Origin of the sequence: Sphingomonas kyeonggiensis (assembly GCF_014196745.1) — a bacterium.
Lineage (GTDB): Bacteria > Pseudomonadota > Alphaproteobacteria > Sphingomonadales > Sphingomonadaceae > Sphingomonas > Sphingomonas kyeonggiensis.
In genome coordinates this window covers 221,781-332,922 of sequence record NZ_JACIEH010000001.1, presented here as the reverse complement: position 1 = coordinate 332,922, position 111,142 = coordinate 221,781, and the positions used below count along the sequence as shown (strand labels likewise).

Sequence of the window (111,142 nt, the reverse complement as noted above, 5' to 3'; positions counted from 1 at the left end):
CCCGTCGTGACCAGGTGCAGTTCAGTCGCCACCGCCGCGACGGACAGACTCTCCAGCCGCGGCTCCCAGATTTCCCTGGTCCGTGCGCTGGCAAATGCGAGGCGGCGATGCGTAGCTTCGGTCAGCAAGGTCTCGGGATGAGAGACGGCAAATGGCGGCCTTGGCCAGCTTAGGCGCGGCTCGCTCATGACGCTGCGCCGGCTTCACGAAGCGAATGGATGGAGGGATTCGCCCCCAGCGTCCAGGCATCGATCAGCGCCCCTTCGATCGCCAGCCGATCCGGGGCGGCACTGAGCGGCACTTCGCCGCCGGCGGCAAGTTCCGCCTCGATGTCCTCGAACATCGCAAACCATACGGCACAGTCGGACGATCGCTTGCGCCAATCCCCCTCGATCGCCGTGCCGGGGCAATTACCCTTGCACATCAGGAAGTATCGGCACCCGGCACAGCCACCTTCGGCCCAGGGCGTACGATAAAGGCTGACCTGGCGCTCGTACCCCGCGTGCCGCGCCTTCAGATAGCCGACACCGTCCTTGTTGGTCCGGCCGCAATTCCCCAGCGAGCCATCACCTTCGACGCCCACCACGGCCTGCGTGGCATAGGGGTCGCAAGCGTGGAAAATGCACGACACCTCGCGATCGTCTCCGAGCAGCATCGCGCGCATCTCACCGAACAGGTCGAACTTCGTCGTACGGAACTCATGTTCGATCGATCGCATGCGCCGCAACGCGCGGATGTTCTCGGCGTCGCTCAACGCCAATCCCTCGCCCCCTGCCGTGTCGTCCTTTTCGAGCGTGTGAAGCCGGACGCGCCGGACGCCGAGACCGTCCAGAAACCGAAGCCAGTCACACAGTTCGTCGAGCCGCTCGCCGGCGTTGATCCGGCTCAGGGTGACAATGATATTGGGTGGGATACCTTCGCGGCACAGGGTCTCGATCAACGCCTCGGTACGCGCCGTGGCACGGCGCGTCGCCGCGAGCGTACCGGCCCATCGCGCGTCGTTGAGCGGCCCCGGGCCGTCGATCGAAACACCAATACGCACATTGTACCTGCGGAACATATCAATGTCCGAAGGCTCCATCAGCGTACCGTTGGTCTGCAGGCCTGTCCCGCCGTGACGATCGAGCCCCAATGCGAGCAGGCGCTCGATGTCGCGTCGCGGGGTCATCATGATTTCCCCGCCGAACAGCGTGAAGGGCTGTGCGAGATCATCGAGCCGGCCCATGACCGCTTCGATGTCGTAGCCGGTCGGGATATTGCCGGCGGCACGGATCCCCTCCTGATAGCAATATCGGCACTTGATATTGCATTTGTCGCCGAACGGACGAACCTCGACCGTCACGCCGCCACGCTCGCCTGCATAACCGACGCATTGTGCTGCGGACGATGCACCGCAGATGGCGGCGAGCCCGGCAAGCCCGCAACCGGCACGAGATAGCCATGGGGCTGGTCCGCGCGCGCAGCGGCATCGAAAATCTCGAGACCGGCCTCGGTGACGAGTGTCATGAGCACGCCCCATGCATCGACCACGAAGCCGCGCCGCAGCATCTCGGCCAGCGCCAGCTCGGTCTCGTCGGGGCCATGGTGATCAACCATTTGCTCGAACAGCTTCACGCGCGACATTGGCGTGCGAAGTATGTCGATAACGGCCAATTCGGCGCCGCTGACGAAATGAAGCGGGTCGACGGCGCAACTGCGCGTATCCTTGACCAGTTTGCCGTGCGCGGCCGCCGCCATGGTCAGCTGCGGCGTGACTTTTCCCTGCGTCCAATGCGAACGCCAGACCGCGACCGCCGCCTTCAACGCTTTCAGATCCTCGTCGCTCGCCGATGACGGAGCGTCCCCTTCGAAGAAATAGGCCACGTCGGCGAGGTCGTCTTCGGGCAGGTCGAACAATGCGCCATAGGCCGGCATCGGGCGCACATGCCTGAAACCGATAGTTTCAGCCTGATCGTAATTGGGGCTGAACCGGTCGAGACGGATTCTCAGGCAGCTATTGGGGGGCGTGAGGTGCGCGAACAGCGGAAGCTGCGTGGCGAGATGCGCATAATCCTCCGGCGGCTCGCCCGGGAACCCGTAGAGGATCGACCAGATGATCCCCACGCCGATCTCGCGACTGTTCCGCAACAGCTTGAGATTGGTGATCGTGTTCACGCCCTTGCGCATGATCTTCAGCACGGAGTCGCAAAGACTCTCTATGCCGGGCTGCAACCAGGTTGCGCCGGCCTCGCCCAGCACCCGCAATTGCGCTTCGTCCAGATTCGCCTTGATCTCGTAAAAGAGGCGCCGCGTCGGTGCTTCCCCTTCCTGACCTCCGAGCTTGCGCATGACGTTGTCGACATGCCCGATGCTCAGGATATTGTCGGTCGCGAAGAAGCGATCGATGCCGTGGCGCATGCCGAGTTCCTCGATCTCGTCGACTACGCGTTCGGCGGATTTCGCCCGGTAGGCCATGCCCGTCGGGTTGAGGCCGCAAAAGGTGCAATGATGCTTCTGTCCCCACCAGCATCCGCGAGACGATTCGAACGGAATGGACGGGCGAATGCGATCGCGTTCCGATAGCTGGGCCAGTTGCTCGAAATAGTCCGAATAATCGGGAATCGGCAGGCGATCGAGATCGTTGACGGGTGATGCCGGCAGTCCGGGCGGCACGTCTCGGCCGATATAGCCGCGCGGGGTCGCCACGGCTCCGGAGCGGCCCAGCAGCGTCTCCACGAACGGTGCGAAGTCGAGCTCCGCTTCTCCGGTGAACACATAGTCGATCTGGGAATAGTTCCGAAGCAGCGTCGGGCCCATCGGCCCATGGCAGTTGGCGCCCCCGAAAACGATCTTGGTCGATGGGCTATGCCGCTTGATCTCAGCCGCGATGGCGAGCGATGCAGCCGTTTGCTCGAACATCGTGGTGAAGCCGACGATACGCGGGCTGAGCGCCAGAACTCGCTCGACCGCCTCGTCCCGGAATGGCCGCACGACATGGTCGCGTACGTGGTAGAGCGCTTCCAGCCCCTTGCGCGCCAATGTCTGTTCGAGTTCGGCCGCGTGCCGCGCACTTTGCTCCCGCTGCGGCAACGCTCCCAGCAACGGCGCGAACAACCAGTCGCCGGTCAGGAGATGCGTCGGGATATCCTCCGCAAGCGCTTCGTTCAGATCGACGCCGATCCGCTCGGCGAACAGCAGGTTGAGATAGAGCGACGTCACATCCACGCCACGGTCGTGGAAGGTCGCCTGGAGAAGACCCAGCGCAGGCGACGGGCGTACCACCGCCATCACCGGTGCGCAGCAAAGGAGAAGATCGACGCTCATCAGGCCGCCGCGGAATCGGACGCGAGCGAAATCCGCTGGAGCAGCATTTCCGTACGATCGAGCCAGTCGCGGCGCTGCTCGGCGGCCGCGCGCACCCTGTCGAGCAAATCGGGATTGCCGAACAACCGGTCGCAGGCGGTGCAGATACCGTCGAAGGTCTCGGCGCGGATCGGCTCCGGGTCGTCGGCGGTGACTTTGGCGAGGATCGAAATCGGGCCTTCGAGGCTGATCCAGCGGAAGAGCGGATCCGCCGCGGCATCTTGCATCGCAGGGACTATGCCCTGGCCGTGGATGTGCCCGACGCGGAGCGCATCGTGGTGCGGGAGGACGCCACAACACGGTCGAACGCCTCCCTCGCTATCGATTTCCACGGTATTGAGGATGGACTGGCACGGACCGCGATAGGCATCGGGATGGATCGGCGTACCGGGATCCTCGCCATTCCGGTGCTCGGCGGCACGCCCGGTGGAATTGGCGATCGTCTGGTAGACCTTGACGGAAGGCACATCGTCGAGCCCGAGCGAGGTCCTCAGGCTGGCGGCAGTGATCTTCGAGCCGGTTTCGACGACCACCGCAATGCGTACGACGATATCCAGCGCGCGCGCCTCGGCCAGGGCATTGGCGATATACGCCTCCCGCACGAAAGCGGCGTGTGCGTCGTCATAGGAGATGACGAGATCGGTAAGTCCCGCAGCGCGCAGCGGAGCGAGCACGGCACGCGCCTTCTCCGCGGATTTTGCCCAGAAAGCGCTGGTGGTGATGCTTGTCTTCAGGCCAAGCGACGCCGCAAGTGCAATTCCATCGGCGACCAGCATCGGATGCAGCAAGGGATCGCCGCCGACGAAGCACACGATCTCCAGCGTCGGTGACTGGGCCGCCTGGGTAATGGCCAGCGCAACGTCAGCGGCCGACAGGCAGCCGCCCTGAAACATGTCCGACGAAAAGCAGCAGTGCGCGCACCGCAATGGGCACTGCAGCGTCACGTTCAGAACCAGCGTCTTGAGCGGGTTCTGAACGTGGACAGCTGCAGCGTCGAGCGAACTTGCGGAAAGCCTCATGCCCCACCCTTCGCCGATAGAAGAGAGTCGACGGCAACCCGCCGCCCCGCCTGCTCAGCTATCGATATGGATGATCGCAGCCTGCTCCGACTCCGAGGAAAGAGCCTTCTGCGCGGACAGCTTGGACTGGATCGTCGAAAGCGTATCCGCATCGACTTGAATCCCCAGCCGCGCAAGAAACGCCTCGGGGTCACTCGCAATGTCGTCATGGGACGGCGGATTCGCCTTCAGCGACGTAAGCGCCGCTTTGGCCGCGTCCAGATCGACGGTGATTGGGCTCGCCATGACATCACTTCCCTTTTCTGGAAATAAGTGCGGGCTTCGCGAAATATCGATCGCTCAACCGTCGAAATGAACGATCGCAGCCGCTTGCTGGCCATTGGTCGCGGAGGCGAGCTTCTTCTGGAGAACCGCTTCGGTAGCCGCGTCGATCTCGATCCCTAGAGCGGAAAGAAAAGCTTTGGGATCTTCCGTACCAGCGGCATCTATCTTCATAGACTGATCCATTACCTGTTCCAATACTTGAATAAGGTTTCTGTGACGCAGAATTTCAAACGTCGATGAAGGTTATTACAATGCGAACAGGAGTCAATTGACTCCATGTAAATAATGTCACCAAAATAGACTATAATTTTATTACTTATCCAGCGCAGAACGGGGCGATCTTTACCCTATTTACCAAAATCAGGACTCGCCACGATCTGCGGTAGAAGATTCCTTAACAGCACAGGATCTTACCAAAGGCTTTTACGAAAATCGCGACGCTCTCCGATGTACGGACTGCCCATGTTGGCCACGAAGGCTGCTCTTCGCCTATTTTCCTGCCGACACCGCGGCCTCGATTTCGGCCGCTGCATCGCCGCCGCCGAGCGCACGATACAGGCCCGCTGCGCTGGAAAGCTCCTGCCGGCGGAGGTTGAGCATGGCCTGGCGGGCGGCATATTCGGTCCGTTGCGCATCGAGGAGATCGAGACGGCCGTCGAGCCCCGCCTTGTACCGCAGCGTGGACAGCGAGACCCGCTTCCGGGCTGCGTCGAGCGCCTGGCGCTGGGAGGCGAGTTGCATCCCGAACGTCTCCCGGCCAGCTATCCCGTCCGAGACCTCCCGGAACGCGACCTGGATCGCCTGCTCATATTGGGCGACCGCGATCGAGGTCCGGACCTCCGCCAGCTTCAGGGAGCCGCGCAGGCTGCCGCCGTTGAAGATCGGCTGCGTGATGCTCGGGGTGAAGGACCAGTTGTGGTTGTCGCCCTTGAACAGCTTGTCGAAGGCGAGGCTGGTGAAACCGAACAGGCCGGTGAGCGAGATACGCGGGAAGAAGGCCGCCCGCGCCGCGCCGACATCGGCGTTCGAAGCCCGCAGCTCGCGCTCGGCCTGGCGTATGTCGGGCCGGTTGGTGAGCAGGTCCGACGACAGGCCGACGGGAAGATGCGTCAGCATGTCCATCGCCATCAGGTCGGCGGGCGCAGGCAGGTCGGCGGGGAGCGGCGCGCCGACCAGGAGCTGGAGCGCATTGCCCGCCTCGGCCACGGCGCGTCTTCCCCCGGCAAGATCGGCTTCGGCCTGGCGCACCTGACCTTCGGCCTGCGCCACATCGAGGCCGCTGCCCTGACGCGCCTCGCGAAGCCGGCGTGCGATGTCGAGCGAGCTGTTCCAGTCGGCGAGCGTATGTTCGGTTAGCGCCAGCTGTTCGGTGGCGAGGCGCTCGTTCAGATAGGCGTCGGCGATCGAGGCGATCAGGGCGATCCGCGCAGACCTCCGCCCTTCCTCGGTACCGAGATAGCGTTCGAACGCGGCCTGGCTCTGCGAGCGCAGCCTGCCGAAGAGATCGATCTCGAAACTGGTCAGCGCTGCGTTCGCGGTGAACTGGCCGAATTCGAATCCGGCCGGTGCCCCCACGCCGCCCGGCAAGGCGCCGCCCAGCCCTGCGGCAGCAGTCGAGGACGGCGTGCGCTGGCGGGTATAGCTGCCATTGGCATCCAGCTGCGGGAACTGGGCGCCGCGCGCCACGCGGAATTGCGAGCGGGCAGCCTCGACGTTGAGCGTCGCTACCCGAAGGTCGCGGTTATTCTCCAGGCCCAGCGCGATCAGGCGCTGGAGCCGGGCATCCCCGAACATCTCACGCCAGCCGATCGCCGCGGCACTTGGTGGCTCCATGTCCTGCGCACCGGCGAAGGTCGGAGGCACCGGCGCCGCGGGCACCTCCAGTCGGGGGTTCATCGAACAGGCGCCGGTCATCAGCAGCGCCAGCAGGGCGAATTTGCGCATGTCAGTTCTCCGGGACGGGCTGGGCGTCGGGGCCGGCCGCATCGTTGGGCTTGGTCTTGCGGCGCAGGCGATCGACCAGGCCGAGTACCGCGACGAAGAAAACGGGGACGAAGAAGATCGCGAGCAGCGTGGCGGTCAGCATGCCGCCGAACACGCCGGTTCCGATCGCCCGCTGGGTCTCCGCACTCGCACCGCTCGCGATCATCAGCGGCACCACGCCCAGCGTGAAGGCGAGGCTGGTCATGATGATCGGGCGCAGGCGCAGGCGGGCCGCGTGCAGGGCGGACTCCGCCAGGCCCATGCCGCCTTCCCGCGCCGCCTTGGCGAACTCGACGATCAGGATGGCGTTCTTCGCGCTCAGGCCGATGATCGTGATCATCCCGACCTTGAAGAAGACGTCGTTGGGCATGCCGACGAGCAGGACCGCGGCAACCGAGCCGATCAGGCCGAGCGGGACGACGAGCATTACCGAAAGCGGGATCGCCCAGCTCTCGTAGAGCGCGGCCAGCACCAGGAAGACCACCAGCATCGACAGGCCCATCAGCATGAAGATCTGGCTGCCCGCCTGCTTCTCCTGCAGCGACTGGCCGGTCCATTCGATCGTGTAGCCGGGCGGCAGCTGCTGCACGAGCCGCTCCATCTCGGCCATGGCCTCGCCGCTCGACCGGTCCGGTGCCGGAGCACCGGCGATCCGGACGGCCGGATAACCATTGTAGCGCACCATCTGCAGCGGCGACGTGCCCCATTTCGGCGTGACCAGTTCCGACAGTGGAACCGTGTTGCCTGCTTCGTTGCGGACATTGAGCTTGAGGACGTCGTCGAGCTTCATGCGGGCCGGCGCGTCCGCCTGCACGATCACCTGCTGGAGCCGCCCGCGGTTCGGGAAGTCGTTGACATAGGTGGAGCCCATCGCGGCGCTCAGCGTATCGGCGATCGCGGTGAACGAGACACCCAGCGCCTGCGCCTTCTTGCGATCTATCTCCATCTTCAGGCTGCTGCCCGGCGGAAGGCCCTCGGGATAGACGCCAACCACGACATTGCTTTGCGCGGCCAGCATGAGCAGCTGGTTCTGCGCTTCCATCAGTGCCTCGTTGCCACGGTTGGACCGGTCCTGCAGCCGCATCGAGAAGCCGGTCGCGTTGCCCATCCCGTCGATCGAGGGCGGCAGGACGCTCATGATCGTGCCCTCCCGGCTGATCGAGGTCGCATCGTTGGCGGCCATCACTTCGCCATCGGCGGTCGCGCCTGCGCGCTGCCCCCAGTCCTTGAGGATGGTGAAGACCATCGCGGCGTTCGGCCCCGCGCCGGAGAAGCTGAAACCTTGCACCGCGGTCGTGTCGGCGACGCCTGCCCGGCCGGCATTGTGCCTCTCCAGGATCGCCACCGCGGCATCCGTCCGGGCCGCCGTGGCGTCCGACGGCATCTGGAAGGAGGTGATGTAATAGCCCTGATCCTCATCGGGGAGGAAACTCGACGGCAGGCTCATGAAGCCGACGCCGAGGAGCACCAGGATCACGGCGAACGAGGCCATCACCCGGCCCGAACGCTTCAGAAGCCCCGCGACCCAGCCCTGATAGCCATGGGTCATCGCTTCGAACCTGCGGTCGAACCAGCCGAAGAAGCCCTTCTTCGCAGCGTGACCATGAACCGGCTTGAGCAGCGTCGCGCAAAGCGCGGGCGTGAGCGTGAGTGCGAGAAAGGCCGAGAACAGGATCGAGACGGCCATGGAGATGGTGAACTGCTGGTAGATCGCGCCGACCGAGCCGCTGGACAGCGCCATCGGGATGAACACCGCGGTAAGCACCAGCGTGATCCCGATCACCGCCCCGGTGATCTCCTTCATCGCCTTCTTGGTCGCCTCCTTCGGCGACAGGCCTTCCTCGGCCATGATGCGTTCCACGGCCTCGACGACGACGATCGCGTCATCGACGATGATGCCGATCGCCAGCACCATGCCGAACATGGTCAGCACGTTCACCGAGAAGCCGGCCATCAGCATGACCGCGAAGGTGCCGAGCAGCGCGATCGGCGCCACGATGGCGGGAATGAGCGTGTAGCGGATCTTCTGGAGAAACAGGAACATCACCAGGAAGACCAGCACCATCGCTTCCAGGAGGGTGTGGATCACCTTCTCGATCGAGATCTTGACGAAGGGCGCCGTGTCGAACGGGGTGCTGTAGCTCATGCCGGCCGGCATCGTCCTGGCCAGCTCGTCCATGCGGGCGCGCACGCCTTCGGCCGCCCGCACCGCATTCGCGCCCGGCGCGAGCTGGATCGCCAGGGTCGCGACCGGCTTGCCATTGTTGCGGGTGGAGAAGCTGAAGCTCTGCGGCCCCAGTTCCACCTTCGCCACGTCGCCAAGGACGACGGCAGCGCCGTCCGCGTTCGCACGCAGGACGATCTGGCGAAACTCCTCGGGAGTTTGCAGCTGGCCATCGACGGTCAGCGGCACGGTCACGCGTTGCGCCTCGGTCGTCGGGGCACCGCCCAGCGCACCGGGGGCGATCTGGAGGTTCTGCGCGGAGATCGCGGCGGTGACCTCGCTCGCGGACAGGCCATAGGAAACCAGCTTGGCCGGATCGAGCCAGATGCGCATGGCACGCTCGGCCGAGAACAGCTGCACACGGCCGACGCCCGGGATGCGCTTCAGCTCTTCGGAGACGTTGCGCGCCGCATAGTCGCCAAGCTCGACTTCATCGACACCCGGCTTGCTCGACTGGATCGAGACCAGCATCAGGAAGCCGGAGGACGCCGCCTCCACGGTGAGGCCGGACTGGCGGACGACCTGTGGAAGCCGTGGCTCTGCCGACTTGATGCGGTTCTGCACGTCGACCTGGGCCAGCTCGGGATCGGTTCCCGGCTCGAATGTCGCGGTGATCGTCGCCATGCCCGAGGTGTCGGTCGAGCTCTCGAAATAGAGCAGGTGCTTCACGCTCGAGAGTTCGCGCTCGATCAGGCTGACGACGCTGTCGTTCATCGTCTGCGGCGTGGCGCCCGGATAGGTTGCGTAGATGCTGATGCTGGGCGGCGCGATCGTGGGATAGCGCGCGATCGGCAGCTGCGGGATGGCGATCAGTCCCATGACGATGATCGCGATGGCGACGACCCATGCGAACACGGGCCGCTCGATGAAGAAACGGGGCATGATGATTGTCTCGCTTTTGCGATCAGCGCTTGGCTGCGGGGTTGCTCCAGGCGACCGGCTTGACGGTGATCCCGGGCTGCAGGCGGTCGGCGCCTTCCACGATCACGGTTTCCCCACGCTTGAGGCCCGAGGTGATGAGGACGCTGCCGTTCTGCTCGTCGCCCGTCGTGACGGTCCGCTGCGAGACCTTCCCGCCATTGGCCACGACGTTGACCGTAGCCGTCCCCGCGGCGTCGTGCGTCACGGCCTGTTGCGGCACGGTCATCGCGCCCGCGACATGGAGACGCGGCAGCTTCGCCCGGACGAACATGCCGGGCAGCAGCTGACGATCCGGGTTGGCGAATTCGACGCGCGCGATCACCTGGCCGGTGCCGGGATCGACGCTGACGCCGGAGAAGAGGAGCTTCCCCTTCACGGGGTAGCTGCGCCCATCCGCCGAAAGGAGCTCGACCGGCGCGCCCTGGTTGCCGGCGCCGGCGCGCGCGGCCGCGCGCAACGCTTCCAGCCGCGAGGCCGGTTGCCGCACATCGACATAGACGCGGTCGATCTGCTGGACGGTGGCAAGCGGATTGGCGTCGCTGACCGAGGCGAGCGCGCCTTCGGTGAAGACCGCCTGGTCGATCCGCCCGCTGATCGGCGAACGGATGATCGAGAAACCGAGATCGACATTCTTCCGGCGAAGATCGGCGCGGGCCTGGGCGAGCTCGGCCTGCGCGGTCCGGCGTGACGCGACGGCATCGTCATAGGACTGGCCGCTGATCGCATCCGCCTTCATCAGCGGCGCCAGCCGCTCTTCCTGGAGCCGGGCGCGCGCCAGGGTGGCATTGGCCCGTTCGACACTGGCACGGGCGCTGTCGACATCGGCCTGGAACGGCATGGCATTGATCTGGAACAGCGGTTGCCCTTCCCGCACCTCGCTGCCCTGCTGGAACAGGCGACGCTGGATGATGCCGGCCACCTGGGGGCGGATCTCCGCCACGCGATAGGCGACGACCCGGCCCGGCAACTCGTCGGCGATATCGAGGTCGGAGGTGCCGACGGTGACGACCGACACGGGCAATGCCGCCTGCGGCTCGGAAGCGGATTCGGACGCACCGCACGCGGCGAGCGCGAGGGAGGTGGACGCGACGAAAAGCAGCGCGATTCCGCGCTGCTGGCTGATTTTCCTCATGATGCTCCAGCTTGTTGATGCTGCCTTCGCGCCCCTCCTGACCGGGTGCGGTGGAGGAGCTGTCGCGATTGTGTGGAGGGTTTGTGGAGCGGCATGGCGTGCCCCGGCCAGGAGTGTAGATTGGCTCCAACGGAGTGAACTGCCATGGACTCGAGCAACGCGCTCATCCTCGTCGTCGAGGACGAGCATGAAATCGCGGAGGTGATCGTCGCCTATCTCGAACGCGAGGGCTTCCGTACCGTCCGGGCGAGCGACGGACGGACCGCACTCGATCTGCATCTGGCGCTGAAGCCGGATCTGATCACCCTGGACGTGCATCTGCCCCGGATGAGCGGCTGGGACGTCCTGGCCGAGGTCCGCCGCCGCGGAGCGACCCCCGTCATCATGCTGACCGCGCTCGACCAGGACATCGACAAGCTCCAGGCCCTTCGCGTCGGTGCGGACGACTATGTGGTCAAGCCGTTCAATGCGGTCGAGGTCGCGGCACGTGCGCGCGCGGTGCTGCGGCGGGTCGGCAATTCCCATGGCTCGGTGCTGCGCGTGGGCGCCGTCGAGATCGATCTGGAGAGCCATGCCGCTTCGGTGATCGGCGGCGACGGCCAAAAGGCCCCGCTCGCGCTGACCCTCACCGAATTCCGTATCCTGGCGCACATGGCACGCGCACCCAGACGCGCCTTCTCGAGAGCGGAACTGGTCGACGCCTGCCTGCCGGGCGGCGAAGCGCTCGAACGGACGGCGGATACGCATCTCAGCAAGCTGCGCAGAAAGCTCGAGGAAGCCGGCGCGCATGGCTTCGTCAGGAACATCCGGGGCGTCGGCTTCAGGCTGGCGCAGGACGCATGAGCGACATAAACCCTCGCCTGGGCCGCCAGATCATCCGGTCGGTGGTCATCACTTCGATGTCATCCGTCATCCTGACGGTGGTCAGCATGTACCTGATCTACGGCATCCTGATCCGCGTCGCGCCGAAGCTGGTGTTGCCCGACAACGAACAGTGGATGCCGGCGGGCATCGAGTGGTTCATCATCGGTTTCGTGTGCCTGATTGCGGCGATCCTGGCCGCGATCGCCGCGACCGGCCTCGCGCGCAGCATCGTCGCCCCGGTCGTATCGGTGGCCCAGAATGCGCGGCGCATAGCGGACGGCGACCTCACCGCGCGGGCAGTCTCGGTCAATGGATCGCTCTCGGGCCTTTCGATGCTCGTCGACGACTTCAATCTCCTGGCCGAGCGGCTCGAAGCTGCGTCGGAAGGCGTCACCCGGTGGAATGCGACGATCGCGCACGAACTGCGAACCCCCGTGACGATCTTGCGGGGGCGTCTGCAGGGACTGGCCGACGGCGTTTTCAAGCCGGAGCCGCAACTGCTCCGATCGCTGGAGGCCCAGGTTACCTCACTCTCGGCGTTGATCGACGATCTTCGCACCGTCACGCTTTTCGACGCGGGGCAGCTGCGCGCCGACCTTCGGGAAACCGACCTCGCCGAAGTGGTGGAAACCACGATACAGCTGATGCGGCCCGAGCTCGAAAAGGCGGGCCTGATCCTGAACACGTCCATCGAACCTTCGAACTGCGTTGCGGATAGCGGGCGTGTTCGCCAGGCGGTGCTGGCGCTTCTGGAGAATGCACGCCGACACGCGGATCCCGGCCCCGTCCATGTCACGCTCGCGCGCCGGGCGGACGAGGTCCATCTGGAAGTGCGTGATTCCGGACCCGGCCTTCCCCCCGACTTCGAGGAACATGCCTTCGATCCCTTCCGGCGTTACGTGGAACAGGGGATAGTTCCCAAGGGCAGCGGACTGGGGCTGTCCGTGGTACGCGCCATCGCGGAGATTCACGCGGGCACGGCCGTCTACCGAAGGATCGACGGTGGAGCCTCGTTCCTCCTCACGATCCCCTGCCGTCCCCAGATATAGAGGCCGGCGCCTGTACTATCGGGATCGGTGCCGGCGAATCTTCACCTGGTTGATCAGGGTGACCGCCAATGTCCCGACCAGGATCGCCGCCACATAGGGATCCACGAGTTCGGAGCGCAGCCAGTCGAAGAGCATGATGGCGAGCGAAAGGAGGAGGATTCCGAGGAATATCTTGCAGATCATCAGGGCTGGTCCGGGAAGCGCCCCTCGCACGCCGATCGATTGCGCTCGGGCTGGCGTGTCGGGCCGTGGAAGGCCGCCGCTCGGCCCCGGGCGCTGTCCAGGGATGGGCCGAACGGCGGCGCCGCAGCCGAAGCCGTGGCCGTCGTAGATCATGCGCCGTCCGGCGCAGGCCAGGCTGCCTCCGGACGGCGTTGCCGGTGATCGATTTCACGCTCAGGATCGCGGAGCGCCAGGCATCGTGAGGGAAGTGATGCGGCGCACCGATCGCCTCAGAAGCGAACGTTCACGCCGGCAAGGACGCGATTGCGCCTGTAGTGGTCGTTGAAGGAGACGCGGTCGAAGTCGGCGCGCAGCGCGACATTCCTGGTCACCGCCAACTCCGCGCCGGCACCCCAGAGAAAGCCGTGCTCGGTCGACTTGCTGGACAGGCTCCCGGTCGTGGTGGCGAGACGGGTGCGGACATTCTGCATCGCCCAGCCGGCCTTGCCGAACAGCAGCACATTGTCGACGGGCTTGATGCCGACGCGCGCCGTGGCATCGAGGGTGAGCCGGGGATCGGTGCGATAGCTGCTGGTACCTCTGCGGGTCACGACGTCGCGACCGCCCGTGGCGATACCGACTTCACCGCCAACGATCGCCATCCGGCCGATCCCGATGTCGTACCCGGCGGCGCCGCGAACCGCGATTCCGCCCCTGGACCGGCTGTCCTTGCTCGTGCCGGTCAGCACCTTCTTGTCCTGATTCTGGTTCCAGCCGCCCGAGATCGCCACATGCGGTCCGGTAAAGCTCGGCTCTGAACTCTGGGCGAACGCAACGGCCGGGGCCAGCGACGCGAGGGTGGCGAGGGTAAGCAGCCTTTTCACAACTTGGTCCTTTTCAGTTTCTGGAGCGCTTCGTTTCCGCTCGCCGACCCAGTTGCTCGCCAAGTGTGCACTATCCGTCGGCCAATTGTCGGGGTCTCGTGGATGCCGTCGCCGGCCGGTCACAACCGCCTCGTGATGCGATCAGGGATGCATGGCACGAGGATGTGCGTGCAGACGGTTCCACCGGTGAATCCCTCAAGGCTGCCGCGCGAACCTTATGTTGCGAGCGCCGTTCACCCAGGCCGCAAACCCGTCGATCTTGCCGTCAGGCGCCCGCGAGAAGACGAAACTGGTCGTGCCGCGCAGGCGCGTCGTGAATCCATCGGCGAAACGCGGCGTCAGTTGCCAGTCCACCGCAAAAGGCTGGCGCATGACCAGACCACCGCCGTTCCGGACCACTGAAATGTGCCTGTCCAGCTCCACGCTGTAATAGGTTCCGACATAGGCATCGAGCGCGGCAGGATCGGCATTGGCAGGCGCAACCGCCACGAAGCGCTGGCTGAGCCTGTCGGCGCCCAGGATTAGTTCGACAGCCTTCCCATTCTCCCGGACGAACTGGGCCATGCCGCCATCCGCGCGCCGGAATCGGTCCTTGCCCATGGGGGCCAGCTGCTGCATCGCCCCTCGCTGGAGCGTTAGCTGCCCCTCGACGACTTGTGTCGTCGCGAGTTCACCGGTCACGGTATCGCGGAATAACCCCTGATATTGAGCAGGGTCCAGGTCGGCCGGCCGGATTGGCGAAGGCGTCGGCCTGGCGGCCGAAACTACGGGCCTTCTCTCTATATAGCCGGCGGCGCGAAGTGCATGCTCGGCGATACCCTCGCCAAGCTCCACGGAATCGACATCGCCATTGTTGCACAGAAGCGCGACCGAAACATGCCTCTCGGGATAGCGGCCCAACCAGGCCTTGTAGCCGGCGGTCGAGCCGCTGTGCGCGATCAGGCGCAATCCGTGCGCGCGGGTGATCTCGAGGCCAAGGCCGTATTCGAGCGGCGTGCCGTTCCGCAATTTGCCCGGCGTCTGCAGGGCCGTCGCCAGCGCCTCGCCGCCAGGTAGATCGGAAGGGTGATCGAGGAACGCGTTCCAGCGCAGCAGGTCCGCGATCGTGGTGAGGAGTCCGCCATTTCCATAGACGTTGGTGAAGGGCATGTTGGCGATGAAGCCCTCGCTACCCGAAGCATAGGCCATGGCCCGTCCGGGCACGACCGTGCGGAAATCCTCCCGCCACCGGCTGTGACGCATGCCCAGCGGCTGGAACAGGCGCTTCTCGGTGAAGCGTTGCAGGCTCGTGCCACTGACGCGTTCGATGATGATCGCTGCAAGGGCGTAGTTCGTATTGGTGTAGAGATATTCGGTGCCGGGGCCGAAGTTCAGGCCCTTCTGGCGCGAGGCCAGGTCAAGGATCATGCCCAGCGTATGGACCTGGGCACCCGGGCCGTTGCCGGTCAACGCCAGCAGGCTCCATTGCTCGCGCAGCCCGCTGCTATGGGTCAGCAGGTGGCGAATCGTGATCGGCACGCCATAGTCCGGCATCTCCGGCAAATAGCGCCTGATATCGTCGTCCAGCGCGAGCTTACCGTCCTGAACCAGGAGTAGCATCGCAGCGGCGGTGAACTGCTTGGCAAGCGAACCGGTCTCGAAAACCGTGTCCCCTGTGATCGGTGCCGGGTGCTCGAGATCGGCCAGTCCATAGCCGCGTATCACCGGAGCAGCCCCGGCGATCACCACGCCTGCCGCGCAGCCGGGCGCCATCGGCGAGATCGACGCAAAGGCGGTGTCGAGGTCGATTCCGGAACGATCCTGTCGGACGGCGATGCGTAGCGGATCCCCCGCGGCCCCCGCCACATTGGCAGAAATGCATGACAGAGCGGCTAGGGCAACGAGACGCATTGAGCGCATGGGACTCTCCGATGACTTGCCATCGCTCAAACCTAGATCGAGCGGCTGCCCAATAGCGGATCGGTGAATATCCCGTTGGAGCGGTGAATGTCCTCCGGCTGCGGTGAACGTCCGCCATGGCTGGCGCCGCCGAGACCGAGGCGGATCGCTCCGAGCTAAGCCGCCGCCGCGACGGGAACGTCTTCCAGGGCTTCACGCAAGGCCGGCAGCCGGGAGCGGCTGACCGGGAGCGGCACGCCTTCGTTCAGGTGCAACCACCAGCGGTCGCCCTCGCGTTCCAGCCGTTGCACCCGGGACAGGTTGGCGATCACCGACCGATGGATGCGCAGGAAATTCGCCGGCAACTGGCTCGCAAGGCCGTCGAGACGTGCTGCATGCAGCAGGCCGCGCCCGCCAACCAGTCGCAACTCGACATAGTCGTCGGCTCCCACCACGGCCAGGATCTCCGCGATCGGCACCAGTTCCACGCCGCGCGCCGAAGCCACCGTCAGGCGATCTGGCCGGCTGGCTGCGCGGGTCAGGGCAGCTTCGCGGCCGCGATCGTCACGGCTCAGGCGCACGACCTCGACCATCAGCAGCGGCAAGACCAGTGCCGCGGCGAGCAGGAAGTAGGATAGATCCGTGAACCATTCGGGAAGCCCGAGGGCCAATGCGAGGAACAGCACCAGATAGGCAAGGGAAGGCCGTGCGCCGGGAAGTCGCCGCCACACCCCCGCCGCGGCTGGCACGACGGCAAGGGCAACCCCCAGGATCAGTGCCCATATCGTTTTCACATCGAAGCCCGGCAGCAGGACCGTGGCGGGGACCAGGCCGAGCGAGGCAAGTGTCATCAGGCGCCCCGCCCCGGGCAGGAACCGGGATGAGACATAACGCACCAGCAGGACCGCGAAGATCGCCGCCAGCACCCAGATGGCGCTCATCCGCCAGCCGTGCAGGGGATAGGAATAGTCGAACAATGTCCGCAGGCTCTCGACAATGGCCTGCAGCGTCGCAACGCCCGCCATCGCGGCCAGGATCAGACTGGTCCCGGTGCGGCGCATCGCGTGGATGACCCCGAAGCCGAATGCCGCGGCCAGCAACGTACCAGCTGCTAGGAAGGTGATGGCCAGCGGCGCGATGCGCGGCGGATACGGATAGGGCAAGACGGCAACGGCACTCATCGGGCGTGCGAACCGCAGGCCGCCGTGAAAGGACGACAGGCGCAGTACCAGCTCGTTCTCGCCGGGCCGCCAGACGGTCTCGCGGATGGGGAAGATCGCCTGATACCGCCCGGGCATCTCATCCTGCGCCGTGGCGCCGGGACGACCGTTCGCGCCGAGGCGTTGACCGTTGAGCCAGGCTTCCGATGACGCGACGCCGGCCACATAGAGCACGCGCACATGCGCATCCGTCGGGGAATGGACGATGGACCGGACCCAGATTTCCTGCCCTTGCGGATCGATGGAACCGGCAATGGGACGGCAGTCGCTGACTACCGGACCGGCCTGGCCGACCATGCCGCGACAGGATTGCCATGAGGTGTCCTGGGCATGAGCCGCGGACATGGATCCCATCAGGAAGAAGCTGAAGAGCAGGATTCGCCACATGCGCCCCGTCTAGGACGCAGTTCGCCGAGATGCACCGCCATTCGCCGATGCCCGGGCGCTATTGACCGAGCCGGTGTAGCCGGGTGCACCCCAAACGGGTCAGCCGGTTACATGACCAACACATCGCTCAATCGCCGCACCCTGCTCGCCGCAGCCGTCCTTGCTTATCCCGCCCTGGCGATCGCCCGGACCTCTGCGCAGACGACGCCACCGTCACAGGACGGCCCCTTCCGCTTCAAGGGCTGGCGCGGCGCGGAGACCGACGCCGAGCGCGGCTTCTTCGAGGTTCCCGAAGACCGCCGCGATCCGGGCTCGCGAAAAATCCGGCTGGGCTATGTCCGGTTTCCTTCCACCGCAGCCCGGCCCGGCCCGCCGATCGTCTACCTGGCGGGTGGTCCCGGCGGCGCGGGGTCCACGGCTGCGGCCGGGCCGCGCTTCCCCATCTTCATGGCTCTCCGTGAAGTCGCCGATGTGATAGCCTTCGACCAGCGCGGCACGGGCATGTCCGCCGCCATCCCTGCCAGGCCCGATCCCGTAGCTCCCCTGCCCGTGTTCACGCGGGAAGGATTGACGGCCTATTTCCGCGACGACCTTCAGCGCGCCTGGGCGGACTGGACGCGGGCCGGCGTCGCAATCCGCGGCTACAACACCGAACAGAACGCCGACGACATCGATGATCTGCGAAAGCATCTCGGTGTGGAGAAGATCGACCTCTGGGGCATCAGCTACGGCTCACATCTGGCGCTCAGCATGCTCAAGCGGCACGGCGAACGGGTGAACCGCGTGGCCCTGGCCAGTCTCGAAGGGCAGGATCAGACGGTGAAGCGGCCGGCCCGGATCGATGCCTTTCTCGATCAGGTCGATGCCTTGCTGGCCAGTGACCCGGCGGTCCGCGCGGAGATACCCGACCTGCCGGCCCTGATGCGCCGCGTGCATGCCAGGCTCGAGGCAGCGCCCGCCAGGATGACCGCCAAGCTGGGAAACACACCGGTCGAGCTGCAACTGGGCGGCTTCGGCATCCAGCTCATGTCGGGAGGGCTCATCGCCAATCCGCGCACGCTGGTCATGCTGCCGGGAATATATCGGGCGCTCGACGCCGGCAGAACGGATGTGCTCGAGCCGTTCCTGTCCGAGTTCACCGGTCTTCTGGGCATCAGCGGCATGCCCGAGGCCATGGACCTGGCATCCGGGATCTCGCCCGCCCGGCTGGCGATGGTGCAGCGCGAGGCCCGGTCGGCCGTATTGGGGGACGCGCTGAACTTCCCGATGCCGCACTTGCTGGGCGCGGTGCCGGCGGCTGACCTTGGCGAGGCCTTCCGGGCACCGATCCGCATCGGTCACCCCGCCTTGCTGGTTGCCGGATCGCTGGACGGCCGCACACCGCTGGCCGAACAGGCCGAGGTAGCGGCGCAATTCCAGCGCAAATCCCGCGTGATCGTCGAGAATGCCGGCCACAATGTCTTCGAGGCCCATCCCGATGTGCAGGGCCTGCTGGTGCGGTTCTTCCGCGGCGAGGCACTGGCCGACACGAAGCTGACCCTGCCTCCGCCAAAGTTCCAGCTGGGATGACTTGACCGGAAAACGTCGTTGACGATCGCCACCGGCGCTACCGGTCGTCGATCCGACTAGGGGCTGTCGGGCGTGTCGTCGTCCTGGGTGGCGATGATCACGCCGCCGGCGACGATGCCCAGGATGCCGATGACCGCGATGATCGGCGCGCCGGCGATGTCGGACTTGTCCTTCGACGCAGTGGAAGCCCGCAGCGACAACTTCGAAGCTGAAGTCTCGGAGGCTGCAAGCGCAGGCGCCACGGCCAGCGAGACGAGAGCGACCGCAGTCGCGGCCCGACCAAGAATACGCATAACTCACTCCCTCTTTTCAGGAACGGGAATGAAATGCGCCGCAACCGCCGATGGTTCCCGCAGTGCAGCAGCGCCGCCGCCATGCGGGGTTGGCAGGCGCAGCTTGCGGCCATACACCGGTGCAGACCAGCCGGATTGTCCTGATGTCCCCTCGCCTTCTCTGCCTGTTGCCCCTGCTAGCGCTCGCGGCGTGCGAAAGCTCGGGCCAGCGACGCGACAACACGGCGGTGGTCGTGAGCGCGATCGGGGCAGGCAGCGCCCTGGCCGACCCGGACAATGGCCCGCTCGACCCCGCCCGGCGCGTGCTGCTCGGCGCGACGGCCCAGGGGCTGGTCCGCTTCGATGCAGCCGGCCAGATCGAGCCCGGCCTCGCCGAGCGCTGGATCGTGATCGACGACGGCCGCAGCTTCATCTTCCGCCTGCGCGACGGCGCCACCTGGCCGGACGGCCAGCCGGTCACCGGCGAGCAAGTCGTGCGCACGCTGCGCCGCGCCATCGCGCCCCGCTCGCGCAACCCGCTGTCCCCCTTCCTCGCCGTGATCGACGAGATCGTGGAGATGACGCCGCAAGTGATCGAGGTGCGGCTGAAACGCCCGCGACCGGACCTGCTCAAGCTATTCGCCCAGCCCGAGATGGCATTGTTCCACCCCGACAAGATCGACGGCAGTGGCCCGTTCCGCCCGACGCAGAACCGCGCCGGCGTGCTGCTCCGCCCCGTGCCCGACGCGACCGATCCCGACGACACGGCCGGTCCCCGGCCGCAGGAGACCCTGCTCTTCCATGGCGAGCGGGCGGCGGTGGCGCTCGCCCGTTTCCGCGACGGCCGATCCGATCTGATCCTGGGCGGCAGCTTCGTCGACTGGCCACTGGTCGGCACCGCGGGCATCGCCACCGCCAATGTGCGGCTCGACAACGCCCTGGGCCTGTTCGGGCTCGCCGTGGCAACGCGCGACGGCTTTCTTGCCGACCCCGCCAATCGCGCAGCGATCGCCATGGCGATCGACCGGGCCACGCTGACCCACCAGCTGCACCCGGACTGGGCACCGGTCGAAACATTGCTGCCGGCCCAGCTCGATTCGGCCAATCCGCCCGCCCAGCCCGCCTGGGCGGCACTCGACCTCGACGAGCGTCGCCAAACCGCGCGCAATTCGGTCGCGGCATGGCGCCGGGGGCACCCTGGCACGATCACGCTGCGCATCGCCCTGCCCGCCGGCCCCGGCGCGACGCTGGTCTGGTCGCGGCTGGCCGAGGCGCTCTACGCGATCGGGATCAAGCCCGTGCGCACCGGCCCGGAGGATCCGGCGGAGTTGCGCCTGATCGATGCCGTCGCGCCCTATGACAGCGCACGCTGGTTCGTCGCCACGGCCTGCCAGGCCTGCTCCGACGACGCCCGGACGCTGATCGAGGCCGGCCGCGACGCGCCCGACCTCTATGCCCGCTCCCACCGCATCGCCGAGGCGGATGCCGCGCTGGCAGCGGACGGAGCATACATCCCTATCGCCCAGCCCTTCCGATGGTCTATCGTCGCGCTGCGGCTCCAGGCCTGGCAGGGGAACGCCCGGGCCTGGCACCCGTTGAACCACCTGCGCAACGAAACGAGGTGAACGTGGCGAAGACGACGCGGATGGCTTCCACGACCCTGCCCCTGGGCCGGCACGCACAGGATGTGCGCCGCCGGATCGAGATGATGGAGCATCTGCTCGAGCGCAGCATTCCCATCCCGGGCCTCAAGAGCAAGGTCGGCCTCGACGCGGTGCTGGGCCTGGTCCCCGTCGGCGGCGACGTGATCGCGGCGCTGCTCGGCCTCTACATCGTCTGGGAAGCCCGCAACCTCAACATGCCGAAGACGACCATGGCCCGGATGATCGGCAATGTCGGCTTCGACTGGCTGATCGGCCTGGTGCCCGTGGTCGGCGACGCGGCCGACTTCGTGTTCAAGTCGAACAGCCGCAACCTCAAGCTGATCAAGCGCCACCTCGACAAGCACCACCCGGGCACCAGCACGGTCGACCACAGCTGATTTCCTACACCGAACGCAGCGCCGACTCGCCGAAGCCGGATCGTCGGCGGCGAAAGGTCACAAAAGTCTCGACACCCAATAGAGCACGCCATTCCTCGCTGCCCGCAACATGCTTGCGCGACGCTGATCCTATCGTTCCAACAACCGTCAAAGAGCGGCCAGCGCATGCGGGCCGCGGGAGCCAAGCAGGCGAAATCCTACATTGCAACCGCCGGATCTAGCGCCGCCCGCTGCCCCGCCAGATCCTGAGCGGATTCGCATCCGCCGCGCCGCCGCTGTTCGGCTTGCAGCGCTCGTAGCGCAGGCCGGTGTCGAGGCAGAGCCACAGCTCGTCGAGCCAGTTCTCCCTGGTCACCGTCACGCGGATCGACTCCGCCGGGATGTTCGGATTGGCTGCGGCGAAGCGGGCCTTGAACTGGCCGACGGTCAGGTCGCCGCGCGAAAGCCGGTCCATGTCCGGATAGCGGACCAGGTCGTAGAGCCGCTTGGCCGTGGCGAAATAGGTGGACGGCGCCATGCTGGTGCAGGTGCCGTGCTTGGCCCATTCGTGCTGGATGAGCTGGGCCGAGGGCGTGGTGCACAGCATCTGCTTGATCTGCGCCGGCGAGAGAATACGCGTGTCGGCGCAATATTGCGGCCAGGTCTTGCCCGTGCCGTCCGGCCACAGGCCGTGCAGGGTGAAGCCGAAGCGGGCACCCCGGCTGCAACGGAAGCGATTCTCCGGATTGGTGCCATCGGCACGGCACAGCCCCGGATTCCAGGTGAGCGCCAGCGTGTAGCTGCCGATCGGCAGGATACGGCGCGGCTGCTTCGCATCGGGCAGGTCCGGACGCGGACGCTCGACACCCGCCGCAGGGCGGCACATCAGCGCCTGTGCCGAGGCGATACCCGGCAGCAGCGCCAGGCCGGTGCCGACGATCCCGAGAACCAGCTTGCGCATCACGCCACTCCCTCTTGCGCGAAATCCAGGCCGATATCGGCGGCGGGCGCCGACTGGGTCAGCCGACCGACACTGATATAGGTAACGCCGCTTTCGGCGATCGCGCGGATCGTGTCGAGCCGCACCCCGCCCGAAGCCTCGGTCGGCACACGGCCGGCGACCAGCGCCACGGCCTCGCGCAGCGTCTCCGGGCCCATATTGTCGAGCAGCAGATGGGTGGCGCCCGCCTGGAGCGCGGGCTCGATCTGGTCGATCCGGTCGACCTCGACGATGATCCGCTCGATCCCGGCCGCCACTGCACGGCGTGCGGCCTCGGCCACCGAACCGGCGACCGCGACATGATTGTCCTTGATCATCGCCGCATCCCACAGGCCCATGCGGTGGTTCGTCGCCCCGCCCATCCGCGTCGCGTATTTCTCGAGCACGCGCAGGCCCGGCAGCGTCTTGCGGGTGTCGAGCAGCGTCGCGCCGGTGCCCTGGATCGCATCGACATAGGTCCGTGCCATCGTCGCGATGCCCGAGAGATGCTGGACGGTGTTGAGCGCCGAGCGTTCGGCGGTGAGCAGCGCGCGCGCCTTGCCCCGCAAGCGCATCAGATCGGTGCCGGCGGCGACGCGGTCGCCATCCTCGACCAGCCGCTCGATCTCCACCTCGGGATCGAGCGCGCGGAAGAATGCCTCGGCGATGGGAAGCCCGGCGACGGTGATCGCATCGCGGCTGTCCATCACGCCGGCGAATATCGCATCGGCGGGGATCACCGCGGCGGAGGTGATGTCGCCCGTGTCGCCCAGATCCTCGGCGAGGGTGGCGGCGACGAAGGCGGCGAGATCGAAGCGGTCGAGCGTGAAGGCCATGCGTCGCCCCTTAAAAGCCGCGCCGGGTGGCGGCAATGGCGCGATCACGCAACCGCACCCTCGCCCGCAAAGTGAAGGGAGTAGAGGCAAATCGTTTCACTTTGCCCGGAGCCCCCGATCCATGGCGGGAATCGAGTGAAAACCGAAAGCGCGACACCATGCGTACATGGCAGCAGACGAAATCCTACATTGCAAGCGCCCGTTCGCCCGGTCATCGATGGGCCATGGCCGATGCCGAACCCCTGAACTTTCCCGAGGTCCGCCGTCTCCGAGAATATTGGGACCGCCGGCTGACTCATGTCTCCTCGCCGCCGGAGGAATGGGTGTCGGACAAGCTGCTGCTCGACGCGTTGGGACTGGGCCTCGAGCAGACGTTGCAGTTCATCTCCAGCGAAAGGCCCGATTTCGAAGGCTTTCGGCGCTGGATCGTCGCAACCGCCGGCGCGCCCGACCGGCTGACCATCGCGCGCTACCACGCCGCGCTGGACGGCACCCCGCCTCCCCCCGCCATCGCCGCGCGACTGGCCGGGATCGATGCGATGCCGGACGTACTGGATGCCGACGCCCTCGCCCATTGGGAGGCGCAGGGCTATGTGATCCTGCGCGGCGCGATCGCGCCGGAAGAAGCCGAAGCCGCCGCCGCGCTGCTCTGGAAAACGGTGGGCGCCGACCCGGACGATCCGGCGACCTGGTACGGCCCGCGCAACAACGGGCTGATGGTCCAGCTATTCCAGCATCCCGCACTGGAGGCGGCGCGGCGTTCGGCGCGGGTGCACAAGGCCTTCGCCCAGCTCTGGGGCAGCAGCGACCTGTGGCCGCGCATCGACCGGATGAGCTTCAACGCGCCGGTCCTCCCGCATCAAAACTTCGGGGCGCCTCGGCTGCACTGGGACGCGAGCCTTGTCCCGCCCATCCCGTTCGCGACGCAGGGTATCCTTTATCTCACGGATACCGCGGCAGATCAGGGTGCGTTCGAGCTGGTGCCGGGCTTCCATCACGAACTGGCGGACTGGCTGGACAGCCTGGGCGACGCGAATCCGCGGACGGTAGACCTGAGCGACCGCGCGGTGCGGGTGGCGGCGGGCGCGGGCGACCTGATCATCTGGCGGCACGACCTGCCGCACGGGGCGACGCCCAACGCCGCGACGAAGCCGCGGCTGGCGCAATATGTGAACTTCTATTCGGCAGAGATGGGAGTGCAGCCGAAGTGGCGGTGAGCTGCTTGTTCCCCTCCCTGGAAGGGAGGGGAGAAGAGAGAGATCAATCCCCCTTGGTCGGATCCCCGCCGATCGTCGGCGCCGGGCCCAGGTCCCCCATGCCCACCGTGGCGCTCGCCATGTCGAGCATGCGGTCGAGGCTCTTCTTGGCCTGGAGGCGCAGGCCTTCCTCGATCTCGATGCGCGGCGTGAGGTCACGTAGGGCGAGGTAGAGCTTCTCCAGGTTGTTGAGCGCCATGTACGGGCAGATGTTGCAGTTGCAGTTGCCGTCGGCGCCGGGCGCGCCGATGAAGTTCTTCTCCGGCATCGCCTTCTGCATCTGGTGGATGATGTGCGGCTCCGTCGCGACGATCAGCGTGTCGCCGGCCATCGCCTGCGAGAACTCCAGGATACCGCGGGTCGAGCCGACATAATCGGCGTGATCGAGCACGTGCGGCGGGCATTCGGGATGCGCGGCGACAGGGGCGCCGGGGTGCTGGGCCTTGAGCTTGAGCAGCTCGGTTTCCGAGAACGCCTCGTGCACGATGCACACGCCCGGCCAGAGCAGCATGTCGCGACCGATCTTGCGCTTGAGATAGCCGCCGAGATTACGGTCCGGGCCGAAGATGATCTTCTGCTCGGGCGGGATCTGGGCGAGGATCTTCTCCGCCGAGCTCGACGTTACGATGATGTCGCTGAGCGCCTTAACCTCTGTCGAGCAATTGATGTAGGTCAGCGCGATGTGATCCGGATGCGCGGCGCGGAAGGCGGCGAACTGCTCCGGCGGACAGCTGTCCTCGAGGCTGCAGCCGGCATTCATGTCGGGCAGCACGACGATCTTCTCGGGCGAGAGGATCTTGGCGGTCTCTGCCATGAAGCGCACGCCGCAGAAGGCGATCACCTCGGCATCGGTCTCGGCGGCCTTGCGCGAGAGATCGAGGCTGTCGCCGACGAAATCGGCCAGGTCCTGCAGCTCGGGCTTCTGGTAATAATGGGCGAGGATGACGGCGTTGCGCTCCTTGCGCAGCCGATCGATCTCCGCCCGGAGATCGAGCCCGGCCAGGCTCCCACCGATGCCGTTGCGCGCGTCCATGTTCCTGCACTCCCTTGCCCGCGCCGCACATGGCCCGGCGGAGGCGCAGGTTCAAGGCTGAATGGGCGGCCAATGCGCGGCGAAGGGTCGAACCGCTCCCGGCGAGCCCGCCACCACCATGCGGGTGATCCCCTCCCCCATCGGCGAGAAGGCGATCGCCTCGGCCAGCAGGAAGGAGCCGGTCATCGCGGCCAGCCCCCAGATCCAGGCCGGATGTACAGTGCCGGTGCGCCTGCGGTCGACGATCATGCCGATCACCGGGAAGAGCGACGGCGCGAGCAGCGCCGCGACCGGCCAGGACCAGGGGATCATGAAGGGCACCGGCAGGATGCGCCCGAAGCCCGGCCCGGTGATCGCGGCCATCGAGCAGAGCATCAGCCGGCGATGCCAGTCCGACTGCCTCCGCCTCGAGACGGCGGCGAACACCAGGCCGGCAAAGCAGAGCAGCCCGGCGGGATTGCCGAACAGGAACTCTGGCAGGTCGAAAAAGGGCGGGCCGCCATGGTGCCGCACCGCGTAGATGGTGATCACCGTCCCCATCACCACCATCAACGGCACCCAGACCACCGATATCCAGCCGAGCTTGCGGTGGAGCCCGACATGCCCGGTCGCGACCAGCAGGTTCTGGGCGAGGAAGATCGCGATCCAGCCCATGAAGACCAGGGCGTGAACGTGGTAGATCAGCGGCAGCGCGAAGCTCGACCGGCCCATCGCCAAGTTGAGCGAGAAGCCCCCGACGATCACTGCGATCATGGCGAGCGACAGGATCAGGAAGAAGCGGTCGCGCCGCGCACGCGGAATTGGTTCGGCAATCGTCGCCATGTTCAGTCCCCCCACCGACAAACCTGCGAATGTTGGAAGGTATCTTGTTTGGGACGGATTGGAAACATTTCTCCCTCTCCCCTGAAGAGGAGAGGGAGAAGAAAGTCACCACTTGTTGGCGATCACGTCCTCTGGCCGGCGGGATTCATCCCAGCGTTCGGTCGGGCGCTTGGCCTCGTCGGGGAAGAGCACCTCGACATCGGCGGCGATCCCGGTGGCGCGCAGCGGCATGGCGAAGCTGCGCTCGACCGCGCGGCGGGTCGCGTCGCGGGCCATGCGCATGTACGGGCCGGACTGGGCCTGGCGGAGCAGCTCCTGCTGGCCGGCCTTGCGATTGGCGTCGTCGAGCTTGCCCCCGACATCGGTGACCGACAGCAGGATGCCGCCATTGTCGTACTGTCGGATCTGGTCGAGATCGACGTCCGGCCCCATCGCCTCGACCGCGGGCAGCGTGATGGTGAGCCGCTTCTTCGCGGCGTCCCAGCGCACATCCTCCTGGCGGAGCTTCGACAGGTCGACTTCGTAGCGGACGCTGCCCGGCATGATCATCGTCTTCTGGGCCGTGAGGCCGAGCTGGCTCTGCTTCGAGGTGACCACCGCGACGAACTTGGCGGCGAAGGCGGACAGGCGGTTCTGCTCGCGCAGCCCGGCAAGGCTGGCCTGCGCCACCGTCTCGGGCGTCGGGCCGGCGAATTGCTGCTTGATCGTGTTGCCGAGGAACCAGAAGCCGGCGCCCATCACCAGCACCACCGCCAGCACGATGGTGAGCGTCACGCCGAACAGCTTGAGGCAACCCCCGCCCTGCTTCACGCCCTCTTCCAAGCGTCACCCTCCTCGCTGACGAGCCCGCGATCCCGGAGATCGATCAGATGCGCGAGCACCGATCGCCCGGCCGCGCCGTTGAGCCGCGGGTCGAGCCCGACATACATGCGCTCGACCATCGCGGGAACCGTGCCGGTGCCGGCCTCGAGCAGGCGCAGGATCTGCCCTTCGCGCTGCTTGCGGTGGCCGATCAGCCCGCGCACGAAGCGATGCGGCCTGGCGATCGGCTCGCCATGCGCGGGGAAATAGGTGCGGTCGCCCGCGCGGTGCATCAGCTTGTCGAGGCTGCGCATATAGGCCGCCATGTCGCCATCGGGCGGCGCGACCACGGTGGTCGACCAGCCCATGACATGGTCGCCGCTGAACAGCCCGCCGGATTCCTCCAGCGCGAAGCACAGATGGTTGGAGGTGTGGCCCGGCGTGGCGACGGCGGAGAGCGTCCAGTCCGGCCCCGCGATGCGCTCGCCGTCCGCCAGCACCCGATCGGGCGCATAGCCGGCGTCGAACGAGGCATCGGCGCGCGGGCCGGCATCGGCGAGGCTGAGCGGCGCGCAACCGATGATCGGGGCACTGGTCAGCGCCTTGAGCGGCGCCGCCGCCGGGCTGTGGTCGCGGTGGGTGTGCGTGCAGAGGATCGCGAGCACCTTGCGCCCCGCGATCGCGGAGACCAGCGCCGCGATGTGCTCGGGATCGTCCGGGCCGGGATCGATCACGGCGAGCTCGGTGGTGCCGACCAGATACGTCTGGGTGCCGGTATAGGTGAAGGGCGACGGATTGGGCGCCAGGATCCGGGTGACCAGCGGGTCCAGCGTCATGGCCAGGCCGGTCGGAGCGTCCACGGGGATGTCCATGCCCCCGAGATGGCCTTTGCCGCGCCGCGGCGCAAGCCTGTCGAATGAAACGGGGCCGGCCGCGAAGGAGAGCAGCCGGCCCCGTAGAAGGGCGTTCGTGAAAGGGGCTTGATCCGAACGCCCTTCCCCTCTCGGGTTACTTCTCGGCCTCGGCGGCGCCCTTCTCGACTTCGGCGATGGCTTCATCGATGCCCTTCAGGGCCTTGGCGCGCTGCTCGGGGCTGAGATCGATCTGGTTCTCGATGGCGTTCCGGGAGATGCGCAGGCCCATCACTGCCGAGCGCATGCCCATCCGCTTGGAGTCGAACGCGATCTTCTCGGCGTTGATCGCGATCTTCTCGATCCGGTTCGAGCAGATAATCATCACCTTCTTGCCGTCCTTCTCGAACTTTTCGACCACCGGCTTGCCGTCCGTGGTCTCGGCGCAGTTGGCATGGCGGATCTCGGGCACCTTGACGCGGATCGCCTCGATGTCGGGCATCTCGCTCTCGGTCTTGCTGCCATCGGCGTGGACCATCACGATCTTGGTGATGCGCTTGCCGTCCTTGTCCTTGCCGTCCTGGCTGGTGGTATAGGTGTAGGTGCGGACCTTGACCGGGGCCTCGGGTGCTTCCGGTGCGGCAGCCGGGGCCGCGGGCGCGGCGGGCATGGGCACCGAAGGCTCGGCCGGTGCGGCGGGCGGTGCCGGGACGTCCTGGCCGAGCTTCACGCCGGTGACCGTCTCGACCCTGGCCTTGATGGTCTCGGCGGCCTGGGTGCCCGAGGCGGTGAGGCCGAGCGCGGCCAGGCCGAGGGCACCGGTGCCGACCAGGCCGGCAGCAAGGCGTGCGGGGGAATTCTTGTGGGTCTTCGAAAGCATGCGGAGCCTCCCTTTGACTTCGTTGATCGTGTGCAAGTGACATGCCGCCGAGACCGCACCCCCATGCGCGGACTTGACGATCGCACGGCCATAAGCATGGCGCAGTGCCTGGGCGCGGCCGGCGAGCACCAGGGCGTCGCAGGCCATTTCCTGGTCGGCACGGAAGGCGCGGAAGGCCCTCCAGGCGACCGGATTGAACCAGTGGATGGCGAGGACGAACAGCGCGACCCAGTTCGCGATCAGATCGCCGCGGACATGGTGGCCGAGTTCATGGGCGAGCGCGAGGTCGCGCTCCTGCTCGTCGTAGCGCTCGGTGAAGTCGCACGGAAAGGCGACATATTTGCGCAGCACCCCGAAGGCGAGCGGGCCGTGGACCGCATCGGTCTCGATCACGCGCACCTTGCCCTGGGCGATGGTACGATCGACCCGCGCGGCCTTGAGCAGCCGGGCGCAGTGCCGCCGATGCGCGATCAGGTGATAGGCGAGGAAGCCGAGCGCCCCGATCACCCACAGGCCGAGCGCGAGGATCAGCACGCTCGGGCCGCTTGCGGCATAGGTCGGCGCGACCAGGGCGGCCGGCACCGAATGGCCGGCGGTGCCGAGCTCGACGATCGTCACCGCGTTCTGGTCGATCCCCGCGGGCAGCGCCTCGGGCTTGATCACGCCGGTGACGATCCCGGGCACGTCCGCCTCGCGGACGAAGGGCGACACCAGGCTGGTGAGCGTCCAGTCGCCCGGCAAGGGCGGCATCAGCATCCGGATCACCGGCATCGCCCACAGCGCATAGGCCATTTGCGGGCCGAAGGCGCGGCGGACGGGTGCGCGGAGGGCGAGCACCAGCAGCATCAGCAGCGTGCTCGCGACGAAGGTCTCTACGATCCAGCCGGTCATTGCTTTAGATCCCTGAGCAGCGCCTCGATCTCGGCGATATCCTGGTCGGTGAGCTGGTCCCGCTCGGCGAGGTGGGCGACCAGCGGCGTCAGCTTGCCACCGAACAGCCGGTCCATCAGCTTGCGCGATTCCCCGGCGACATAATCCCCGCGCACGACCAGCGGACGATAGAGGTAGCGGCGCCCCTCTTCCTGGTGCGCGATGATGTTCTTGGCGAGGAGGCGCCCGAGCAGGGTCTTGACCGTGTTGGCGCTCCAGCCGCGCTCGGCAGGCACGCGCTCGGCCACTTCCTGGGCGGTGAGCGGCGACTCTTCCCACAGCACTTCCATCACGGCGTGCTCTGCGTCGCTGATCCGTTCCGTCATCGGAGTCCCTCTTGAATGACTACGCCTGTAATCGTCACGATTACGTCTGTAGTCAAGCGGGTGAATGCGGGATGAACGGAATCTGACGGGCTCGGCGAAGCAATCCGATCCAGGGGCACAAAACTGTCGGAATCGCTTACAAGTGCGGGCCCTGGTTAAAACCCGCTAACCAATAGAACCCACGCAAATCTGCGGTTCGTGCAAACTGGCACGCAGGCTGCAAAGTATAGGGCACCCCAAGCGTTTCGACGCTTCATTTCAGGGTGGGTCGACCGCTACTTCCCCGGTCTCGCGTCGACCCACCCGACCCGGGTTTCCCCAGATCCACCGAATCGACGGCTTGACGCCGTGACGTCACGCCATGGCGCCATGCTGCCATGACGTCACGAAAAAGGCCGCCACCCGCGGCGAACCGGGATGGCGACCTGATCTTTCGACGGCCCGCGATCCGGCCAAGGCCGGACCGGCGGAACTTATGCCGCGGCGTCCTTGGCGAGGAGCTGGGCCAGCTCGCCGCTTTCGTACATTTCCATCATGATGTCCGAACCGCCGACGAACTCACCCTTCACATAGAGCTGCGGGATGGTCGGCCAGTCGGAGAATTCCTTGATCCCCTGGCGGATGCCCTGGTCCTGGAGCACGTCGACGCTCTCGAACTCGGCACCGAGATGGTTGAGGATCGCGATGGCGCGGCTGGAGAAGCCGCACTGCGGGAACAGCGGGCTGCCCTTCATGAACAGCAGCACTTCGTTGCTGTCGACCAGCTGCTGGATGCGGGCCTGGGTGTCGTCGGTCACTTGGTCTTACTCCTCGACAGGCGCTTCGGTGGTGAGCTGGAGCGCGTGGAGCACGCCGCCCATGCGCCCGCCGAGCGCGGCATAGACCGCCTGGTGCTGGCGCACCCGCGGCATGCCCTTGAACATCGGCGCGACAACCCGCGCCGCATAATGATCGCCATCACCGGCAAGATCGGTGATCTCGACCCGGGCATCGGGGATGCCGGCCTTGATCAGCTCCTCGATCTCGCTGGCCGCCATCGGCATCAGGCTTCGCCCATCAGCTGGCGGCGGGCCTCGACCGACTGCTCCTCGAGCGCACGGCGCACGGTGGCGTCATCGGTCTCCACGCCGGCGGCGAGCAAGTCGCCGAGCAGCTTGCGGATCACGTCCTCGTCGCCGGCTTCCTCGAAATCGGCCTGGACGACTGCCTTGGCATAGGCGTCGGTCTCTTCCGGGGTGAGCTTCATCTGCGCGGCGGCCCACTGGCCGACGAGCTTGTTGCGGCGAGCCGTGACGCGGAAAGCCATGTCCTCGTCGCGCGCGAACTTCGCCTCGAATGCCCGTTCGCGATCGTCGAAAGTCGTCATCATGGTCCCCTATATGGCGTTCGGAGCCGAGATAGGGGGGCGACGGGCATAGGGCAAGCGCACCAATTCCTCCCTCGGAGCGCAGCTCCGGGGGAGGGGGACCGCGCGCGCAGCGCGTGGTGGAGGGGGGATGACCGCACGCCGGGTGGCCTGTGGAGAGGCCCCCTCCACCATTTGCTGCGCAAATGGTCCCCTTCCCCCGCTGCGCGAGGGAGGAATTTCTAGACCGTCACCACGACCTTCCCGATCACCTGGCGCGCAGCCATCTTCGCGATCGCCTGGCCACCATCGGCCAATGCAAACGTCTCGGTCACCTTCGGCGCGATCCTGCCCTCGGCCCAGAGGCGGAAGAGATGCTCGACATGCGCCTGGTTACCCTTGGGATCGCGCGCCGCGAAGGCGCCCCAGAACACGCCGCAGACGTCGCAGCTCTTGAGCAAAGTCAGGTTGAGCGGCAGCTTCGGGATGCCCGCCGGGAAGCCGACCACCAGATAGCGCCCCTCCCAGCCGATCGCGCGCAGCGCCGGCTCGGCATAGTCGCCGCCGACAGGATCGTAGATCACGTCGGCGCCCTGTGGCCCCAGCGCCGCCTTGAACTGTTCGGCCAGCGCCCTGGACTGGTCCTTGTCGAACGGCGCCCGGCCATAGACCAGCGCTTCGTCCGCACCTGCCGCTTTGGCCGCCGCCGCCTTCTCTTCCGAGGAGACCGCCGCGATCACCCGCGCGCCGAACGCCTTGCCGAGCTCGACCGCCGCGAGGCCGACGCCGCCGGCCGCACCCAGCACGAGCAGATTCTGCCCCTCGCGCAGATGCCCGCGATCGAGCAGCGCGTGGATCGTCGTGGCATAGGTGAGCAGCAGCGCCGCGCCTTCCTCGAAGCTGCGGCCTTCGGGCAATTTGAACAGGCGGAAGGCTTCGATCGCGATCTTCTCGACCAGCCCGCCATGGCCGGTCACCGCGATCACCCGGTCGCCGACTTCCCAGCCGGTGACGCCCTCGCCCACGCTCTCGATCACGCCCGCGATCTCGCCGCCCGGCGCGAAGGGGCGCGGCGGCTTGAACTGGTATTTGTCCTCGATGATCAGGAAGTCGGGATAGTTGATCGCGCAGGCCTTCACCGCGACGACCACCTGCCCCTTGCCGGCCGCCGGATCGGCGACCTCTTCCAGAATTAGAGTGTCAGGTCCGCCCGGTTGCTTCGAGAGCAGTGCCTTCATTCGCCGTCTCCACCGCGATCCACGGGCGGCTTTGCGCCATCCCGGATTCGAATTTCGAAATCGCGGTATCTTGTGCCAGCGTCATGCCGATCTCGTCCAGCCCTTCCATCAGGCACTGGCGGCGGAAGGCGTCGAGTTCGAAGGGGAAACGGTCCTGGAAGGGCGTGGTGACGGTCATCGTCTCGAGATCGACGGTGATCTCGTCGGTCCTGGCCACTTCGACCAGCCGGTCCACGGCGTCCTGGGGCAGCACCACCGGCACGATGCCGTTCTTGAAGGCGTTGCCCGAGAAGATGTCCGAGAAGCTCGGCGCGATCACCGCCTTGATGCCCAGGTCGGCGAGTGCCCAGGCGGCATGCTCGCGGCTGGAGCCGCAGCCGAAATTGTCGCCGGCGACGAGCACGGGCGAACCGGCATAGCGTTCGTCGTCGAAGACGTTGCCCGGCTGCGCGCGCACGCTTTCGAACGCGCCCTTGCCCAGCCCCTCGCGCGTCGTGGTCTTCAGCCAGTGCGCGGGAATGATGATGTCGGTGTCGATATTCTTGGCGCCCCACGGATAGGCGCGCCCCTCGACCTTGCGAACGGCTTCCACTTTACACAACCTCCCGGATCAGCGGGCGGCTGCAGTCTCCGCCTTCGCTTCCATGCCCTTGCCGGTTGCGGCGTATCCCGCCGCCAGCCCACAAAGCACCGTGCTCGCAATCAGTGCCACCAGCGCCCGCTTCATACTTCATCCCCTCACGCATCCGCCGACATCAGCTCCCTGACATCGGTGAGGCGCCCCCGGATCGCCGCCGCCGCCGCCATGGCCGGCGACAACAGGTGCGTCCGCGCGCCCGGACCCTGCCTCCCTACGAAATTTCGATTCGAGGTGGAAGCACAACGTTCCCCGGCGGGGACCTTGTCGGGGTTCATGGCGAGACACATCGAGCAGCCCGGCTCGCGCCACTCGAAGCCCGCCTCGGTGAAGATGCGGTCGAGCCCCTCGGCCTCGGCCTGGCGCTTGACCAGTCCGGAGCCCGGCACGATCAGCGCCTGACGGATCCGATCGGCGACATGATGGCCCTTCACCACCGCCGCGGCGGCGCGCAGGTCCTCGATCCGGCTGTTGGTGCACGAGCCGATGAAGACATGCTCGATGGCGACGTCCTCCATCCGCATGCCGGGCGTCAGGCCCATATAATCGAGCGACTTCTGCGCGGCGACGCGCTTGGCCGGATCCTCGAAGCTCTCGGGATCGGGCACGCTGCCGGTGATCGGCACCACGTCCTCGGGGCTGGTGCCCCAGGTGAGCGACGGCGCGATGTCACTGGCCTCCAGCACGATCGACTTGTCGTAGCGCGCGCCGGGATCGGTCGGCAGCGTCTTCCAATAGGCGACCGCACGCTCCCATGCCTCGCCCCTGGGCGCCATCGGCCGGCCCTGGATATAGTCGAAGGTCGTCTGGTCGGGCGCGATCAGGCCCGAGCGGGCGCCGCCCTCGATCGACATGTTCGAGACGGTCAGCCGTCCCTCGATCGACATGGCGCGGATCACCTCGCCGGTGAACTCGATGACGTAACCGGTGCCGCCGGCCGCGCCGATCCTGCCGATGATCGCCAGCACCACGTCCTTGGGGCTCACCCCGAAACCGAGCGTACCGTCGACGCGGATCTCCAGCGTCTTGCTCTGCTTGAGGAGCAGCGTCTGGGTCGCGAGGACGTGCTCGACTTCGCTGGTGCCGATCCCGAAGGCAAGCGCGCCCAGCGCGCCATGCGCCGAGGTATGGCTGTCACCGCAGACCAGCGTGGTACCGGGCAGGGTGAAGCCCTGCTCCGGGCCAACGACATGGACGATGCCCTGCCGCGCATCGAGCGCGTCGATATAGGGCACGCCGAACTCGGCGACGTTCGCGCGCAGTGCCGAAAGCTGGCCGGCGCTCGCCGCGTCGGCGATCGGCAGCTCGTGCCCGGCGGCATCGACGCGCGCGGTGGTCGGCAGGTTGTGATCGGGCACCGCAAGGGTAAGGTCGGTACGGCGCACCGGCCGCCCCGCCGCACGCAGGCCGGCAAAGGCCTGGGGGCTGGTCACCTCATGGACGAGGTGGCGGTCGATATAGATCAGGCAGGTTCCATCGTCCCGGCGCTCGACCACATGGTCGGCCCAGATCTTCTCGTACAGAGTGCGCGGTTGAACGGTCATGCGGGCGCTTTAGTCGATTCTTGCGCGCAGGCAAGCGTTCGTGGAATTTTCCATCGCATAGTTGAACTATTCTCCGGGTCCGCGGCCGAGCCTGACGGCCTCGCTGGGTAGATAGGAAGGGAGCGCGGCGATCTCCACATCGCCCACCGCGTCACCGCCTATTTCGCCGGCGCCTTCGCGGCCTCGCCCTTCAGATACGCCTGGACCGCGGCGATCTCGTCGTCGGTGAAGGCGGTGAAGCCGACCCGGGCGACCACACCCATCAGCCCCAGGTCGCGCCCGCTCATCCCCTCGCCGGTGCGCATCAGCTTGCGGAAGGCGGCGGGATCGTAGGACGCGGCGACCGGCGCCAGCGCCGGCACTTTGGTCTTGCCGTCCTCCATCACGCTGTCCTCGTGCAGCTTGTGGCAGGCCTGGCAGGCAACGCCGACATAATAGCGGCCGATATCGCCGGGGCGCTTCGCCACCGAGAGGTTGTTCTCGGTCGCCATCGGCGGCAGCGCGCCGGTGAGCAGCAGGAAACGGCCCATCGGCCCGAAGCCTGTCTTCACCTTGCTGTCCTGCGGGCCGGGCTTGAGGCTGCGGATCCAGGCGATGATCCTGCCCAGGTCGTCATCGGCGATGCGGCCGAGCGAATGGCTGGGCATGATGAAGGTGGAGGTGCCATCGGGCTTCACGCCGTAGCGGATGACTCGGGCCAGTTCCGCGTCGCTCATCCTCGCGGCCATCTCGGCGAGCGGCGGCGGCGCCACCGTGCCGACCAGCGGCACGGAGAAGAGCACCTTCCCCTCCCCATTGCCGGCATGGCAGTCGCGGCACATCACGATGTTCGCCAGGCGACCGCCCTCGGCCACCGAGGCGGCGTCCTTCGGCACGGTGACGGCGATATCGGGCGTCTTGTGCCCCGTGCGGATGATCCACTCCGAGCCGCCATAGACGACCGCGAGCAACAGCACGACAAGGCCGGCCAGCACGGCCAGTCCGCGAACGATCCAACGCATCTGAAAACTTCCCAAGCCAGTAGTGTATTACGCCACTAATACACTTCGCAGCTTTGGGCAAGTCATGCCGGGGCCGCGTCTTCCTTGGGCGAGATGTAAGCAGGATCATGCGCGAAAGGCAGTGGCCTCCCCGCGCGCAGCGCATCCAAGACTTCAGCGAACCCGGTCTCACACCGAAAGCCAAGTCTCCGCTCGGCGCGGCCGGCGTCGTATACGCGACCGATGCTCCTGGGGAATTCCCATCCCTTTGCATGGTATAACTCGAGTGCATCGGGAAAATGGCGCGCGATTACTGCGGGAGCATCACGCTTTAGTTCCGCACACTCGCTACGCGCAAACGGCGTCGGCGCCGATACTATGAAGGCGTCAAAGCCGATTTCCGGTGCCTTTTCAAGCGCCAACAGGTGCGCGCGGGCCGCATCCCCGGCCGTCAGCCGGCGGTGGAGCAGCTCGTTCGCCTTCATGTTCTCGCCCGAAAGCGCGCGATGCGTGTCGTCCTCCTCGGGGAAGAAACGGCTTGTGCGCAGCACCACGCAGTTGAGCCCGTCGTTCAGCCAGGCGAGCCGGCAGAGCTGCTCGGCGGCGAGCTTGGTGACGCCGTAGATGTTGCGCGGCTCGAGCGGGCCGGACGCCTCGTCGAGCCATACCGCCGCGTCGCCCGCCTCGTCGCGGATCGCCTGGCTGATCATCAGCGAGGTGGTGGAGGTGAAGACGAACCGGTCGTGCCCCGCCTTCGCCGCCGCCTCGAGCAGGTTGAGCGTGCCGGTGACGTTGACGTCGATGAACGCCTGGGCCGGATAGCGCGCGATGTCCGGCTTGTGCAGGGCGCCGCCGTGGATCACCGCCTCGATCCCGCGCTCGGCGAAGACACGATCGACCAGCGCCCTGTCCGCCACCGAACCGATGACGTCGGTGTCCGCACCCGGCGCCACGTCGAGGCCGGTGACGCTGTGGCCATTGGCGCGCAGCAGCGGCGCCAGGAAGCGGCCGAGCCAACCGGAGGAGCCTGTCAGGAGGATGCGCATGGGGAGCGGATATGCCTGAGGCGCCGCGCAGCCTCAACAATCGTCCGCCCTACCACCGTCATCCCGGCGAAAGCCGGGATCTCAGGCGAAGGCGCGGGAAAGAGCCGCACGAGATCCCGGCTTTCGCCGGGATGACGGTTATGGGGTTATTGAAGCACCGGCACCGGCGAAGCCTTGATCTCCGCCGGTTCGTGCGCATCCTGCCATTCGGTGCGGCGCTTCACCCGGAAGTTCAGGAACAGCACCGGCAGCTTCAGGAACAGCAGCTCGGAGTGGATGAAGCTGTCGATCCCCCGCTCCCACCATTTGGGATCGCGCTTGCCGTTCGCCTTCAGCCAGCCGTCATAGGGCGCCCAGTGGCTCGGCTCGTCCTTCTCGATGATCCGGAAGATCTTCATCAGCACCTTGTCGCCGGTCACCAGCGGGTGGCGGAGCAGGACCTCGACCTGCTTGTGCCCGCGCTGCTCGGTGAGCGAGATCACGCGGCATAGCTTCTCGAACTGGTCGTCCTCGGCGATGATCCGCTGGGTATCGAGCTCGTCGATGGTGTGGCGGAACATGATCTCGACGAACCGGTCGATATGGCCGCAGGTCCGGTCGACCATCAGCGGCATCTTGCCCTGCAGCTCGAACCAGCGCTTGAACATGACATAGTGCTTGCGCTCATCGGCGCGATGCTTCTCGATCGCGGCGATCAGCGCATGGTCGTCCGGGGCGCGCGCCTTCACCGCTTCGAGCACCCGGTCGATGCTCGTGTACCCGCGATGCTCGTTATAAATATAGATCGAGCCCAGCAGGTCGAGATAACGGCGGCGGAACCGGGCTAACATGACGTTAGGCCTACGCCTTTGCACGCTCCGCCGCCAATTAAATCGCGTCCACCTTGTCAGGCGGTGGCGAGCGCCACTTCATAGTTCGCCGTGGTCTTCTCGGCGACCTCTGCCTCGCTCACGCCCGGGGCCAGCTCGACCAGCCGGAAGGGCGAATTGTGGTCGGGCCGCTGGAACACGGCGAGATCGGTGATGATCATGTCGACCACGTTCTTGCCGGTGAGCGGCAGGTCGCAGGCCGGCACGAACTTGGGCGCCCCGTCCTTCGAATTGTGCTCCATCACCACGATGATCTTCTTGACGCCGGCGACCAGGTCCATGGCGCCGCCCATGCCCTTGATCATCTTGCCGGGGATCATCCAGTTGGCGATGTCGCCGGTCTCGCTGATCTCCATCGCGCCGAGCACGGTCAGGTCGATATGCCCGCCGCGGATCATCGCGAAGCTCTGCTCCGAGCCGAAATAGACCGACTGGGGCAGCTCGCTGATCGTCTGCTTGCCGGCATTGATCAGATCGGGATCGACTTCGTCGTCATAGGGGAACGGGCCGATGCCGAGCATGCCGTTCTCCGACTGGAGCGTGACCTCTACCCCTTCCGGGATATGGTTCGCCACCAGCGTCGGGATGCCGATGCCCAGATTGACGTAGAAGCCGTCCTGCAGCTCCTTCGCGGCGCGCGCCGCCATCTCGTCACGGGTCCAGGCCATCTTACTTCTTCTCCTCGGCCGGATCGGCCCATTGCTTGTCCTTGGGGAACACCTCGTCCATCCCGCCCTTCAGGCCGGAGCCGTAGACCGGGTTGGGCAGGATGAACCAGCCATGCCCCCACAGCGGCGCGATCAGCGTGTTGCTGGTGGTGTTGCGCCGCGCGGGGGTCGACAGGTCCTTGGCATTGAACAGGTCGCTGAAATCACCCAGCTGGTCGCCGCCCATCGCGACGATGCAGTAGCGCTCGGCGATCTGCCAGCGCCGCTCGTCCTTGCCGCTCGGCGCATTGTCGTCGCGCAGGATCAACGTGTCGCCCAGCGTCACCGGACCCAGTCCGGCCCTGTTGAGCGCCTCGATCGTGAACGGGGCCGTGCTGGCCGAGCGATTGGTGTTGAAGATCACGGTGATGCCGTCGCTGCGCAGCGCCGCGATCGTCTCGGCGGCGCCGGGCACCGCCTCCACCTTGTCCGCACCGGTCTCCTCCCAGCGCGTCCAGCGACCCTGGTCATAGCCCGGGCCGCGCCGCGCCGCGTCGCTCTCGAAGCCGAGGTTGAGCAGTACGGTCTCGTCCACGTCGAACACCACCGCCATCGGGCGCTTGCCGCACGTGCCGAACTTGGGCGAGGTCAGCGTCGAATCGCGCGTCATCACCACCGACGTGATCTGGCTCTTGTCGCGGCGGAAGCGCAGCTCGCCATGCACATAGGTCCACAGCGCCGCATAGGCCTGGAGGCTGAGCGCCGAGGCTTCGCCCGAACCGTAGAGGAACTGCATCTCGGGCGGCACGCTGCCCGGCACCGGCTTCGCGGCAACGGGCGCGACCGCCGCCTCGCCCGGCGTCGGCAGCGCCGTCAGGTTGGTGACCTGGACCTTCTGGCCATCCTCGGTCGTGTAGACCTGGCCCGGCTGCGGGGCCGGCGCCGTCTGCTGGCGCTTGCTCCTCTTGCGCGCCTTGCTGTCCTGCGAGGTCTTGACCACGCCCGCGGCGGCCGCGATCGGCACCGCGGCGGCGATGCAGCCCGAAAGCCCCGTCGACGCCAGTACCAGCCCGGTTATCGCAAGGATGCGGTTCACGCGGCCCCCAGGGCCTCAGGACGCGGACGGGTGGTCCGGAACTCGATCTTCTTGTCGTAAGGCGCGCCCACGATCAGCCGCTTCACATAGATGCCCGGCAGGTGGATCGCATCGTGGTCGAGGCTGCCGACCGGCACCACTTCCTCCACCTCGGCGACGCAGATCCTGCCCGCGGTCGCCATGGGCTGGTTGAAGTTGCGGGCGGTCTTGCGGAAGATCAGGTTGCCGCTCTCATCGGCCTTCCAGCCCTTGATGATCGACAGGTCGCTGCGGATGCCGCGCTCGAGGATATACTCCTCGCCGTCGAAGACCTTCACTTCCTTGCCCTCGGCCACCAGCGTGCCGACCCCGGTCTTCGTGTAGAAGCCCGGAATGCCCGCCCCGCCCGCGCGGCAGCGCTCGGCCAGCGTGCCCTGGGGGCAGAATTCCACCTCGAGCTCGCCCGACAGATACTGGCGCTCGAACTCCTTGTTCTCGCCGACATAGGACGAGATCATCTTCTTCACCTGGCGGGTGCGCAGCAGCTTGCCCAGGCCCTCGCCGTCCACGCCGGCATTGTTCGAGGCGATGGTGAGGTCCCTGGTGCCCGCATCGCGGATCGCGTCGATCAGCCGCTCGGGAATGCCGCACAGGCCGAAACCGCCCGCGCAGATCGTCATGCCGTCGAACAGCAGCCCTTCCAGCGCTGCTTCGGCGTTGGGGTAGAGCTTCTTCATCCGCGATTCTCTCCTGACTTCGCCTGGGGCGATAGTCCGGCAGCGAAGCTCCGGTCAAGCAAACCTGAACCAGCTTTCAACTTTGCCGCGTCGCAGCATTACCCGGAACCGCTCTCCCGCGAACCTGAACAGAAGATGATCGAAAACGGTGGTGTGGCACAATGGCAACACGGCAGGTTTGTAATTAAATTGCCATATTGCACTGCGGAATCGGAGGCCTACGTAGAGCCCCGGATGGCCATCCGAACCTGAGTAAATAAGTCCAAAGGTAGGAAATATAATGCGAATTCTCGCAGTGTCCGCGCTCGCCCTCGTGGCAGCCACCGCAACCCCCGCTTTCGCCCAGGACAGCGCGCCGTTCAGCGGCCCGCGCATCGAGGCAGAAGCCGGTGTGGACCATGTCGGCTCCGAGGGTAATGGCCGTTCGGGCTTCCTGTATGGCGGCGCCATCGGCTACGACAAGCAGTTCAACAACATCGTGATCGGCGCTGACGCCGAGATCACCGGCGCGACCACCAAGCAGGGTGGCGTGGAAGCCGGCCGTGACCTGTACGTCGGCGGCCGCGCCGGTTTCGTGGTCGGCGGTTCGACCCTGGTGTACGGCAAGGCCGGCTACACCAACGCCCGCGTCAGCTTCGGCAATGACGGCCAGAACAACGACGGCTACCGTCTGGGTGCCGGCGTCGAGCGCAACTTCGGCCGCTTCTTCGGCAAGGTCGAGTATCGCTACTCGCGCTACGAGAAGATCGACCTGAACCGCGACCAGGTCGTCGCGGGCGTCGGCGTTCGCTTCTAAGCGACCGACAAATCCGGACAGCAAGGGGGCCGCGCGGGAAACTGCGCGGCCCTTTTTTGTGGAACGAGATGGAGCGAGATCAGGTCCCTGGCGCCTCATTTTGCCGGACGTTGCTCCCGTTGTCGGCTTCGGGCAATCTCCGGCCATGACTTCTCGCAGGCGCCCGCGCTTCCGATTTGTGTTTCTGGCGCTCGCCGCGGTGGGCATTGCCGGCGCCCTGCTGTTCCTGTTGCCGCCGGCGACCGCGGAGGAGCGCGCGGTCCTGGAGAAGGTGGCAAAGTCGCAGCCCGTGACGACCTGTCTCGCCCTGAAGACGACAGGCCATCCCGCCCGTCAAGTCCGCTGGGATCACAAGGACAAGGGCGCGGCGCTTATTCGCGCGAACGCGCTGTCGCAATCGCGGGAGGTGCGGCTCGCGCTCGACCTCGAAAGCGTTATCGACAATTCGCTGAAGCTCGACTGCGAACGCCGCGCCACGCTTTCCACGCCGAGCTTCTTCGGTCCGTTCGCCTTTGTCGAAGTGACCGACGAAAGCTCTCGCGACGTCATTGCGCTCGAGAAGACCGGCAAGGGCTGGGACTTCGTCGAGCATATTCCGCAACCGATACAGAGCGTCGTCTTCTAGCTTTCCCGGTCGCCCGGCCCGTCGTCCAGCATGATCGAACGACAGGGCTCGCGGCCGCCATAGCTGTGCTCGGCCACCCTGGCCCCCACCGCACGCAGCGCATCGGCGCGGTCCGCCGAGCGCACGCCGAAGATCGCCCGCTCATAGGGCATCGTGCCCGCGAACGCCGGCACTGCCCGCACCCGCTCCAGCCAGCCCGCGGTGCGCGGCCAGCGCTCGGCATCGATCTCGAACCCGGCGAGCGAGGCGTTGCGGAAGAAGCAGGCATAGGTGAAGTCGGCGGTGCAGACATGGTCGAACAGGAAGCCGTCCGCAGGCACCCGCGCCTCGATCCAGTCGAGCGCCTCCGGCAGGTCGCGGGTCGTAACCCGCTCGATCAGCGCATGATCGGGCTCGCGCTTCCAGACATAGGGGACGATGGTTCGCTGGTAGAACAGCCGCCAGATGATCAGGTCGCCCAGCCGGCTGTCGGCGAATTCCTCCATCCAGCGGGCCTTGGCCCGGTCGGCCGGCGATTTCGGCATCAATGGCGGCTCGGGCCAGCGCTCGTCGACATATTCGGCGATCACCGTCGAATCGTTGAGCACCAGGTCGCCGTCGATCAGCACCGGGATGCGGCGCAGCGGGCTGACCCGGGTGAAGTCCTCGGTGCCGTAGAAGGGCACGATCGGATCCATCTCATATTCGACGCCCTTGTGATCGAGCGCGACGAATACCTTGCGTGCATAGGGCGACACATGATTGCCAATGATCAGCATGGATCGAGGGGTTACGCTCCCTGCCCTGCCCGGTCTAGACAGGCAGCATGACCGCGAAACGAACCGGGGGCAGGATCCTCGTCGACAATCTGGTCGCGCAGGGTTGCGACCGTATCTTCCACGTGCCGGGCGAGAGCTTCCTCGCCGTGCTCGACGCGCTGCACGACGTGCCGCAGATCGATGTGGTGACCTGCCGCCAGGAGGGCGGGGTCGGCTTCATGGCCTGTGCCGATGGCGCGATGACGCAGCGGCCGGGCGTCGCCTTCGTCACCCGCGGCCCGGGCGCGACCAACGCCTCGATCGGGGTGCACGTCGCGATGCAGGATTCGCAGCCGATGATCCTGTTCATCGGCGATGTCGACCGCGGCATGCGGGATCGCGAGGGTTTCCAGGAAGTCGATTTCCCCGCCTTTTTCGGCCCGATCGCCAAATGGGCGACGCGGATCGAGGACGCGCGCCGCATCCCCGAATATGTCGCCCGCGCCTTCGCGGTCGCCACGTCCGGCCGCCCAGGCCCGGTGGTGATCGCGCTGCCCGAGGACATGCTGTGCGATATGGTCGAGGCGGTCGACCGCCCCGAGCTAGCCCCGCCCCTCCAGGTCCCCGGCGCCTATGACCTCGACCAGCTCTACGAGATGCTCGGCGCGGCGCAGCGCCCGATCGCGATCATCGGCGGCGCCGGCTGGGATGCCGAGACCGGCGAGGACTTCCTCCGCTTTGCCGAGCGGATCGCCCTGCCCGTGGCCGGAGCCTTCCGCCGCCAGGACGCGATCCCCAACAGCTCGCCGGTCTGGGCCGGCAATCTCGGCTATGGCCCCAACCCCAAGCTGGTCCAGCGCATCAAGGATGCCGACCTGCTGCTCGTGGTCGGCGCGCGGCTCGGCGAGGCGACCACCGACGGCTATACGCTGATCACCCCGGAGCATCCCGGCCAGACGCTCGTCCATGTCCACCCGGACCCGAACGAGCTCAACCGCGTCTATCTCGCCGACCTGCCGATCTGCGCGCGCCCCTTCGAGTTCGCGGTCGCGCTGGCTGCCGAGGACGAGGTCGAGCTGCCCAGCTTCGACGCAGCCCAGGCGCACGCCGAATGGATCGAATGGTCCACCCCCAAGCCCCGCGAGGGCGTGGCGCTCGATCTCGGCCAGTGCGTCGCGGCGATGCGGACGTCGATGCCGGCGGATACGATCATCTGCAACGGCGCCGGCAATTTCTCGAGCTGGTGGCACCGCTACTGGCCCTATGCCGCCCATCCCTCGCAGCTCGCCCCCACCGCCGGGGCGATGGGCTATGGCGTGCCCGCCGCCGTCGCCGCCGCGATCCGCTTCCCGGACCGCGCCGTGGTCGCGCTGGCCGGCGACGGCGATTTCATGATGAACGGCCAGGAGCTCGCCACCGCCGTCCAGCATGACGCGAGCCTGATCGTCCTGCTGATCGACAACGGCACCTATGGCACGATCCGCATGCACCAGGAGCGTGAATATCCCGCGCGCCTCTCGGGCACGGCACTGAAGAACCCCGACTTCGCCGCCCTGGCCCGCGCCTATGGCGGCTGGGCCGAGACGGTGGAGCGGACCGAGGAATTCGCCCCCGCCCTCGCCCGTGCGCTGGAGCAGCCCGGCCTGCGCCTGCTCCACCTCAAGACCGATATCGAGTTCATCACCCCGGGGCTCACCGTCACCGGCCTGCGGAGCAAATAATCCCGCCAGTCCGCGGCTTTGCCGGTCCCCCGCCCGCTATAATGACGGAACAGGGACAACCGAAGAGGCAGGCATATGGGCTGGCGGCATCTGCACGTCGGACGCAAGGGAGACAATCTGACCATCCAGAACCACCGGGTCTGGCTGGAAGAATGGCGCTGGATCAACGCGGAGACCGTGCGCCTGCCCGATCCGATGGTCCCAGCCGACATCCTGTCGCACATGATCTGCGAAATCGGGCCCAAGACGCGCCCGGTGCGCTTCGCCGCGCACAAGCTGCAGAGCGAGCTGTGGAGCTTCTACATCCCGGATTGATCGCCGGGGTTCTTCCAGGCTCGATTAGTCCAGCAACCAGGACCGCTTCGCCGGCGCTCCCGACACCAGCGGATCGTCCGGCTGCGCCAGGCGCAGCTTCGCGCCCGCCAGCGGCTTGCCGCTGATCCGGTCGATCACCACCGGCTCGACCAGCATCTCCGTCTCGGTATCGACCAGCCGGCTGGTGCCGCCCTCGCCATTGTGGCGCCGGCCCCATTCCCCGATCACGTGCAGCACCGGCAGGAAATCGTGCCCCGCTTCGGTCAGCACATATTCGTCGCGCGGCGGGCGTTCGCTGTAGCGCCGCTTCGCCACCAGCCCCGCCTCGACCAGCGCGCGCAACCGCGCGGTCAGGATGTTCGGCGCGATCCCCAGGCTGGTGCGTAGTGCCTCGAAGCGGCTGAGCCCCAGGCTCAGATCGCGCAGGATCAGCATGCTCCACGCATCCCCCACCTTGGCCAGCCCGCGGGCGACCGGACAGCAGGTCTGCGAATTTTCTTGGTCAACGTCCATTGCATAATGATAGTGAGTTACTATTAAAATGCAAGCGACTCGATCTCCGGGCCGCAACGGAGACGAACCATGACTGATTCCACCCTGGGCACTGCCCTGATCACCGGCGCTTCCACCGGCATCGGCGCCGTCTATGCGGACCGCCTGGCGAAACGCGGCCACGACCTGATCCTCGTCGCCCGCGACGCTGCGCGCATGCAGGCGCTAGCCGATCGCCTGACCGCCGAGACCGGTCGCACCATTGAAGTGGTTCGCGCCGACCTCACCGATGGCGACGATCTCGATCGCGTGGCGAAGCGCCTGGCCAGCGACGCCGCGATCACCTTGCTGGTCAACAATGCCGGCATGTCGCTGAACGGCGGGCTGCTCGACAATGAAGCGCCGGCGCTCGAGCGGCTGATCGCCCTCAACGTCACCGCCCCCACCGTGCTCGCTTCTGCCGCCGGCAAGGCATTCCAGGCACGCGGCAAGGGCGGCATCATCAACCTCGCCTCGGTGCTCGCCCTGGCGCCCGAGGCTTTCGACGGCACCTATTCGGGGTCGAAGGCCTTCGTGCTCAACGTCTCGCTCTCGCTTGCCAGCCAGCTGGAGCCGAAGGGCGTGCGCGTCCAGGCCGTGCTGCCCGGTGCCACCCGCACCGAGATCTGGGAGCGTTCGGGCAAGGATGTCGACAGCTTTCCGGCGGAGATGGTGATGGACGTGTACGACCTGGTCGATGCCTCGCTGCTCGGCTTCGACAAGGGTGAGACGGTCACGATCCCGCCGCTCGCCGACGAGGGACTGTACGAGAGCTACAACAATGCCCGCCTGGCGATGGGCCCGCACCTCTCCAAGCGCGACGTCGCCCCGCGCTACCGCGAGACGGTGGCGGCGTAAGCCCGGACCGTCACCCCGGCGAAAGCCGGGGTCTCAGGCGGTGGGGGCGTCTTCGAAACCATGGCGCATCCTACGCTCGGAAGCCTCGCAAACGAAGAGGCCGCCCCGGTTTGCCGGAGCGGCCTCGCCTGAGTATCCGCTGGCGGATCAGATATCGTCGCCGAGCGCGCCCTTCACCTTGCCGATGAACTGCTGGCCCTTGCCCTTGGCTTCCTGGAGCTTGCCCTCGGCATCGAGCTTGTCATCGGCATGCGTGCGCTGCGGATCGGCCGGGTCGCCGGCGATCGCCTGCTTGGCCTTGCCGACCAACTCGTTGACGTTGCCCTTGATCTTGTCGGTAAGTTCACCCATGATTTCAATCTCCTACCGCGGATCGGCGCTTGGCCGCGCCTGTGATCCGTTCGACTGAAACAACGGTCCGCGAAGGAATTGGGTTCCGTCATGCCAGAACGGATTACCGAGCATTATGAACGGCATGCGCATGCGTTCGACAATGAACGCCGCAAGCGCTTCGCGGAGCGCGCCTGGCTCGATCGCTTCCTGCTGGGCGTGCCCAAGGGAGCGCCGGTCCTCGATCTCGGCTGCGGCGCCGGCGAGCCGATCGCGCGCTATCTCCACGACCATGGCCATCCGATCACCGGAGTCGATGGGTCGGAAGCGATGATCACACTGTGCCGCACCCGCTTCCCGCGCGAGCGCTGGATCGCCGCCGACATGCGCGGCGTCGCGCTGGACATGATGTTCGGCGGGATCGTCGCCTGGGACAGCCTGTTCCACTTGCCCGCCGACGACCAATTGGCGCTGATCGAGCGCCTGGTGCCGTGGCTCTCGCCGGGCGGCGCGCTGCTGTTCAACACGGGGCCGGCGCGCGGCATCGCCATGGGCTGCCAGTTCGGGGAGGAAATCCACCACGCCAGCGCCGATCCGGCGGAATATCGGGCGGTGTTCGCCAGGACCGGGCTGTTCGAACTGGCGTACAAGCCCGAGGATGCTGCGACCGGTGGACGCTCGGTCTGGCTGGTGCGCAAGCCGCATTGAAAACTCCCCTCCCCGGAAAGGGAGGGGATCGGCGTTACGGCGCGACCTTCTGCAGGAACGCGATCACAGCCGCCCAGGCCGGCTCGGCGCCGTCCTTGTTCTTGGTGCGGAGTAGCGTCGAGGCGCCGTGCACCCCGCCCTGCTTGGGCACGAACTGCTCCTTGTCCTTGCCCGGCACGGCGGCGAGGATGGCGCGGGCCTCGTCGATCTCGTGCCCGTCCTGCGCCGAAGTAACGAACACCGGCGCCTTCACCTTGGCCGCGGCCGTCTGGACCAGCGTCTTGTCGGTGAAATACTCGCCCGGCGAGAAGGCCATCACGGCTCGCACCTGCTCGGGATAATCGGCGGCGAGCAGGAAGGCGAGCGACGCCGAATAGCTGCTGCCCAACAGGATCACCGGCAGCTTCTTGTCCTTCGCCCAGGCCAGCGCGGCGACCAGGTCCGGCTTGGCCTGGTAGAAGCTCGTCGACCGGCCCAGATCCTTCACCGTCTGGTTGACGCCGAACAGGTCGCCGCCGGCACGCTGGTCGATGCGCAGCGAGGCATAGCCCCAGGTCGCCAGCCGCGGCGCGATCGTGGCGTATTCGTCCTTGCCCGATTCGGCCTGGTGGAACAGCAGGATCAGCGCCTTGGGCCTGTCGGTGGCGGTATAGACGCCGGCAACCTTCACGCCGTCCGCCGCGGTGAGCGTGACCGGCTCGGCCGACATGGCGCGCGATTCCTTGGGCGCGTTCGCCGGCTTGGGATGGCAGGCGGAGAGCGCGAGCAGGGCCAACGCGACGGCAGCACCGCGCATCAGATCAGCCCCGCCAGCGGGCTCGACGGATCGGCATAGCGGCGCTTGGCCATGCGACCTGCGCGATAGGAGAGGCGCCCGGCCTCCACCGCCGCCTTCATCGCCGCGGCCATCAGGATCGGGTCCTTGGCCTCGGCGATCGCGGTGTTCATCAGGATGCCGTCGCAGCCGAGCTCCATGCCCACCGCCGCGTCGCTCGCCGAGCCGACACCGGCATCGACCAGCACCGGCACCTTGGCGCCCTCGACGATCAGGCGGATCGTCACCTGGTTCTGGATGCCCAGCCCCGATCCGATCGGCGCGCCGAGCGGCATGATCGCCACCGCGCCGGCATCCTCCAGCCGCTTGGCGGCGATGGGATCGTCGACGCAATAGACCATCGGCTTGAAGCCTTCCTTGGCCAGGATCTCGGTGGCGCGCAGCGTCTCGACCATGTCGGGATAGAGCGTTCGCGCCTCGCCCAGCACTTCGAGCTTCACCAGCTCCCAGCCGCCCGCCTCGCGCGCCAGGCGCAGCGTGCGGATCGCCGACTCGGCATCGAAGCAGCCGGCGGTGTTGGGCAGGTAGGTGATCTTCCTGGGATCGATATAGTCGGTGAGCATCGGCGCGTTCGGATCGCTTACGTTCACCCGCCGGACGGCAACCGTGACGATCTCGGCGCCCGAGGCGGCGACGGCCGCAGCGTTCTGCTCGAAATCCTTGTACTTGCCGGTGCCGACGATCAGCCGCGAGCCGAAGGTCTTGCCGGCCACGGTCCAGGTATCTTCGTCCACCGGCCTGCCGTGGTCGCCACCGCCGACGAAGTGGACGATCTCCAGCTCGTCGCCATCCTCGACGATCACTTCGTTCAGCGTCGAACGCGGCACGACTTCCAGGTTCCGCTCCACCGCCAGCTTGGCGGGGATCAGCCCCAGTTCCTCGGCGAGCTGGGCGATGGTCAGGCCGGCCGTCACCCGCTTGTGTTCGCCATTTACGGTGATGGAGACGGTGCCGTCGCTGTGCATGAACTGTCCTTGGAAATTTGATCGGAAGCGCGGGCTCATATAGGGAAGCCGCTCCCGCGCCCGCAACCGAAAGGCTTGGCCTTGGCCAATACGATCTACGTACTCAACGGTCCCAACCTGAATCTGCTGGGGCTGCGCGAGCCGGAGATCTACGGATCGGACACGCTCGACGATATTGCGGGCCGCCTGGAGGACCGCGCGAAGGAGCTCGATCTCGAGATCGACCTGCGCCAGTCGAATCACGAAGGCCATCTGGTCGACTGGCTGCACGAGGCGCAGGCGCGCGGTGCGAAGGCGGTGCTGCTCAACGCCGGCGCCTTCACCCATACCAGCATCGCGCTCTACGACGCGATCCGCGCGATCAAGACACCGGTACTCGAAGTCCATCTCTCCAACCCGCACACGCGGGAGGAGTTTCGCCACCACAGCTATGTGGGCATGGCCGCCAAAGGAACCATCGCCGGTTTCGGGGCGCTGTCCTACATGCTTGCGCTTGAAGCCGCCGCGCTCCTCTGACAAAGGGCGCGGTTTCATCGGAAGAACGAGATCAAATGGCAGATAAGAACGACAAGACGGGCGCGATGCAGGTCGACATCGACCTGGTGCGGCAGCTTGCCGCCGTGCTGGACGACACCAATCTCACCGAAATCGAAGTCGAGGACGGTGATCGCAAGGTCCGCGTCGCACGCACCGTGCAGGCCGCACCGGCACTCCTGCAGGCGCCGATGGCCGCCCCGGTCGCGGCAGCCGCTCCGGTCGCAGCCGCCGCCGCGCCGGCCGCCGAAGCCGCGCCCGCCGCCGCGCTGAACGCCGTCAAGTCGCCGATGGTCGGCACGGTCTATCTGGCGCCGAACCCGGAAGCGCCGAACTTCATCGCGGTCGGCCAGGCCGTGAAGCCCGGCGACACGCTGCTGATCATCGAGGCGATGAAGGTGATGAACCCGATCACCGCCACCGCGCCCGGCACGGTCAAGGCGATCCTGGTCGACAATGGCCAGCCGGTCGAGTTCGACCAGCCCCTCGTGGTCGTCGAGTAAGCCCAAGTGCCCGAGATCAAGAAGCTCCTGATCGCCAATCGCGGCGAGATCGCCCTGCGCATCCACCGTGCCTGCCACGAGATGGGCATCAAGACGGTGGCGGTGCACTCCACCGCCGATAGCGACGCGATGCACGTGCGCCTCGCCGACGAGGCGATCTGCATCGGGCCGCCGGCGGCGGGCGAGAGCTATCTGAAGATCGACCGGATCATCGCCGCGGCGGAGATCTCGGGCGCGGATGCGATCCATCCGGGATACGGCTTCCTCTCGGAGAACGCCAAGTTCGCCGAGATCGTCGAGGCCCACGGTATCATCTTCGTCGGCCCCAAGCCCGAGCACATCCGCACGATGGGCGACAAGATCGAGGCGAAGCGCACCGCCGGCGCGCTCGGCCTCCCGCTCGTCCCCGGTTCGGACGGCGCGATCAGCGACGTCGAGGAAGCCAAGCTGATCGCGGAAGCCGCCGGCTACCCCGTGATCATCAAGGCGGCATCGGGCGGCGGCGGCCGCGGCATGAAGGTCGTCACCAACCCCGCCGACCTCGAAGCGCAGATGCTCCAGGCCGGCAGCGAGGCGAAGGCCGCCTTTGGCGACGCCACGGTCTATCTCGAAAAGTATCTCGGCAACCCGCGCCACATCGAGGTGCAGGTGTTCGGCGACGGCAACGGCAACGCCATCCACCTGGGCGAGCGCGACTGCTCGCTCCAGCGCCGCCACCAGAAGGTGCTCGAGGAAGCCCCCTCGCCCGTCCTCTCCACCGAGGAGCGCAACCGCATCGGCGGGATCTGCGCCAAGGCGATGGCCGACATGGGCTATCGCGGCGCCGGCACCATCGAGTTCCTCTGGGAAAATGGCGAGTTCTACTTCATCGAGATGAACACCCGCCTGCAGGTGGAGCATCCGGTGACCGAGGCGATCACCGGCCTCGACCTCGTCCGCGAGCAGATCCGCGTCGCCGAAGGCCACGGCCTCACCCTCCGCCAGGAGGATGTCGAGTTCCGCGGCCATGCGATCGAATGCCGCATCAACGCCGAGGATCCCCGCACCTTCGCCCCCTCGCCGGGCCTGGTGAAGGGCTATCACGCACCGGGCGGCATGAACGTCCGCGTCGATTCGGGCCTGTACGCCGGCTACAAGGTGCCGCCCTATTACGACTCGATGATCGCCAAGCTGATCGTCTGGGGCCACACCCGCGAAGGCGCGCTCCGCCGCCTGCGCCGTGCGCTCGAGGAGTTCGTGATCGACGGGATGAAGACCACCATCCCGCTCCACCAGGCGCTGCTCGACGACCCGGAGTTCCAGAAGGGCGACTATACGATCAAGTGGCTTGAGGAATGGCTGGCGCGGCAGGACGAGGCCTGATCGTGAAGGCCACGATCTACCACAATCCCCGCTGCTCCAAGTCGCGCGAGGCCCTGGCGATTCTCAACGGGACGCCGGGGCTCGAGGTCGAGGTGGTCGAGTATCTCAAGACCCCGCCGAGCCGCGAGACGCTGAAGGACCTCTACGCCCGCGCCGGCATGACCGCCCGCGAAGGCCTGCGCATCGCCGAGGACGCCGCCAAGCCGCTCAAGGGCGCCGATGACGACTCGATCCTCGACGCGATGGCGACGAATCCGATTCTGATCGAACGGCCGCTCGTCGTCACCGAAAAGGGCGTTCGCCTCGGCCGCCCGCCCGAGAAGATCCGTGAAATCCTATAGGCACCTGCGACTCGCCACCGGCTCCCGCGAAAGCAGGAACCCAAGCTAATCAGCTACTTCGCCATACCGAGCGCCTGCTCAAGCGGGAGCCCGGGAAACCACTGGTCGTGTCGCCACCGAAATGGATGTGATCCCGGCCCCGCCCCGTTACCCAATTTGACGAATCCGCCGACGCGGTAACCCGAAAATTAACGGTCACCTGCGTAATCATCCATCCCGGAATATAGGATGGGTGATGCGGACCACGGTTGAGATCGGGCAGCGGTGCACGGGCGAGAGCCCCATGCGAATCGGCGGCGCATCGCGCGGCGGAGCGCAGGCATGAACGCGCCCATCTCGCTCCACTCGCTCACCTCGTGGTTCCGGCGCGGTGACGACGCGCCCGATCGCGCCGCGCTGCACCGGCTGCGCTACGAGCAGATCGGCGCCTTGCTGTTCGAGCATGGCCTCGAACCCAGCACGACCAATTTCGACTTCGCCGGCCGCTTCCTCGACGGGCGCGAGCTGCAGCTGATCCAGGCGGCCGAGGACCTGATCGCCGTCAAGCGCACCCTGACCGACCGCGACGTCGAGAAGATCATGGAGCGCTGCGCCACCGGCGACACCTCGGACAAGCTCGAGAAGCTCACCCGCGAGCTGGAGAGCAAGGTGGTCGACTGCCTCGCCGCGGTGGGGGACGCCACTGCCTCGACCAGCGCCTATTCCACCGCGCTCGGCCAGGCCGCCGGCGAGATGGAACATGCGCCGGGCGAAACCTATCGCCGCCTGCTCGAAGTCACGCTCGAGGTCGCCGAGACGACTCGCAAGATCGGCGGCCGGCTGGAGAGCACGCGCGAAGACACCAAGCGCCTGCGCAGCGATCTCGAGCGCGCGGTGCGCGAGGCCGAGGAGGATCACCTCACCGGCCTGCCCAATCGCCGCGGCTTCTTCGCCCGGATGGAAGAGACGCTCGCCCGGACCAATGCCGCGCCCTTCGCGCTGGCGCTGTGCGACATCGACAATTTCAAGGCGATCAACGATCGCCACGGCCACCATACCGGTGACCGGGTGCTGCGCTTCGTCGCCCGCACGCTGCGCGATTATCTCGGCCGGAAGGTGACCGTCGCCCGCTATGGCGGCGAGGAGTTCGTCTGCCTGTTCGAGGGCGCCGATGCCGAGGATGCCGCGGATACGCTCGACGCCTGCCGCAAGTCGCTGCGCGACCGGTTGCTGCGCGACCAGACCACCAACCTGCCGATCGGCCGGATCAGCTTTTCCGCCGGCGTCGTCACGATCGAGGACGACTCCGCCGACGCACTGCGCATCGCCGACGAGCTGCTCTACGCCGCCAAGCGCGCCGGCAAGGACCAGGTGGCGACCGTCGCGAGCCAGGTGGCGTCGGCGGCTTAAGCCAAGCCGTCATCCGGCAAATCGTCCATCCGACCCCAAATCGTCATCCCGGCGAAAGCCGGGATCTCAGGCGATGGAGGGAAACAGGCGATGGCGGGAAAAGAGCCGCACGAGATCCCGACTTTCGTCGGGATGACGGTAAGCCCCAACTCCGCAATATCCGTCAGGCGCGCATCTCCCCCTTGCGGCATTCGCTCCCCCCAGGGAGACCAGGAACCGTGAAGCCAGACGCCCGCCAGCTTTATCTCGCCCGCATGCAGCGCGTGCTCGACCATGTCGATGCGCATCTGGATGCGGACCTGAGTACCGAAGCCCTGGCAGCCGTCGCGGCCTTCTCGCCCTTCCATTTCCACCGCCAGTTCGCCGAGCTCTTCGGGATCAGCGTCCACCGCTATGTCCAGCTCGCGCGCATCAAACGGGCTTCGCTCGCCCTCGCCTATCGGAAGACCAGCGTGTTCGACGTCGCGCTCGATTCCGGCTTTGGCGGGCCGGAGGCCTTTGCGCGCGCGTTCCGGCAGCGGATCGGACAGAGCCCGAGCCGATTCCGCGATCGGCCGGAATGGGCTCCCTGGAACGCGGCCCTCGCGCCGCTCGAACAGGCAAGGAGCCAGAGCATGACACCGACCTTCACCGACGCCGATATCCGCATCGTCGATTTCCCCGCCACCCCGGTCGCGCTGATCGAGCATCGCGGCGATCCCATGGCGATAGGCGACACGATCCGCCGCTTCATCGACTGGCGCCGCGCCAACGGCCTGCCGCCGGCGAAGAGCGCCACCTTCAACATCCTCCACAATGATCCGGATACCGTGCCGCCCGAAGCGCACCGTATCGACATCGCCTGCGCCGCGGACCGGGTCGCGACGAATCCCCATGGCGTCACCGAAGGGCTGATCCCCGCCGGCCGCTGCGCGGTGGTGCGGATGACCGGCCCGGGCGACGACCTGCGCGCGCCGGCGCATTTCCTCTATGCCGACTGGCTCCCCCGCAGCGGCGAGGAACCGCGCGACTTCCCGATGTTCGTCCAGCGGGTGAAGTTCTTCCCGGACGTGCCGGCGAACGAGGCGGTGACGGAGGTGTATCTGCCGATCCAATAATTCCTCCCCGAGCTTGTCTCGGGGAGGGGGACCGCCGCCGAAGGCGGTGGTGGAGGCGCGCGCCGGGCACCGGCGCGTTGCGCCGGCCCCTCCACCACTCGCTGCGCGAGCGGTCCCCCTCCCCCAGCAAGCTGGGGGAGGAATTAATCCCGCCGCAGATGCGTGATGTCCTGCTTCAGCCCGTAGAGATACACCGCCTTGCCCTCGCGCACCTCGACATCGGCGGTCACCCGCATCCAGCGAAGTTCTCCATCCGGCCGGCGGATCTCCGCGTCGAAGGTGAAGCTGCCGCAGGTCGCGATCGCCGCGTCGCGCAGACGCTTGAGCTCGGCCCGCGATTCCTCGCTGTACATCGCGACCACGTCGTCGCGCCGCACCGGCTGGTCGGCGGGCAGGCCGAATATCTCGAACACCCCCGGCGTCCAGCGCAGCGAATCGTCGGAAAGGTCGCACTCCCAGGCGGCGGGCATCGGCGCCAGCACCACGGGAACATCGAAGGGGACGACGTGCAGCTCGCGCGCCCAGCCCATCGGCACGCGCCCGACCAGCGGCTCTGCGACTCGGTCTATCCAGTGGCTTGGCACGCAGCGATCACCCAGGCCCAACTCCCATGACCCTTGCTACGCCTCAAATGGTTAAAGTCCAGCCCTCGCGCATCCGCGACGATCCGGTCTTTTAATGTAGGATTCCATCTGCTTGACTGCCGACCATGCAGGCACGCACCCCTTCCCTCTCCCTCCCAGGCCTCGACCGAAAGGGCTGGAGTCCCCCGCGCGTGCATGTCGTGAACTTTGTGAACTTCCGCGCCCGCCGCGCACGCGAAGGCGATTCAAGGGATTCAACATTTCCGCCGGCGCATCGCTCGGGGGTGACGTGGCCGAACGCCCTCGCTATGGGCTCGTCGCATGACTGAGATCACGCCTGAGATCGTTGCCGAACACGGCTTCACCCCCGAGGAATATGAGCGCGTCCTGAAGGCGATGGGCCGTGTGCCCAACCTGACCGAGCTCGGTATCTTCTCGGTGATGTGGTCGGAGCACTGCTCGTACAAGTCGAGCCGCATCCACCTGAAGAAGCTGCCGACCACCGGCCCCCAGGTCATCTGCGGCCCGGGCGAGAATGCCGGCGTGGTCGATATCGGCGATGGCCAGGCGGCGATCTTCAAGATGGAGAGCCACAACCACCCGTCGTACATCGAGCCCTATCAGGGCGCGGCGACCGGCGTGGGCGGCATCCTGCGCGACGTGTTCACCATGGGTGCGCGCCCGATCGCCAACATGAACGCGCTGCGCTTCGGCCGGCCCGACCACCCCAAGATGAAGCACCTCATCGCCGGCGTGGTCCATGGCATTGGCGGCTATGGCAATTGCGTGGGCGTCCCCACCGTTGGCGGCGAAGTCAATTTCCACAAGGCGTATGACGGCAACATCCTCGTCAACGCGATGACCGTCGGCATCGCCGATACCGACAAGATCTTCTATTCGGCCGCATCGGGCGTCGGCAATCCGATCGTCTATGTCGGCTCGAAGACCGGCCGCGACGGCATCCACGGCGCGACGATGGCGAGCGCGGATTTCGGCGAGGACAGCGAGGAGAAGCGCCCCACCGTCCAGGTCGGCGATCCCTTCACCGAAAAGCTGCTGATCGAGGCATGCCTCGAGCTGATGGCCTCGGACGCCATCGTCGCGATCCAGGACATGGGCGCCGCGGGCCTCACCTCGTCGTCGGTCGAGATGGCGTCGAAGGGCGGCGTCGGCATCGAGCTGGTGATGGACGATGTCCCGCAGCGCGAAACCGGCATGACGCCGTACGAGATGATGCTGTCGGAGAGCCAGGAGCGCATGCTCATGGTCCTCAAGCCCGGCCGCGAGGATTTCGCCAAGGCGATCTTCGAGAAGTGGGAGCTCGATTTCGCCGTCATCGGTCACGTCACCGATACCGGCCGCATGGTGCTCAAGTGGAAGGGCGACACCGTCGCCGACATCCCGCTCGCCCCGCTCGCCGACGAAGCCCCGCTCTACGACCGCCCGCACGTGCCGACGCCGAAGCCGGCAGAGCTGGCGAACGTGCCGGAGAGCGTCGATCCCGCAGCGGACCTGCTCAAGCTGGTCGGCACCCCCGATCTCGCCTCGCGTCGCTGGATCTGGGAGCAGTATGACCACATGGTCGGCGGCGACACTGCGCAGCGCCCGGGCGGCGACGCCGCGGTGGTCCGCGTCCATGGCACCGACAAGGGCATCGCGATCACCACCGATTGCACTCCCCGCTATTGCTTCGCGGACCCGGTCGAAGGCGGCAAGCAGGCGATCGCGGAGGCATGGCGCAACCTCTCGGCAGTCGGCGCGACTCCGCTGGCGGTGACCAACTGCCTCAACTTCGCCAATCCGCAGCGCCCCGAGATCATGGGCCAGATCGTCGGCTGCCTCGAGGGCATGTCGGAGGCCTGCCGCGCGCTCGACTTCCCGATCGTCTCGGGTAACGTCTCGCTCTACAACGAGTCCAAGGCCACCGGCGGCGGCTCGGCGATCCTGCCGACCCCGGCGATCGGCGCGATCGGCCTGCTCAAGGACTGGTCGAAGAGCGCGACCATCGCGTTCAAGGGCACCGGCGACATCATCCTCGCGGTCGGCGAGCGTTCGGGCCATCTCGGCCAGTCGCTGTGGCTGCGAGAGCTGCACGGCCGCGAAGAGGGCCCGCCGCCCGAGGTCGACCTGATGATGGAGCGCCGCACCGGCGCCTTCATCCGCTCGGGCATCTGCACCGGCGCGATCACCGCCTGCCATGACGTGTCGGACGGCGGCCTGGCCGTGGCGATCGCCGAGATGGCGCTGGCCTCGGGCATCGGCGCGATCATCGACCAGCCCCAGCCCTTCGGCATCGCCGGCTCGTTCTTCGGCGAGGACCAGGGCCTCTATGTCGTCACGATCTGCGACACCTGCCTGGCCGACTTCCTGGTCGCCGCCGACAAGGCCGGCCTGGTCGCCGATCCGATCGGCCGCACGATCAAGGACCGCATCATCTTCGAGCTGGAAGAGGGCGATTTCTGCGTGAGCTTGACCGATCTCAAGGCGGCGCACGAAGGTTTCTTCCCAGAGCTGATGGGAGAAGACGCCGCCCTGGCATGAGGTTGCGCGTGCCGGGCCGGCAATGATGGAGGTGTTATGCCGTCCGCTGGCTATTCCGGCACGCCGCTCGCCCGGAAACTGGGGCTCAAGCCCGGCATGCGCAGCTGGTTCTGCGGCATGCCGGCAAGCGTCCGCGCCGAGATCGACCCCGTGGCGCTGGGCGTCGAGGAATATGAAGCCGCTGCCGCCGGCCTCCAGGCGGCGCACATCTTCGTCACCGAGCGCGCCAAGCTCGACCGCGAGCTGGACGCGCTGCTCGCCCTGATCGACCGGGGCGGCTTCATCTGGGTCTCCTGGCCCAAGAAGGCGGCCGGGGTGCCGACCGACGTGACCGAGGACGTGATCCGCGAGGTTGCGCTTCCCAAGGGATTGGTGGACATAAAGGTCTGCGCGGTGGACGATGTATGGTCCGGGCTCAAGTTGGTGATTCGCAAGGAAAATCGTTGAAATCTCAGGAAAAGCCCTGAGTGCCCGCGTGGGGGCGCGGATGGCATGCTCCCCCGGAAACCATATGGCCGAGCATGAAACGCTGCCCTGGCAGCCCTATCCCGAACTGACCGACACGGCGCGGATCGAACGCGCCCGAGCCTTCCTTGCGGAAATGGCCAGCCGCCACAGCTGCCGGGCGTTCAGCGAGCGGCCGGTGCCCCGCGAAGTGATCGAGGCCGCGCTCCTGGCCGCCGGCTCCGCCCCCAGCGGCGCCAACCGCCAGCCCTGGCATTTCTGCGCGATCGAGACGGCCGAGGCCAAGACCGCGATCCGCGTCGCGGTCGAGGAAGAGGAGCGCCAATTCTACACGAACCGCGCCCCCGAGGCCTGGCTCAGCGCGCTGCGTCCGCTCGGCACCGGTTCCGAGAAGCCCTATCTCGAGATCGCGCCCTGGCTGATCGCGGTGTTCGCCCAGCGCTATGCCGAGGACGAGGCCCAGCCGCGCAACTACTACGTCACCGAAAGCGTCTCGATCGCCACCGGCCTGATGCTAGCCACGCTCCACGCCGCGGGCATCGCCACCCTGGTCCACACCCCGCACCCGATGCGCTTCCTCAATCTGGTCTGCCGCCGCCCCGACAATGAGAAGCCGCTGATGCTGATCGTCGCCGGCCACGCCGCCGAGGATGCGCTGATCCCGGCATCCACGGCCCGGAAGAAGGCGCTGGAGGAGATCAGCTCCTGGCTGTAGCGTCCCGCCACAGGCATGGAGGGGACATGACATGGCACAGCCCGGACGCAGGATCCTGACCGCGACGCTGGTCGCCGGCACGCTCGACATCATCGCCGCATCGCTGCTCGCCATCTCGGCCGGCCGCACCCCCGACAAGATGCTGCGCGGCGTCGCCAGCGGCCCCTTCCCCGATGCCACGAGCTGGGGCCTGGGCGGCGCGGCGCTGGGCCTGGCGGTGCATTTCGCGATCATGGCGACGATGGCCGCGGTCTACGTCCTCGCTGCCGACCGGCTGCCGCTGCTCAAGGCGCAGCGGATCCTGGCCGGCATCGGCTATGGCATCGCTACCTGGGCAGTGATGAACCTAATCGTCCTGCCGCTACGCTGGCCCACCGTTTTCCCGCACACCGACCTGTTCAGCATCGCCAGCCAGCTCTTCTGCCATATCGTGCTGGTCGGCATCCCGATCGCGCTGATCGCCGCGCGGCGCTGAATGGAGGCTCCCGCCGCCGCCTCGCGGCTCGCTTCCCTCGATGTGGTCCGCGGCGTGGCGGTGCTGGGCATATTGCTGCTCAACATCCTGTCCTTCGCCCTGCCCGAGGCCGCCTATGTGAACCCGCGCGCCTATGGCGGCTGGCACGGCGCCGACCTCGCCACCTGGGCGGTGAACTTCGTCCTGTTCGACGGGCGGATGCGCGGGCTCTTCTCCTTCCTGTTCGGTGCCTCGACCCTGCTGGTGATCGAGCGCGCCGAAGCGAGCGGGCGCAGCCCGGCCGACGTCCATTACCGGCGCATGGCCTGGCTGCTCGTCTTCGGCCTCGCCCATCTCTTCCTGGTCTGGCACGGCGACATCCTCGCCCATTATGCGCTGATCGGCATGATCGCCTATGCGATGCGCGAGCTGCCGGTTTCCCGTCTATTGGTGCTCGGCACGATGCTTGCCCTGGCCAGCGCGATCCTGTTCGCGACCATCCCGCTGAACATCATCCAGCTCCAGGCCCAGTTCCCGAATTCCGACACGCTGCACGGCTTTGCCCAGTCGTTCGGCGTCCCCTCCCCCTCCGACATCGCCAGGGACCTCACCCTGCACCGGGGCAGCTATTCCGGGCTCCTCGCCGATCGACTGCGCGAAGATGGTGGCACACTGTTCGGCCTGGTGGTCTTCTTCGGCCCCGAGACGCTTGGCTACATGCTGTTCGGCATGGCGGCGCTGCGCAGCGGCATGCTGCGGGGCGATTGGGCGCCTGCGCGCTACCTTCGCTGGCTGCTGGTCTGCTGGGCGATCGCCCTGCCGGCCTATGCCGTGCTCGCCTGGTGGCAATGGTCCTCCGGCTTCGACATGCGTGTGGTCGCCGCGATGCTGCCGCTGACCGCGCTCGTCCGCCCGCCGATGATCGCAGGCTGGATCTGCCTGATCCTGCTCCTCGCCCGTTCCGGCGGCGTGCTGACCACCCTTCTGGCCGCCGCAGGGCGCATGGCCTTCACCAACTACCTTGCCACCAGCCTGATCTGCACCACGCTCTTCTACGGCTATGGCCTGGGCTTGTACGGGCATCTCAGCCGCTGGCAGCTCTACCCCGTAGTTTTCGGGATCTGGGCGGCGATCCTGATCTGGTCCAGGCTCTGGCTCGCCCATTTCCGATTCGGCCCGTTCGAGTGGCTGTGGCGCAGCCTGGCCCGCGGCAGCTTCCAGCCGATCAGGGGAAGCACCCTAGGTAATAATGCGAGTACCTCGCAATAGCCTTGCGAATCAGTGTCAATAGCCCTAACTCTGCTCCTGCGAGTTGCGAGGGTTCGATGGTCGTTTGCGTTTGCAATGCTCTGCGGGAACGGGATGTGCGCGAAGCCGCGCGTGGCGGGGCCACCAGCGCCTGCCAGGCCTATCGTGCGCTCGGATGCCAGGCGAAGTGCGGACAATGCGTGCCGTTCGCACGTGAGATCATTGCCGAGGAACGTGCTGCTGCGTAACAGTCGCAACAGCCAAAAACCGCAGAAATCCGCCATTTTCTGACTGTCCAACGCGGCCATCCGCGCCTATTCTGCTGCCCGAAATCCAATCATAAGAACAGGTGGCGGCAATGAAGGGCGACCCCAAGGTCCTCGACTATCTCAACGAGGCGCTCAAGAACGAGCTCACGGCGATCAACCAGTATTGGCTGCATTACCGGCTGCTCGACAATTGGGGTGTCACCAAGCTCGCCGAGCTGGAACGTCACGAATCGATCGACGAGATGAAGCACGCCGACAAGCTGGCAGAGCGCATCCTGTTCCTCGACGGCCTGCCCAATTTCCAGCTGCTCGGCCGCCTGCGCATCGGCGAGACGGTGGAGGAGATCCTCAAGGCCGATCTGGCGGTGGAGATGGAAGCGATCCCGCTGCTGCGCGACGCGATCCAGCATTGCGAGAGCGTCCGAGACTATGTCTCGCGCGACCTGTTCGCCGATATCCTCGAGAGCGAGGAAGAGCATGTCGACACGCTGGAGAAGCAGTTCGACATGATCGCCCGCATGGGCATCGCGAACTACATCCAGCTCAACAGCGAACCTGCCGAAGCGAGCTAGGCTTTCTTCTCCCCTCCCGCTTGCGGGAGGGGAATCCCTCACCCAGCCAGCGATCGCCGTCCAAACACGGGACGACGCTCCACCAACGGGTTCGATTCGCGCTCCAGCAGCGCTAGCGTCTCTTCGAACAGCGGGCGAAGCGCCACGACATATTCGAGGACGTCGGTCGGGGTGTCCTGCCGTTCGATGCAGGCGCGTGCGGTCATTTCGATCGTTTCGGCCAGGTCGGCCAGCGGATCCGCGCCGAACTGGCGCGATTCGCCCTTCAGCGTATGCGCCGGGATGACCATCGAGGCGGCATTGTTCGCGCGCATGGCTTCCTCGATCCGTGCGACCGACTTGACGCCGTCCTCACGGAAATAGCCGAGAATCCGCACGAAATTGGCGCCGAGCTCGGCTCGGGCCTGCGAAAAACTGTTCCAGTTCACCAGCTGTTCGTTGCCGGTCATCGCTTCATTCCCCTACTCCACCCCCAGAGCATGGATCGACCCTATCGCCGGTTTGTAAACACAGCGTTGATTTCGAATAAGGGTCGTTACGGAAGCGTTTGGATTCTCATTCCTTATCCCGATCGAACGGGTTCTTGGGCGCGCGCAGATTGAGGCGCACCGGCACCGCGCCGAAATCGAACTCCTTGCGCAACCCGTTGATCAGATAGCGCTGATAGCTCATCGGCAGCAGATCGACGCGGGTGCCGAACAGCACGAACGTCGGCGGGCGCGTCTTGTTCTGGGTGACGTAGCGCGGCTTGATCCGCTTGCCGCCGGGCGCGGGCGGCGGGTTCGCCTCGATCGCCCGCTCGAACCAGCGGTTGAGCTGGCCGGTCGAGACGCGGCGCGACCAGGCGTCGCGCGTCTTGAAGGCGACGTCGATCATCGTGTCGAGCCCCTTGCCGGTCACCGCCGAGACAGTGAGCAAGGGCACGCCCTTCACCTGCGCCAGGCCTTCGTCGAGCGCGCCCTTCACGCCGTTGAACAGGCTGGAGGCGTTCTCCGCCACGTCCCACTTGTTCAGCACGATGATCAGCGCGCGGCCTTCCTGCAGCACGCGGTCGGCGATCTTGAGGTCCTGCACCTCGAGGCCCCGGGTCGCGTCGAGCAGCAGCACCACGACCTCGGCAAAGTCGATCGCGCGCAGCGTGTCCATGACCGAGAGCTTCTCGAGCTTCTCCTCGACTTTGGCCTTCTTGCGCATGCCCGCGGTGTCGATCAGGCGGACCGGGCGCTTGTTGCCGTCGAAATCCTCCCATTCCCAATCGACCGAGATCGAATCGCGGGTGATCCCCGCCTCGGGACCGGTGATCATCCGGTCCTCGCCGAGCAGCCGGTTGACCAGGGTCGACTTGCCCGCATTCGGGCGACCGACGATCGCCAGCTTGAGCGGGGCGTTGGGGTTCTCGGAATCCTCTTCCTCGACTTCCTCCTCGTCCTCGCGCTCGACATGGGGCAGCAGCGCTCCGAACAGGTCGGCCATGCCTTCGCCATGCTCGGCGGAGAGCTGGATTGGCTCGCCGAAGCCCAGTGCCATCGCCTCGATCACCCCGGTCTCGCCCGCACGGCCCTCGGCCTTGTTGGCGACCAGCACGATCGGCCGGTCGGTCGAGCGCAGCCAGCGGGCGATCTCCTCGTCGAGCGGCGTCACGCCGGCGCGGGCATCGACCAGGAACAGCGCGACATCGGCATCCTGCACTGCCGCCTCGGTCTGCTGGCGCATGCGTCCGGGCAGGGTCGCGGCGTCCTCATCCTCATAGCCGGCGGTATCAAAGATGCGGAATTCGAGCCCGAGCAGGTTCGCCTCGCCCTCGCGCCGGTCACGCGTCACGCCCGGCTGGTCGTCGACCAGCGCGAGCCGCTTGCCGACGAGCCGGTTGAACAGCGTCGATTTGCCGACATTGGGTCGGCCGATGATCGCGACGATGGGCAGTGGCATAAATGAAACTCTTCTCGGGGGGATGCCCAGCAGAACGGCATGTAACACAAAAAGCAACGGGCGAGGCCTTTCGGCCCCGCCCGCCTGCCATGGCCGGGAACCAGGTTATTTGAACGCGGTCAGGCGTCCCTTGTCGTCCAGAATGTAGAGGATGTTGTTCGCCACCACCGGCTGGAGCGAGACCGGATCCTTCAGCTCGATGGTCGAGCTGATGCTGCCGTCCGCCGGCGACACGAAGACGATCTCGCCGTGGGTGTTGGCGAGGACCAGCTTGCCGCCCGCCAGGACCGGGCCGACCCAGCCATAGGGGTTCTTCGGCTTCTTGGCGTTCTTGTAGAGCTTGAGCTGCGAGATCCAGCGCACCTTGCCGCTGGTGCGCGACAGGCACAGCAGGCGGGCATCGTCGGTCACCACGAAGATCCACTCGCCAGCCACCCAGGGGGTGGAGATGCCGGCGATGTTCTGTTCCCACATGCGGTTGCCGGTGGCGATGTCCATCGCGACCATGCGACCGCCCTGGCCCACGGCGTAGACGCGGCCCTGGTCGATCACCGGCTCGGCATCGATGTCGGACAGCGACGAAACCGAGGTGCTCATGCTGCTGCGCGACAGCACGTCGCTCCACAGCTGGCGGCCATTCTCGTAGCGATAGGCGTTGAGCTCGCCCGACGAGAAGCCGGCGATCACCGTGCCCTGCGCCGAAGCCGGTGCCGCGACGCCGAACACGCCCTGCGATTCGAGGCTGGCCGAAGCGGTCCAGCTGACGTCGCCGGTCTCCTGGCTCATCACGAAGAGCTGGTTGTCCTGGGTGACGACATAGGCGTTGCCGTTGGCCAGCGTCGGGGCGCCGCGCAGCGGGCCGCCGGGGCGCTTGCGCCACACTTCGCTGCCGTCCGCGATCTTGAGCGCGACCACGTCGCCCAGGCCGTTCGAGGCATAGAGATGCTCGCCCGAGACGCTGACGCCGCCACCGAAGCGCGCGGTCTTGTTGCCGTCCGCCTTCACGGTCGGCGCCGTCCACAGCGTGTTGCCGCTGGCTGCGTCAATGGCGTGGACCTGGCCGTCGGTGTCCATCACGTACAGCTTGCCGCCCGCGATCACCGGCGACGCGCCGAGACGCTCCTTCTTCGAGGTCTTGGTGACCACCTTGCTCCACAGGCGCGACGGCGTGGCGGACAGCGCGAGCGAACCCATCGACTTGGCGGCATTGCCGCCCGGCTGGGTCCAGTCCTCGTTCACCGCCGCCTCGGGCACGATCACGTCGACATTCGCCAGCGACTTGTCGCTGGTGATGTCATTCTCGGACATCAGGATGGGAACGCGCTCGCCGAGCACGGGCGTCTTCTTGCCCTGCCCCTTGAAGACCCCGCAGCCGCTAACCAGCGCGAGTGCCGCAAGGGCCCCAGCCACCCTCAGCTTATTGTTCATTTAGCCTGCTTTTCCTTCGACTGATCGAGGACGTCGATCCCCAATACGCTCGCCAGCTGAACCGCGCGTTGCCGCGTCGTATCCGGCACATTCTCACCGCCCTGCGCGATCTGCTGCAGGAGCTTGCCGGCCTCGGCGCGCTTGCCGAGCTTGATCTGCGCGGTCGCCACCAGCTCGCCGGCGCTGCCGAACCAGGCCGAATCGGGCTTGGCGAGGCCCTGGAGGCGCGAAACCACCACTTCAGGCTTCAGCGTGTCATACTCGACCGAGGTCTGGCGGAGCAGCGCGTAGTCGCGGAACGGCTTGGCATAGCCGCTATTGCCCGCAACCGCTGCGAACTTGGCGGCGGCGCCCTTCAGATCCTTCTTCTGGACCAGCAGATTGCCTTCGACGATCGAGGACATCGCGGCATAGCCGTTGGTGCCGCTGGCCGCGAGCTTGGCGAGCTCGGGGCTCGCCTTGTCGGGCTGGTTCTGCTCGATCTGGCGCAGCGCCGCGTCATATTGCTCGCCCTTGGTGCCGGCCGCGGAGTCGGTCTGGTGCTGCCAGAACAGGAAGCCGGCGAGCGCGACGAACGCGATCACCACGGCGCCGATGATCAGCCGCCCATATTTCTGCCAGACGCCGAGCATCTGCGAGCGGCGATATTCCTCGTCGACTTCGCGCAGGAAGGCTTCGTCTGTCGTGCCGGAGGGGGGAAGCGCCAAAATCTACCTCATGCGTCTCTTGCGGGCGCGGACCTATAGCCGCGCCGTGCGGGAATCGATAGCGCTCGGTAGCCCGTCAATCCCGCGGCGCATAGACCTGATCGGGTCCCGGAAAGGTCCGGGACCGAACATCGGCGGCATAGGTTTCAACCGCGGCGGAAATACGGCCAGCCAGATCGTCATATTTCTTCACGAACCGGGCGGTGCGCTCGAACATGCCCAGCATGTCGTCGATCACCAGAACCTGGCCATCGCACTCGGCGGAGGCCCCGATACCGATCACCGGGCAGGACACAGCAGCGGTGATCTCCCTGGCCAGTGTCTCGACCACGCCTTCCACCACGATCCCGAAGGCGCCGGCAGCGGCGATCGCCCGGGCATCGTCGATGATCTGGGCATGCTCGGCATTGCTGCGCCCGCGCGCGCCATAGCCGCCCAGTGCGTTCACCGCCTGGGGCGTCAGGCCGACATGCCCCACCACCGGGATGCCGCGCTTCGTCAGGAACTCGACCGTCGGGGCCAGCGTCTCGCCGCCCTCCATCTTCACGCCCGCCGCGCCCGTCTCCGCCAGCACCCGCGCCGCCGAGGCGAAGGCCTGTTCCGGGCTCTGCTCATAGCTGCCGAACGGCATGTCGACGACGACCAGCGAATGCCAGCTGCCGCGCACCACCGCAGCGCCGTGCGCGATCATCATGTCGAGCGTGACCGGCAGGGTGGACGGCAAGCCGTAGATCACCTGTGCCAGGCTGTCCCCCACCAGCAACACGTCGCAATGCGGATCGAGCAGCTGCGCCATCCGCGTCGTGTACGCGGTGAGCATCACGATCGGATCCTTGCCCTTGCGGTCCCGGATCGCCGGAACGGTGAGCCGCTTCATCGGAGCGGGAGTCGGGTTAGCGCGGCTCGTGGCCGTGTCCATGGTGACGTGCGACATGGCCGCAGGTCTAGCGGGTTGCCGCGACGGTCGCCAGTGTAACGACATTGGCCGTGGCGCGGCTCCGCCCCTTTCCCGTCATCCCGGCCCCCTCGTCATCCCCGCGAAAGCGGGGATCCAGAGTGATCGAGCGATATCCTTCGCGCCCCTGGATCCCCGCCTTCGCGGGATGACGGATGCGTAGCATATCGCACCCGGAGTTCGAATCACTTGACTCAATGTTATATATACATAACATCACGTCATCTATTACACACATGGGAGGCCGAATTGTCCTTTCGGGAAAAGATCGCCTGGGCAGCGTTCATCACGACGCTGCTCGCATGGGGCAGCTATTTCGCCGTCGTGATCACGCGTGCGGCCAATGGCGGCACGCACGATCCGATGCTGTTCTACCTGTTTCTCGCCGCCACGATCGGCCAGGCCGTGATGATGACCGCGGTCACCACGCTGATCGCGATCCTGACGCCGAGCGAGGCGAACGCCCCGCGCGACGAGCGCGACCGGTCGATCGGCCGCCGGGCCAATGGTGCGGCCTATCTCGCGGTGCTGCTAGCCATCGTCGCCGTCATCGTAGCGATGCATGTGGGGCTGCACGGCACCAATGTGATCTTCGCCTTGGTCGGCGTGTTCATCCTTGGCGAAGCGGTGCGGTTCGGCACCCAGGCCATCGGCTACCGGATCGGAGGCTGATCATGGCCTATCGCGAAAAGACCGCCTGGCTGACGCTGCTCTGCATGGTCGTGGCCTACGGCATCTACTTCCCGATGATGGCGCTGCGCGAGACTCCGCCCACCCTGTTCGACATATTGTGGAACTTCGGCATCATCGCAGGGACCCAAGCGGTGGCGGTGATCATCGGATACGTCGTCCTAGCCCTCCTGGCCGGCCCCGAGGGCCGCCGCGCGGACGAGCGCGACAGGGCGATCGCCCGGCGCGGCGCGTCGGCGGGCTATTACACGCTGATGGCCGGCACGATCCTGGTCGGCGTGGCGATGCCCTTCACCGAGCCCGCGCCCAGGATCGTCAACAGCGCGCTGCTCGCCATCGTGATCGCCGAGACGGTGAATCAGGTCCTGGTCCTCCTCAGCTATCGGAGGGGCTGGCATGGCTAAGGGGCGCGTCGTCAACGACATCCGCACGCTGCGCTTCCTGGCCGGCGAGATGACCCAGGCCGAACTCGGCGAGAAGATCGGGCTCACCCGCCAGACCGTCGCAGCGATCGAACAGGGCAAATATTCGCCCTCGCTCGAGGCCGCTTTCCGGATCGCCCAGATATTCGGCAAGCCGCTCGAGGAAGTATTCCGCTGGGAAGAATGAGGGCTCTTGCGCCAGGTACTTGCACGGAGACGCATCCACGCTAGCGTGGTTAACACCAGATCGGGGGAATCAGGATGCGTCTCACCTTGCTCGCGCTTGCCGCGCTCGCCATTCCGCACACGGCCTCAGCCCAGAACTGGCGCCTCGCCGCCTATTCGGACCAGGCGCCCAAAATGGCCTATTTCGTCGATGTCGATTCGGTGCGGCGCAACGGCAATGTCGTGACGTTCAAGCAGCAGACCATCTACGAGACGACCAGCCCGACGCGCGACTTCGATCGCTCGATGCTCACCCGCCAGGCCGATTGCGCTGCGATGACGTCCTTCATGCGCGACAGCAGCTTCTATATCCGCGGCACCTATCTCGATACCGAGCCGGGCCCGAGCGATCCGACCATCGCCAAGCCCGGCACCGTGCTGCTGACCATGCTCAACACGGTGTGCGGCCGCGGCGACTATTTCTCGCCGGTCGTCCCCAGCCCGGAACGCTGGGTGCTGGAGAAGTTCAGCAAGGGGTTCTGAGCCTCTGGGACCCATCCCCTTCCCTCGTCATCCCCGCCTTCGCGGGGATGACGGTGGTGGCTCAGGGCTTCGCCTGAACCCGCAACCTACAGCAGCGCCTTGGCGTAGATGTCCGGCTTGAAACCGACCAGGATGCCACCCGGATATTCGAGTACCGGCCGCTTGATCATCGAAGGCTGGGCCAGCATCAGCGCTGCCGCCTTGGCTGCGTCCACGCCTTCGCGATCGGCATCGGGCAGCTTGCGAAAGGTGGTGCCGGCGCGGTTGAGCAGCACTTCCCAGCCGGCCATCCCGCTCCAGCGCGCCAGCCGCGCGGCGTCGATGCCCCCGGCCTTGTAGTCGTGGAACGCATAGGCGATGGCATGCTCGTCCAGCCAGGTCCGCGCCTTCTTGATCGTGTCGCAATTCTTGATGCCGTACATGGTGATGGTCACGGTGGGTCCTCGCCTCATTTGCTTCTGCGATAGCGCCGTTTCGGCCGGAAGACAGCGGCTTCGATTGCGGGGCCGCGCAAAAGATGTTCTGCTGCGGCCATGTTGCTGATCCTCGCGACACTCGCCGCTGAAATCGCATTCTGCAATTTTGAGTCGGCGACAATGGCGGCGCCGCTACCGCGCTTCACCCCGCACCGGGTGAAGGATGATGCGATGTTCAAGTACGCCGATTTCGGCTGGGAAGTCGCTCCCGAGATAACCAGGGCACAACCGGCGAAATGACCGAGCCCAAGCTCCTCTCGGGCGGCAATCCGCAGATCCCCAAGGGCGATGGCGATGCGCCCGTCGCCGCCTATCTCGCCGCCATGCCGGGCTGGAAGCAGCGCATCGGCCGCGCAGTCGATACCCTCGTGGTTCGCACGCTGCCGGGCGTGCGCAAGGCGGTGAAGTGGAACTCGCCCTTCTATGGCGCGCCCAGCCAGGAGGGCTGGTTCCTCTCCTTCCACTGCTTCGACCGCTATGTGAAGCTCACCTTCTTTCGCGGCACCGCGCTCGATCCGGTGCCGCCCGGCCCCTCGAAGCAACCGGACGTCCGCTATCTCGACATCCGCGAGGAGGATCCGATCGACGAGGCGCAACTGGCGGACTGGATCCGCCAGGCGAGCGCGCTGGCTGGCGAGAAGCTCTAGCGCCTGAAGCCGCGAGGCTAGTCCCCCAGGAAGCGCCCCAGCGTGACGACGCCCTCCCGCTCGAGCCCCAGCGCCGCGTAGAAGCCCAGCGCTTCCGCATTGTCCTCGCGGACCATCAGCTGGACCTTCGGGCAACCCCGCGCCCGCAGCCATTCCTCTGCCGCCGTCATCAGCGCCCGGCCCAGACCGATACGGCGCGCCGCCGGCGCCACTGCGAGATAATAGACCCAGCCGCGATGCCCGTCGTCGCCGACCATCGCGCTGCCAAGGAGCCCGCCGCCCTCGCCCTCCGCCACCAGGATCGTCGAGGCATCGCCTTCCAGGGCGCGGGCAAAGTCCTGGGCCGGATCGTTCCAAGGCCGCGTAAGCCCGCAGAGATACCAGAGCCCGATCACCGCCCCGGCCTCCTCGGCGCGCGCCGCGCGGATCGTCATGCCGGCCGGCGGGCGATGCGCCAGAGCGTCACTGCCCCGATCAGCATCCACACCACGTTGAGCGTCGCCGAGGGGATCGCACCGTTCCAGCCGCTGTTGAGCACGAAGCACGCCGCGCCAACCACGTTCATCCACTGGTAGAGGCGCGACTGGCCGGTCAGCCGGCCGGAGGAGAGCAGCAGATAGGCAACCAGGATCAGCGCGGCGCCGGTCCAGCCGATGACCTCGATCAGCAGCCGTTCGACGCTCATCGCGCGATGCAGGTCACGCCGGCCCAGAGATTGGTCACCTTGCCTTCCGGCGTCAGCGCGCTGAGCAGGCCGGAAACACCGCCGGCGGTGAACTCGTTGCCGATCGAGGTCTCGCCGACGTCGATGCTGCCGGCCGCGGCTTCCAATGCCTTGCGGGTCATGCCGATCCCGATGCCGTTGCCCGTAGCGAACTTGCCGTTCTCGCGGCCGTCCAGGTCCCAGCCGGCGAACTTGCCGTCCTCGAAATAGAGCGAGAGCCCGTCACGGAAGGCGGCATAGGCGAGCGGCCCGGCGCCACAATCCTGGTTCTCGTCCTGCTCGATCGGATGGCCCAGCGGCGCGGCAAGCATCCGGATCGCATCCGCCTTGGCCGTACCGAAGCTGACGTGACGTGAGGCGCCATTGGGCAGGACAACGGTCAGCTCATCGGGCGCGAGGTTGACCCCGACGCCAGGTGCCTCATCGCTGGCGTTCGAGACATTGGCTTCGATGTTCGCCTCGGGTGGGACGATGATCTCGGACTCATTGGCCGCGTGCTTCTTCTCGGCCGGCTGCTTCGGCTCGGGCGAGCAGGCGGCGAGCATGCCCAGCGCCGCAAGCGCGCACGGCAACAGCTTGATCGTCATCGTCAAAATCCCCCTCGCCCGTTCCCGGCGATTCTCTCATCATCGCGCGGCGGGCGCAATCATTTCAGGCGAGCGCGGCGACCGGCTCACGGCGGAAACAGCCCAGTTGATGGTCGTTCACCAGACCCACTGCCTGCATCCAGGCATAGACGATGGTCGGCCCGACGAACTTGAAGCCGCGGCGCTTCAGCTCCTTCGAGATCGCCTCGGAAAGCGGCGTGGTGGCGACGAAACCATGGCCCGGGCGCTGGATCGGCTTGCCATCGACAAAGGCCCAGCAGAAGGATTCGAAATCCTCTCCGCGATCGCGCATCTCGCACCAGATCTGCGCGCCCCTGATGGTCGCCTCGATCTTGGCCCGGGCACGGACGATGCCGGGATTGGCCATCAGCCGCTCGACATCCTCGGGCCCGAAGGCGGCGACCTTGACGGGATCGAAGCCGGCAAAGGCCTCGCGGAACGCCTCGCGCTTGCGCAGGATGACGATCCAGGCGAGCCCGGCCTGGAAGCCTTCGAGCATCAGCGTCTCCCACAGCTCGCGGCTGTCGCGCACGGGAACGCCCCATTCGGCATCGTGATAGGAGCGATTGAGCGGGTCGCTCACCGCCCAGCTGCAGCGCCGCAGGTCGTCGGTCATCACTCTCCCCTCACTGTCTCGCCGATACGCACTTCGCCCAGGCCCAGCCATTCCGCCATCCGCGCCAGCTCGACACCCAGCCGCGCTTCGGTGTCGCCCGGCGCGCCCGGCTCCAGCGTGATCCGATGGGCGAGCAGCCGGCCGTTCTGGCGATCGGCCTTGAGATCGACCCGGGCGGTGAGCGCCTCGTCCATCAGGAAGGGCAGCACGAAATAGCCATGCGTGCGCTTGTCGGCGGGCACATAGATCTCGATCCGGTAGCGGAAGCCGAACAGCCGTTCCGTACGACTCCGCTCCCAGACCAGCGGATCGAACGGGGCGAGCAGCGCATCGCCAGCCACCTTGCGCGGCACCCTGGCATCACGGTGCAGCCAGGCCTTCTGGCTCCAGCCCTGCACGGCGACCGGCACCAGCACGCCCGCCTCCTCCAGCTCGGGAATGGCATGGTTGGCTTCCTCGGGCTTCAGCCTGAAATAGTCGCGCAGATCGGTCGCGGTGGCGACGCCAAGCGCGCGGGCGCTACGCTCGATCAGCGCGCGCTGGGCCGTCGCCGCATCGGGCGCCGGCAGATCGAAGATCGCCCGCGGGATCACCCGCTCGCTCAGGTCATAGACCCGCTCGAAGCTGTTGCGGCGCGTGGCGGTGGTGATCCGGCCGGACCAGAACAGCCATTCGAGCGCGAGCTTGGCCTCGCTCCACTCCCACCAGCCGCTCTTCGAGCTGCCATTCTCGAAATCGGAAGCCGCCAGCGGCCCCTCGGCGGCGATGCGATCGAGCACCGCCTTCGCCTCGCCATGCCGCTCCCGGGCGAAGGACCGGAGGCCCTTCCAGCCGATCTCGCCGCGCTCGGCCCGCGCCATGCGCCAGCGGAAGAACGGATGGAGATCGATCGGCAGCAGCGAGGCTTCGTGCGCCCAATATTCGAAGAGCCTGCGGCTGCGCTTCGGTCCCCAGGCATCGCGCTCGAGCAGTGCGCGATCATAGCATCCCAGCCGCGAGAAGGCGGGCAGATAGTGCATCCGCGCCAGCACGTTGACGCTGTCGATCTGGTGGAGCCCCAGCCGCTCGACGGTGCGGCGGAGATGCGGTGCGCCCACCGATGCCGGATGGCGCGCACCGAAACCCTGGGCCGCGAGGAAGACGCGACGAGCCTGTTTCAGCGAAAGGCTCGTCACTCTTTTCCCTCCAGGCACCCGCGGAACATAACGAGTACCTTAGCGGGTTTTTATTCCCATTCGATTGTTTACGAGACTTGTAATCAATTGATTTATCTCACTAAAAATATTTTTAGTCGCCGCCATACCGTCAGCCATCCTGTCAAAAAACGGCGCTTATGAAAACATTGGTTTTTTTCGCCCAAATCTCAAAAACTACCTTCCGCCATCTATCGGCACGCAAGCGAGGCTCCTTCATCCGCCTGCCCATCGCCCGCGTCGCTCAAGCCTTCCGCTCGACCAGCCGACATGCGAGCTCCTGATCTCCCCAGGAGGTGGCGAAGGTGTCGGACACGACTTTCCACTTTCCTGCTGGGCTATGCATGCCATGGTGCTCCCCCATACAGGAGCACTGACATTCATCGCCGGTCGCGTTCCAACAGGCGGGCGCGCACTTCTCCTGCTCCCGATACGGCTGGACTATATAAACTTTGCCGTACTTCTCGAGACATTGCGCTACGAGAGCATTAAACCATGCCTGCGGAATTTCCCAAAAGCGGCGCTGCTGATCCCACTCCGGGTTCGATCGTCGCTCCTGGCGTATCCAGGCTCTGTTCTCAGGATCAAATGGCAGTCGCATACGAAGTCGGTGGCCCGCCCCCCGCCTCAGCAGGACAGGGATTTCCTTCTGATTCCAGATGCGCCTCAGCCGTTCGGGTGTACCTTCATCCACGCTGAGCCCTTCTTATTATCCTACGCCTTGACCAGCCTAATGTCCGTACCGCGATTTTCCGGGCCACGACGGATCACACCGTCAACAAGACGAAACAGAACACTTTCGAGTTCATGCGTTGGCAGATGTAGTGCCGCCGCAATATGGTCACGCGTGGTGCGCTCGTTCCATAGGGCGCCCAGCACCTGAGGCCAGACGACAGAGCACTCTGGCTTCAGACCTTCAGGCTCCTGGGAGCGATATCCTCGCCGAGAGATCTCGATATTGAACGTCCGATTTTGCCATTCGCTGACGATGCCCATCTTGTTCAGTCGATACGTCAGAGCTGCTACCGAAACGCCCCATCGTTTTTTTGCTCGTATGAGTTCCTCCAACCCCGTGACGTAGCGAATGCGGCTTGCGACGTCGTCTTGAGGCATGAGAAAGTGTGACGCAAATTGGTCCGCCTCGTTCTCGGCCTGCCTGCTGTCTTGCTGCTCACCGTGCCGGTGCATGACCAAATGTCCAAGCTCATGAGCAGCGTCGAATCGACTTCGCTCGGTCGATTTGAAGGTGTTCAGGAATACGAAGGGCTGCGAATTCCTCCAGCATGAGAAGGCATCGACGGTCTTGGTGTCCTCGCAAAGCGAAAAAACGCGCACACCCTTGGCCTCCAGTAGTTTCACCATGCTGGGAACGGGTTGCTGACCTAAGCCCCAATATTCGCGGACAGCCTGTGCTGCCGCCTCCGGCGTAGCGTCGGCGCGAAGATCCGGCACATCGGGTGCGGGGAGATTAAAACGCTCCTCGATCCAATCGTTAAAGAGGAACGCTATGGTACCGGCAGACAGCGCCGCATCGCGCTCACGCGCGGTCATCGACGTCAGGCTCCGAAAGCTCGCCGACTGGACCGGCAGGTCATCGAAATCACCTGCGGAAAAGAACTCACGCGGGAAATCCAATACTCGTGAAAGCGCATTGAGGGTTTCTTCCTCAGGTTCATTCACGCCGTTTTCGAGCCGCGAAATCGTGATCGGCGAGACACCCACCGCATTGGCGAGCGAACGCGCGGTCATCTTTCGCCGCTTCCGGCCGAGTATGAGCCTACGATAATTAAACATGACAACGGTCAAATCTTACGCGAGACATTCACCTCAAAATCGACTGGCGGAGCTTCATCCGCGAGCGGGTCAGGGCTGTCCCATTCTCCCCTCTGCACAAGCAGAATACGCTCGTGAAATTGATCGAACTGCTCGTCATTGATTGCCACCGGACACGAAAGTTCAGCCCGGACGTCCGGGCCTACGGCGTAGACGAACAAGTACCATGTGGCCGCCGTGATCTCTGCAACTTCCAGCTCGCGCACTTCTGGAAACAGGTCGTACTGACCGAGCTCGACAGCGCGCGCTGCGCCAGCGCCCTTTTTCGAAACCGCGATCGGGTCTGAAATGGGATCTCCCGCTCGCTCAGCATTCTGGTAGACGATCTTGATGCCGATCTCCTTATGAAAGATCGACTCGATGTTGTCGCGGCGGCATATCTCCCAGCCCTGAGGCACGTATACTCGGCGCAGATGTTCCGTGCCTGCGAGATAGGCGAGCAGTCCGCCCGCGCTAAGAGGGTGGAAGGGCGTGGCGTTCCGACGGGCACCGACCGCGGCGCGAACCACCTGGAGGAGCTCGTTCTTAGTCAAGCCCAACTGCTCAAGGCGAGGAGCGACTTCAAATTCTTCCGCGAGGACCGCCATGAATAATCTGCCCTGTTAACTTTTCCGCCCTCATATGAGCAGAAAAAAGTTAGCACGTCAATCGCCCTTCAGTGATGACCTGGAGCGATGGACCTATTTCGCAGCCCCGGCTACCAAGTCTACCAGCTTCCAACCCTGGGCTTGGGCGGGCTCTATCAGCATTATTGCTTCGGATTTGCGTAGCGCGATCCCGAGCAACTCACGCGGCCTGGTGATGCCGACGAAGACGTTTGTCGCGGCGGTGAGAGCCACCCCAGTAAATGGTTGATCGGTAACGCCGAACGCACGGGGCAGCACCGTGCTTAGGTCGATACATTGTTCGTCTGCACCACTGCCTTTCCATACCTCACTCTCGACGACGAGAATTCCGTCTACGCTCTTGCCCTTGACCGAGTGGATCGATCCCAGCCGCAAGGTGAGATCGTCGAATTGCATCTGCTTAGTGGAGCGGCGCTCGGGGTCAGCGAGATCGGCCTTTTGATCCGCGACGAAGCTGCACAAATCCGCGATTTCGGCCTCAGCGCCCTGAGGATGCGGACTGAAAAGTGGCAGCAGCTGTGCCATGAACGCCAGCCATGCCGCCTGGTCCCATACCGCATCACCGGTAAGCACATGGTCCCGGAGCAGTCGACGTACAGCGCGCGGCAACGCAAGGTCGCGATGCGACAGAGCCGGCCAGACATTATGCGCAGTAATCGGACGATCGTTCGCCGCTTTCCAGCCATGCGCGCGCGCCAACCCGGAAACACCGACCGCGAGCATCTCGCTGACCTCTGCGGGAGGACGCGCCGCGGCGTGGTGTACCGCAGCCTTCTGAAGCTGCCGGCAAAGGAGGTTGGCCTTCGATCGAGACCCGCCCTCGCTGCGATATGCGGGATGATAGTGGACAAGGCTCTTCGGCTGCCACGCCCCTTTCTTACCGGGCAGATTGTGACGCGATGCGACCGCCCAGACGTCGCGGCTGCTGCAATCGCCGCCCCACAGCGTGCGTGCCTCTTCAGCGAAGGCACCGAGAACGCCACCGATCGTGGCTTCATCGAATAAGAACATCACCCGCGACGCAGGCCGTGCGCCCAGGCCCACAATAGTCTGAGCCTGGCGCGCGGTCAGCCGGCTTGCAAAACCGGCGATCTCCCTGCCGAACCTGCGGCTCGTATCGAGAGGGATGCAACCGGGACCCGGCGTCCAATAGGCCGGTGCAGCTCCATCGTCCTCATAGAGCGTTTGATTGCTGTCCCCGAGACGCTGGAACGCCGCCCCATCTTGCTTGAACACGTGCTCCAATAACCGAAGCTGGTCGCCATGCGTGTCCTGCGCCTCATCAAGAATGACGAGTGGAAACCGGTCGCGAAGCCGCTCGGCGAGGCTCGGGTTATCGCGGAGCGCGCGCCACGCGAGCGCGGTCATGTCGGCGTAGCGATAGAGCCCGCTCTTGACCATCGAGGCCTTGAGGGATTCGAGCGCTTTCCCACAATCGGTGTGGGCGCCCCATTGCCCTTTACGACAGCGGACGGCCAGCGCGCTTGGCTCCGCGACTGTGTCGGTGAAGGCGGGGTCCAGATCAAGAAGGGCAATCCACTCTTCGAGCCTGCGCTTCAACTTGAGCTTTTGATTCTTCGCGAGGTTGTCGAGAACGCGCCACCCCGGATACCGCCGCAACGCCTCAGCCGCAAAGGCATCGTCGTCAATCTGGCGCACGTGCCAGCCCAAGCCTCGAAGATAGGGCAAAGCAAGATATTGGTTGATGAAGGCTGTGACCGTGCCGGTGAAATGAGGATAGGCCATCAGCCGCGCCGCGGTCGGGTGACGGGCGATCAAATCTTCGACTTCGGTCCGCGCCGCGTTGGTGTGCGAGATGACGCAGACACCGCGCCTGCGGGTCGTCCAGTTGCGCGAAAGCAGCGCGAGCTTGGCCGCGAGCAGCGTCGTCTTGCCATTGCCGGGCGCCGCCTGAACGTCGCATGGGGTGGCCTTCGCCAGGAAGTCGGTCTGGCTCGGATCAGTAAAATCGCAGCCGCCCAGCTCGTCGCCGAGTTCGGCAAGCAGTTCGGGTGTGAGCGGCAGGATCTCGAACATGGTGCTACGCCTCCACCGCCGCCGCGCCTTCCATCCCGGCGCCCCCGATCTCTTCGTCCTCGGATTCCGGCTCGGGGGCGATCGCCGGCGCCCCGGGAACATAGCCACCCGTCACGTAGTCGATCGCGCGCACCAGGTAGGGCGGGAGCCGATCGCGCATCTGCTCCGGCGTATCGGGGCGTTTGCGCAGTATGGCGGCAAGTTGCTCGGCGACCTCGGCCTTGGAGGCCTCTTTGTCATGGACGGGCTGGTAGATCTTGACGGCGATCTCGGTCGTGGAGAGCCCCGCCTCCTTCCAGCCTGCGTAGGTTTCGCTGGCCTTCTTCACGATCTTCGCAAGCCACTCGGGCTTGCGACTGCTGGTCTTGGCGAGCTGAACCGCCTGATGAACGCTCTCGGCGAGCTCGGACCGAAGGGCAAGATCGAACTCAAGTGTCCAGCTATCGGCGATGAACGCGTCGACGGGATCCCCGACGTCGCGCCGGAGCGTCTTCAGTCGCGCGGCGATTTCGTCCCGGGTCAACTCGTTCTCTGTCTTGCGGTCGCCGACGAGGCCTTTCGCCTCAAGGGGCGGGATATCCCTGTCGGGGATCAGCGCCACGGGCACCGAGATCGCATTCCCAGTTTTGCGTTGCAGGATCCGGCTGTAGCGGAACAGGCCGCGGTGACCGACATTGACGAGCGAGACGCCATACCGGCTGAACGGACGCCCGAGCTTCTCGGCGATCGCGGGCAGCAACAGGTGCTCGCCGTCGCCCTCCACGACGATCAGCGCGCGGGCGAAGAACAGGTTGGCCTTGGTCGCATCGAGGAACCGGCGCAGGAATTCATAGTCGTCGGCTTCGAGCCGGGTATGCGCCGCGCCCAACGGAAAGGCACTGTGACCGACGATCATCGTCAAGGTCTCAAGCTCGGCACCGGCCGCGAGCTGCGGGCTATGGGTGGTGAGCAGAACCTGGACCTGCTGATGGGTTTCGCCTTTCTTGGGATCCGGTTTGGCGGCGCGGGCTGCGAGCACCTCCATGAACAGCGTCTGGTGCTGGGGATGCAGGTGCGCTTCCGGCTCCTCGATCAGCAGGAACGGCACCTGATCGGGATGCGACTGTAGCAACAGCAGCTCGGCCGCCATGAACAGCAGGTTGTTGTAGCCCAACCCGCGCTGCACGCGCTCGGTGCCTGCCTTAGCGTTCAGATAGAGCTCGAACCTTTCAAGGATCTGATCGAACGACCCGCCCGCGCCGAGGTCCAGCGTCGCGACGAGGCGATCATCCACAAACGACAGCTTGTCGAGAAAATCGGTATTCACGCTGCTGGCGACGCCCCCCACAGCAGCGTTGCCCCGGACCGCCGCGTCAGCGGCGGCAAGCGTGTCGTGAAGCGTAACCTTGTCACCCGGCGCGGCCGGCTTGCTCTGGGGGCCCATCGTGGGCATCGCGCCGAGAATGCGCGACAGACGCGACCGGCGTCCTGCTCGCATCTCGCGCTCGGCGTCCCGCAGAGGCTTGAGATAGGTGGCCTTCAGATACTCGCGCAATTCCCCGTCGAGCGGCAGGCCTTCGCCTTCGGCGCCAGCACGGTGCTGGCTGGAGATGATACTGCCGCCGCCGGGAGAAACCCGCCGCGCGCCCCGCATGCAGACGTGCAGCCGAAGCTTCCCCTTTTCGTTGGCGCACCATTCCAGAAAGCGGGCTTCCTCATCAGCGCTGAGGTCGTCGAAAGTGCATCGCACGACGAAGTCGCTACTCCGTGTGCCGTCGGCGCCGACGTGGAAGTCGTGTTCGTCCGGACGGATATAGTCGTCGCCGCGTGTCCAAAGGACATAGCGGGCAGCGTCGATGATCGCGCTCTTCCCGGCGTCGTTCGGCCCCACGAGAATATTGAGGCCGGGCGAGAGTTTCAGTTGCAACGGAGCGGTCGGATCGAAGCACCGGAAGCCGCTCGCGTAGATTTCGGAAATGTACACCGTCGCCTCCCAGCCCGTTTTTCTTATCCTGCCGCGCTATTGGCTCGTGCGGCGATCTCTGCGCAGCGCTCCATGAGCGTCTCGAAAGGCTCGGCGTCCTCCAGAAGGAGGCCGTCTTCAACCATGCGGGCGTAATCTTCTTCCAAGGCCTTCGCCCCATCGCCGGCCGGAACGAGCTGCAAACCTCCGTTGACAGCCGCCGCGTAGTCGATCGGCGACCGGTCCGCCGCCTTTTCCGCGAAGAACATTGCCTTGTGACGGGCGACGGCGTTCGCCAGCTCGCGATCCGCGAAAGCAGCCGCCGCGAAGCCCGCTTCGTCCAACCGAGCGACATCATGCCAGTGCCGGGCGAACCGGTCGCCGCGCAGACGCTCCTGCAGGCAGAAGACGTGGATGGCCGTCGCCTTCTCCCAGAAGGTCCGCTCCGCATGCATCACGCGCGGCCGAGCCATCGGGAAGGCGACGCCTTCCACCAAACCGGCAGCATCGCAAATCACGTCGCGCACGCTCGCCGGCTCGCCCGTTGATCGCGCCCCAAATTCGAGCATCACGCTCGGGGCGACATAGCCGGAGCCAGCCGTCGCGGCCTCGTAATCGATGAACAGCTTCTCGCCTTCGACGCGGATGGTGGCTGCCAAAGCTTCAGCCGCGAGCGCCCCTGTGATGATCGGCTGTACGGTGCCAACTACCCAGTCTGGCAGGCGCTTGCGTACCTCACTCGACCAGCGCTTCTCCTCGCTGCGAGTCTTCGGCAGGGCCTCACCATCGTCGCCCACCAGATCGGGTGCGATCGTCCGGATGTCATAGGTCAGGTCGACATCCTCGGAAAACCGCCGGATGACCTGATAGGCTTTGGATAGCGACGTCCCGCCTTTGAACACCAGATGTTCGCCGAGCGCCGAGCCGTAAAGGATCCCGAGCGCCCAGACCACCCAGACGTCCTTCTCGAGAAGGTGCGCGGGTCGTCCCGACTGATCGGCCGCGACGCTCAACGCCTCGCGGCGGTCGGCGACCGGAAGGTGGAGAAAGGCATCAGCCATGTGCGGCCTTGCCCACGCTGCGCGCCAGCCAGGTCGGAAGCTGCGGCGCTGCCGCGACCAGTTCGCTGAAAGTGGATGGCGGGAGCTTCCGCTTCAATGTTTTCAGGGCGGCTTCCGCCTTCTCCGGTCCAAGCCAGGCCAGCGCGCGCACTGCCTCGCCAGCTGGCTTGTGAGCCAGGGCGAGTTGCCAGCGTGGAGCGTGGCGAAGTTCGACGACCTGCTTGCCGAGGTTCATCGTCCGGCTGCGGCCGGAGGTTAGATAGACCGATCGGACCGGCACCTGTGTCGTGAGGCCAAGCGTGTTGGCCGCCGCCGCCCCGCTCGGGACGATGACCTCGCCGCGTTGGTTGGCGAAGGCCTCGACTGCCTGTTGGACGGAGGGAGCCCTCGTACCGAACCGGCTCGTGATGGGACGCAGATAAACACCGCGACCGGCCCGAATGAGTTGGCCCCGCTCGGTCAGACGCGACAAGGCCTGATCCACCGCGGCGCGATTACCGAGATGGAGCAAGCTTTTAGCCGCCACGGGCGTGCCTTCCGGCAACCCTCCGGCATGCACAAGAATCTGTTCGGTTAACCGTTGCATGGCCATTCTCCTGTCAGAAATATACGCAGTTTTCTGACAGTTTGCAACCAATGGCGTGGCGGGGCAGCGCCCCTAGATCAGCGGCGCGCCCTTATCGAGCAGGCTGTCCAGAAAATCCTCGCGCGACGAGATCTGTCCCGATTGCGTCGCCAAGATCAGCGCCTCGACGACCTGACGAGCCAGCGAACGAGCCATCACCTGCTCTTGGGTCGAGATGTCCGTCATGGCGCGGCCGTGCAGGAAGGCGCTTCTTATGTCGAAAAGCTGCTCATACTGGTCAGCATGGCTACGGTCACCGAGCAGGCCGGCGACACGCCCTCGCATCCGGTTCGTCGCACGCATTCCCTTATGGCGATCAGGCGCAACACGGAAACTCTTCTGATAGTCGGCGCGCAGCCCCAGCGCCGCCTCGATCGTTGTGATGTGGGCGAGAAATTCATCCACGCCTTCGGCAAGGAAGGCGCGGATCAAGAAATGGGCGACCGGCGTCTCAAACAGAACCGATTGCTTCGCCTGCTCAACGATCACCCACCGGCTCTGGTCCCAAACAGTCAGCTCGGTCGCGGCGTTGTCATCAAGGCGCAGCTCGACCGGCCGCTCTTCTTCGTAGGTTCCGCCATAGCCGTCATCATAGATGCGATCTTCCCAGCTCAGCGTGTCGGGTGATGGCGGCGAGCCTGGACGCACGAAGATGTCGCTGTCGACGGTGTAAACCCACGGCACGCGGAATCCTCGCCAATCCACTTCCGGCATCGTCGACCAACTCTCCCAGGGCGCCAGCAGGAGGAAGAACAGCGCTTCCTCGAAGGCGCCTGGAAACCGTCCCTTGTGTGGCTCGATCCGCCCCAGATCCTGGCTGAGATCCATCGAGAAAAACGGGACCGCCCGCGCTTCCGGCCCGTGCTTGAACGCCACCGTCTCCTCGACGACCAGCCAGTGAAACTCCGACAGCCGATCAGCGTCCAGTTCATGCCGCGGATAGGCCCGCCTTAGGCGGCGCTCATCGAAGAGCACCCGCAACTCGTCCGGCGTCAGCCGGCATAGCTTCGCCGGGCCGAATGCAAGCGGCGACAAATCATCCGCTAGATCGAGCGGCGCGAGATGCACCCGCGTGGAACGCGTAGCACGGAGCGCGGCGTCGAGACCCGCCGCCGCCTCTTCCACTGGAAGCGCCAAATGGGCGGCGTCCTTTTGCAGGTGGCACGGCAGCCCCAACGCCCTCAACGCCGTCGAGAGCGCGAATGCGGGGCCCGCCTTCCCCGTGCCGGAGTAGTCGTCACGGCAGGCCTCGCGCAGACGCACGAATGCCGGATGCGCGAGAATATTGTCAGGGCCAGGCGGGCTGAGCCGCCAAAGCTCGGCTATCGCGCCAAGCATCGCTGAACTGGGGCCGTCCGCTACGACGCTCATCAGGCGATCCGAAGCCGTCGCAGGAGCTTGCCCAGGACGGCTTCATACTCTTCAGGCTTGGAGAAGTCGGCGTAGAGCTTGCCTTTCAGAAACCCCGGCAGCTCGCACTCTTCATAGAGCAATGGCAGCACGACCACTTCGCCGGTGGAAATCTCCCGGTTCATCGCCAGGTCGAGCTCTTTCTTCACCCAAGGGGCGTCGATCGACTTCTTCGACAGGACGACGGCGATGTATCGGCTGAGCTTCATGCCCTCATCGATCTTGGCGATCAGCGAGTCGCCGATTTCGATCTCCGCTTCGTCCAGCCAGACGCGCGGCACGCCATGGGCGAGGAGATCCTTGCGCAGTTGGCGCACGAACGGCTTGTCGACACCGGTGTGGCTCAAGAAGATGCCCTGATACTTCTCGTGCGCGGGGTCCGCCTTCTCCAGCGCCAAGCTGTCGCGGACGAGCTGGTTTTGCGCTTCCTGCGATGTCGGCGGCGTCAGCAGCCACCCTGTCGTGGCCCCGATCGTCACCTGGCCGCCCAGGCTATAGCCCTCCGGCGTCGCGGCGATCGAAGCGAAGCCTTCACCGGGATCCGACAGGCAGAGCGTCCAGCCACCGGTCTGTGACAGCACGTCGAAATAGCGTGCGAACGGACTATCCGGGTCAACGTGACCCATCCTGCGCCCCTTCTTCACGAGGAGTTCCGAGCGCTTTACGAAACTCGCCACCTTCGGCGCCGCGTAGCCCAGATGCGTCTCGCGATAGCCGAAAAAGTTCACCCGCTTCGGCTCGGACAGACACCAGACGACCGTCGCGCCATCGGCGGTCGCTGCCTCCATCTCCTTTCGCCGATCCTCCGCGTCGAAAGCGGAATCGAGATCATAGCGGTCGTTCTGTCCTTTCAGCTTGCCCAGCTCATAGAGCTCGTTCGAGAACTCGCCGGCCGAGCCGAACAGGAAATGCGAATAGCTCTCGGGATTGATGATGATCGTGTCATATTCGTAGAGTGGATATGCGGCCCGCGTGCGATCCACTTCCGGCCGACAAAGGCCTAGATTGTCGATCTCCACCCCTTCGATCGCATCGCCGGTATAGGTCAGCCCGACCGTCAGCACCCTTCTCATTCGTCTCTCCTTCCCGTGACCCGCTCGTTGTCGCCGGCAGGCTTGACGTCCATGACCTCGCCACGGGCGCCGACAAGCGCGATCTCAATGCCCGCAAGCGCGCAACGCGGCGCGAGGCGCTCGGCCAAGCGGCGGGTGCCTTCCGTCAGGGGCACGACCGCAACCTGTCGGCCCGGCGACGGCGTCGCCATCAGCATTCCCACTGTCTCGCACAGTCCTTTGTAGAGGCGGGATACCTGGCCCGGGTGCCGCGTGTTGATGATGCCGCCCTTGCACTCGGCCGAGATGATGTGGTCGCCGACCTCCGCCACGACATCGCCCAGGCCCGACTTCGGATGGACGGTGATCGTCTGGCCCGCGGCGTTCCGATAGACACCGCCGTATGTCGTAGTGCCGAGGTTGGAAACCTTCGTAAATTCCCGGCGCAGCAGCCAGCCGGCAAAATCGAATTGCTTGCCATGCTCGCCGTCCGGATGGATGCGCACATGCGGCGCATTCGCCGTGCGCAGAAGATGCATGGCGTAAGCGACCATCACAGCGCCTTCGTACAGGTGGTGCTCATGGCCGCCATCGGACTTGCCGACGCGGTTCGGCGGCGGCTCCAGCGCCGTCACGAGATCCTCGAAGTCCAACCCAGCCTCCCCAGTTCCGGCATCGGAGCGCTTGTCGCGCACCAGCATTGACAGGCACTTATAACCGGCCATATTTGCCCGGTAAAGGAGTCCCGGTCATGCTCGCCTACAGTCCCGAAAAATTCGCATCGCTCTACGCGTCCGAACTCGGTCAGCGCATCTGGGCGTTCCTCACGACGTCCGAAAACGTAGCGCGCCTCGAGACCGCCTCGGAGCTCAGCAAACCGGCGGTCGAGGGAATCGAGGAGCAGCTCCTCGCCGAATTCCGCGAGGAGGTGCTGGCCGACCGCGTGAAGCAAATGGTCGGTCACATGGTGCGCCAGATCCTCGAACAGCGCGATTGGGTTCTCGACCAGAGCGACGTGAAAGTGCAGTCGGTGCCCTTCAGCAAGGCGGCGCGGTATCGCCGGCCCGACTGGATCACGTTCCACGCCTTCCGCAATACCAGCGATCCCCGCGACATCGTTATTACCGATCGCCGCCAGAACGCGCCGTTACCGACCGACGTGCGCTGGACCTACTACGCGACCTTTGCCAGCCCGTTGAAGGCGGCGGTGGCGTTCGGGGTGCGCGACATTCGCCAACTTCGCCAGCATGTGCTTTCGCACGGCTATCAGCGCCTGCGTATCGAGCGAATGCTCCGCCGCGCCTAACGGGACCTGACGATGACCAAACTTTTCGATGTGGACGGCGCCAATCTCGATCGCGGCTTCATGAACCTGAAGGCCGCGGAATCGCGGACCGAGCAGCAGCTTCACGACCAGATCGAAGCCCTGTGGGCGACCTACGAGCCCTATGCCGACCCTGATTTTCCGCAGGGCTTCGCGCGCGACGTTGATGGCCGCTTCTGGGAAATGTATCTCGGCTGCACTCTGATCGAGGCGGGCCGGACATTGTTGCCCGTCGCGGACCGTCAGCGCCAAGGCGGCCAACCTGACCTCTGTGTCCTCGACGAGGGCCGCCGCATCTGGATCGAAGCCATCGCCCCCGACGAAGGCGGGCCTGGTCCCGACCAGATCGTGCGCCCCATTCCCATGAACCAGGGTGGCGGCCTCGTCGCCGCTCCCATCCGCCAAGCCCAATTGCGGACATCCGGCGCCTTCTGGACCAAGGCACAGAAGGTCGCGCGCTACATCGAACAGGGCGTGATCGCCCCCGAAGACACGCGGATCGTCGCCATCAGCGCGAGCCGCTTTGGCGTCTATGTCGCCGAGCAGCCTCTGCCGCTGATCATGACCACGCTCTTCCCGATCGGCGATGCGTACATCACCATCGATCGCGCGACTGGAGATGTCGTCGAGGAAGGATTTCACGCAGCGCCCCTGATCGCCCGCGAACGCAATCCGATCCCGCGCACAGCGTTTCTCGACGAGCGTTTCGCCGACGTGTCCGGCGTAATCTGGTCACGCGTTGGCCTCGGCAACCTGTCGCGCCAGGTCCGGCCTATCACCTACGTCCACAATCCGCTGGCGCAGGTTCCTCTGCCGACGAACTGGGGCGTTTGGGATCGCGAGTTCGTCACCACGCCGCAGGGAGACGGATGGGAGACGAACGACATCTTGGCGTCGGCGGCCGTGGCGGAGGCGCAATGAGGACGCCATCGCTCGCATGGCCTCGGTCGCGCTCCGCTGTCTGTCGCTCTTATCGCCGCGAGGGTGACGATGGCCGCCGGCGATAAACAGCAACTGATCAAACCCATCAGCCAGCGGCAGTTCGAACTCTACGCGCTGTCGCTTGAGCGTGGACCGAACTTCGAGCCGTCCCACATCTTCAGCGCCTATCAGGTTGGACGTGGCAGCGCCTGCGGCTGCATCCTTCTCGATCCAGAGCGCGGGGCGTTCACCACCTTGGCCATGCGTCGACGCGTCGACCATCTTTGGGTGCGCATCGACGAAGCGGGGCCATTCTCTACCCCTGAAGCAGCGCTCGACCATCTCAGCATCAGCATGCGCGGCGGCGAGCCGCCCGAACCGCTTCCGCCGGGCGCGCGGCGCCGTCCACCCCTAATGCAGTCAGGCGCGCGCGGCGTCTCGCCCGAGTTTGAGCTTCTTGCCGGGACGGTGAGCCATGTGCCCGCCCTCATGGCAGTCGGTGAATGCTATCTCGCGCTTCCCAAGCCTGACGCCAATTTCGTCACCGATCTGCAGACCAACAACTTCGCCTCGCGACTTTTCGAGCTCTATCTGCTCGCCTGCTTCCGCGAGCAGGGGCTGATCGTCCGGCAGGATCACGTCTCCCCAGACTTCTGGATCGAAAAGGATGGCGCCGAGTGCTGGATCGAGGCGGTCACCGCCAACTCTGAAACCCCGCGCGCCGGCGGGATCGGCGACTGGGTACATGCGCCACAGGACCGCCGCGAGCGGCTTACCGGCGCGCCCGCCGAACGTTTCGCCAAGACGCTACGGGGCAAGCTCCAGCGCAACTATCATGAGATGGAGCACGTAGAGGGCCGCCCCTTCGCCATCGCCATCGCGGACTTCCATGAATCCGGTTCGATGGTGTGGAGCCGCGAGGCGCTCCCCACCTATCTCTATGGCCTACGCGCCGACGTCGAAGGCGAAGGCGCGCATCGCCGCGCGATCGGCACCTCGATCGCCAACCTCACCGGCAAACATGGCATTCCGGCCGGCCTGTTCCGCGACCCAGACTTCGCGCATCTGTCCGCAGTCATCTTCAGCAACGCCGGCACGCTGGCCAAGTTCAACCGCATGGGCTTCCTCGCCGGCTGGCGACCGCCCGGCCTGGAGATGATCCGGCGCGGCATCCTGTTTGATCGGACACCTGGCGCACTTGAGCCAATCGATTTCGAGCTGACGGTCGGCAGCGACGAATACCAATCGCTCTGGCCTTGGGGGGAAGCCTGGTGCCAGGAGTTGGAGGTCTTCCACAATCCGCAGGCGGCCCACCCGATTCCCTTCGATCTCATTCCCGGCGCCACCCACTGGTTTGAACGCGACGGCGATGTCGAGTGCAGCACCATCTGGGCGAACTCGGTTCTGGCGTCGATCACCCATCTACGCATGTCCGGCGAACCCGCGACGCCTCCGGAGGAGACCAAACACGCATGACGACCGAGCCATCCGACCGGACAATCATCCTCCATCTGCTGCGCGGCGCAGTCCCCGAGCGCGCCGACGAGATCAGCGGTCTGTGGAGCCGTTACGGCCACGCCGTCGAAGTCGCACCCAGCGGCAAAGGCGTCACAATGAATGCAGACGCCAGCCGCATCAGGTTCGACACCAAGACGATCGATTTCTTCTGGTTGCTCGGTTTTAGCGCCTGGCGCGCGATCGAGGTCTATTCGCCCGCCTTGGTGCTCGCGACTGTGACCGGGATGCCGCTCGACCAAGCGCTCAACGTCGACGCCGAGCGTGGGCAATACGAATTCGACTACAGACAACGCGTCGCCAGCGCTCAATCGCTCATTGCAGTCGAACAGACCGCCGACATTTCCTGGCCGGCGGACATCCCAGAGCCGACCCCCGATCGCGACGGCCTCGCGGACAATCAGCACAAGGCCGCCTTCGACCTGGTCGCGCTCGCCCTTGCCTTTGCGCTCCTGCATGAATTCCGACACGTCATGTACTGCGCGGGCAACGACGCGCCTTCGACACTGCCCGAAGAGGAAATCGCCTGCGACACCTGGGCGCGCGAGTACATGACGAGCGGCCTCGCCGCTTACGCTAGGGAGCATGGGCACCATTATCCCCAAGTCCACCAAAAGCGTGCGATGGGAATGGCGCTCGCCGCCGTGATCATCCATGCGATGACGCCGACCCACGCGCATTGGGGCAACCGGCAATATCCGCCGATCGCCGAGCGGCTTACGGCGATGATCAGCGGTTACAGCCTGCCGGCCGGTTCGTCCTTCTGGCCGCTGACGGCCTGCTTGCTGATCGCACTCATGAGGCAGGAGAACCGGCCGCTCGACATCGTCGCGAACTCAAATCAGGAGATGGTCGAGATTCTGCTCGACCGGCTCCGGTAACGCCGCAAGGAGCGCGACGTGCCGGTCTATTTCATTGGTGAAGACGAAAATGGATGCTCCCCGATTAAGATCGGGGTGGCGAAGAACATAGAAGCGCGCAAACGCAACCTCCAGACTGGCAACCCCCTGGACTTGCGGCTGCTTGGGTGGATCGACACGGCCGACGCCTTCCAGCTTGAGCGACACCTGCATCACCATTTTGCAGCGACTCATGTGCGCGGAGAGTGGTTTTCCATCGAGCCGGCTGACATTCTGCCCATTCTCATGCGCGCAGGCCGCGATGGATTTGTCGCCAAGAACGCCGACGCCTTCCAGATCGTCGGATATGATCGCTACGCCATTCCCGAATATCTGGGCGTGTGGGAATGGGCCGATCTGGAAATGGATGAGTGCTGCCCGTTCTGCGGATGCCTGTGCGGCATGCATTTCCAGGAAGCCTCGCAGATGTACTATTGCATCCGATGCGACACGCTGACCGACTTTTCTGAGCTCGATCCCCATGACGAGTCCCCGGAAGACTGAGCCCTGAGCTGACGCGCGATAAACTGGCCTAGCGGACCTGAGCGGACCGAAAGGTGGGAACACGCCGATCCTAGTACACGTAATTCCGGCCTTACGATTCTGAGGGGAAAGCCTTCCCCTGCGCCCGAGCCTCGCGTCTCGGCCGACCCCTTCTGCGGGGAGACCCCGCAACGCCCCCTGAGAGTGAGAGTGCGGACCGGTTTCCGTGACGGGTGAATAGCTGGGAGAGAGGCTCCTGCGCCCGTCGTGGAGATTGGTCCCATGGACATGCAAGTTCTCGATGCGCGCCGTGACACGACCGGCGGTTACAAGGTGGATGTCAGCCGCGGCGAGCGGGTCGGCCGCGTCTCGTCTGAGTGGTTCTCGCGCCCGGCCGACGAACGCTACCTCTCGCTCTCCGAACTGGCGCGATCGGTGCGCGACCGCGCCGACCGCAGCCGGGCCCGCGTGGTGGACAGCGCCCTGATCCATGTGGAGGCGAACCGCAACAACCCGGAGCGGTTGGCCCTGATCCTGCCCGGCACCGATACGGCCATTGCGCCGACACACTGGTCCTTCGGCCAGCTCGCCAGCCTGGTCGGCGCACCCGCCGCCTATCTACGGCAGCTCCCGGCCGCACTCGCCGGGATCAACCTGCAATATGGCCTGACTTCCAATCGCGCCGAGCAGATCAAGACGCTGGAAACCGATGACGGCCGCACGGAACTGCGCGCCGTCACCGGCCCAGATTATGGGAGGATATTCGACGCAGAACTGGTGGAAGCCGTGCAGCGCATCGCCGGCAACGGCACGGGCGACACCCGCTGGAAGGTGCCGGGCGTGCTCGACTGGTCGACCGGCGTCTACAATCCGCGCGTCGATATCACCAAGGACACGACGACGCTTTATGCTTCCGATCGAGACGTCTTCCTGTTCCTGGTCGATGACCTGAATCCGATCGAGGCCGGCCGACTGCCGGACGGTTCGCCCGACCTCTATTTCCGGGGCTTCTATTGCTGGAATTCCGAGGTCGGCGCCAAGACGCTTGGCATGGCGAGCTTCTATCTCCGCGCGGTCTGCCAAAATCGAAATTTGTGGGGCGTGGAGGATTTCGAGGAAATCACCATCCGCCACAGCAAATACGCCGCCAACCGGTTTGCGCATGAGGCGGCCCCGGCGCTATTGAACTTCGCGAACTCCTCGCCGCTACCCTTCGTCAACGGCATCAAGGCGGCGCGCGAGCGGATTGTGGCGAAAACCGATGAAGACCGCACCGACTTCCTGCGGCGGCGCGGCTTCTCCAAGACCGAGGCCGGGAAGATCATCGACACGGTGCTGGCCGAGGAAGGCCGCCCGCCGGAGAGCATCTTCGACTTCGTTCAGGGCATCACCGCCGTCGCCCGCGACAAGCCCCATCAGGACGCCCGCCTCGACATGGAGGCCAAGGCCAAGAAGTTGCTCGATCGAGCGGCCTGATCTCCGTGACGCCGGCGATGCGGTTTTCCGTGTCTCCGGCTTTGCGCTTCCGTGTCTCTCGGTTCACCGGTCCGCGGCGCTGCCCCCTTTAGAGGAAGAGGGCGGCGCTTCGCTCCGTGACGGGTAGGAGGTTGAGAGAGAGTCTCTCGGCCGCCCGTCGCGGAGACTACCCCGATGGCTACTGCCGTTCAGAAGATCACCCTGTCGTCCTCGCGCGACATCCCCTTCAACAAGCTGGTGCTCAGCCAGTCCAACGTCCGGCGCGTGAAGGCCGGCGTCTCGATCGATGACCTTGCGGCCTCGATCGCCCGGCGCGGCCTGATCCAGAGCCTCAGCGTCTTCCCGGTTGTCGATGCCGCGGGCGTTGAGACCGGCATGTTCGAGGTGCCCGCCGGCGGCCGCCGCTTTCGCGCGCTGGAGATGCTGGTGAAGCAGAAGCGCCTCGCCAAGGTCGCGCTCGTGCCTTGCGTCGTCCGCGACCGTGACGGCGCGATCCTCCCCGAGGAGGTGTCGTTGGCGGAGAATATCGAGCGCGCGCCGCTGCACCCGCTCGACCAGTTCCGCGCCTTCCAAGACATGCGCGCCAAGGGCATGACCGAGGAGGAGATCGCCGCGGCCTTCTTCGTGCAGGTCACTGTCGTGAAGCAGCGGCTCCGGCTGTCGTCTGTCTCGCCGGCGTTGCTCGACGTCTATGCCGAGGACGGCATGACGCTGGAACAGCTCATGGCGTTCACGGTATCGCAGGACCATGCCCGTCAGGAGCAGGTCTGGGATGCGATCAAGGATGCCTGGTCGAAGGAGCCGTACCAGATCCGGCGCATGCTGACAGAGACCACGGTGCGCGCCTCTGACAAGCGCGCCGTCTTCATCGGCGTCGACGCCTATGAGGCCGCAGGCGGCATCGTCATGCGCGACCTGTTTCAGTCCGACGATGGTGGCTGGCTTCAGGACCCCGCCTTGCTCGACCGCTTGGTGGCGGAGAAGCTGAAGACCAGCGCCGAGGCGATCGCCGCCGAGGGCTGGAAGTGGATCGAGGTCGCGGTCGGCTTCCCCTATGATACGACCCGCGGACTGCGCGAGTTGCAGGGCGAGCCGCTCGACCTCACCGCTGAAGAACAAGCGACGATCGACGCGCTCAACGCCGAGTACCAGAAGCTCGAGGCCGAATATGAAGGCGCCGACGAACTGCCCGACGAGGTCGACCAGCGGCTTGGCGAGATTGAGACGGCGCTTTCCGCCTTCGAGACCCGTCCGGTCCGTTTCGACGCCGACGACATCGCCCGCGCCGGCGTGTTCGTCAGCATTGCGCATGACGGCAGCGTCGCCATCGATCGCGGTTATGTCCGGGCCGAAGACGAGTCTCCCGAACCCAGCGCCGAGACGCATGGGGACGAGACCGAAGGTCGCCCGGATGAGTCTGGTGCGCCGGCCGTGCAGCGCGCCGTCATCACGATCGGCGGCCAGCCCGTCGAGACGGAGGACGACGAGGACGACGCGATCAAGCCGTTGCCCGAACGCCTGGTCGTCGAGCTGACGGCCTACCGCACGCTCGCGCTGCGCAACGCCGTGGCGGAGAACCCGCACGTCGCCATGACGGCGCTGCTCCACAAGCTGGTTTCGGACACCTTCATGACTCGCATGTACACGGGCGCCATGGAGGCCGGAGTGAAGCACGTCTTCTTCCCGGCGCAGGACGAAACGCTGAAGGACAGCCCGCCCGCCCGCGCGGTGCAGGACCGTCACGCCGCCTGGGCCGGCGACATCCCGAAGGACGACGATGCCCTGTGGGACTGGCTCGCTGGCCTGGACGATGCCAGCCGGATGGCGCTGCTGGCGCATTGCATCAGCTACGGCGTGAATGCCCTCTATGAGCGGCCGAATCCACACAGCGCTGGCGGCGTGTCCCAGCACACGCTCGATATGCGGCTTGCCCAGGCCGACCGCCTGACGAAGGCGACGGGCCTCGACCTGGTGGAGGCCGGCTGGCGCCCGACCTTTGGCAACTACCTCAATCGGGTCACCAAGCCCCTCATCCTGCAAGCGGTCCGCGAGGGCGCCGGGGAACAGGCCGCGCAGCTCATCGACCATCTGAAGAAGGGCGACATGGCCAAGGAGGCCGAGCGCCTGCTGGCCGACACCGGCTGGCTGCCGGAGCCCCTGCGGCTGGCCGCCGACGAGCCGACCGCTGCCGAGCTCTCTACGGGCGAGGCCGACGCGGCAATCGAGCTGCCGCAATTCCTTTCCTCCGATGAGGAGGACTCGGAGGCGTCCGACGCCGAGGACGACCCGGTCGCCCTCCTCGCCGCGGAATGACGTTCGCGGGGCGGCTTCGGCCGCCCCGCTCACTCTCCCCGGCTCGGGACCTTGACAATCCTGACCGACCGTACCACCTTACGTCGTACCACCATACAAAAAGCCGAGTAACTTCGTCCTAAAATCGCGAGGAGCACCTATGACCAACAAGAAACCACCCTCCCGCGTCCAGAAGCAACGCGAGATCCGCGTCGCAGCTGGATGGCAGGAGGTGAAGGTTTGGGTCCCGACCGAAAAAGACGCCGAGGATATCCGTAACCTGGCCGATGAGCGTCGAAAGAAAGCCGAAGCGCTCGAAGGCCTCCACCACGAGGTGAAAACAGTGACGTTAGAAATCCAGACCCGCATCGCCCAAGCGATCGCCGAGCACGGCTCGGCCGCCTATACTCACTCTTCCGGCGCAGTCCTCGACCTGATGACGAAGCTCGCCGACGAGGACGATCTCCAGAGCTTTTCGCGCGCCTTCATCATTTTGGCCCGCGCAAAGCCGACCAACGCCGCTTCCGTCGCGAGCTTCATCCCGGCGAAGATCAACAACTTCCTCGTCAAGCATCGCGGTGTCGACCCCGGTATGATGATGAACTGGATCCACGACCACCCCGAATGGACAGAGCGCCTCAAGGACGCGGTTCGCGATCCCGCGCGGTTTGAGGTGGTCGTCGAGACCATGGCGCAGGAAATGAAGCGGCCCCACTAACCGCGGCAGGTCCCATACGAGGCCCGGCGAAAGCCGGGCTTTTTTTATGCCCGCGGCAGGCGGTGGCCCACGCGGACCGTTCAAGAGCAAGAGGTCGGCCGGGACGGGTTTGAGCCCGTCCGGTCGAGAGAGAGCGCCGGACCGGCTCGTCCGTCTCCCGCTCTTTCGAGGTATCCTCCATGCTCAATGCTCCCGTCTCCGGGGCCGCTTCGGCGGCTTCACTTCCGTTCGCGCCCGACGCGCTTCCGGCCGCCGCCATACTCGCCGCCGCCGGCCATCTCCTCGCCCCCCTCGAACAGGGGCGAGTCATCGACGCCGCGGTCCTGCGCTCGGCCATGGAACAGGCCTTTGATGCCTCCGACGTCAGCGGCGCTTGGGATTGGAAGACGGCCTACGACGCCTGCGAAGCAGCGACCGTCCTGTTCCTGCGCAAGTACGGAAAGCCGCTTTTCCGCAAATCCGCGTCTCCGGCTGCACGGCTCGCCGCGCTGATCAAGATCGCCGGCCTCCTGCCGACCCATACGCGACGCTCCGAGGAGGCCCAGGCCCTCCAGCAATTCTCGACGCCGACGCCGCTGGGTTTTGCGGCCATTACCGCCGCATCGCTAACGTCGGCCGACCGGGTGCTGGAGCCCTCGGCCGGCACGGGCCTGCTCGCCGTCCTCGCGGAGATCGCCGGCAGCGGTCTCATCCTCAACGAACTGGCCGAGACCCGAGTCGATCTTCTGGCCTCACTCTATCCGGCCATTGCCGTCACGCGCTTCGACGCCTCCCAGATCGACGATCATCTCGATCGCACCGCCATCCCCAGCGTCGTCATCATGAACCCACCGTTCTCGGTCATGGCAAACGTCTCCGGTCGCGTCGCCGACGCCGCCTATCGCCACATCGCCTCCGCGCTAGCGCGGCTCGCACCGGGCGGCCGGCTGGTCGCTATCACCGGCGCGAACTTCTCGCCCGAGGCACCCGCATGGCGGGACAGTTTCGTCCGGCTGCAGGAGCGCGGCCGCGTCGTGTTCACAGCCGCGATCGCCGGCTCGGTCTATGCTAAGCACGGCACGACCATTGAGACGCGCCTGACCGTCATCGACAAGTCGCCCGCTGACGATGCAACTCGCTTCCCCGAATCCGCCGGGATCGCACCGGACGTGGCGACGCTTCTCGGGTGGATCGAGCGGGACATCCCGCCGCGCATGACCGTGGCGCTCCCGAGGGCCGTGCCGGATGCGGCCCCGCGCAGCGTTCGCGGATACCTCGCCCGGGCGGCAGCCGCCCTGCCCGCCCGCCACATGGCTGAGATCGAGGGCGTGGCGCTCGAATATCAGACTGTGAACTGGACGCCGCCCGAGGGTGCCGTTGCGACGCCACTGGCCTTCACCGGTATCGCCGTTGGCCTTCCTGCTATTAGTCGAGCGCTCGGCGGCAGTCCGATCGAACTCAACTGGGCCATAAACGCCTTTTTGCTGACTTTCGGCAGCACACTAATGGCGAGCGGGGCGCTCGCTGACAGCTATGGCCGCAGGCGAGTCTTTCTCTACGGCCTGACGGTCTTCGCCTTGCTCTCGGCCGCTCTCGCCTTTGCAGGAAACATTGTCTGGTTCGATTTGCTCAGGGCGATCCAAGGGCTCGGTGCAGCCGCCGCCTTCGCCGGCGGCTTCGCCGCCCTTGCTCAGGAAGCTGACGGCGGTGCTCGCCTTCGTTCGTTCAGCATCGTCGGCGCCAGCTTCGGCATCGGGCTCGCCTTCGGGCCGATCGCATCGGGTTGGATGATCGCCGCCTTTGGCTGGCCGGCGATTTTCGCACTTGTTGTTGCCCTGTCGCTTCTGGGCCTGCTGTTCGGTGCGATCTTCATGCCGGAAACGCGTGATCCAGACGCAGCCGCGCTCGACTGGAAGGGCGCGTTGAGCTTCACGCTGGCGCTCACTGCGCTGACGTTCGGTGTGCTGCAAGCACCGGAAAGCGGTTGGGCCGATCCGCTAGTCATCGTTTTGCTGACGAGCACCGTCGTGCTGTTTGCCGCCTTCACACTGATAGAACGGAGGGCGGCCCGGCCGATGCTGGACCTGTCGCTGTTTCGCTTCCCGCGCTTCGTCGGCGCTCAGCTCCTTGCTGTGGCACCGGCCTATGCCTTTGTCGTGCTGCTCGTCCTGTTGCCAGTTCGGTTCATAGGCATCGAAAACATGAGCGAGATCGCCGCTGGTCAGATGATGGTCGCCCTATCCGCCCCGTTTCTCGTCTTACCGATCGCGGCGGGGCTGCTAACCCGCTGGTTCGCTCCGGCGACCCTTTGCGGCGTGGGCCTTGCGATCGCGGCGATTGGCCTCTTCTGGCTCAGCCTAAACCCGGTTGGCTCCGATCCCTCTGCGCTGATCGCGCCGTTGGTTACGATCGGCGTGGGCATAAGTCTGCCTTGGGGTTTGATGGACGGCCTCGCCGTCAGCGTCGTGCCCACGGAACGCGCGGGCATGGCCACTGGCATCTTCAGCACCTCGCGCGTCGCCGGCGAGGGTGTAGTGCTTGCGCTCGTGACAGCTGGACTTTCGGCCCTGACTGCCGCCCACCTCGAAGTGGCTGAGGGCCAGGCAGCGGCTATCGCACAGAGGCTTGTCACCGGTGACCTGTCAGACGCGGCGACCCTTGCGCCCTCAATCAAGCGCGCGGCCCTTCTTCAAGGATACAGTGACGGGTTCTCCGCACTGCTCTGGCTGCTGAGCGGGCTCACCATGCTGACAGCTTTAGTCGTCTTTCTCTTCCTCGGTCGGAGCCACGAGACGGTGGAGGATATTGAGGACGAAGCAGAGATGGCCGTTGCCGGCTCGATGCCATCCGACCAGACAGGATCATGCTAGACATGCGTGTCTAACATTGCTGGGAGAAGGATGGTGCGGGTGGTCGGAATCAAACCGACACTCCTTTCGGATCCGGATTTTGAAGTGAGTCGCGGGTTCCATTGGGCTGAAATTCCCCGGGCGGCGGCGCTTCAGACAAGAACTTAAGAGTTAGCCGACGCTTCTAGACCGCACTTGCCTTGGAGACGGCCTTTCCGATTTGTACGCTATAGCCCGATACTGCCGCACACGTTCACGCCAAGGCTTCAAATTGGTAGATCTATCGCCTTCTATCTCCACGAGAGCAAAAACGTGGAGTTAGAACATGAGCGCCGACCTGCATCCCGTCCGTAGAACAATTCGCCGGCAGCAGCTACGAGAGATCGTGCCGCTCGCCGACAGCACGATCTACGACATGGAACAGCGAGGAGAGTTCCCGCAGCGCTTCTATCTCACCTCGCGTTGCGTCGTTTGGGACCTGGCAGAAGTCGAAGCCTGGCTCGTCGCTCGACGCCGTGCCTCTCGGGCTAATACTATCGAACGCGCTCCAAGCCCCGACGTGAGATTGCGCCGCTCTCGGCCAGTCAAACACTAGGCTCCAATTCCAGCAGCTCCATCGTGGCCGGGAGCAAGGTCGGCACATACTTCCGACCCGCGACCCACGCGTCCACGAGATTAGACCACTCCTGCATCATGTGGCGGCGTTGATGCTCATACTCCGCCTTGTTGTAGACACCACGCGAGGACCGGCCGTCCTCATGCGCCAAGCACTTCTCGATCCAGTCACTGTTGAAGCCGAGCTCATTCAACAAGGTCGAGCCGGTGCGTCGAAGATCATGAACAGTGAAGGGTTCGAGTGGCAGCCCCTCCTTTTTCGCCCTAACGACGACTGCGGTCGTAATCCGGTTGAACGTCGCCCGCGACATCGGCGCGTCAGCGTCATATCGCGACGGAAGGACATAGCGCGAATTGCCCGCGCAGGTCTTCAGCGCGATGAAGATGTCGACGGCCTGCTGTGACAGGTAGACGTTGTGCGCCTTCGACCGCTTCATTCTTTCCTTGGGTATCGACCAGACCGAGTTCTCGAAATCGACCTCGTCCCAAGTGGCGTCCTGGAGCTCGCTCTTCCTGACCATCGTCAGGAGGAAGAGCTTCATTCCCAGCCGTATGGTCGGCAGCGTCGGCACATGCTCGAGCTGGCCGAGCATGACGCGGATCTCCGCGGGTGATAGCGACCGATCCTTTGGCACAAAGGTCGCAATGGACGCGGGTCCGACCTCGTCCGCCGGGTTGGCGACCTTCTCACCATGCAAGATCGCGAATGCAAAAATCAGCTTCACGATATCGCGCACATGGACGGCGGTAGCTGGAGCGCCGCGATCCTTCACCTTCCCACACATCATACGCAGATCGTCGGGCGTGATCTCCGTCAGGAGCCTGTTTCGGAATGTCGGCAGGATATCGCGCTCATAGATGGAGCGCCGCATAGCCCGCGTGCTGTCGGCCATACGCGACTCTTGGAACCACTTCTCGCCAAACTCGCCGAACCGCTTCGCCTCCTTCAGTCGACGCTTGTCATGCTGCTTTTCTTGAGCAGGGGACCGTCCCTCTGAAATGGCCCGCTTCGCATCGATCAGCTTCTCGCGAGCCCTGGCAAGTGAGAGGCCGTCAGGGCCGTATCGGCCGAGCGTCAGCGTCTCGCGCCGTCCGTTGAGTCGATAGTCGTACCGGAACACGATCGCCCCGGACGGCTGGACCACGACGTACATACCGTCACGGTCACTCACCTTGTACAATTTCTTCTGTGCTTTCAGCGCCTTAATCGCTGTGTCCGTGAGCATGAAGACCTCCAAATCTGTCCAAAAACAGCAGAGAGGCACCACTTATACCGTCAGCCCAAAACTGGGGTCATTGGAAGTGAATTTCATTCGCTCTTCCAATGCCTTAAGGCCGAGAACTATACCGTCAGCAGCTCTCTTGGCCATGACGGTATAGCGAAATCTCTAACCGAACAAGTTCTCCCATACCGTCCACTATACCGTCACATCGGAGCGATGCCCCTCGATAGATGGCGATAGACGGTGACAGATTTATTCCGATTATTCAAATAGTTAGGTCGCACCTTGGCGTACAATCGGATACTGTCGGAGGGGCAAAAATCATTCCCATTCAATCGTGCCGGGCGGCTTCGACGTGTAATCATAGGCCACCCGGTTCACGCCGCGCACTTCGTTGACGATGCGGGTGGACACGCGCGGCAGGAAGCCTGCCGGGAACTCGAAGGCTTCGGCGGTCATGCCGTCGATCGAAGTGACCGCACGCAGCGCCAGCACCGAATCATAGGTGCGGCCATCGCCCATCACGCCAACGCTGCGGACCGGGGTGAGCACCGCGAAGGCCTGCCAGATCGTGTCGTAAAGGCCCGCGTTGCGAATCTCCTCGAGATAGATCGCATCGGCCTTGCGCAGGATGTCGCAGCGTTCCTTGGTGACTTCGCCCGGAATGCGGATCGCCAGGCCCGGCCCCGGGAAGGGATGCCGGCCGACGAACGCCTGGGGCAGGCCCAGCTCGCGGCCGAGCGCGCGGACTTCGTCCTTGAAGAGTTCGCGCAGCGGCTCGACGAGCTTCATGTTCATCCGCTCGGGCAGGCCGCCGACATTGTGGTGGCTCTTGATCGTCACCGACGGCCCGCCGGTGAAGCTGACGCTCTCGATCACGTCGGGATAGAGCGTGCCCTGGGCGAGGAAATCGGCGCCGCCGATCTTGCGGGCCTCTTCCTCGAACACGTCGATGAAGGTCTTGCCGATGAACTTGCGCTTGGCCTCGGGATCGGTGACCCCGGCAAGGCCGCCAAGGAACAGCTCCTCGGCATCCACATGGACGAGCGGGATGTTGTAGCTGTTGCGGAACAGGCTGACGACCTGCTCGGCCTCGCCCGAGCGCATCAGCCCGTGATCGACGAACACGCAGGTCAGCTGGTCGCCGATCGCCTCGTGGATCAGCACCGCGGCGACCGCGCTGTCGACGCCGCCGGAGAGGCCGCAGATCACCTTGCCGCTGCCGACCTGTGCGCGGATTTCCTCGATCTTGGTCTGGCGGAACTCGGCCATCGTCCAGTCGCCGGTGAGGCCGCAGACATGGCGGACGAAATTGGCGAGCAGCCGGGCACCGTCGGGCGTGTGGACCACTTCGGGGTGGAACTGCATCGCATAATAGCGGCGGTCGTCATCGGCGATCACCGCGAAGGGCGCGCCCGAGCTGTGCGCGACGGGGCGGAAGCCGGGCGCCAGGTTGGTCACCTTGTCGCCATGGCTCATCCACACCTGGTGCGTCTCGCCTTCGTGCCACATGCCGTCGAACAGCACGCAGCCATCATCGATGTCGATGAAGGCGCGGCCGAACTCGCCGCTGTCGCCGAGCTGCACCGTGCCGCCGAGCTGGTGCATCATCACCTGCTGGCCATAGCAGATGCCGAGCACCGGCAGGCCGCTGTCGAAGATCTCCTGGGGAACGCGAGGGCTTCCGTCCTCGAGCACCGATGCGGGCGAGCCGGAGAGGATGACTCCCTTGGGCTTCATCCGGGCAAATGCCTCGGCGGCGGTGGTGAAGGGAGCGATCTCGCTATAGACCCCGGCCTCGCGCACGCGGCGCGCGATCAGCTGGGTTACCTGGCTGCCGAAATCGACGATGAGGATGGAATCTGCATGTTGGTCCATGCCCAGCGCGCTTAACCAGAAGAGTCCCCAGGGGGCAAGGGCGGGGCGGAGATTATTCTGCCAAGTGCGGACAACCAGGCACCTCGCCCGCCCGATCTACAGCGCTTCCACCCCGTCGATCGTCACGACCGGCTCGCTTCCCCGGCGCAGCGCGCAGCGGAAGCCGCGGCTCTGCTTGTTGGTGTCGCGGTAGCTGGCCGCCAGCTCGACCTGGCCCTTGATCACCCAGCTCTTGCCGTTCCAGACCGTGCTGGTGAGGTCGGACACACGCGCCAGCCGCGCATAGCGCTCGCCCAGCGTCTCGGTCTCCATCGCGCAGCGTTCCGCGGCGGCGTCTTCGTCATAAAGCCCGTCGAAGCGCGCCGAATCGGGGGCCGGCGTCTCGGCGATCGGACCGCTGCCGGGCTGGGTTGGCTCGCCATAGCGGCTGTCGTCCATCGGCCCGGTATCGATCGGCACGCGATCCTCGGCAGGCGCGACGTCGTGCGACTTCTTCTTGCCGCTGGAGAGCAGCGCGAGCACGCCACCGACCACGAGGCCGCCGACGATCGCATCCCCGACGTCGAACTTGTCCTTCTTCACGTCCCGGGACGGGTGCCAGCGCTGCTGCGCCTGCGCCGGTACCGCCAGCCCGACCATCGCCACTGCGCCAGATGCGACGCCGACAAGCTTCAGAACACCCATGCCCGCCTCCGTTACTTTCACGGAACGAAAACTATGCCGGCAAGTCTGTCGCGCGGCTGAATGAAGCTCAATCGGGTCGTGGGTGGCGAAGGATGATCAGGCTGGCCAGGCTCGCACGCAACGGCCCGCCGGCATCCTGCCAGAGCGTTACCTCGACATCGTCTCCGCTGACGAACTTGTAGCAGGTGGCCCGCCGAGCATCCGAGCAATCGTCGACGCTCTCGAACGGCTGCGCGGCAAAGGCCGTCAGCGCCTCGATGCATCGACGCCCAGGCTCCCAGACGACGTCGCAGCTCGGGACCAGGAACCCGGCCTGCGCCGCAGCCGCACCGCGCAGGAGCAGGGCATGCCCTTCGCTCGCCACCGTCTCGTCCGCCGCCTGGAAATAGCGGGGGTCATTCTCGGCAATCCGGGAACAGGGGCCATGCCACTTGTCGCCGAACGCCGCGCCGCGCTGATCGGGGGTGAGATCGAGGATGCGGAAACGCTTGCTGCTTTCCAGCCCATAGGCGCGCATCGGCGTGGCCGCATCGGCATCGCCCTTCCCACTCCGGACGGGCGCGAGCATCATCACCACCATATCGGCGCGGCAGAGGCCCTGCACGGCGGTGGGATAGGCCGGCGTCTGCAGGACCACGCTATCGAGCGGCCGGACCGGCCGCTCGGCGCGGCGCCGGTCTTCCTTGCGGAACATTCGCCAGAGCTGGCCGCGCAGCTTCGCATCGGTGATTTCCGGCGCCTCGCCGCGCAGCTCCGCCTTGGTGACGGCCTGTTGCGCCGCGGCCGGAGCCGCGGCGCACAGCGCGCCCGCAAGGGCGAGCGCGCGGACGATCACTTGGTCTTGACCGTCAGCCCCGTCCACTTGGCCGTGAAGGCCCAGAGGTCCGCCGCCTCGTCGATGATCTTGTCGGTCGGCTTGCCCGAGCCATGCCCCGCGCGCGTCTCGATCCGGACGAGGTGCGGCTTGTCGCCGATATCGGCGTGCTGGATCGCCGCGGTGTACTTGAAGGTGTGCCCCGGCACGACGCGGTCGTCGGTGTCCGCCGTGGTCGCCAGGATCGCCGGATAGGCCACGCCCGACTTGATGTTGTGATAGGGCGAATAGGCGTAGAGCGTCCTGAAATCGGCTTCCTTCGACGGGTAGCCATAATCATCGACCCAGTAGCGGCCTGCAGTGAAGCGGTCGAAGCGCAGCATGTCCATCACGCCCACCGCCGGCAGCGCTGCGGCGAACAGGTCGGGGCGCTGGTTGACCACCGCGCCGATCAGCAGGCCGCCGTTCGAGCCGCCCTGGACCGCCAGCTGGTTCTTGCCGGTGATCCCCTCCTTGATGAGATACTCGCCCGCGCCGATGAAATCGTCGAACACGTTCTGCTTGTTCGCGAGCCTTCCACCGTCGTGCCATGCCTTGCCGTACTCGCCGCCGCCCCGGATGTTGGCGAGGACGAAGACACCGCCCTGCTCCAGCCACGCCAGGCGCGAGGAGGAGAAGCTGGGGCCATAGGACACGTTGAAGCCGCCATAGCCCCAGAGCAGGGTCGGCGCCGGACCCGTCGTGGTCGCCTTGCGGACGATGAACAGCGGCACCTTCGTCCCGTCCTTCGACGCGAAGAAGCGCTGCTCGACCTTGTAATCCTCCGGCTTGAAATCGAGCTTCGGGCGCGCCCAGGGCGTGCTGATGCCGGTCGCCATGTCGTAGCGATAGATCGTCGTCGGCTCGTTGAAGCTGGTGTAGGAATAGAAGGTCTCGGTATCGTCCGGCTCGCCGCCGAAGCCCGAGGCGCTGCCGACGCCCGGCAGCTTGACCGGTGCGAGTGCGCTGCCGTCCAGCTTGTAGCGGCGCACTTCGGTCTTGGCGTCGACCAGATAGCTGGCGACCAGCGTGCCGCCGACGATCGCGGCACCTTCCAGCGTCGCCTTGTCCTCGGGCACCAGATCGGTCGTCGCCAGGTCTGCCGACGCGACGTCCATCGTCACGATCTTGTGCTTCGGCGCGCCCTTGTTGGTCACCCAGTAGAACTTGCTGCCGACATTGCCGGCCAGGCCCCAGCTGTTCTCCAGCGCCGGGATGAGCACCCGCGGCTTCATCGCCGGATCCTTCAGGTCGATCAGCGAGATCCGGTAGCGATCGTCGGTGCCCTCGCTGGTGGTGATCACCATCCAGCGCCCGTCATCGGTGATCTGGGCGTAGTGGCTCCACTTGGGGTGGTCCGGCGTCTCGTAGATCAGCTTGTCGGCGCTGTCGGGCGTGCCGAGCTTGTGGAAGTAGATCTTGTGGTTCTCGTTCAGCGCCTGGAACTTGGCGTCGGCCGCGACGTCCGGATAGCGCGCATAGTAGAAGCCGCTGCCGTCCTTGGCCCAGACCGCGCTCAACGCGAACTTCATGCCATGGACGTTGTCGCCGGTCTCCTTGCCGGTGGCGACGTCGAGCACCTTGGCGGTGCGCCAGTCGGTGCCGCCGTCCTGGATCGCGTAGAGCAGATACTTGCCGTCCTCGGACGGTGCCCATTCGGAAAGCGCGGTGGCGCCGTCCTTGGACCAGCCATTGGGATCGATCAGCACCCGGCCCTCGCCGTCCAGCGTGTCGCGGACGAACAGCACCGCCTGGTTCTGCAGGCCGCTATTGTGCATGTAGAAATAGCGTCCGCCCTGCTTCTGCGGCACGCCGAAACGCTCGTAATCGAACAGCTGCTTGATCCGCGCCTTGAACCAGTCGCGGCCGGGCAGCGTGGCGAGATAGCTGTTGGTCACCTTGTTCTCGGCATCGACCCAGGCGGCGACTTCCTTGTCGTTGCGCACGTCGTTCTCGAGCCAGCGATAGGGATCCGCCACCTTCACCCCGAACTGCTCCTCCACCACGTCGACGCGGCGGGTTTCGGGATAGGCAAGCTTGGTCACTTTGGTCTCCGGCTGGGTCTGGGCGAATGCGGGGGTCGCGAGAAGCAAGGGAAGGATGAGAGAGCGACGCATGGGGCCTCCGAATGGGAATGCCCCCAGGCTAGCGCCCCGCCGCCAGCGCTCAAGCGAAACCGAGCACGGATGTCGCCGAAATGGCCCAGGCCAGGGCACCGAGGACCGGCGCCAGCGCCATGCCGGCCGAAAGCCAGGCACCGATATCAGAGTGGGAGTGATTTCTGTTCATGGCAGGAATGTGGGGACCTGCACGAACCGGCAGGAGTGCAGGAAATCTTTCGGGGCTGAAACGAAAAGGGCGGCCGCACCTGGTGCGACCGCCCTTCCCTATCTCGATGTTCGAGGCCGATCAGGCGACGGCGTCGAAGTCCTCGTCGACCAGCACCGGGCCCGAGTCCTGGCCCTTGGCCGAGACGTCGCGGTCGACGAACTCGATGATCGCCATCGGCGACGCGTCCGAAGCGCGCGGACCGGTCTTGATGATGCGGGTGTAGCCGCCGTTGCGGTCCGCATAGCGGGTCGCCAGGACGTCGAACAGCTTCACCAGCTGCGCGTCGTCGAGCAGGCGGGCATGGGCCAGACGACGGTTCGACAGGCCACCCTTCTTGGCGAGCGTGATCAGCTTCTCCACGTACGGGCGAAGCTCCTTCGCCTTGGCGACGGTGGTGGTGATCTGCTCGTGCTTGATCAGGGCGGCGCTCAGATTGCGGAACAGCGCAATACGGTGAGCCGAGGTACGCTGCAGCTTACGGCCGCCAACGCGATGACGCATGGTAACTTCCTTCAGTTCGTTCGGGGGCCGTATCAGGTACCCCGGACCAGGCAGCGATAAGGGCCGCTACCCAAAACCCTGTGCGAATTTCGCGAAGGCGCGCCCAAAGCGGATTTGGAGCGCGGAGTCAAGCTTGTCGATGGAAAGAAGGCGGGAACGGACACACCGCCCCCGCCCTCTTCATGCGATTATTGCTGCGGCGAAGCCGGTGCGACCGGCGCGGGCGCGGCGGCCGGAGTGGCGGCAGCGGGCGCGCCCGAAAGCGCGGCTGCAACCTGTTCGGGACGCAGCGCCCCCTCGCCCGGCCCCATGTCGTCGGCATCGACCATCTTCAGCTTGCTCTTGCGGAACTCGGCCTCGGTCGCGGGACGGATGTCGGGACGACCGACCATGAAGCCCATCTTGATCTTGCAGGAAGCATATTGGGTCTCGTCGGCCTCTACCTCGAGCGCCAGCGTGTCCTTGGCCTCGCTCTTCACACTGAATTCGTGGCGGCCCGGTTCGGTGACCATGATGAAATACTTGCCGGCGCCCAGCGAGCTGACCTTCTGACCCTTCTCGTTGACCGAGCAGCCGACCGCGAAGCCCATGCCGCCGGGGCGGTAGAACACGATCTGGCCCTTGCCCGCCGGCGGTGCCGGGATGGCGATCGGCGCAGGCGCCTCCTTGTCCTGGGCGATTGCCGGGCTGGCCAGTGCCGTCACGGCGACGGCAGCGGCGATGCTGAGCTTCTGGAACATCCTGTTTCCCCCTTCTTCGTTATGGAACTTGTCGCGCGTCCGCCGTGGCAGCGGGCGGGAAGATCTCGGCAGTCTTGGCCTCGGCGATCGTGCCCTGGGGCACGTTCACCTGTCCGCCATGGATCATGAAGCCGAACAGGCCGACGGGCAGCGGGCTCGCCGCGCTGGCGACATTGAGCGCGTTTACCGTGTCGGTCCTCGACTTGCCGTTGGACGACAGATGCATGCTGCGCAGCCGAAGCCGCTGCCCGCAGACCTCAAGATAGCGCGCCGCAAGCACCAGCTCGCCAGCCGATCCGCTGCCCCCGGCCTTCTTGGCGTGGACGACCTCGCCCATGCCGGTCGTCCCTTCCCGAACCAGCACCACGCCCTCGACGACAATCGGCTCCGCGAGCCGGATCGGGAAGCTGTCCCCGCTCCTGCTGATCTTGCTGCCCAGAGGAGCCAGCAGTTCGAGCCTGACCGGCGTCAGTGCCGGGATGGTGAGCGACGCGGCACATTCAGATGCGGCAGCAACCGTCGCATCCTGCCCGACCGCAGGCATGGACATGGCGCCCCCCACAAGCACGACGCTTGCCAGCAACAACTGCCAGTGCACGGAAATGTCCCCCGATATCCCCTGTGCATCAGGCTATGGCGAGCGGTGTCACTTGGCAAGCAACGAACAGACAAAAGGGCCGCCCCTTTCGGGACGGCCCTTCCGTTTGGTTCGCGGTGATCGCAGGCCTTAGCCCATGATCTCCTGCTCGAGCTTCTTGGCCATCTCTTCGATGTTCTCAGGCGGCCAGCCCGGGATTTCCATGCCGAGACGGAGACCCATCGACGACAGGACTTCCTTGATCTCGTTGAGCGACTTGCGGCCGAAGTTCGGCGTGCGCAGCATCTCGGCTTCGGTCTTCTGGACCAGATCGCCGATATAGATGATGTTGTCGTTCTTGAGGCAGTTGGCCGAGCGGACCGAAAGCTCCAGCTCGTCGACCTTCTTCAGCAGGTAGCGGTTGATCTGCGAGGCATCGCCCGAGCCGCCCTCGGCAGCCGGAGCCGCCGCAGCCATGCCGATCGGAGCCGAGCGGGTGACCGCCGAATCGTCGAAGTGGACGAAGAGCGCCAGCTGGTCCTGGAGGATGCGCGCGGCATAGGCCAAGGCGTCTTCCGGGGTGATCGTGCCATCGGTCTCGATCGAAAGCGTGAGCTTGTCGTAGTCGAGCTCCTGGCCGACGCGGGTGTTCTCGACCTTGTACGAGACCTGGCGGACCGGGCTGTACAGCGCGTCGATCGGGATCAGGCCGATCGGGGCATCCGCCGGACGGTTCGACGCGGCGAGGACATAGCCCTTACCGGTATCGGCGGTCAGCTCCATGTTGAGCGTCGCGCCATCGTCGAGGTGGCAGATCACGAGATCGGGGTTCATCACCTCGATATCGCCCGACACGGCGATGTCGCCGGCCTTCACCTCAGTCGGGCCAGTGGCCGACAGCTGGAGGCGCTTCGGGCCCTCGCCTTGCATCTTCAGCGCGATCTGCTTCACGTTGAGGACGATGTCCGTCACGTCCTCGCGCACACCCGCCAGCGAGCTGAACTCGTGGAGGACGTTCTCGATCTTGATCGAGGTGACCGCGGCGCCCTGCAGCGAAGAGAGCAGCACGCGGCGCAGCGCGTTGCCGAGCGTCAGACCGAAGCCACGCTCCAGCGGCTCCGCCACGAAAGTCGACTTGCGCTTGGGATCGCCACCGGGCTTCTTCTCGAGGCCGTTGGGCTTCTTGAGTTCCTGCCAGTTCTTAGCGTTGACCGACACGGGCTTTCCTCATGTTGGGCGGGACGAGAGGCATATCCCACCAGGTAACTACTGCAAGACCGCGGACCCGCCTCTGGGCCCGCGGCAACAAGCAGGAATGATCAGACGCGACGGCGCTTGGACGGACGAACGCCGTTGTGCGGGATCGGGGTCACGTCACGGATCGACGTGATCTGGAAGCCGACCGCCTGCAGTGCACGCAGCGCCGACTCACGGCCCGAACCCGGGCCCTTCACTTCCACCTCAAGGGTGCGCACGCCGTGCTCGGCGGCCTTGCGGCCCGCGTCTTCGGCGGCGACCTGGGCGGCGTACGGGGTCGACTTGCGCGAGCCCTTGAAGCCCATCATGCCGGCCGACGACCACGAGATGGCATTGCCCTGCGCGTCGGTGATGGTGATCATCGTGTTGTTGAAGCTGGCGTTCACATGGGCGACGCCGGCGGTGATGTTCTTGCGCTCGCGACGGCGAATGCGCTGCGGTTCACGTGCCATTTTTCTGTCCCTTCCGACCTAGCGCTTACTTCTTCTTGCCGGCGATCGGCTTGGCCTTGCCCTTGCGGGTGCGCGCATTGGTATGCGTGCGCTGGCCACGGACGGGCAGGCCCTTGCGGTGGCGCAGGCCACGGTAGCAAGCGAGGTCCATCAGGCGCTTGATGTTCATCGCGGTCTGGCGACGCAGGTCGCCTTCCACGGTGTAGCCGGCGTCGATCGCCTCGCGGATCTGCAGGACTTCCTGGTCAGAGAGATCCTGAACGCGACGCTCGGCCGCGATGTTCAGCTTCTCGGTGATCTCCTTGGCCTTGGACGGGCCAATGCCGTGGATGTACTGCAGCGCGATGACGACGCGCTTGTTGGTCGGGATGTTGACACCCGCAATACGAGCCATGAAATTTGTTCTCCCAGCTCCACGGGGTGCCGCATGGCAGCTCGCACCCCATCTCGTAGCGTTGACTTCCGAAATGCAGCGGCACGACGAACACGCCAAGGCGCCGCCGTGAAACCGATCTTTCGGAAGATGCGCGACATATGCGTCCGCCAACGCTGAGTCAAGCGCTGCGGGAAAGGCTTTCGCCGGAAAGCGTCTTATACACGAATCCGTGGCTGACGCCAAGCTGGCGCCAAAGACGCGACATCCTCCAGTTACCGTTCAGTTCCGCGCAATGCTCCACCTTCGACAAATCATCACGGAGGCAGAACGACATGCACCAGATCTTCCGAATCCTTGCTTCGAGCATCGCCCTTACAATCGCGCATCCCGCCACCGCGCGTGATGTCACCTCTTCTGTGGCGAAGCTGGATGCGGCGATGCAGCGCTGGATGCCGGGGATCGTGCGCGAGGAGAAGATCGGCGGCATCGGCATAGCGGTGATCCGGGATGGTCGCCTCATCTGGTCCGGCCACTACGGAGAGCAAAGTCCCGGCGTACCGATCACCCCGGACACGGTGTTCAACACCGCCTCGATCGCCAAGACGGTGACAGCCGAGACATTGCTGGCGCTGGAAGCCGCGAAACGGATCAGCCTCGACGAGCCCATCGCATCCTATGTGCCCGCCCACGACCTCGATCGCGATCCCCGCTACAAGCAGCTCACACTCCGTATCCTGCTCTCGCATCGCTCAGGCCTGCGGAACTGGCCCGACGACTATCCGGACGGCAAGCTCGCCTTCGACTGGGCGCCAGGCACGCGCTACCGCTATTCCGGCGCGGGGATTGAACTTGCTGCCCGCTATGCCGAGGCCAAGACTGGGAAACCACTTCGCGTGCTTGCGCAGGAGACAGTCCTGTCGCCTTGGGGGATCGACCGCATGGCGATCGGCACGCTGCCTTCCTGGAGCACGGGCAGGCTCGCAATGCCGGTGGGCCCACGGGGCGACTATCTCGACTTCACGACGCTCTATCCCGGCCTGCGCGACGGCAGCAGCATCGGCGCGGCCTATGATCTGCTCACGACCACCGGTGCCTATGGGCGCCTCCTCGAAGGACTTATCGCCGCCTCGGCATCCCCCTCACGGACGCGATCAGTCCGCGAGACGATACTGACGCCGCTGAACGGCGACGAGCGCTACGGCTGCGAGCGCCGTTTCACGCGTCGATGTCCGGACCGCTACGGCTATGCATTCGGCTGGCAGATCCATCACTATAGCCGCCACCGGATCCTGCAGCACACCGGCAATGACGAAGGCGAGACAGACCTGGTCTATTTCTCGCCCGATCGCCGAACCGGAGCGGCGATCTTCGTCAACGGCGCGAATGGCTGGGCTGCCATCGCCCGTGCGGTGGAGATCATCGGCGACGAACCCGAACTGGCCGACTATTATCGCGGACTGCTCGCGAAGCTGTTCGACCGGCAACTCGCGCCTCTGCCGCCCTCCAAATCCAAGCGTCAGCCTTCCACCGCAAGCCGATAGCCAGCGCCGCGCACGGTGTGGAGGATCGGGCGCTCGCCCTCCTCCAGCTTGCGGCGCAGGCGGCCGATATGGACGTCGACCACGTTCGAGCCGGGATCGAAGCGGCAATTCCAGACATGCTCGAGCATCATCGTGCGCGTGACAACCTCGCCGGCATGACGGGCGAGATATTCGAGCAGGTGGAATTCGCGCGCGACCAGCGGCACCGAGCGGCCCGACCGGGCGACGGTGCGGGAGAGCAGGTCGATCTCGAGATCGCCGACCACGATGCGCGTGGCCTGGGCTTCCGCCTCGGCCCGGTCGGCACGGCGCAGCAGCGCGGCGATTCGCGCACGCAGCTCGGCAAAGGAAAAGGGCTTGGCGAGATAGTCGTCGGCGCCGGCGGCCAGGCCACCGACCTTGTCATCGACCGTGCCGAGCGCGGAGAGCATGATTGCAGGCGTTCGCCGTCCCTGCTCGCGCAGCAGGCCGAGCATCGACAGCCCGTCCATGCCCGGCAGCATGCGATCGAATATCCAGAGATCGAAATTGCCCGCTTCGGCACGGGCCAGGCCGGCACGGCCATCCTCGCAGGTCTCGACCGTGAAGCCGGCATCGGCAAGGCCGCGCGTCACGAAGTCCGCCGCGGCGGCATCATCTTCAACGATCAGGATCCGGTGACTCATCCGTCGCTCCCGCCCGTGTCCGCTCCAAGAAAGGGTTGGCCGGCGAACAAGGGGGTGTCCGCCGGCCATGCGTCGATGCCAGGGCAGCATCGGCGACTTCAGGGCGCATGTGGCCGTTCCTGCGCCTGGGGCGACACCCGCCCCGCCGGGGCAGTGGCGGGGCGGGCACCCGGGCAACGATCGCGGGGGCGGCGATCGGCCCTGAGCCGGAAAGCGCGGGGAGGCGACCGCATGCTGAAGACCTCTGCGTGTGCCCGACGATCCCGCCGGCCACGGACCCCAGATACGCGCGCAGGCCGCCCCGGGCGGTGACCGCGGCATGACAAAAAGGTAATGTTGAAGACCCGTACATTCCTCCCCCAGCAAGCTGGGGGAGGGGGACCATTCGCGCAGCGAATGGTGGAGGGGCGCGCCGGGCACCGGCGCGTTGCGCCGGCCCCTCCACCACCGCCTTCGGCGGCGGTCCCCCTCCCCGAGACGAGCTCGGGGAGGAATTAAAATGGCTACCGCTCCACCGCGGCCTTCAGCCCAGCGACCTGCGCACCGAGCACGCCGTCCACCGGCGCGGCGATCTTGCCCAGGCCCGGTGCGCCGGCCACCGCATATTCCACCGTCACCGCGGTCGACTTGCCGTCTGCCGCCGGCGCGAGCGTCACGGTCATCACGCCGCTCGCCGGGAAGGACTGGAGCGGCCCGAGCCCGCCGGTGAGACGCAGCATCTTGCCCGGCTGGACGAAGACGGCACGCATATGCTCCACCCCTCCGCCATCGGGCAGCTTCTCGCACCAGCAGCCGCCGGGACGCGCATCGAGCGTGAGGTTGGCGGCACTCCCGGACCAGGTATGCTCGCTGCCCCACCAGGCCGAAGGCGCGATCAGTGTGGCCCAGACTTTCGCGGCAGGTGCGGCAACGGTCACCTTCTGCGTAACGGTGAAGCTGGTGTCGGTGGATGCGGTGACTTCCGCGGCAGCCGGCGATGCGGCCATCAGTGCAAGCGCGATCAGCGAACGGGTCTTCATATTCCCCTCCCCTAATGAGGCCGGGGCATCATAGCGCGCAGAGCAGCATTCCAGAAGCCGCAGCGACACGGCGCGGCACTTCGACCTCGATCCGCTCCAGCGCCTGCCGGGCGTGGGACAGATAGTGGAGCGTGCCATCGAGATACGCGTCAAACGCGCTGGCGGAGACATGCTGCCCGTCCACGAAGCGCCGCAGCGCATAGGGATCGGCCGCCGGCGCGTTCAGGCCTTCGCTGACCAGGGTGGCGGAGCGCACCCCGCTGGCCGCGAGCAGCGCTGGCGCGGACGGGTGGAAGGTGCCGCTCGGATAGCAGAAATGCTCGGGCACCGCCCCGCCGGTCGCCGCCAGGATCGCCGCGCGATTCGCGTCGATCTCCGGGAGCAACTGACCGATGCGGCCGGCAACGTCGATGTGGCGATGGGTGTGGAGCTGGATGTCGAGCCCGCGATCATGGGCGTCGGCAAGCTCGTCCGGGCGCATCAGATGGAACTGGCGACGCTCGAGCCATTGCTCGCCGACGCCGAGCGCACAGCCATAATCGCGCAACGCCGCGAGCCGCTCGCCTTCGGGCAGTGCCTCGATCCGGCGGATGACGGCGCCGCGATCCTCCCCTGCCCGCCCCGAGGCCGCGATCAGATAATCAACCGCCACGTTGATCACCGGCAGATCACGGCCGGCATACCAGGTGGTGGCATAGAGCGTCGCGGGCAGACGGTGCGCCTCGAGCACCGGCAGCATGTGGCTGTGAGTCGAGGCCCAGCCATCGTCGATCGTGATCACCACCGCGGCACGTGGCAGGCGATTGGCAGCGAGCCGCTCGACTGCCTCGCCGAGCGGCAGCACCGGCAGGCCCGAACGGGCGAGCCGCGCCATGCGGGCCGCGAACATCTCGGGCGTCATGAACAGGCAGCTGCCGAACGGCGCGCCAGGCGCGAGCCAGAGGCCGTGATAGCAGAGGATGCGCAGCTGGCTGCCCGTGGCGCGACGGGCGAGCGCGGACAGGCCGGTGAGGCCGGCAGCTCTCAGCAAGGCACGCCTGGGCAGCATCAAACGAAAATCCCCGGCCCTGCCGAGATGGCCGGGCCGGGGGATCGTCACACCCCGTGCTTAAGCAGGGGTTAGAGCAACAATATATTACAATGGCTTACGGTGGCTGGGGCTGGCACCCCTGATCGTCATCCCCGCGAAGGCGGGGATCCAGGGCAGTTCGGGTTAGTCGAAGAAATCGCGCCCAGCATTGCCGGAACCGGGCACTCGAGCCTCACCGCAGTTGCCCGTGGCTCTGGATCGCCGCCTTCGCGGGGATGACGGGGCAATCTGACGGAAGGCCTTCCGAAGCCTGCCCCAAACAGAAAAGGCCGGGCATCACGCCCGGCCTTTCCCAACTCCCAGCCCCCACAAGGAGGGGTATCTCAGGCCTTGCCGTCGAGGATCGCGTCGATCTGCGCGCCGACCTCGGCTATATCCGCCATGCCATCGACCTTCTTCACCAGGCCCTTGGCCTCGTAGAAGGGGAGGATCGGCGCGGTCTTGGCGCGATACTCTGCCATGCGGGTCCGCACGGTCTCGGCGTTGTCGTCCGGACGGCGCTTGAACTCGTGATGGCCGCACACGTCACACGTGCCCTCGACCTTGGGCAGCTTGAACTTGTCGTGATAGCCCTCGCCGCAATTGGCGCAGGTGAAGCGGCCCTCGACACGCTCGACC

Annotated in this window: 117 protein-coding genes (2 of these 117 only partly in view); 42 read left to right on the top strand and 75 right to left on the bottom strand. The window is 65.8% G+C overall.

What is annotated here, in order from left to right:
- The 9 genes from GGR46_RS01730 to GGR46_RS01690 all read right to left on the bottom strand — a co-directional run.
- Nucleotides 1-128, bottom strand: partial view of a hypothetical protein gene (locus GGR46_RS01730; protein WP_183993983.1) — the 5' portion only. Its footprint begins 1,294 nt before the window's first position; the window shows 128 of its 1,422 coding nt (coding positions 1-128); the start codon lies at nt 126-128; its stop codon lies off the left edge, out of view.
- Nucleotides 129-184: 56 nt separating this feature from the next.
- Nucleotides 185-1,342: a radical SAM protein gene (locus tag GGR46_RS01725; protein ID WP_183993981.1), complete on the bottom strand. Its 1,158-nt coding sequence runs from the start codon at nt 1,340-1,342 to the stop codon at nt 185-187.
- Complete coding sequence (locus GGR46_RS01720; protein ID WP_183993979.1) at nt 1,339-3,303, bottom strand: RiPP maturation radical SAM C-methyltransferase; 1,965 nt, start codon at nt 3,301-3,303, stop codon at nt 1,339-1,341. The genes GGR46_RS01725 and GGR46_RS01720 overlap by 4 nt, the downstream gene beginning before the upstream one ends.
- The gene (locus GGR46_RS01715; RefSeq protein ID WP_183993977.1) at nt 3,303-4,361 is read right to left on the bottom strand and encodes a radical SAM/SPASM domain-containing protein; all 1,059 of its coding nucleotides are present in this window, start codon (nt 4,359-4,361) and stop codon (nt 3,303-3,305) included. The genes GGR46_RS01720 and GGR46_RS01715 overlap by 1 nt, the downstream gene beginning before the upstream one ends.
- A 54-nt stretch (nt 4,362-4,415) precedes the next feature.
- Nucleotides 4,416-4,646, bottom strand: coding sequence for a hypothetical protein (locus tag GGR46_RS01710; protein WP_183993975.1), 231 nt, complete (start codon nt 4,644-4,646; stop codon nt 4,416-4,418).
- Between the two features lie 54 nt (nt 4,647-4,700).
- Nucleotides 4,701-4,856, bottom strand: a complete 156-nt coding sequence (locus GGR46_RS01705; protein WP_183993973.1) for a hypothetical protein — start codon at nt 4,854-4,856, stop codon at nt 4,701-4,703.
- A gap of 318 nt (nt 4,857-5,174) precedes the next feature.
- Nucleotides 5,175-6,629: an efflux transporter outer membrane subunit gene (locus GGR46_RS01700; RefSeq protein WP_183993971.1), complete on the bottom strand. Its 1,455-nt coding sequence runs from the start codon at nt 6,627-6,629 to the stop codon at nt 5,175-5,177.
- Nucleotide 6,630: 1 nt separating this feature from the next.
- Complete coding sequence (locus GGR46_RS01695; protein WP_183993969.1) at nt 6,631-9,774, bottom strand: efflux RND transporter permease subunit; 3,144 nt, start codon at nt 9,772-9,774, stop codon at nt 6,631-6,633.
- 22 nt (nt 9,775-9,796) lie between these two features.
- Nucleotides 9,797-10,945, bottom strand: a complete 1,149-nt coding sequence (locus tag GGR46_RS01690; protein WP_183993967.1) for an efflux RND transporter periplasmic adaptor subunit — start codon at nt 10,943-10,945, stop codon at nt 9,797-9,799.
- A gap of 144 nt (nt 10,946-11,089) precedes the next feature.
- On the opposite strand from GGR46_RS01690, the gene GGR46_RS01685 reads away from it, so the two are divergent.
- Nucleotides 11,090-11,788 carry a response regulator transcription factor gene (locus tag GGR46_RS01685; RefSeq protein WP_183993965.1) on the top strand — a complete coding sequence of 233 codons (699 nt, stop codon included), beginning with the start codon at nt 11,090-11,092 and terminating at the stop codon, nt 11,786-11,788.
- Complete coding sequence (locus tag GGR46_RS01680) at nt 11,785-12,858, top strand: ATP-binding protein (protein ID WP_183993963.1); 1,074 nt, start codon at nt 11,785-11,787, stop codon at nt 12,856-12,858. Before GGR46_RS01685 ends, GGR46_RS01680 begins: the two co-directional genes overlap by 4 nt.
- A 15-nt stretch (nt 12,859-12,873) precedes the next feature.
- Here GGR46_RS01680 and GGR46_RS01675 read toward each other — a convergent pair whose 3' ends face one another.
- From GGR46_RS01675 to GGR46_RS01660, 4 genes are all read right to left on the bottom strand, one after another.
- Nucleotides 12,874-13,194, bottom strand: a complete 321-nt coding sequence (locus GGR46_RS01675; RefSeq protein ID WP_183993961.1) for a hypothetical protein — start codon at nt 13,192-13,194, stop codon at nt 12,874-12,876.
- A 116-nt stretch (nt 13,195-13,310) separates the two neighbouring features.
- Nucleotides 13,311-13,904 (bottom strand): outer membrane beta-barrel protein, encoded by a 594-nt coding sequence (locus tag GGR46_RS01670; protein WP_183993959.1) that lies wholly within the window; start codon nt 13,902-13,904, stop codon nt 13,311-13,313.
- Between the two features lie 195 nt (nt 13,905-14,099).
- Complete coding sequence (locus GGR46_RS01665; RefSeq protein ID WP_183993957.1) at nt 14,100-15,749, bottom strand: serine hydrolase; 1,650 nt, start codon at nt 15,747-15,749, stop codon at nt 14,100-14,102.
- 209 nt (nt 15,750-15,958) lie between these two features.
- Entirely contained in the window at nt 15,959-17,389 is a 1,431-nt protein-coding gene (locus GGR46_RS01660; RefSeq protein ID WP_183993955.1) for a LytTR family DNA-binding domain-containing protein, read from the bottom strand.
- Between the two features lie 111 nt (nt 17,390-17,500).
- Here GGR46_RS01660 and GGR46_RS01655 point away from each other — a divergent pair, with 111 nt between their 5' ends.
- Nucleotides 17,501-18,958 carry an alpha/beta fold hydrolase gene (locus tag GGR46_RS01655; RefSeq protein ID WP_183993953.1) on the top strand — a complete coding sequence of 486 codons (1,458 nt, stop codon included), beginning with the start codon at nt 17,501-17,503 and terminating at the stop codon, nt 18,956-18,958.
- Between the two features lie 56 nt (nt 18,959-19,014).
- Here the strand turns inward: GGR46_RS01655 and GGR46_RS01650 are convergent, their stop codons facing one another.
- The gene (locus tag GGR46_RS01650) at nt 19,015-19,251 is read right to left on the bottom strand and encodes a hypothetical protein (protein WP_183993951.1); all 237 of its coding nucleotides are present in this window, start codon (nt 19,249-19,251) and stop codon (nt 19,015-19,017) included.
- A gap of 143 nt (nt 19,252-19,394) precedes the next feature.
- Here GGR46_RS01650 and GGR46_RS01645 point away from each other — a divergent pair, with 143 nt between their 5' ends.
- Both GGR46_RS01645 and GGR46_RS01640 read left to right on the top strand, forming a co-directional pair.
- The gene (locus GGR46_RS01645) at nt 19,395-20,855 is read left to right on the top strand and encodes an ABC transporter substrate-binding protein (RefSeq protein ID WP_183993949.1); all 1,461 of its coding nucleotides are present in this window, start codon (nt 19,395-19,397) and stop codon (nt 20,853-20,855) included.
- 20 nt (nt 20,856-20,875) lie between these two features.
- On the top strand, nt 20,876-21,271 hold the full coding sequence (locus tag GGR46_RS01640; RefSeq protein ID WP_183996649.1) for a DUF4112 domain-containing protein: 396 nt from the start codon (nt 20,876-20,878) through the stop codon (nt 21,269-21,271).
- Between the two features lie 217 nt (nt 21,272-21,488).
- Here the strand turns inward: GGR46_RS01640 and GGR46_RS01635 are convergent, their stop codons facing one another.
- Nucleotides 21,489-22,211 carry a ribonuclease T2 family protein gene (locus GGR46_RS01635; protein ID WP_183993947.1) on the bottom strand — a complete coding sequence of 241 codons (723 nt, stop codon included), beginning with the start codon at nt 22,209-22,211 and terminating at the stop codon, nt 21,489-21,491.
- Nucleotides 22,211-23,065: a carboxylating nicotinate-nucleotide diphosphorylase gene (gene nadC / locus GGR46_RS01630; RefSeq protein ID WP_183993945.1), complete on the bottom strand. Its 855-nt coding sequence runs from the start codon at nt 23,063-23,065 to the stop codon at nt 22,211-22,213. Before nadC ends, GGR46_RS01635 begins: the two co-directional genes overlap by 1 nt.
- 224 nt (nt 23,066-23,289) lie before the next feature.
- Between nadC and GGR46_RS01625 the strand changes: the two genes are divergently transcribed.
- The gene (locus tag GGR46_RS01625; protein WP_183993943.1) at nt 23,290-24,282 is read left to right on the top strand and encodes a phytanoyl-CoA dioxygenase family protein; all 993 of its coding nucleotides are present in this window, start codon (nt 23,290-23,292) and stop codon (nt 24,280-24,282) included.
- A gap of 43 nt (nt 24,283-24,325) precedes the next feature.
- On the opposite strand, the gene nadA is transcribed toward GGR46_RS01625, so the two are convergent.
- From nadA to GGR46_RS01535, 18 genes are all read right to left on the bottom strand, one after another.
- Entirely contained in the window at nt 24,326-25,354 is a 1,029-nt protein-coding gene (gene nadA / locus GGR46_RS01620; protein WP_183993941.1) for a quinolinate synthase NadA, read from the bottom strand.
- Nucleotides 25,355-25,405: 51 nt separating this feature from the next.
- Complete coding sequence (locus GGR46_RS01615; protein WP_183993939.1) at nt 25,406-26,176, bottom strand: hypothetical protein; 771 nt, start codon at nt 26,174-26,176, stop codon at nt 25,406-25,408.
- A 105-nt stretch (nt 26,177-26,281) separates the two neighbouring features.
- Complete coding sequence (locus GGR46_RS01610) at nt 26,282-26,998, bottom strand: DUF4230 domain-containing protein (RefSeq protein ID WP_246425869.1); 717 nt, start codon at nt 26,996-26,998, stop codon at nt 26,282-26,284.
- The gene (locus GGR46_RS01605; protein ID WP_183993937.1) at nt 26,983-27,849 is read right to left on the bottom strand and encodes an MBL fold metallo-hydrolase; all 867 of its coding nucleotides are present in this window, start codon (nt 27,847-27,849) and stop codon (nt 26,983-26,985) included. The genes GGR46_RS01610 and GGR46_RS01605 overlap by 16 nt, the downstream gene beginning before the upstream one ends.
- 136 nt (nt 27,850-27,985) lie before the next feature.
- The gene (locus GGR46_RS01600; RefSeq protein WP_183993935.1) at nt 27,986-29,599 is read right to left on the bottom strand and encodes a M56 family metallopeptidase; all 1,614 of its coding nucleotides are present in this window, start codon (nt 29,597-29,599) and stop codon (nt 27,986-27,988) included.
- The gene (locus GGR46_RS01595; protein WP_183993933.1) at nt 29,596-29,964 is read right to left on the bottom strand and encodes a BlaI/MecI/CopY family transcriptional regulator; all 369 of its coding nucleotides are present in this window, start codon (nt 29,962-29,964) and stop codon (nt 29,596-29,598) included. The genes GGR46_RS01600 and GGR46_RS01595 overlap by 4 nt, the downstream gene beginning before the upstream one ends.
- A 473-nt stretch (nt 29,965-30,437) precedes the next feature.
- Nucleotides 30,438-30,761, bottom strand: coding sequence for a Grx4 family monothiol glutaredoxin (gene grxD, locus GGR46_RS01590; protein ID WP_183993931.1), 324 nt, complete (start codon nt 30,759-30,761; stop codon nt 30,438-30,440).
- A gap of 6 nt (nt 30,762-30,767) precedes the next feature.
- Entirely contained in the window at nt 30,768-31,007 is a 240-nt protein-coding gene (locus GGR46_RS01585) for a BolA family protein (RefSeq protein ID WP_183993929.1), read from the bottom strand.
- Nucleotides 31,007-31,330: a DUF1476 domain-containing protein gene (locus tag GGR46_RS01580; RefSeq protein WP_183993927.1), complete on the bottom strand. Its 324-nt coding sequence runs from the start codon at nt 31,328-31,330 to the stop codon at nt 31,007-31,009. The genes GGR46_RS01585 and GGR46_RS01580 overlap by 1 nt, the downstream gene beginning before the upstream one ends.
- A gap of 221 nt (nt 31,331-31,551) precedes the next feature.
- Complete coding sequence (locus tag GGR46_RS01575) at nt 31,552-32,547, bottom strand: NADPH:quinone oxidoreductase family protein (RefSeq protein WP_183993925.1); 996 nt, start codon at nt 32,545-32,547, stop codon at nt 31,552-31,554.
- Nucleotides 32,510-33,139 carry a 3-isopropylmalate dehydratase small subunit gene (gene leuD / locus GGR46_RS01570; RefSeq protein ID WP_183993923.1) on the bottom strand — a complete coding sequence of 210 codons (630 nt, stop codon included), beginning with the start codon at nt 33,137-33,139 and terminating at the stop codon, nt 32,510-32,512. The genes GGR46_RS01575 and leuD overlap by 38 nt, the downstream gene beginning before the upstream one ends.
- Before the next feature lie 146 nt (nt 33,140-33,285).
- Entirely contained in the window at nt 33,286-34,728 is a 1,443-nt protein-coding gene (leuC, locus tag GGR46_RS01565) for a 3-isopropylmalate dehydratase large subunit (RefSeq protein WP_183993921.1), read from the bottom strand.
- 158 nt (nt 34,729-34,886) lie between these two features.
- Nucleotides 34,887-35,729, bottom strand: a complete 843-nt coding sequence (locus tag GGR46_RS01560) for a c-type cytochrome (protein WP_183993918.1) — start codon at nt 35,727-35,729, stop codon at nt 34,887-34,889.
- Nucleotides 35,730-35,791: 62 nt separating this feature from the next.
- On the bottom strand, nt 35,792-36,754 hold the full coding sequence (locus GGR46_RS01555; protein WP_183993916.1) for an NAD-dependent epimerase/dehydratase family protein: 963 nt from the start codon (nt 36,752-36,754) through the stop codon (nt 35,792-35,794).
- Between the two features lie 146 nt (nt 36,755-36,900).
- Complete coding sequence (locus GGR46_RS01550; protein WP_183993914.1) at nt 36,901-37,584, bottom strand: ferritin-like domain-containing protein; 684 nt, start codon at nt 37,582-37,584, stop codon at nt 36,901-36,903.
- Nucleotides 37,585-37,640: 56 nt separating this feature from the next.
- Nucleotides 37,641-38,291 (bottom strand): 3-oxoacid CoA-transferase subunit B, encoded by a 651-nt coding sequence (locus GGR46_RS01545; protein ID WP_183993912.1) that lies wholly within the window; start codon nt 38,289-38,291, stop codon nt 37,641-37,643.
- A 1-nt stretch (nt 38,292) separates the two neighbouring features.
- Nucleotides 38,293-39,366, bottom strand: a complete 1,074-nt coding sequence (locus tag GGR46_RS25785) for an HAD family acid phosphatase (protein ID WP_343057938.1) — start codon at nt 39,364-39,366, stop codon at nt 38,293-38,295.
- A complete protein-coding gene (locus GGR46_RS01535) occupies nt 39,363-40,082 on the bottom strand; it encodes a CoA transferase subunit A (protein ID WP_183993910.1) in 720 nt (239 codons plus the stop codon). The genes GGR46_RS25785 and GGR46_RS01535 overlap by 4 nt, the downstream gene beginning before the upstream one ends.
- Before the next feature lie 280 nt (nt 40,083-40,362).
- Between GGR46_RS01535 and GGR46_RS01530 the strand changes: the two genes are divergently transcribed.
- Both GGR46_RS01530 and GGR46_RS01525 read left to right on the top strand, forming a co-directional pair.
- On the top strand, nt 40,363-40,878 hold the full coding sequence (locus tag GGR46_RS01530; protein WP_183993908.1) for an outer membrane protein: 516 nt from the start codon (nt 40,363-40,365) through the stop codon (nt 40,876-40,878).
- A 145-nt stretch (nt 40,879-41,023) separates the two neighbouring features.
- A complete protein-coding gene (locus tag GGR46_RS01525) occupies nt 41,024-41,503 on the top strand; it encodes a hypothetical protein (RefSeq protein ID WP_183993906.1) in 480 nt (159 codons plus the stop codon).
- On the opposite strand, the gene GGR46_RS01520 is transcribed toward GGR46_RS01525, so the two are convergent.
- Nucleotides 41,500-42,261, bottom strand: coding sequence for a glutathione S-transferase family protein (locus tag GGR46_RS01520; protein ID WP_183993904.1), 762 nt, complete (start codon nt 42,259-42,261; stop codon nt 41,500-41,502). The two genes, GGR46_RS01525 and GGR46_RS01520, sit on opposite strands and share 4 nt — an antisense overlap.
- Nucleotides 42,262-42,308: 47 nt before the next feature.
- Here GGR46_RS01520 and GGR46_RS01515 point away from each other — a divergent pair, with 47 nt between their 5' ends.
- Nucleotides 42,309-43,961 carry a thiamine pyrophosphate-binding protein gene (locus GGR46_RS01515; protein WP_183993902.1) on the top strand — a complete coding sequence of 551 codons (1,653 nt, stop codon included), beginning with the start codon at nt 42,309-42,311 and terminating at the stop codon, nt 43,959-43,961.
- A 75-nt stretch (nt 43,962-44,036) separates the two neighbouring features.
- The gene (locus GGR46_RS01510) at nt 44,037-44,276 is read left to right on the top strand and encodes a hypothetical protein (RefSeq protein ID WP_183993900.1); all 240 of its coding nucleotides are present in this window, start codon (nt 44,037-44,039) and stop codon (nt 44,274-44,276) included.
- A gap of 24 nt (nt 44,277-44,300) precedes the next feature.
- Here the strand turns inward: GGR46_RS01510 and GGR46_RS01505 are convergent, their stop codons facing one another.
- On the bottom strand, nt 44,301-44,789 hold the full coding sequence (locus GGR46_RS01505) for a winged helix-turn-helix transcriptional regulator (protein WP_183993898.1): 489 nt from the start codon (nt 44,787-44,789) through the stop codon (nt 44,301-44,303).
- A gap of 69 nt (nt 44,790-44,858) precedes the next feature.
- On the opposite strand from GGR46_RS01505, the gene GGR46_RS01500 reads away from it, so the two are divergent.
- Nucleotides 44,859-45,665 (top strand): SDR family NAD(P)-dependent oxidoreductase, encoded by an 807-nt coding sequence (locus GGR46_RS01500; RefSeq protein ID WP_183993896.1) that lies wholly within the window; start codon nt 44,859-44,861, stop codon nt 45,663-45,665.
- 147 nt (nt 45,666-45,812) lie between these two features.
- Here the strand turns inward: GGR46_RS01500 and GGR46_RS01495 are convergent, their stop codons facing one another.
- Nucleotides 45,813-46,016 (bottom strand): CsbD family protein, encoded by a 204-nt coding sequence (locus GGR46_RS01495; RefSeq protein ID WP_183993894.1) that lies wholly within the window; start codon nt 46,014-46,016, stop codon nt 45,813-45,815.
- Nucleotides 46,017-46,106: 90 nt separating this feature from the next.
- On the opposite strand from GGR46_RS01495, the gene GGR46_RS01490 reads away from it, so the two are divergent.
- Nucleotides 46,107-46,703 carry a class I SAM-dependent methyltransferase gene (locus tag GGR46_RS01490; protein ID WP_183993892.1) on the top strand — a complete coding sequence of 199 codons (597 nt, stop codon included), beginning with the start codon at nt 46,107-46,109 and terminating at the stop codon, nt 46,701-46,703.
- Between the two features lie 34 nt (nt 46,704-46,737).
- Here the strand turns inward: GGR46_RS01490 and GGR46_RS01485 are convergent, their stop codons facing one another.
- Both GGR46_RS01485 and thiS read right to left on the bottom strand, forming a co-directional pair.
- On the bottom strand, nt 46,738-47,499 hold the full coding sequence (locus tag GGR46_RS01485) for an alpha/beta hydrolase (protein ID WP_183993890.1): 762 nt from the start codon (nt 47,497-47,499) through the stop codon (nt 46,738-46,740).
- Nucleotides 47,499-48,503, bottom strand: coding sequence for a sulfur carrier protein ThiS (gene thiS / locus GGR46_RS01480; protein WP_183993888.1), 1,005 nt, complete (start codon nt 48,501-48,503; stop codon nt 47,499-47,501). The genes GGR46_RS01485 and thiS overlap by 1 nt, the downstream gene beginning before the upstream one ends.
- Before the next feature lie 81 nt (nt 48,504-48,584).
- On the opposite strand from thiS, the gene aroQ reads away from it, so the two are divergent.
- From aroQ to GGR46_RS01450, 6 genes are all read left to right on the top strand, one after another.
- Nucleotides 48,585-49,019, top strand: coding sequence for a type II 3-dehydroquinate dehydratase (gene aroQ, locus GGR46_RS01475; protein WP_183993886.1), 435 nt, complete (start codon nt 48,585-48,587; stop codon nt 49,017-49,019).
- A 35-nt stretch (nt 49,020-49,054) separates the two neighbouring features.
- A complete protein-coding gene (gene accB, locus GGR46_RS01470; RefSeq protein WP_183993884.1) occupies nt 49,055-49,540 on the top strand; it encodes an acetyl-CoA carboxylase biotin carboxyl carrier protein in 486 nt (161 codons plus the stop codon).
- A gap of 6 nt (nt 49,541-49,546) precedes the next feature.
- On the top strand, nt 49,547-50,902 hold the full coding sequence (gene accC / locus GGR46_RS01465; RefSeq protein ID WP_183993882.1) for an acetyl-CoA carboxylase biotin carboxylase subunit: 1,356 nt from the start codon (nt 49,547-49,549) through the stop codon (nt 50,900-50,902).
- 2 nt (nt 50,903-50,904) lie between these two features.
- A complete protein-coding gene (gene arsC, locus GGR46_RS01460; RefSeq protein WP_183993880.1) occupies nt 50,905-51,243 on the top strand; it encodes an arsenate reductase (glutaredoxin) in 339 nt (112 codons plus the stop codon).
- Between the two features lie 321 nt (nt 51,244-51,564).
- A complete protein-coding gene (locus tag GGR46_RS01455) occupies nt 51,565-52,632 on the top strand; it encodes a GGDEF domain-containing protein (RefSeq protein ID WP_183993878.1) in 1,068 nt (355 codons plus the stop codon).
- A gap of 218 nt (nt 52,633-52,850) precedes the next feature.
- Entirely contained in the window at nt 52,851-53,729 is an 879-nt protein-coding gene (locus tag GGR46_RS01450) for an AraC family transcriptional regulator (protein WP_343057932.1), read from the top strand.
- A 143-nt stretch (nt 53,730-53,872) separates the two neighbouring features.
- Here the strand turns inward: GGR46_RS01450 and GGR46_RS01445 are convergent, their stop codons facing one another.
- Complete coding sequence (locus GGR46_RS01445) at nt 53,873-54,313, bottom strand: PAS domain-containing protein (RefSeq protein WP_343057931.1); 441 nt, start codon at nt 54,311-54,313, stop codon at nt 53,873-53,875.
- A 321-nt stretch (nt 54,314-54,634) separates the two neighbouring features.
- On the opposite strand from GGR46_RS01445, the gene purL reads away from it, so the two are divergent.
- The 7 genes from purL (at nt 54,635) to bfr (ending at nt 60,577) form a co-directional block, all read left to right on the top strand.
- Nucleotides 54,635-56,854: a phosphoribosylformylglycinamidine synthase subunit PurL gene (gene purL, locus GGR46_RS01440; RefSeq protein WP_183993876.1), complete on the top strand. Its 2,220-nt coding sequence runs from the start codon at nt 54,635-54,637 to the stop codon at nt 56,852-56,854.
- A 36-nt stretch (nt 56,855-56,890) separates the two neighbouring features.
- Nucleotides 56,891-57,301 (top strand): DUF3052 family protein, encoded by a 411-nt coding sequence (locus GGR46_RS01435; protein ID WP_183993874.1) that lies wholly within the window; start codon nt 56,891-56,893, stop codon nt 57,299-57,301.
- 64 nt (nt 57,302-57,365) lie between these two features.
- Nucleotides 57,366-58,034 (top strand): nitroreductase family protein, encoded by a 669-nt coding sequence (locus GGR46_RS01430; protein WP_183993872.1) that lies wholly within the window; start codon nt 57,366-57,368, stop codon nt 58,032-58,034.
- A gap of 31 nt (nt 58,035-58,065) precedes the next feature.
- The gene (locus GGR46_RS01425; RefSeq protein WP_183993870.1) at nt 58,066-58,509 is read left to right on the top strand and encodes a hypothetical protein; all 444 of its coding nucleotides are present in this window, start codon (nt 58,066-58,068) and stop codon (nt 58,507-58,509) included.
- On the top strand, nt 58,510-59,757 hold the full coding sequence (locus tag GGR46_RS01420) for a DUF418 domain-containing protein (RefSeq protein WP_183993868.1): 1,248 nt from the start codon (nt 58,510-58,512) through the stop codon (nt 59,755-59,757).
- A 56-nt stretch (nt 59,758-59,813) separates the two neighbouring features.
- On the top strand, nt 59,814-59,984 hold the full coding sequence (locus tag GGR46_RS01415) for a (2Fe-2S)-binding protein (RefSeq protein ID WP_183993866.1): 171 nt from the start codon (nt 59,814-59,816) through the stop codon (nt 59,982-59,984).
- Between the two features lie 110 nt (nt 59,985-60,094).
- Nucleotides 60,095-60,577: a bacterioferritin gene (bfr, locus tag GGR46_RS01410; protein ID WP_183993864.1), complete on the top strand. Its 483-nt coding sequence runs from the start codon at nt 60,095-60,097 to the stop codon at nt 60,575-60,577.
- Nucleotides 60,578-60,615: 38 nt separating this feature from the next.
- Here bfr and GGR46_RS01405 read toward each other — a convergent pair whose 3' ends face one another.
- From GGR46_RS01405 to panB, 5 genes are all read right to left on the bottom strand, one after another.
- Nucleotides 60,616-61,026 (bottom strand): Hpt domain-containing protein, encoded by a 411-nt coding sequence (locus tag GGR46_RS01405; protein ID WP_183993862.1) that lies wholly within the window; start codon nt 61,024-61,026, stop codon nt 60,616-60,618.
- 106 nt (nt 61,027-61,132) lie between these two features.
- Nucleotides 61,133-62,506: a ribosome biogenesis GTPase Der gene (gene der, locus GGR46_RS01400; protein WP_183993860.1), complete on the bottom strand. Its 1,374-nt coding sequence runs from the start codon at nt 62,504-62,506 to the stop codon at nt 61,133-61,135.
- A gap of 105 nt (nt 62,507-62,611) precedes the next feature.
- Nucleotides 62,612-63,934 (bottom strand): PQQ-like beta-propeller repeat protein, encoded by a 1,323-nt coding sequence (locus tag GGR46_RS01395; RefSeq protein ID WP_183993858.1) that lies wholly within the window; start codon nt 63,932-63,934, stop codon nt 62,612-62,614.
- Complete coding sequence (locus GGR46_RS01390) at nt 63,931-64,641, bottom strand: tetratricopeptide repeat protein (RefSeq protein ID WP_246425868.1); 711 nt, start codon at nt 64,639-64,641, stop codon at nt 63,931-63,933. Before GGR46_RS01390 ends, GGR46_RS01395 begins: the two co-directional genes overlap by 4 nt.
- A gap of 76 nt (nt 64,642-64,717) precedes the next feature.
- The gene (gene panB, locus GGR46_RS01385; RefSeq protein ID WP_183993856.1) at nt 64,718-65,575 is read right to left on the bottom strand and encodes a 3-methyl-2-oxobutanoate hydroxymethyltransferase; all 858 of its coding nucleotides are present in this window, start codon (nt 65,573-65,575) and stop codon (nt 64,718-64,720) included.
- A gap of 270 nt (nt 65,576-65,845) precedes the next feature.
- Between panB and GGR46_RS01380 the strand changes: the two genes are divergently transcribed.
- From GGR46_RS01380 to GGR46_RS01365, 4 genes are all read left to right on the top strand, one after another.
- Complete coding sequence (locus tag GGR46_RS01380) at nt 65,846-66,268, top strand: hypothetical protein (protein ID WP_183993853.1); 423 nt, start codon at nt 65,846-65,848, stop codon at nt 66,266-66,268.
- 2 nt (nt 66,269-66,270) lie between these two features.
- A complete protein-coding gene (locus tag GGR46_RS01375) occupies nt 66,271-66,690 on the top strand; it encodes a hypothetical protein (protein WP_183993851.1) in 420 nt (139 codons plus the stop codon).
- Entirely contained in the window at nt 66,683-66,895 is a 213-nt protein-coding gene (locus tag GGR46_RS01370) for a helix-turn-helix transcriptional regulator (protein WP_183993849.1), read from the top strand. The genes GGR46_RS01375 and GGR46_RS01370 overlap by 8 nt, the downstream gene beginning before the upstream one ends.
- A gap of 74 nt (nt 66,896-66,969) precedes the next feature.
- On the top strand, nt 66,970-67,416 hold the full coding sequence (locus GGR46_RS01365) for a surface-adhesin E family protein (protein WP_183993847.1): 447 nt from the start codon (nt 66,970-66,972) through the stop codon (nt 67,414-67,416).
- 86 nt (nt 67,417-67,502) lie between these two features.
- On the opposite strand, the gene GGR46_RS01360 is transcribed toward GGR46_RS01365, so the two are convergent.
- On the bottom strand, nt 67,503-67,850 hold the full coding sequence (locus GGR46_RS01360) for an ArsC family reductase (protein WP_183993845.1): 348 nt from the start codon (nt 67,848-67,850) through the stop codon (nt 67,503-67,505).
- Nucleotides 67,851-67,949: 99 nt separating this feature from the next.
- Between GGR46_RS01360 and GGR46_RS01355 the strand changes: the two genes are divergently transcribed.
- Together GGR46_RS01355 and GGR46_RS01350 are read left to right on the top strand one after the other, a co-directional pair.
- Nucleotides 67,950-68,132: a hypothetical protein gene (locus tag GGR46_RS01355; RefSeq protein WP_183993843.1), complete on the top strand. Its 183-nt coding sequence runs from the start codon at nt 67,950-67,952 to the stop codon at nt 68,130-68,132.
- On the top strand, nt 68,129-68,539 hold the full coding sequence (locus tag GGR46_RS01350) for a DUF1801 domain-containing protein (RefSeq protein WP_183993841.1): 411 nt from the start codon (nt 68,129-68,131) through the stop codon (nt 68,537-68,539). Before GGR46_RS01355 ends, GGR46_RS01350 begins: the two co-directional genes overlap by 4 nt.
- A 17-nt stretch (nt 68,540-68,556) precedes the next feature.
- Here the strand turns inward: GGR46_RS01350 and GGR46_RS01345 are convergent, their stop codons facing one another.
- From GGR46_RS01345 to GGR46_RS01280, 14 genes are all read right to left on the bottom strand, one after another.
- A complete protein-coding gene (locus tag GGR46_RS01345; protein ID WP_183993839.1) occupies nt 68,557-68,973 on the bottom strand; it encodes a GNAT family acetyltransferase in 417 nt (138 codons plus the stop codon).
- Nucleotides 68,970-69,224, bottom strand: a complete 255-nt coding sequence (locus GGR46_RS01340) for a CBU_0592 family membrane protein (RefSeq protein WP_183993837.1) — start codon at nt 69,222-69,224, stop codon at nt 68,970-68,972. Before GGR46_RS01340 ends, GGR46_RS01345 begins: the two co-directional genes overlap by 4 nt.
- Nucleotides 69,221-69,850 carry a hypothetical protein gene (locus GGR46_RS01335; RefSeq protein ID WP_183993835.1) on the bottom strand — a complete coding sequence of 210 codons (630 nt, stop codon included), beginning with the start codon at nt 69,848-69,850 and terminating at the stop codon, nt 69,221-69,223. Before GGR46_RS01335 ends, GGR46_RS01340 begins: the two co-directional genes overlap by 4 nt.
- 64 nt (nt 69,851-69,914) lie before the next feature.
- Nucleotides 69,915-70,487, bottom strand: a complete 573-nt coding sequence (locus GGR46_RS01330; protein ID WP_183993833.1) for a DNA-3-methyladenine glycosylase I — start codon at nt 70,485-70,487, stop codon at nt 69,915-69,917.
- Nucleotides 70,487-71,662 (bottom strand): DNA glycosylase AlkZ-like family protein, encoded by a 1,176-nt coding sequence (locus GGR46_RS01325; RefSeq protein WP_183993831.1) that lies wholly within the window; start codon nt 71,660-71,662, stop codon nt 70,487-70,489. Before GGR46_RS01325 ends, GGR46_RS01330 begins: the two co-directional genes overlap by 1 nt.
- Nucleotides 71,663-72,394: 732 nt before the next feature.
- On the bottom strand, nt 72,395-73,474 hold the full coding sequence (locus GGR46_RS01320; RefSeq protein WP_183993829.1) for a helix-turn-helix domain-containing protein: 1,080 nt from the start codon (nt 73,472-73,474) through the stop codon (nt 72,395-72,397).
- 8 nt (nt 73,475-73,482) lie between these two features.
- The gene (locus tag GGR46_RS01315) at nt 73,483-74,100 is read right to left on the bottom strand and encodes a hypothetical protein (RefSeq protein ID WP_183993827.1); all 618 of its coding nucleotides are present in this window, start codon (nt 74,098-74,100) and stop codon (nt 73,483-73,485) included.
- Nucleotides 74,101-74,193: 93 nt separating this feature from the next.
- Complete coding sequence (locus GGR46_RS01310; protein ID WP_183993825.1) at nt 74,194-76,176, bottom strand: UvrD-helicase domain-containing protein; 1,983 nt, start codon at nt 76,174-76,176, stop codon at nt 74,194-74,196.
- Nucleotides 76,177-76,180: 4 nt separating this feature from the next.
- Complete coding sequence (locus GGR46_RS01305) at nt 76,181-78,139, bottom strand: AAA family ATPase (RefSeq protein WP_183993823.1); 1,959 nt, start codon at nt 78,137-78,139, stop codon at nt 76,181-76,183.
- A gap of 23 nt (nt 78,140-78,162) precedes the next feature.
- Nucleotides 78,163-79,179 (bottom strand): nucleotidyl transferase AbiEii/AbiGii toxin family protein, encoded by a 1,017-nt coding sequence (locus GGR46_RS01300; protein WP_183993821.1) that lies wholly within the window; start codon nt 79,177-79,179, stop codon nt 78,163-78,165.
- Entirely contained in the window at nt 79,172-79,765 is a 594-nt protein-coding gene (locus GGR46_RS01295; protein ID WP_183993819.1) for a DUF6088 family protein, read from the bottom strand. The genes GGR46_RS01300 and GGR46_RS01295 overlap by 8 nt, the downstream gene beginning before the upstream one ends.
- Nucleotides 79,766-79,837: 72 nt before the next feature.
- Nucleotides 79,838-81,175, bottom strand: coding sequence for a hypothetical protein (locus GGR46_RS01290; protein WP_246425866.1), 1,338 nt, complete (start codon nt 81,173-81,175; stop codon nt 79,838-79,840).
- On the bottom strand, nt 81,175-81,840 hold the full coding sequence (locus tag GGR46_RS25905) for a toll/interleukin-1 receptor domain-containing protein (protein ID WP_246425945.1): 666 nt from the start codon (nt 81,838-81,840) through the stop codon (nt 81,175-81,177). Before GGR46_RS25905 ends, GGR46_RS01290 begins: the two co-directional genes overlap by 1 nt.
- A 443-nt stretch (nt 81,841-82,283) precedes the next feature.
- Nucleotides 82,284-82,967: a hypothetical protein gene (locus GGR46_RS01280; RefSeq protein ID WP_246425865.1), complete on the bottom strand. Its 684-nt coding sequence runs from the start codon at nt 82,965-82,967 to the stop codon at nt 82,284-82,286.
- Between the two features lie 50 nt (nt 82,968-83,017).
- On the opposite strand from GGR46_RS01280, the gene GGR46_RS01275 reads away from it, so the two are divergent.
- From GGR46_RS01275 to GGR46_RS01230, 10 genes are all read left to right on the top strand, one after another.
- A complete protein-coding gene (locus GGR46_RS01275; protein WP_183993815.1) occupies nt 83,018-83,572 on the top strand; it encodes a hypothetical protein in 555 nt (184 codons plus the stop codon).
- Nucleotides 83,573-83,584: 12 nt separating this feature from the next.
- A complete protein-coding gene (locus GGR46_RS01270; RefSeq protein ID WP_183993813.1) occupies nt 83,585-84,511 on the top strand; it encodes a hypothetical protein in 927 nt (308 codons plus the stop codon).
- 63 nt (nt 84,512-84,574) lie between these two features.
- On the top strand, nt 84,575-85,987 hold the full coding sequence (locus tag GGR46_RS01265; protein ID WP_221262523.1) for a hypothetical protein: 1,413 nt from the start codon (nt 84,575-84,577) through the stop codon (nt 85,985-85,987).
- A complete protein-coding gene (locus GGR46_RS01260) occupies nt 85,984-86,907 on the top strand; it encodes a phage exclusion protein Lit family protein (RefSeq protein WP_183993811.1) in 924 nt (307 codons plus the stop codon). Before GGR46_RS01265 ends, GGR46_RS01260 begins: the two co-directional genes overlap by 4 nt.
- An 18-nt stretch (nt 86,908-86,925) precedes the next feature.
- Nucleotides 86,926-87,429, top strand: a complete 504-nt coding sequence (locus GGR46_RS01255; protein ID WP_183993809.1) for a GIY-YIG nuclease family protein — start codon at nt 86,926-86,928, stop codon at nt 87,427-87,429.
- A gap of 261 nt (nt 87,430-87,690) precedes the next feature.
- Nucleotides 87,691-88,884, top strand: coding sequence for a DUF932 domain-containing protein (locus GGR46_RS01250; protein ID WP_183993807.1), 1,194 nt, complete (start codon nt 87,691-87,693; stop codon nt 88,882-88,884).
- A gap of 174 nt (nt 88,885-89,058) precedes the next feature.
- Nucleotides 89,059-91,197 (top strand): ParB/RepB/Spo0J family partition protein, encoded by a 2,139-nt coding sequence (locus GGR46_RS01245; protein ID WP_183993805.1) that lies wholly within the window; start codon nt 89,059-89,061, stop codon nt 91,195-91,197.
- A 139-nt stretch (nt 91,198-91,336) separates the two neighbouring features.
- Nucleotides 91,337-91,894 carry a hypothetical protein gene (locus GGR46_RS01240; protein ID WP_221262522.1) on the top strand — a complete coding sequence of 186 codons (558 nt, stop codon included), beginning with the start codon at nt 91,337-91,339 and terminating at the stop codon, nt 91,892-91,894.
- Nucleotides 91,895-92,073: 179 nt separating this feature from the next.
- Nucleotides 92,074-94,743, top strand: coding sequence for an MFS transporter (locus tag GGR46_RS25900; protein ID WP_221262521.1), 2,670 nt, complete (start codon nt 92,074-92,076; stop codon nt 94,741-94,743).
- A 304-nt stretch (nt 94,744-95,047) separates the two neighbouring features.
- Entirely contained in the window at nt 95,048-95,317 is a 270-nt protein-coding gene (locus GGR46_RS01230) for a helix-turn-helix transcriptional regulator (RefSeq protein WP_183993803.1), read from the top strand.
- On the opposite strand, the gene GGR46_RS01225 is transcribed toward GGR46_RS01230, so the two are convergent.
- The 11 genes from GGR46_RS01225 to rpsM all read right to left on the bottom strand — a co-directional run bounded on the left by GGR46_RS01225 (nt 95,307) and on the right by rpsM (nt 106,227).
- Nucleotides 95,307-96,563 carry a tyrosine-type recombinase/integrase gene (locus GGR46_RS01225; protein ID WP_183993801.1) on the bottom strand — a complete coding sequence of 419 codons (1,257 nt, stop codon included), beginning with the start codon at nt 96,561-96,563 and terminating at the stop codon, nt 95,307-95,309. The genes GGR46_RS01230 and GGR46_RS01225 overlap by 11 nt on opposite strands.
- A gap of 318 nt (nt 96,564-96,881) precedes the next feature.
- Complete coding sequence (guaA, locus tag GGR46_RS01220) at nt 96,882-98,438, bottom strand: glutamine-hydrolyzing GMP synthase (protein WP_183993799.1); 1,557 nt, start codon at nt 98,436-98,438, stop codon at nt 96,882-96,884.
- Between the two features lie 96 nt (nt 98,439-98,534).
- Complete coding sequence (locus GGR46_RS01215; protein WP_183993797.1) at nt 98,535-99,122, bottom strand: hypothetical protein; 588 nt, start codon at nt 99,120-99,122, stop codon at nt 98,535-98,537.
- 67 nt (nt 99,123-99,189) lie between these two features.
- On the bottom strand, nt 99,190-99,957 hold the full coding sequence (locus GGR46_RS01210) for a hypothetical protein (RefSeq protein WP_183993795.1): 768 nt from the start codon (nt 99,955-99,957) through the stop codon (nt 99,190-99,192).
- Entirely contained in the window at nt 99,954-102,092 is a 2,139-nt protein-coding gene (locus GGR46_RS01205) for a prolyl oligopeptidase family serine peptidase (RefSeq protein ID WP_183993793.1), read from the bottom strand. The genes GGR46_RS01210 and GGR46_RS01205 overlap by 4 nt, the downstream gene beginning before the upstream one ends.
- 292 nt (nt 102,093-102,384) lie before the next feature.
- Nucleotides 102,385-102,807: a 50S ribosomal protein L17 gene (gene rplQ / locus GGR46_RS01200; protein ID WP_183993791.1), complete on the bottom strand. Its 423-nt coding sequence runs from the start codon at nt 102,805-102,807 to the stop codon at nt 102,385-102,387.
- Between the two features lie 188 nt (nt 102,808-102,995).
- A complete protein-coding gene (locus GGR46_RS01195; RefSeq protein WP_183993789.1) occupies nt 102,996-103,547 on the bottom strand; it encodes a DUF2846 domain-containing protein in 552 nt (183 codons plus the stop codon).
- 19 nt (nt 103,548-103,566) lie between these two features.
- On the bottom strand, nt 103,567-104,097 hold the full coding sequence (locus GGR46_RS01190) for a hypothetical protein (protein ID WP_183993787.1): 531 nt from the start codon (nt 104,095-104,097) through the stop codon (nt 103,567-103,569).
- 177 nt (nt 104,098-104,274) lie between these two features.
- On the bottom strand, nt 104,275-105,342 hold the full coding sequence (locus tag GGR46_RS01185; RefSeq protein ID WP_183993785.1) for a DNA-directed RNA polymerase subunit alpha: 1,068 nt from the start codon (nt 105,340-105,342) through the stop codon (nt 104,275-104,277).
- Nucleotides 105,343-105,443: 101 nt separating this feature from the next.
- The gene (gene rpsK, locus GGR46_RS01180) at nt 105,444-105,833 is read right to left on the bottom strand and encodes a 30S ribosomal protein S11 (RefSeq protein ID WP_010545745.1); all 390 of its coding nucleotides are present in this window, start codon (nt 105,831-105,833) and stop codon (nt 105,444-105,446) included.
- Nucleotides 105,834-105,858: 25 nt separating this feature from the next.
- Nucleotides 105,859-106,227: a 30S ribosomal protein S13 gene (gene rpsM, locus GGR46_RS01175; protein ID WP_183993783.1), complete on the bottom strand. Its 369-nt coding sequence runs from the start codon at nt 106,225-106,227 to the stop codon at nt 105,859-105,861.
- A gap of 314 nt (nt 106,228-106,541) precedes the next feature.
- Here rpsM and GGR46_RS01170 point away from each other — a divergent pair, with 314 nt between their 5' ends.
- Complete coding sequence (locus GGR46_RS01170; protein WP_183993781.1) at nt 106,542-107,750, top strand: serine hydrolase domain-containing protein; 1,209 nt, start codon at nt 106,542-106,544, stop codon at nt 107,748-107,750.
- Here GGR46_RS01170 and GGR46_RS01165 read toward each other — a convergent pair.
- The 4 genes from GGR46_RS01165 to GGR46_RS01150 form a co-directional block, all read right to left on the bottom strand.
- A complete protein-coding gene (locus GGR46_RS01165; RefSeq protein WP_183993779.1) occupies nt 107,726-108,415 on the bottom strand; it encodes a response regulator transcription factor in 690 nt (229 codons plus the stop codon). The genes GGR46_RS01170 and GGR46_RS01165 overlap by 25 nt on opposite strands.
- A gap of 503 nt (nt 108,416-108,918) precedes the next feature.
- Nucleotides 108,919-109,434 carry an SRPBCC family protein gene (locus tag GGR46_RS01160; RefSeq protein WP_183993777.1) on the bottom strand — a complete coding sequence of 172 codons (516 nt, stop codon included), beginning with the start codon at nt 109,432-109,434 and terminating at the stop codon, nt 108,919-108,921.
- Between the two features lie 28 nt (nt 109,435-109,462).
- Nucleotides 109,463-110,482 carry a polysaccharide deacetylase family protein gene (locus GGR46_RS01155; protein WP_183993775.1) on the bottom strand — a complete coding sequence of 340 codons (1,020 nt, stop codon included), beginning with the start codon at nt 110,480-110,482 and terminating at the stop codon, nt 109,463-109,465.
- 365 nt (nt 110,483-110,847) lie between these two features.
- Nucleotides 110,848-111,142: the end of an adenylate kinase gene (locus GGR46_RS01150; RefSeq protein WP_183993773.1), read on the bottom strand. 359 nt of this gene lie beyond the right edge of the window; only the last 295 of its 654 coding nucleotides appear in the window; the start codon falls outside the window, past its right edge — the gene reads right to left on this strand; the stop codon is at nt 110,848-110,850.

Excerpts from the sequence above, each read along its gene's own strand:
- GGR46_RS01585 (WP_183993929.1), bottom strand. The coding sequence starts at position 31,007 with ATGCCGATGGCGGCCAGCGAGATCGAGGAGCTGATCAAGGCCGGCATC.
- GGR46_RS01495 (WP_183993894.1), bottom strand. The coding sequence starts at position 46,016 with ATGGGTGAACTTACCGACAAGATCAAGGGCAACGTCAACGAGTTGGTC.
- GGR46_RS01600 (WP_183993935.1), bottom strand. The coding sequence starts at position 29,599 with ATGACCGGCTGGATCGTAGAGACCTTCGTCGCGAGCACGCTGCTGATG.
- GGR46_RS01280 (WP_246425865.1), bottom strand. The coding sequence starts at position 82,967 with ATGCTGGTGCGCGACAAGCGCTCCGATGCCGGAACTGGGGAGGCTGGG.
- GGR46_RS01420 (WP_183993868.1), top strand. The coding sequence starts at position 58,510 with ATGGAGGCTCCCGCCGCCGCCTCGCGGCTCGCTTCCCTCGATGTGGTC.
- GGR46_RS01240 (WP_221262522.1), top strand. The coding sequence starts at position 91,337 with ATGACCAACAAGAAACCACCCTCCCGCGTCCAGAAGCAACGCGAGATC.
- GGR46_RS01705 (WP_183993973.1), bottom strand. The coding sequence starts at position 4,856 with ATGAAGATAGATGCCGCTGGTACGGAAGATCCCAAAGCTTTTCTTTCC.
- GGR46_RS01425 (WP_183993870.1), top strand. The coding sequence starts at position 58,066 with ATGGCACAGCCCGGACGCAGGATCCTGACCGCGACGCTGGTCGCCGGC.
- thiS (WP_183993888.1), bottom strand. The coding sequence starts at position 48,503 with ATGCACAGCGACGGCACCGTCTCCATCACCGTAAATGGCGAACACAAG.
- GGR46_RS01260 (WP_183993811.1), top strand. The coding sequence starts at position 85,984 with ATGACGACCGAGCCATCCGACCGGACAATCATCCTCCATCTGCTGCGC.
- GGR46_RS01165 (WP_183993779.1), bottom strand. The coding sequence starts at position 108,415 with ATGAGTCACCGGATCCTGATCGTTGAAGATGATGCCGCCGCGGCGGAC.
- rpsM (WP_183993783.1), bottom strand. The coding sequence starts at position 106,227 with ATGGCTCGTATTGCGGGTGTCAACATCCCGACCAACAAGCGCGTCGTC.
- GGR46_RS01680 (WP_183993963.1), top strand. The coding sequence starts at position 11,785 with ATGAGCGACATAAACCCTCGCCTGGGCCGCCAGATCATCCGGTCGGTG.
- GGR46_RS01530 (WP_183993908.1), top strand. The coding sequence starts at position 40,363 with ATGCGAATTCTCGCAGTGTCCGCGCTCGCCCTCGTGGCAGCCACCGCA.
- GGR46_RS01435 (WP_183993874.1), top strand. The coding sequence starts at position 56,891 with ATGCCGTCCGCTGGCTATTCCGGCACGCCGCTCGCCCGGAAACTGGGG.
- GGR46_RS01320 (WP_183993829.1), bottom strand. The coding sequence starts at position 73,474 with ATGTTTAATTATCGTAGGCTCATACTCGGCCGGAAGCGGCGAAAGATG.
- GGR46_RS01575 (WP_183993925.1), bottom strand. The coding sequence starts at position 32,547 with ATGAAGGCACTGCTCTCGAAGCAACCGGGCGGACCTGACACTCTAATT.
- GGR46_RS01675 (WP_183993961.1), bottom strand. The coding sequence starts at position 13,194 with ATGATCTACGACGGCCACGGCTTCGGCTGCGGCGCCGCCGTTCGGCCC.
- GGR46_RS01695 (WP_183993969.1), bottom strand. The coding sequence starts at position 9,774 with ATGCCCCGTTTCTTCATCGAGCGGCCCGTGTTCGCATGGGTCGTCGCC.
- nadC (WP_183993945.1), bottom strand. The coding sequence starts at position 23,065 with ATGGCCTTCACGCTCGACCGCTTCGATCTCGCCGCCTTCGTCGCCGCC.
- GGR46_RS01605 (WP_183993937.1), bottom strand. The coding sequence starts at position 27,849 with ATGGACATCCCCGTGGACGCTCCGACCGGCCTGGCCATGACGCTGGAC.
- GGR46_RS01225 (WP_183993801.1), bottom strand. The coding sequence starts at position 96,563 with ATGCTCACGGACACAGCGATTAAGGCGCTGAAAGCACAGAAGAAATTG.
- GGR46_RS01700 (WP_183993971.1), bottom strand. The coding sequence starts at position 6,629 with ATGCGCAAATTCGCCCTGCTGGCGCTGCTGATGACCGGCGCCTGTTCG.
- GGR46_RS01655 (WP_183993953.1), top strand. The coding sequence starts at position 17,501 with ATGACCAACACATCGCTCAATCGCCGCACCCTGCTCGCCGCAGCCGTC.
- GGR46_RS01430 (WP_183993872.1), top strand. The coding sequence starts at position 57,366 with ATGGCCGAGCATGAAACGCTGCCCTGGCAGCCCTATCCCGAACTGACC.
- GGR46_RS01270 (WP_183993813.1), top strand. The coding sequence starts at position 83,585 with ATGACCAAACTTTTCGATGTGGACGGCGCCAATCTCGATCGCGGCTTC.
- GGR46_RS01580 (WP_183993927.1), bottom strand. The coding sequence starts at position 31,330 with ATGACGACTTTCGACGATCGCGAACGGGCATTCGAGGCGAAGTTCGCG.
- GGR46_RS01625 (WP_183993943.1), top strand. The coding sequence starts at position 23,290 with ATGGCCGATGCCGAACCCCTGAACTTTCCCGAGGTCCGCCGTCTCCGA.
- GGR46_RS01660 (WP_183993955.1), bottom strand. The coding sequence starts at position 17,389 with ATGTGGCGAATCCTGCTCTTCAGCTTCTTCCTGATGGGATCCATGTCC.
- GGR46_RS01615 (WP_183993939.1), bottom strand. The coding sequence starts at position 26,176 with ATGGCGACGATTGCCGAACCAATTCCGCGTGCGCGGCGCGACCGCTTC.
- GGR46_RS01355 (WP_183993843.1), top strand. The coding sequence starts at position 67,950 with ATGTTGCTGATCCTCGCGACACTCGCCGCTGAAATCGCATTCTGCAAT.
- GGR46_RS01685 (WP_183993965.1), top strand. The coding sequence starts at position 11,090 with ATGGACTCGAGCAACGCGCTCATCCTCGTCGTCGAGGACGAGCATGAA.
- bfr (WP_183993864.1), top strand. The coding sequence starts at position 60,095 with ATGAAGGGCGACCCCAAGGTCCTCGACTATCTCAACGAGGCGCTCAAG.
- GGR46_RS01155 (WP_183993775.1), bottom strand. The coding sequence starts at position 110,482 with ATGCTGCCCAGGCGTGCCTTGCTGAGAGCTGCCGGCCTCACCGGCCTG.
- purL (WP_183993876.1), top strand. The coding sequence starts at position 54,635 with ATGACTGAGATCACGCCTGAGATCGTTGCCGAACACGGCTTCACCCCC.
- panB (WP_183993856.1), bottom strand. The coding sequence starts at position 65,575 with ATGTCGCACGTCACCATGGACACGGCCACGAGCCGCGCTAACCCGACT.
- GGR46_RS01505 (WP_183993898.1), bottom strand. The coding sequence starts at position 44,789 with ATGGACGTTGACCAAGAAAATTCGCAGACCTGCTGTCCGGTCGCCCGC.
- GGR46_RS01715 (WP_183993977.1), bottom strand. The coding sequence starts at position 4,361 with ATGAGGCTTTCCGCAAGTTCGCTCGACGCTGCAGCTGTCCACGTTCAG.
- GGR46_RS01345 (WP_183993839.1), bottom strand. The coding sequence starts at position 68,973 with ATGACGATCCGCGCGGCGCGCGCCGAGGAGGCCGGGGCGGTGATCGGG.
- GGR46_RS01560 (WP_183993918.1), bottom strand. The coding sequence starts at position 35,729 with ATGCGTTGGATCGTTCGCGGACTGGCCGTGCTGGCCGGCCTTGTCGTG.
- rplQ (WP_183993791.1), bottom strand. The coding sequence starts at position 102,807 with ATGCGTCATCGCGTTGGCGGCCGTAAGCTGCAGCGTACCTCGGCTCAC.
- GGR46_RS01335 (WP_183993835.1), bottom strand. The coding sequence starts at position 69,850 with ATGACGATCAAGCTGTTGCCGTGCGCGCTTGCGGCGCTGGGCATGCTC.
- GGR46_RS01340 (WP_183993837.1), bottom strand. The coding sequence starts at position 69,224 with ATGAGCGTCGAACGGCTGCTGATCGAGGTCATCGGCTGGACCGGCGCC.
- GGR46_RS01650 (WP_183993951.1), bottom strand. The coding sequence starts at position 19,251 with ATGCGTATTCTTGGTCGGGCCGCGACTGCGGTCGCTCTCGTCTCGCTG.
- GGR46_RS01195 (WP_183993789.1), bottom strand. The coding sequence starts at position 103,547 with ATGTTCCAGAAGCTCAGCATCGCCGCTGCCGTCGCCGTGACGGCACTG.
- GGR46_RS01535 (WP_183993910.1), bottom strand. The coding sequence starts at position 40,082 with ATGAAGAAGCTCTACCCCAACGCCGAAGCAGCGCTGGAAGGGCTGCTG.
- GGR46_RS01250 (WP_183993807.1), top strand. The coding sequence starts at position 87,691 with ATGGACATGCAAGTTCTCGATGCGCGCCGTGACACGACCGGCGGTTAC.
- der (WP_183993860.1), bottom strand. The coding sequence starts at position 62,506 with ATGCCACTGCCCATCGTCGCGATCATCGGCCGACCCAATGTCGGCAAA.
- GGR46_RS01415 (WP_183993866.1), top strand. The coding sequence starts at position 59,814 with ATGGTCGTTTGCGTTTGCAATGCTCTGCGGGAACGGGATGTGCGCGAA.
- GGR46_RS01170 (WP_183993781.1), top strand. The coding sequence starts at position 106,542 with ATGCACCAGATCTTCCGAATCCTTGCTTCGAGCATCGCCCTTACAATC.
- leuC (WP_183993921.1), bottom strand. The coding sequence starts at position 34,728 with ATGACCGTTCAACCGCGCACTCTGTACGAGAAGATCTGGGCCGACCAT.
- rpsK (WP_010545745.1), bottom strand. The coding sequence starts at position 105,833 with ATGGCACGTGAACCGCAGCGCATTCGCCGTCGCGAGCGCAAGAACATC.
- GGR46_RS01550 (WP_183993914.1), bottom strand. The coding sequence starts at position 37,584 with ATGTTAGCCCGGTTCCGCCGCCGTTATCTCGACCTGCTGGGCTCGATC.
- GGR46_RS01710 (WP_183993975.1), bottom strand. The coding sequence starts at position 4,646 with ATGGCGAGCCCAATCACCGTCGATCTGGACGCGGCCAAAGCGGCGCTT.
- GGR46_RS01275 (WP_183993815.1), top strand. The coding sequence starts at position 83,018 with ATGCTCGCCTACAGTCCCGAAAAATTCGCATCGCTCTACGCGTCCGAA.
- GGR46_RS01230 (WP_183993803.1), top strand. The coding sequence starts at position 95,048 with ATGAGCGCCGACCTGCATCCCGTCCGTAGAACAATTCGCCGGCAGCAG.
- GGR46_RS01300 (WP_183993821.1), bottom strand. The coding sequence starts at position 79,179 with ATGGCTGATGCCTTTCTCCACCTTCCGGTCGCCGACCGCCGCGAGGCG.
- GGR46_RS01500 (WP_183993896.1), top strand. The coding sequence starts at position 44,859 with ATGACTGATTCCACCCTGGGCACTGCCCTGATCACCGGCGCTTCCACC.
- GGR46_RS01555 (WP_183993916.1), bottom strand. The coding sequence starts at position 36,754 with ATGCGCATCCTCCTGACAGGCTCCTCCGGTTGGCTCGGCCGCTTCCTG.
- GGR46_RS01520 (WP_183993904.1), bottom strand. The coding sequence starts at position 42,261 with ATGCTGATCATTGGCAATCATGTGTCGCCCTATGCACGCAAGGTATTC.
- GGR46_RS01455 (WP_183993878.1), top strand. The coding sequence starts at position 51,565 with ATGAACGCGCCCATCTCGCTCCACTCGCTCACCTCGTGGTTCCGGCGC.
- GGR46_RS01375 (WP_183993851.1), top strand. The coding sequence starts at position 66,271 with ATGGCCTATCGCGAAAAGACCGCCTGGCTGACGCTGCTCTGCATGGTC.
- GGR46_RS01395 (WP_183993858.1), bottom strand. The coding sequence starts at position 63,934 with ATGAACAATAAGCTGAGGGTGGCTGGGGCCCTTGCGGCACTCGCGCTG.
- GGR46_RS25905 (WP_246425945.1), bottom strand. The coding sequence starts at position 81,840 with ATGGGTCACGTTGACCCGGATAGTCCGTTCGCACGCTATTTCGACGTG.
- GGR46_RS01295 (WP_183993819.1), bottom strand. The coding sequence starts at position 79,765 with ATGCAACGGTTAACCGAACAGATTCTTGTGCATGCCGGAGGGTTGCCG.
- GGR46_RS01490 (WP_183993892.1), top strand. The coding sequence starts at position 46,107 with ATGCCAGAACGGATTACCGAGCATTATGAACGGCATGCGCATGCGTTC.
- GGR46_RS01645 (WP_183993949.1), top strand. The coding sequence starts at position 19,395 with ATGTCCCCTCGCCTTCTCTGCCTGTTGCCCCTGCTAGCGCTCGCGGCG.
- guaA (WP_183993799.1), bottom strand. The coding sequence starts at position 98,438 with ATGGACCAACATGCAGATTCCATCCTCATCGTCGATTTCGGCAGCCAG.
- GGR46_RS01720 (WP_183993979.1), bottom strand. The coding sequence starts at position 3,303 with ATGAGCGTCGATCTTCTCCTTTGCTGCGCACCGGTGATGGCGGTGGTA.
- GGR46_RS01545 (WP_183993912.1), bottom strand. The coding sequence starts at position 38,291 with ATGGCCTGGACCCGTGACGAGATGGCGGCGCGCGCCGCGAAGGAGCTG.
- GGR46_RS01525 (WP_183993906.1), top strand. The coding sequence starts at position 41,024 with ATGACTTCTCGCAGGCGCCCGCGCTTCCGATTTGTGTTTCTGGCGCTC.
- GGR46_RS01215 (WP_183993797.1), bottom strand. The coding sequence starts at position 99,122 with ATGGGTGTTCTGAAGCTTGTCGGCGTCGCATCTGGCGCAGTGGCGATG.
- GGR46_RS25900 (WP_221262521.1), top strand. The coding sequence starts at position 92,074 with ATGCTCAATGCTCCCGTCTCCGGGGCCGCTTCGGCGGCTTCACTTCCG.
- GGR46_RS01330 (WP_183993833.1), bottom strand. The coding sequence starts at position 70,487 with ATGACCGACGACCTGCGGCGCTGCAGCTGGGCGGTGAGCGACCCGCTC.
- GGR46_RS01350 (WP_183993841.1), top strand. The coding sequence starts at position 68,129 with ATGACCGAGCCCAAGCTCCTCTCGGGCGGCAATCCGCAGATCCCCAAG.
- GGR46_RS01245 (WP_183993805.1), top strand. The coding sequence starts at position 89,059 with ATGGCTACTGCCGTTCAGAAGATCACCCTGTCGTCCTCGCGCGACATC.
- GGR46_RS01290 (WP_246425866.1), bottom strand. The coding sequence starts at position 81,175 with ATGAGCGTCGTAGCGGACGGCCCCAGTTCAGCGATGCTTGGCGCGATA.
- GGR46_RS01595 (WP_183993933.1), bottom strand. The coding sequence starts at position 29,964 with ATGACGGAACGGATCAGCGACGCAGAGCACGCCGTGATGGAAGTGCTG.
- GGR46_RS01205 (WP_183993793.1), bottom strand. The coding sequence starts at position 102,092 with ATGCGTCGCTCTCTCATCCTTCCCTTGCTTCTCGCGACCCCCGCATTC.
- GGR46_RS01315 (WP_183993827.1), bottom strand. The coding sequence starts at position 74,100 with ATGGCGGTCCTCGCGGAAGAATTTGAAGTCGCTCCTCGCCTTGAGCAG.
- GGR46_RS01690 (WP_183993967.1), bottom strand. The coding sequence starts at position 10,945 with ATGAGGAAAATCAGCCAGCAGCGCGGAATCGCGCTGCTTTTCGTCGCG.
- GGR46_RS01485 (WP_183993890.1), bottom strand. The coding sequence starts at position 47,499 with ATGCGCGGTGCTGCCGTCGCGTTGGCCCTGCTCGCGCTCTCCGCCTGC.
- GGR46_RS01635 (WP_183993947.1), bottom strand. The coding sequence starts at position 22,211 with ATGCGCAAGCTGGTTCTCGGGATCGTCGGCACCGGCCTGGCGCTGCTG.
- accB (WP_183993884.1), top strand. The coding sequence starts at position 49,055 with ATGGCAGATAAGAACGACAAGACGGGCGCGATGCAGGTCGACATCGAC.
- GGR46_RS01160 (WP_183993777.1), bottom strand. The coding sequence starts at position 109,434 with ATGAAGACCCGTTCGCTGATCGCGCTTGCACTGATGGCCGCATCGCCG.
- GGR46_RS01515 (WP_183993902.1), top strand. The coding sequence starts at position 42,309 with ATGACCGCGAAACGAACCGGGGGCAGGATCCTCGTCGACAATCTGGTC.
- GGR46_RS01365 (WP_183993847.1), top strand. The coding sequence starts at position 66,970 with ATGCGTCTCACCTTGCTCGCGCTTGCCGCGCTCGCCATTCCGCACACG.
- GGR46_RS01640 (WP_183996649.1), top strand. The coding sequence starts at position 20,876 with ATGGCTTCCACGACCCTGCCCCTGGGCCGGCACGCACAGGATGTGCGC.
- GGR46_RS01510 (WP_183993900.1), top strand. The coding sequence starts at position 44,037 with ATGGGCTGGCGGCATCTGCACGTCGGACGCAAGGGAGACAATCTGACC.
- nadA (WP_183993941.1), bottom strand. The coding sequence starts at position 25,354 with ATGGACGCGCGCAACGGCATCGGTGGGAGCCTGGCCGGGCTCGATCTC.
- GGR46_RS01190 (WP_183993787.1), bottom strand. The coding sequence starts at position 104,097 with ATGTCCATGCCTGCGGTCGGGCAGGATGCGACGGTTGCTGCCGCATCT.
- GGR46_RS01405 (WP_183993862.1), bottom strand. The coding sequence starts at position 61,026 with ATGACCGGCAACGAACAGCTGGTGAACTGGAACAGTTTTTCGCAGGCC.
- GGR46_RS01310 (WP_183993825.1), bottom strand. The coding sequence starts at position 76,176 with ATGTTCGAGATCCTGCCGCTCACACCCGAACTGCTTGCCGAACTCGGC.
- GGR46_RS01370 (WP_183993849.1), top strand. The coding sequence starts at position 66,683 with ATGGCTAAGGGGCGCGTCGTCAACGACATCCGCACGCTGCGCTTCCTG.